Source organism: Vreelandella hamiltonii, from assembly GCF_014651795.1.
Classification (GTDB): Bacteria; Pseudomonadota; Gammaproteobacteria; order Pseudomonadales; family Halomonadaceae; genus Vreelandella; species Vreelandella hamiltonii.
The window spans coordinates 1-113,970 of sequence record NZ_BMXO01000007.1; the positions used below are offsets into that span (position 1 = coordinate 1).

Genomic DNA, 113,970 nt, shown 5'->3' on the forward strand with positions numbered 1-113,970 from the left:
TCAAGGCTGGGCAGGCCTGGCTCAGTGAAAGTGGCCGAGAGCTGCACATCAAGGCAGGCCACAAGGTGGTGCTGGAAGCCAGCGACGAACTCACCCTGAACGCCGCCGGCAGCTTCATCAAGCTGGACAGCGGCGGAATCACCCTGGTGGGCCCCTCGGTACGGGTCAACGCAGGCGGCAGCCCCGGCAACGGTTCCGGGCAGGCGGTGGAAGGCCCGCTATTGCCGGGGCGGGCGGTGGCGGAAATGCATGAACGGGTTGATGCGCTATCCCAAGAGGCCCTGCTGACGACACAGCTCAAAGTGCCGGAAGTATGTGAAGAGTGTTGGCTGAAAGCGCTCGCTGAAGGCCAGAGTGCTATCCCTGGGGAGTCATCATGAAAGCGAATGCTCTTTACCCCTGGCAGCATGGTGAATCAGAACAGGCAGCGGAGGTATCACGCTATGCTCTGGTTGAATTAGCGCCTCTACCGGTGACCTGCCGTTCGACGCTCTTCAACGACATGGTTCAAGAGAGCCGGTACTGGTCGCTCATCAAGGATGAAAGCCAGCCTCACTTGCAACGCGAAGGACCATGGTTGCTGCAGTTAAAGCAAAACAAACTCGAGGCGCTGTCCACGCTGGATGGTATCGATTGTGCGTTACAGAGTTGGATCGAAAGCCCCCTGCCTGGGGCGGAATTGGCTATTCACATGGCTCCGGCAATAGTGATGGAAAACTTGCACCAGCAGCGTTCTTTGCTGCGTTTTTACCTGCCTGATGCCATCACTCAACTGCATCGAGATGCTCAAGGTAATCCGGAGAACCTCCTGTTCGCAGGTGTGAATCGCTGGTGGTATCGCAACGAAACGTCCGGTTGGACGGCTTTGGAAGGTCGCGCCCCGCTCGCTAAGCGTACACCTTGGCGCTTGTTAGTCGATGACGCACGTTGGCGTTCATTACACGGTGACCCAGAGGTAATGCAGATGACCAGCGAGTTGGTCGATTTTTCGCCTGCTTTGTTCACTGGGATATGTGGTTGCGAACGTCCACGGCATGTTGCCAAGGCACTGGTTCAAGCAGACAGCCATGGATTGACCGCCACTGCCGACCGGCGAACATATGTCTACATACAGCTAAGCGAGGGAGAAGGTGCCTGGGCTGCCGAAGAGATGAAAACTCTTTTACAGCGAGCAGCTAAAAGCGAAGCCCCCTTGGCTGATTTATTGGTAACTGCTCATAAGCAGGCTGAAGAATGTTAGTTCGTTGGGCAATAAGGCGTTATTTGCGTTTGCTGCCTGTCTGGTTGCGGATGCTGTTAGACATCATGGGTGTTTGTGGGTGTCATAAGGCATGTTTTTCAACCCGTCAAAGAGTGGCTTATTAGCAGGTTGCAAACATACTGATAGACTTATTGCGAGCTACTAGGTTGATGGTGACTGGGGAGGGAATATGAATACCTACTCTTTATGTAGCACAACTTTTTGTTGGTCTTTTCAAACAGTCACCGTTGGGGTTTCAAGATATTGAGCAGGATAGAAGATCAGCATCACCAAGGGGTGGAAGAAGAAAAGCAGAGCGTAATTATTACTATGCTAGAATATCATCAAGATGATAAATATCTGCATATTAAATTTTTTCAATGATAAGATGGATTTTTGGGAGCACGAATATTCGCTAACTAAATACTGGACGGATCAAGATAATCGACAGACAAGCTTTATAAGAGCGCAATGTTTTATTTATCAAAGGGGGTTATATGTTGGTTCGCTGGACTATAAGTCGTTATTTGCGTTTACTGCCAGCTTGGCTAAAAATATTATTAGCTGGTTTGTTTTTAATTTGGCTGGCTTGGGAGATGATCTTTAATACATCAAAGAATGGTTCTCTGGCAGGTTATAACCATACCGAAAGACCTATTTTTAGTTATTGGGTCGATGGTAATTGGGGGGGGAATATGGCTCCTTATTCTTGGGGTAGCACTACTTGCTGTTGGTCATTTAAAAATGACACAGTCGAAGTGGTTTGGATTCTGGATGTTACGCCTGAGGATATAGAGGCAGGCCTTGATGAGGAAAGATACAGTTTGACCCTGCCAATGCCTGAGCACACACGAGAAGATCAGTACCTACATGTTCATTTTATTTCTGACAACAAAGTTGATTTAGTTTGGAGCCAGGATATTAGGTCGCCAAAATTTGATGAATACCGTGGACAAGGAGAACAGATGAAATGGATGAGGTGACGCTTGATAGTATATGTTCGTTAAATGCTAGAATTAATCATGATTTTTCATCTTCACTCGGAGCTGATTGCAGTCAAAAGTTGGATATAGGATTTTTTTTCGATGGAATTTCAAGAAATTTAGAAAAAGATTTGCATGATGATACTGTAAGTAATGTTGGACGTTTATTTTCAGCTTATCCCTCTGAGGCTGAGGGCCAGCTTGCCTCTCCGGTTCGTAGGCATTATTACTCCGGCCTTGGAACACCTTTTGAATCAAGCCTTTCCGATAATGTGCTAGGGGCTGCGCATCGCGCTCCTGACGAAGCCATTGGAACAGGGGAGGGGCAGTTACGTTCCAGTGCCATGGATGCCGCCAAGGATGTGGCCGCTGGTCGTGGCTCAGGGCGCTGGTATGAGGTCTTTGGCCGTTCATTCAAGGTATCTATTACGCAACCTTGGAATTGGGTCAAGCAAGCCAGGGATGCGGTTGTTCGAACAGGTATCGAAGCTTTGGCGCCTATTCGTGATACCCCCATTGCGGCTAACCTATTAATGAGTGGAAGTCACACCCGCCTCTCCGCCGCCGTGAGTGATTTTGAAAACAGCGTTGCTGATATTAAGCAACACAGTGAGCTACCGTTGGTCCGAATACGCGTCTCTGTCTTTGGCTTCGATTTTGGTGCCGCCATGGCTAAAGCATTTGTACGGCGGCTTCTAGATGAAGTGTGCGATCAGGATGGCGAACGTTTTGTTTATCAGGACAGCGATGTGGAGGTCGTATTTGTAGGCTTGTTGGACTGTGTGGATCGTACCCATGCCGAGATGGGGCCGCTAGATTGGTTTCACCCGTTGACTCCGGTGCTTGATGATGGTGGTGAGCTTCACCCAGGCTGCCAGCGAGCACTGCATTTGATCGCTGCTCACGAGCGCCGTTTTTATCGCCGCTGCCGTCCGCTGGGCGCAGAAAATTCGCAGTGGCATGAAGAGCTGTGCCCCGGCATTAGTGAGGACATTGGGGGTGGACTGAAGCCTGATGAGCAGAAAGCCAGCGCAGAGCTTTCACGTGCTGCCCTGCACCGCATGTATCGTCGCGCCACCATCGCTGGAGTTCCCTTCCCACCGTTAGATAGTCTAGTGGCTAGAGGTCGCCGTTTTGCTGAAATGTTTGAGCTGAACGATGAAATCGAAGGCTATTCATTACCCGCTTTGGCACGCCACTATCAACGACATACCAATTCTCGACGCAGTCCTACAGGTGAAAACTTTCGCTTCCATACCCTGGTTTATCTGGCCTGGCTAGCGCAACGTTACCGCGACTATCAGGACACCCTGGCTGCTCTAGAAGCACGCGAAGATGCACTGCCTAACCGTTATTACCATCGCACCATTGGTTCACTGGTGGCGTCTATCTCTGGAGAGCAAGAAGAGTGGTTACTTCAGAGGGCGGAGCAAGCTGAGATTGATGCAGCTATAGACTCATTAAAGCAGTCTTGGAGCTGGCTCGAAGATGTTGACAGCGAGGCGAGGGATATACGTCGGCGCGAACGTTCATCAGACAGGAATACCTATTTGCATGCGCGAGCGACGCTTCGTCACCACTCGCAATTAGCTAACAGGTGGTATCAGTGGACAAGGGAAGAATCGCCACCTGAGCTACCCGAGCCAGTAGGGCTGCTGTTTGCTTATGGATTGCATGACAAGCAGCCAGAAGAGATGAGCTATCGAAATAGGCAGCCCTCACAGATCGTTGGCGGGTATCGTTTTATGACGTGGAGGGATATTGACCAGCCCTAGATGTAGAACCACCAAATAATCGGCTCAGCCACCTTACCCCTGACATTGGCAGCGTAAACCCATAAAAAAACGCCCGCTGGGGGAAGCGGGCGCTTGGCGTGCTAACGGGGATGGTGGCCCCAGGCTGCTTAACGTAAGCCCAGCAGCGAAAGGATGAACAACACCACGACAACCAGACCCACGATATAGATAATGCTACGCATAACGGCACTCCTTGCTTTAGCGTTTCATGAAAATCAAAGGGTTGCTTCTCCCTTAACAGGCCCTTCTAGCGTAGCAGGCTTTTTTGATGTTTGCGTAATTTCCTGGAATTTGGCTGATCAGGGGCCGCTGGGGAACCTTTGGCCAGGCACTGCCTCGAAGTTTAGCCTCCCCTTTTCAAGGCTCTGCCAAGGTTCTGCGATGCGTTTTCCTCTGCTGGTGTCCTGCTGTTGTGCGCTCTCCTTCGTCTCGTTTTCTCTGCCGATGGCCTCTGCCAACGCGCCTGATGCCGCACGGCTTCAAGCGCTCGACGAACGCACCGCTGCGCTGCCCCGAGTGCATGCGGTGGTGGTCGCCCATGATGGAGAGATCGTGCACGAAATTCATCAGGGTGGGCCTGGGGTGGCGGCGCCTGCCAACGTGAAGTCGTTATCCAAAACCGTGCTGGCGGCCATTACGGGGGCGGCTATCGAAGCGGGCGTGATCGACTCGGTGGACCAGCCGTTGGCGAGCCTGCTGAACAGCCTGCCCAGCGATGCCGACCTACGGGTCAACGACATCACCGTGGCCCACTTGCTTGCCCAGCAGGCAGGATTGGAGCGCACCTCGGGAAGCCACTACGGCGCCTGGGTGGCCAGCGCCAACTGGGTCAACGATGCGCTTAGCCGTCCGTTCGTCGATACCCCCGGCGGGCGCATGCTCTATTCCACGGGTACGAGCCATCTGCTCTCGGCGGCCCTCACCCATGCCAGCGGTGAAAGCACCTTGGCGCTCGCCCAACGGCTGCTGGGCGAGCCTTTGAACATCACCATTCCTGCATGGCCACGGGACCCGCAAGGCATTTACTTTGGTGGCAACGATATGCTGCTGTCGCCCCGAGCCCTGGTCGAGATTGGTGAACTGTACCGCAACGATGGCTTAGTGAACGGCCAGCGGGTCTTGCCCGAAGGCTGGGTGGAGGCTTCCTGGACTGCTCGGGGCAGCTCGCCCTGGACAGGCGATGGTTACGGCTATGGCTGGTTCATCACTACCCTGGCCAACACACCAGTGATGTATGGCCGAGGCTACGGTGGCCAAGCGCTGTTCGTGGTGCCTGAGCGGGCGATGACGGTCGTGATAACGTCCGATCCCAACCCGCCCTCCCCCGGTGGCCAGTTCCAGCAGCAGTTGAATGCGCTGGTGGCGAGCCTGTTGGAAACGGAGAGCTCTCCGTAGCCCGCCACGGGCTGTTCACGGGAAGGGCGAGCTACTCGCCCTTGTGCGCCAGGCTCATCAAGTAGAGCGCGGCAGCAAGCGCCAGTACGGAAAGGGCCAGATAAATGGCCTCCAACGGTGTGCTGAAGCGGATATCCACCACGGCGCGAAAGAACTCGATAATGACGGCCAATATGACGACGCGGGCAATCTTGTCCTTGAGTTGATCCAGAGAGGCAACGTTGAAGGGGTGCGTAGGGTAGCGTACTTCGGCTTGGTCGATGCGAGACACGAATAGCCGATACACCCCCAGCCCGAAAATCAGCAGCACGATGGCAATCAGATAAATATCCACGGCCATGATGATATTGGGCACGAGGGTGTCGTGGATATTGCGCGAGTCATCGATAAAGTAGTAATGCAGTACATCGCCCCCCACACTCAAAATATCCAGCGTGCCGACGATGAACAGCAACAGCGACCCCATCAGGCTCGGCACCACCGCCAGCATGACGAGAAAACGGGAGTTCCATAGCGCTGTCTCTATCCACCGCTCCCAGGGCGACTGTTCATGGGGCGGCTTGGGCGCAGGAGGAGGAAGAGCATTGTTGTTCATGGCGGTCGAAGCGCTCCTTGAAGCGTTTAAGAGGCGGAATCCGGGCGTTGGCTGAGCTTGCTGCGAATGAAATCACTGTGGCTGACGTGCAGGAGGTCGGCCAGGCGGCGAATGCGGTGCTCTTCCAGCGGGTCCAGCGAGCCATCGGCCCAGGCCACCTGCCACATCATGGCCACGACTTCCAGGCGCTGCTCATAGCCATAGTGCTGTTTGATCAGGCTGACGAACTGGTAGTGGTCCACGGCGTCGTCCACTTCTGCCTCGGCCAGGCGCATCAGTTCGGCCACTGCCTGCTCATCGAGGCGATAGCGCGTCATCAGCATGCGCTGCATGGCGGCGCGCTCGGCCTCGCTCTGTTCATAGTCGGCCCGCATCACTTCGCACAATAGCGCAGCACAGGCGAGTTCTAGGGTCAGGGCCTGGTCGTCGCGCTGCTCCGGGGCCGACAGCGTCCGCTGAAAGAAGCTTTGAATCGCGTCCAGCACGGCAATTACTCCTTGCGTTTGGCCAACTGCTCTTTGAGCTGTTTGGGCACCTGCTTGATGATAAGACGGTCCTGCGCGGCATCGTACTCGATGCTGGAACCCAGCAGGTGCGAGTCGAAGCTGATCGACACCCCACCCGCTCGGCCGGTAAACCGGCGGAACTGGTTGATGGTGCGCTTGTCCGGCGGAATCTCCGGAGAGAGGCCGTAATCGGCGTTGCGGATATGGTCGTAAAACGCCTGTGGCTGCTTCTCGTCCACCAGCTCGGAAAGCGCTTCCAGCGTCATGGGTTCGCCACGGCGCAGCTGCTCGTTGGCGTAATCCACCAGGGTGTCGGTTTTTTCACGGCTGGCGTCGTCGTCCAGGTCTTCTTTTTCGACGTAGTCGCTGAAGGCCTTGAGCAGGGTGCGGGTTTCTGCCGGGGCATCGATGCCCTCTTCCATGCCCAGCAGCGCCACCAGCCCATCGGAGAGCTTTTTGGCACCACGGTCCTTGAGGAACGAGACGTACTGCGTCGTGGCATCCGCCCGTTGCCACTGGGTGAGGTTCACCCTGGCCGCCAGCGTCAGCTGGCTGGCGTTCAACTGAGCGGCTGGCACGGCCTGATGGGCCTCATTGAAGCCGATCCCTTCCCGCTGATGAATCAGGCCGAAGAACAGGGTATCCGTATCCCCCTGACGAAGGTGCGCCATCACCAGATAACCACTGACCGACAGCTGCTCCTGCAGCGTTTGCGCAAGGCGCTCGGCCAGGGCGTTGGCCAGCTCGGCAAAACCTTGTTCGGTGCCCGAAGGGTCGGCCGCCAGATAGGCGCTCAGCCAGGCCACCAGAGGCCCGGCCTGCTCCCCCTGCTCGGCAAACCGCCCCCACCCCTTGGCCTTGGTGTTGTAGGTATCGTTGAGGGTGTTGACCAGGCTGGCCATGACGGGGTTGTCGGCCTCGGCGGGTGCCGGGGGCGGCGTCACGGTCAGGCGCTCGCCATCCAACGAGGGCTCCAGGCGGTGCACGGCACTTTGCAGTAGCGGCATAAGCAGGCGTTACCTTTGCAGAAAAACGTGAAACGTCAGGGCTTCAGCCGGTATCCGGTGCGGAAAATCCAGGCAATGGTGGCCAGGCTGACGGCTAAAAAGAACAGGATCATCGCAATACTGGCGCCCACACTGACATCACTGATGCCATAAAAGCTCCAGCGAAACCCGCTCACCAGGTACACCACGGGGTTGGCCAGGGTCACGGTTTGCCAGAACGGAGGCAGCATATCGATGGAGTAGAAGCTGCCGCCTAGAAACGTCAGCGGCGTAATCACCAGCAGCGGCACCAGCTGCAGTTTATCGAAACCGTCGGCCCAGATACCGATGATGAACCCCAGCAGGCTGAACGTGACGGCGGTGAGCACCAGGAAGGTGAGCATCCAGAAGGGATGGGCAATCTCCAGCGGCACGAACAAGCCCGAGGTGGCCAGGATGATCAAGCCCAGCAGAATCGATTTGGACGCCGCCGCCCCCACGTAGCCGATGACGATTTCCAGATACGACACCGGGGCCGACAATATCTCGTAGATACTGCCGGAGAATTTGGGAAAAAAGATGCCGAAGGAGGCGTTGGAGACGCTCTGGGTGAGCAGCATCAGCATGATCAGGCCCGGTACGATGAAGGCGCCATAGCTCACCCCGCCGATCTCGCTGATGCGCGAACCAATCGCGGCCCCGAAGACCACGAAGTAAAGCGACGTGGAGATGACCGGCGAGACGATGCTCTGGAGCAGGGTTCGCCGAGTACGCGCCATTTCTGCCATGTAGATGGCCCGAATGGGATAGAGGTTCATGCGCGCTCCTTGACCAGATCCACGAAGATGTCTTCCAGAGAGCTCTGCCGAGTGTGCAGGTCCTTGTAGGTAATGCCCTCTTTTTCCAGCTGCGCCAGCAGTGACGAAATGCTGCGCCCCTCGGCCTGATGCTCTTCCTGGCGACCATCGTAGGTGTACACCAGCTCGTGCCCATCGGCCGCCAGGCTCAGTGCTTCATTGGCCAGTGCTTCCGGCAGCGCTTGCAAGGGAGTGTGCAATTGCAGGGTCAGCTGCTTGCTGCCGAGCTTTTTCATCAGCGCGGCTTTCTCTTCCACCAGCACGATCTGACCACGATTGATGACCCCGATGCGGTCAGCCATCTCTTCGGCTTCTTCGATGTAGTGGGTGGTGAGGATGATCGTGACGCCGTCATCGCGCAGCCCGCGTACCACTTGCCACATGTCGCGCCGCAGCTCGACATCGACGCCTGCGGTGGGCTCATCCAGAAAAAGAATACGCGGTTCGTGAGACAGCGCCTTGGCAATCAGCACGCGGCGCTTCATGCCCCCCGAGAGAGTCATCAGCCGATTATGGCGCTTGTCCCAGAGGGCGAGTGACTTGAGCACCTTTTCGATATGCGCCGGGTTCGGCGCCTTGCCGAACAGGCCTCGGCTAAAGCTGACGGTGTTCCAGACGGTTTCGAAGGCTTCGTTGGTGAGTTCCTGGGGCACCAGGCCGATACGCTCGCGGGCTTGCCGATAGTGGCGAACGCTATCGAAACCATCCACCAACACACGGCCTTCACTGGGATTCACCAGCCCGCACACCACGCTGATCAAGGTGGTCTTGCCGGCGCCGTTGGGGCCCAACAAGGCAAAGATTTCACCGCGCGCGATGGTCAGATCGACACGGCTAAGCGCTTGAAAGCCTCCTGAGTAGGTTTTGTTCAGGCCTTCGATGGCAATGATTGGGTCGTTCAAGGCGTGCTCCTCACACCGCGGCGGGACCGCCGCGGTGCTTTACGGGCGCTGGGCGCCCTTAGCTGCGGCTGGTGATTTCGAGCAGGTGGTAGCCAAACTGGGTCTGTACCGGGCCGTGCACGGTATTCAATTCACCGCTGAACACCACCTTGTCGAATTCAGGCACCATCTGGCCGGGGCCAAAGCTGCCCAGGTCGCCGCCCTGACGGCCAGAGGGGCAGCTGGAGTGCTGCTTGGCCACGTCGGCAAAGTCACGGCCGTTTTCGATCTCTTGTTTCAGTGCGTTGCACTGCTCTTCACTGCTTACCAGAATATGACGTGCGCTAGCGCGGGCCATGGTCAACTCCTTAATATTCAACCTGATAACGGTTCAACCCAAAACGGCTGGTCAGTTTATCACGCCGCTGTCGTGTAATGCTTCACCTACGCGGGTCAACGCCTGCTCGTGGGCACTCAGCGCCAGCGGGCCACGGCTACAGGCGACGATGACCCAGTGTTGCGGGGGTGCGCCATCGCGGGTGGCGATGCCCGCATCGCAGCTTCGGCGGTGCTGGGTGCCGGTCTTGTGAGCAAACGTCACCTCGCGGCCCATGCCACGCTTGAGCCGCTGTTCGCCAGAGCGGGTGCGCTGCATGACCTCCAGCAGGGTTTGCCGCTGCTCGCGGTCGAGGTCGTCCATGCCTCCGTGGTGCAGGCTGGCCAGCAGGTCGCCATAGGCACGCAGCGTGCCGACGTTTTCACCACTGGCTTCGTAGGCATCGAAGGCGCTGTCGTAGTCTGGCTGCGCGAAACTGCTGGGCGATACCCCGAGCGTCCGGGCCAGCGCCGCGGGGCGCTGGCCAAGCCTGTGCTGGCGAAGCGCCATGAAATCGAGCCCGCCCAGCTGGCGGGCCTGCGGGTGCAGCTGGCCGTACACGCCCTGGCGCACACCCACCAGCAGGCTGATGGGCCCCAACTGCTCGGGGTGCCCGCCGCTGGCCGCAACCATGGCCCGAGCACGGGCGTTGACCTCGGCAAGCCCCACGCGGTTGATCAGCATGTCCGTGGCCGTGTTATCGCTGACCGTCACCATCTGTTCCAGCAGGTAGCGGATGGAAATGGGCGTGCCAGGGTCGTGCCAGTTGACCGGCCCGGCGCCATCCACGAAGTCGCTGCGCGAGAGCGTGATCCGTTCATCCAGCGACAGCGTGCCCGCCTGGCGCTGCGCCAATACTTCCGCGGCCACCGGGACTTTCACCAACGACGCAAGATACCAGGGGTCATCGGCACGCCATGAGTACGCTTCGCCGCTCGTCAGCTGTTGCACGTAGACGCCCAGCTCGCCACCGAATGCCTCTTCGATGGCCGCGATCCGGGCATCCAGGCTGCCCTGCCAAGGGCTCTGCTTGTCGACTTCGTAGTACCAGTTCGTCTCATAACCATGCGCCTGCCCGTGAGTCTCTGCCAGCACGACCGGCCCCATCGGCAGCAGCGCGCCCAGCACCATACTCAACCACCAGCGTTTGAAACGTCTCAAACCTTGCCTCCCCATCTACGGCTTACCGTTGCACTGCCTATTCTCGTAAAGGCTATTTATGTCGGACAACCCAGCGGGTCAGCCCTATCCACAAGGCGGCCCCCAGAATCAACAGCCCGCCCACGCCGAGCACCTGTGGATAAGAGAGGACATTTTCGGCCCCCAGCAAAAAGCGCAGCACCAGAAAAATCATCACGATGTGAAATATGAAGGCCTTGAGGGCATCGCTGCCCACCACGGTCAGTGGCAGCAGCACCTTGGCTGCCATGGCGCCGCCTGCCAATGCCAGGCCCAGTAGCACCAGCGCCCCTCCCACGCTGAACAGCATGAATTGCAGCCCTGGCGGGTGCTTGCCCGCATTGTTGGCAATCGCCAGCATGGCGGCATCGACATCTCCAGCGCTGATGGCCAGGCCGTAGAAACCGGCCACCATCAGCGCCCCTACCACGACCAATACGCCGACCAAACGGCGGCGCAGCGCCGTGTCGAAGTAGCAGCGCAGCAGGGCCTCACCCATCAGCAACCCCGCCAGCACCAGCGGTGCCCGGCTCAGTTGGCCCCAAGTGTAGTGGTCTTCATGATCCACCAGCAGCGCCTTGAGAATATCGTTTCCGCCGAAGCTCAGCCCTTGAAGCCAGGCCGAGAGCGCGGTCAGCCCCACAATGGCTCCGAGTCGTGCCCACAGAGGCGTTCGTGCCCACAGGGGGAGCAACAGCGGCACCCATAACAGGGCAATGGCATAAAATCCGAGGATTTCGACCCAGATGGCAAATCGGCCATACAGCAGAGTATCGACGATGTCGGCGGGGGAGTAGTAAGGCAGCATCTCGACGATGGTCAGGGCCTTGTACCAGAACCACACTTCCAAGGCGCGTACCCAAAGCTTCAGGCGCCTTTTTGGCCAATCCTCGCTTTGGGTATGGGCCAAAAAGGCCACCGCCAGGGCAATGCCGAACACCAGAATGAACAGCGACGATGAAAACTTGGTGATGAAGTGAACGGGGACCATGCCCCAGTCCGGTACGTTACGTATGCCGACCAAACCACTGACCGCATGGCTGACGATCATCAGCCCGATGGCGATACCTCGTGCCAGGTCGATGGCTTCGATACGCCCTTCGGCGCGAGGCAGCTGGGGAAGCTCTTTCCAATTCAACACGTTGGGCACGTCCTTGTTATCGTGGTCAGGGTCATAGCGCAGGGACTTTGTGAAGATGCGTCTCTTACCATAGCGCATTCACGCGCATTTCCCTTCCACGCTTCGCCCCTATGATACGATAACCCCTATGACACGTTCGCCCCTATGACACGATAGCCCAAACGCAACAGCGCCCCGCAATTGGCGGGGCGCTGCGTGGCTCATCCTTGAGCCGAAGTAGAAGTTACTCCCTTAAGCGGCCGTGGGATTACCAGCCAGAATCGTCTTCCTCTTCAGTCTCCCACTGATCCTGCTCTTCTTCTTCCTCTTCATAAGTGAATTCTTGCTCTTCCTCTTCGTACTCGGTGGTCACACCGTCGTTGGTGGCACCTTGCTCTTGATCAGCATCGAAAGAGTTGAATGAGCCTTGATCATCCTGCATGGTTTCTTCCTGCGGCGCAGTGGGGTGCTCTTCATGCTCCTCCATTGCGAATGCCAGCGGGCTGGCTACCAGGCCAAATGATACACCCAGAATACCGAGTTTCTTCAGAGCTTCCTTTTTCATGGTCGTGCCTCCTAATGGCGTTTCTTTCGTTCAGTTCGGCGTGTTACGCATCTAACAACGTTTCATCTTCACGATCGATAAGAGCGGCGTGTCGTCCTGACATTCGTGCTTGCCGTTCTTGCCTAGAACATTGCACCCCCCATGCCAGCCTGCGCCAGAAAATTTTTAAATTATTAAATTTCAGTGGCTTATAAAGAATTCCTGCATGCCAACGCGTCTCTTCTATAATATTTAATTAGTTTTTTATTGTTTACCTCTGACACATGAGCCCCTGATGCTCACGCCCCGCTGTAACACTGCTCACTTTAACTAGCCAGTGCTACGCCTCGCCGAAGCGTTGGTAACCGGGGTTGCAAGAGCGGAAAGGTTTATTTTAACCCGCGTTCACTGCTGGTATCGTTCAGATACCGATCACCGTGAAGAGACTACAAATGCCTACGCAACAGACATCCACGTTTCGTTTGGTTACCCGCAGCGATTTTGATGGGTTGGTATGCGGCGCACTGCTCAAGCATCTGGGGCTGATCGATGAGATCACCTTCGTGCACCCCAAAGACATGCAGGATGGCAAGATCGAGATCGATGCCAACGACATCACCACCAACCTGCCTTATGTGCCCGGCTGCCATCTGGCCTTCGATCACCACCTGAGCGAAACCGTGCGTAACGTCGAGCGTGCCGACAACCACATCATCAATGCCGACGCCCCTTCTGCGGCACGCGTCGTGTGGGAATATTACGGTGGCCACGAGGCCTTCCCCGCCCGCTGGGACGACATGATGGAGGCGGTCGATAAAGGTGATTCGGCACAGTTCGATCGCGACGAGATTCTCGACCCGCAAGGCTGGGTGCTGCTGAACTTCATCATGGACGCGCGCACGGGGCTGGGGCGCTTCCGCGACTTCCGTATTTCCAACTACCAGTTGATGATGAAGCTGATCGATTACTGCCGTGAGCACACCATCGACGAAATCCTGGCTTTGGAAGACGTTCACGAGCGCACCGCGCTGTACCGTGAACACGCGCAACTGGCCAAACAGCAGATCGAACGCTGCGCCAGCGTACACGGCAATCTGGTGGTGCTGGACCTGCGCAACGAAGAGACCATCTATGCCACCAACCGCTTCGTGATCTACGCCATGTACCCCGAGTGCAACATCTCGATCCATGTGATGTGGGGCCTCAAGCAGCAGAACACCGTGCTGGCCATTGGCAAGTCGATCCTCAACCGCTCCAGCAACACCAATGTGGGCGAGCTGTGCTTGAGCTACGGCGGCGGCGGCCACCTGAATGCGGGCACCTGCCAAGTCGATAATGACCAGGCGGAAAGCGCGCTGGCGGAGATTGTTGAGAAGATCAATGCCGATGGCTAAAGAGCGGCTGCACGGGTAATCACCCGCTGCATCTCCTCCGCACTGAATGCGTTACTTCGCCCCTGGGTTCGAATCATCCAGAGGCGAAGCATTGGCGACCAGGCTCAATACCCCATCATGCTCGGCAGCCAGGTCGCCAGTCCAGGCACGGCGATCAACAGCAGGATCGTGGCCAGAATGGGCAGCAGGAACGGCAATACGGCTTTGACCACCTGGCCGTACCTCAACCGGGTAATCCCGACCATCAGGAACAGTACCGTGCCGAAGGGCGGCGTGATGACGCCCACCGAGAGCGTGATGACCATCACGATACCGAAGTGAACGGGGTCCAACCCCGCGCTGAGGGCGGCCGGTACGACGATGGGCGTGAAAATCAGGATGCTCTCGATCACCGACATGAAGCAGCCGATCAGCAGGAAAAACAGCGCAAAACAGAGCAGCAGCACGATGGTGGGCATATCGATGCTGGCGACCTGGCCTGCCAGCGCCTGGGGGATACCCATACGGACCAGAATCCAGCCGTAGAAGCTCGATACCGCGATGATCAGCAGAATGACCGCGCTGAACATCAGGGTTCTACGAAACGCCTGGAATAAATCCCGTCCGTTCAGGTCACGGTAGATCACCCCGCCCAGGATCACCGCGTACAGCGAGGCAATCGCACCCGCTTCTGTGGGGGTGAAAAAGCCTCCCCAAATACCGCCCACGATAATGGCGGGCATCATCAGAGGCAGGATGGCCCGCTTGCCCGTGCGCACGACTTCGCAGGCATCGAACGCGGTCGGTGTGGGCATCACCACTCGGCCAGTCATGCCCAGCACCACCGTCATGCCCATCAGTAACAGCGCCATCAGGATGCCCGGCAGCAACCCCGCCATGAACAGCCCACCGATACTGACATTGGCCAACCAGCCATACACCACCAGCGCAATGCTGGGCGGCAGGATGGGGCCAATGACGCTGGACGCCGCCGTAATACCGGTGGAATAGCCCAGCTCGTAGCCGCGCTCCTTCATGGCCTTGATTTCAATGCTGCCAAGCCCGGCGGCATCGGCGACTGCGGTGCCCGACATGGTGGCAAAAATCGAGCTGGCCACGACGTTGGCATGCCCCAGCCCACCTTTGGTGAATCCCACCAGCGCCGTGGCGAAGTCGAAGATACGGGTGGTCGTGGAGCCCACGTTCATGATGTTGGCCGCCAGAATGAACAGCGGGATGGCCAGCAGCGTGAAGTTGTTGAGGGTTTGCACCATGCGCAACGGCAGCAGCTCCACCGGCAGCCCCCCCGCCCCGGTTACCGCCAGGGCAATGAACGAGGTCACGCCAATGGCCACCACCACGGGCAATCCAATGGCCATCAGGGCCAGCAAGCCCCCTACGAATACGAGCAATTCCATCATGGCTGCGCGGGCTCCTCTTCACGGGGCGCTTCCAACCAGGCCACGGGGCCACGCAGGGTCTGCCACGCGGCGATCAGCGCCATGCCCGAGAAACTGAGCAATACGCCGTAATAGAGAAAACTGAAGCTGATACTCAGCGATACGGTCTTGTTGTTGGCACTCATGTCGGACATGATCCAGGCGCCCCAGGCCGCCAGCACAAAAAATCCGCAGGAGATCATGGCCGTCAAGCGATACTGAAGATGCCTGCCCACGTTGGAGAGCCGGTGACTAAACAGGTCCACGACCAGATGCTCACTACGCACCCACGCCGAAATGGAGCCAAAACCAATCGCATAAATGGCCAGCAGCGACGCGACTTCTTCTGTCCAGGGCATTCCCAGCCCCAGCAGGTCACGAGCCACCACGGCGGCCACCAGCAGCACCAGAATGGCCACCATCAAGGTCACGCCCACCACATCGCACAGGCTCGTAATGACACGCAGCACACTTTGGGCGGCTCTATCCAGCCCCTGCACGGGTGCCGCTTTCTCTTCCGAGGGAGCATTCATCGATAATTTCCTGAGGTGATCTCGCAATCCACGGCCACGGGGGTGTCGGGCACCCCCGTGGCTGAACCCGACGCGTTGGCGCTAGCGCGTCATTCGCCCTGATGCCCGAGGGCGTCCTCGCTCACGCCATCGGCCATATCGGCCATGACCCGCTCGATGGCAGGCAACGCAGCGGTTCTGAACGCTTCGATATCCGGTTCGATGATGGTCATGCCCTGCTCTTCCAGCGCGCCGAGGTAGTACTCGTCCAGCTCGCGCTCACGCTCGGAGCCATGGGCACGCGCCACGTGAATGGCCTCTTCGATCAGCGCTTGATCGTCTTCTTCCAGGCCGTTCCACCACCGCGAACTGGCCACCCAGTTCCACGGGAACTGCACGTGGCTGGTCAGAATGATGTGGTCCTGCACTTCCCATAAGCGCCGGGTATATGGCGAAGAGAGCGAGTTTTCATGGCCGTCTACCTGGCGCGTCTGCATGGCCAGGTAGATCTCCGGAGCAGGCACGTTGACCACTTGGGCACCGATCTCTTCCCATACCGCCAGCCACACCGGCAACGAAGGTAGGCGCATGCGGAAACCGCGCAGGTCTTCAGGGGTTTCGATGGCCTTGTTGGCGGTCATGTGGCGCGGCCCACGATGCTGGGTGCCGAAGTACTTGAGCCCGCCCTGGCTTTCGGCCTGCGCGATCAACGCCTGCCCAGAGGGGCTCTCCATGTACGCATCCACCTCTTCCCAGGTGGCAAACACGAATGGCACGGTAATGGCGTCGTACTCAGGCGCATACTGCTGGCGCCAGTTCCCGCCGGTAATGGAAAGCTGGGTCTGCCCCAGGTTGAGCAATTCCAGAATGGCATCCTCGCCTCCCAGCGAGCCCGCCAGGAAAGGGCGAACGTTGAAGCGGCCCGGCGCCTGCTCTTCCAGGTACTCTGCAAAGCGCTCCACGGCGGCGCTTTCGGAACCGCCTTCGCTCATGGTGTTGTTGACTTGGATTTCGATCGGGTTAGCCAGAACGAACGGTGCTGTCGTCAGCATGCCCAGAGTCGCCAGCGTGGCAAGCAGTTGTTTCCGCATGGGAAGGCTCTCTACGGTTGTCGTTATTGGGTGTGGTACTGCTTCGATCTTGAAACAAGCCGCCAAACGGCTCAAATCGGCGTTCGAGAAGGCAGGCTTCGTCAATGACGATGGCTGCAATGTCCCTCATAGCGGCACTTTTTCCAGGGCGCTGCGAAAGGCTGCGACTAAAGATGGATACTCAAGGGCTCGGGTTCGTTACCCAATGGCGCTACCCCGAGAGGTTCCATAACAATTCAATGTGGGAGTATTCTCCATGCACGAAACCGAGCAGGTCGTGTTCATCACCGGTGCGACGTCCGGCATCGGGCTGGCATGCGCGCATCTTTTTGCCGACGCGGGCTGGGCACTGGTATTGACCGGGCGGCGCCAGGACCGCCTGGCGCAGCTGCAGGCCACCTTCGAACAGCGCGTGCCTACCCATACGGCAGCGTTGGACGTCAGTGACGCCGAGGCGGTGGCCGAAGTCGTAGCGGCCTTGCCCGAGCGTTTTCAGCGCGTGCACACGCTGATCAACAATGCCGGGCTGGCGCTGGGCAAGGACCCGGCGCCGCAAGCATCGCTGGAAGACTGGCATCGCATGATCGACACCAATATCAAGGGGCTGGTCAACGTCACCAAGCACCTGCTGCCGCTGCTGAGCGCTTCCACCCCAGGGGCCACGATCATCAACCTGGGCTCCATTGCCGCCAATACGCCCTACCCGGGCGGCCATGTTTACGGCGCCACCAAGGCCTTCGTGGAGCAGTTCAGCTATAACCTGCGCTGTGACGTGGGCCCGCTGGGCATTCGCGTCACGGATCTGGCCCCCGGCATGACGGCCAGCGAGTTCACCCTGGTGCGCATGAAGGGCGACCAGGGCGTCGCAGACCGCTACTACGAAGGCGCCCAGCCGCTCCAGCCAGAAGACGTAGCCGCGCAGGCGCTGCATGTGGCGTCCCTGCCTGCCCACGTCAACATCACCCGCCTGGAAGTCATGCCCGTGTGTCAGCAGTGGTCAGCGCCGACCATTTTGCGCCACCAGACGTAAGCGTTGGCCCGGCGACTTACGCCGGGCCAACCACATGCTTCACCTCCAGGTAGGCGCTTAACCCCCAAGGGCCCAGCTCGCGCCCGATGCCACTGCGCTTGAACCCGCCCCAGGCGGTTTCGGGCAGCACGAGCTGCTCGCTGTTGTACCAGATACTGCCCGCTTTCAACTGGCGGCCAATCCGCTTGGCGCGTTCTGGATCACCGCTGATCACCGTGGCGGCGAGGCCAAAGTCACTGTCATTGGCAAGCCGAATGGCTTCGGCCTCACTTGCCACGCTGCGACCGCAAAGCACGGGGCCGAAGATCTCTTCTTTCCACAGACGGCTCTCTACCGGCACATCGCGGTAAAGCGTAGGTGCCAGAAAATAGCCTTGGGTGGGTAGCGTGCGGTGCCGCCCATCGCGCACCACCGTCAGCCCTTCCTGCTCGGCAATATCGAGATAGCGCTGTACGGCATCGCGCTGCCTGGCGCTGGTCAACGGCCCCAGGTCGGTGCCTTCAGCGAGCGGGTCTCCCAGCGTCAGCGCGTCCATACGCTCGGCAAGCGCCGCGTAGAGCGCCTTGGCAACGTCTTCGTGCACCAGCAGTCGCGAGGTGGCAGAGCAAATCTGCCCGGCGTTGAAGTAGATACCCGCCATCACCCAGTCAGCGGCCTGGGCGAGGTCGGCATCGTCCATCACCAGGATGGGGGATTTGCCGCCCAGCTCCAGCGATACGCTCGCAGTACGCGCGCTGGCGGCCTGCATGACGGCCTCGCCCACGCGGTTACTGCCGGTAAAGGAGATTTTATCCACACCTGCATGGTGAGTGAGCGGCGCGCCAATGCCTTCACCGTCGCCATTGAGCAGATTCAGTACGCCTGCGGGCAGGCCAATGTCCAGCGCGATCTCCGCCAGCACCCGCTCGGGCAGCGGGGTGACTTCCGAGGGTTTGAACACCACCGTACAGCCTGCGGCCAGCGCGGGCGCCAGCTTCCAGGCGCTGGTCACCAGCGGGAAGTTCCAGGGCGCAATCAGCCCCACGACGCCGACAGGGTCATGGTAGGTGCGGGCTTCTACGCCTTCCATTTCGAGACTGACGCGCTCTCCTTGGCGCGCATCCAGCGCTTTGGCTTGGGCGGCGTAATAGCGGTAACAGGCAATCGCATCGTCCAGATCGATCCCTGCCTCGGCCAGCGGTTTGCCGTTGTTGGTCGCCGACAGCTGCATCAAGGCCTCACGCCGTGCCTGTAGCGCCTCGGCCAATCTGGTCAGATACTCGGCCCGTGCCGCCCCGCCCAATGCCTGCCACTCGGGCTGTGCCTGCCGGGCAGCGGCCACCGCCGCATCGACGTCTGCCGCATCGCCACCGGTCACTCGCGCAATCCGCTCTTCGCGGTAAGGATTCATCACATCGAGCAGGCGAGTGCCCGCCGAGGCGACCCATTGATTATTGATGAACTGCTGGTCGAGAGTCTGCATGGGAACGTCCTAGTCGGGAAGTGAGCACGCCCGCTGCCAGGCAGCGGCGTCGATTTCAATCAGTAGCGGGCCGCTGGGCACGCGCTGAGCAAGCGCTCTGGAAAGCTCGTCGGGGCTCTCTACCAGCATGCCGGGGCAGCCGAAGCCTTCGGCCAAGGTGAGAAAATTGGGCGCTTGAATATCGACCCCCAGGCGGGCCACGCCGTTGGCATCCATGTAGCGGCGAATCTCTTCATAACCGGCGTTGTGCCATAGCACGATGACCACTGGCAGGCGGGCTTCCACCGCAGTGGCAAGCTCCGAGAGCGTAAACATCACCCCGCCGTCTCCCACCAGCGCAACGACGGGGAGATCAGGCCGGGCTAGCTGTGCTCCTAGTGCCGCAGGCAGCCCATAGCCCAAGGTGCCGTAGCCGGTAGAGGCGTTGAAGTAGCGCCTGGGCGCGGGCTGGCTGACGAGGTGGTTGCCGACATACACCGGCGCGGTGGAATCACCGACCAGGATGGCCTCAGGCAGGTGGTCGGCCAGCGCGGCATAAAGCGGTACGAAATCGCGAAACGCAGGATCATTGGCCAAATCCAATGCGTTTAGCGCAGCGGCCGTTCGCTCGGCGCCCTGACGTTTCAGCGGCGCTGAAAAGTGCTCAAGCAGAAGCTCCAAACTGCGCCCGGCATCACCCACCAAACCAAGCGTGGTGCGCTGATTGCGCACCAGCTGCTCGGGGTCCAGGTCGATTCGAATCAGCGTGCCGTTGAGGTGAAAACCGTCGTCGAAAACGACGTCATAGTCGGTTTCGCCCAGCTCGGTGCCTATGGCCAGAATCACATCGGCACTGGCAGCCAGCTCCCTGACGGCAGGCAGCGCGGCATTGGCCCCCAGGTCCAGCGGGTGATCACGCCCCAGCAGCCCCTTGGCGTTGATGGTCGTCACCGTGGGCGCATCCAGTTGCCCAACCAGCGCTCGCGCGGCTTCTGGCGCTGACACACAGCCACCCCCCAGCAGCACCAGGGGCTGCTTCGCCGCCTGGAGCAGGCGAGCCGCTTCGGCCACGCCTTCCGGGTCGGGGGCCGCTCGGTATAGCGTTGGCGCTTGCCAACTGGTCGGCACGGGTACGGGTGCATTGAACAGGTCGATGGGTATTTCGATGTGCACCGGGCCTGGGCGAGCACCGTTGAACACGGCAAAGGCGCGGGCAAGTACCTCCGGCAGCGTGCTGGCATCCAGCAGGGTGTGGCTGAACCGCGCCACGCCGCTGATCATCTGCTGTTGGCTGGGCAGTTCGTGCAGCCGCCCTTGGCCCAGGCCCAGCGTATCGCGACGATTGACGCTGGAGATCACCAACATGGGGATGGAGTCTGCCAGGGCTTGGCCCATGGCGGTGGCCATATTGGTCATCCCCGGCCCGGTAATGATCAGGCAAACACCGGGCTGGCCACTGGCGCGGGCATAACCATCGGCCATGAACCCCGCCCCTTGCTCATGGCGCGGGGTGATGTGCGCCACCTCGCTGCCCTCCAGGCCACGGTACAGCTCCACGGTATGCACGCCGGGAATGCCAAACAGCGCCCGCACGCCGTAGGTATCGCGCAGCAGGTGGATCAACAGGTCGGCGCAGGACATCGTCTTCGACTCGTTCATGCATCGCCCCTTAGAAGAAAAACGTGTGGGCCATGAAGGCAATGATCGGCAGCGTAATGGCCGTACGCAGCAGGAACACCACGGCCAGTTCCCAGAACTTGATGGGAATCTTCGACTTGAGCAGCAGCGCACCGATCTCGGACATATAGACCAACTGGGTCATGGAAAGGCAGGCAATCACGAAGCGGGTCAGCTCGCTTTCGATGTTGGTAGCCAGCACCGCAGGCAGGAACATGTCCGCGAAGCCTACCAGCGTGGCAGGTGCAGCCGCCTGGGCTTCAGGAATGCGCAGCAGCTCCAGCACCGGCACCATGGGGTACGAGAGCCAGGTAAACAGCGGCGTGAACTCGGCCAGAATCAGCGCCACGGTGCCAATCGCGAATACCAGCGGCAGCAGCGTCAGGAAGATGTCGATGACGTTGAGCAGCGCCAGCCGGGCCAGCGCTTTTGGCCCGGGTGCGCCCGCCGCACGACGGGTGGCCTGCAGCAGGCTGTAACGCAGCAACCCCACGTTGTCAGTGCGCTCTTCGCTCAGCTGGCAGCCCACCGGTTCGTGGTAGTCATCGGATTTACGCGACAGCGGCGGGATACGCGACACGATCACCGCCGCGATCAACCCGGATACGACGACGGTAAAGTAGAAGGGTATGAACAGGTGATTGAGATTGACGAAATTGACCACCAGCAGACTGAACGCAATCGACGCTACCGAAAAGTTGGTGGCAATGACCGAGGCTTCACGGCCGTTGTAAAAGCCCTGTTCGTACTGCTGCGAGGTGATCAGCACGCCCACCGTGCCCGAACCCATCCAGGAAGCGGTAGCATCGATGGCACTGCGACCCGGCAGGTTGAAGATGACGCGAAACGGCTTGCGCACCATGGTGCCAATGAACTCCATGAAACCAAACTCGACCAGAAACGGCAGCAGCAGCGCAGCGAAAAAGAAGAACGTCAGCAGCACCGGTGCCAGATCGTTCAGCATTACGCCGCCGGTAAAGGACGCCGTCACGAACTCAGGGCCGACCTGAAAAAAGGTCATGATGACGAAGACGGCCCCCAGAACGCGCATGGCAATCCATACGGGGCCCACATCGAACATCTCCTTGAAGTGGCCTTGCCGTGCCCAGGCGGGCTTTGCCAGCTTGACGTACAGCGTCACCATCACGGAAACGCACAGCACGCCTAGCGCAATGGCAGGCAGCGCCCCACCCAGCAGGGTCTGCAGGCCATCGGCCATCAGCCCCATGCCGATATTGACGGTCTCACCAAACTGAAAAGGGATCAGAAACAGCAGCACGCCGATCAGCGAAGGAATCAGAAACTTCAGCAGATGCGCGCGGGGTATCGACGTGGACGAAGCGGATGCTTCCGGCGTCGCTTTAGAGTATGACATACGGTTCACCTATTGGATGTGATTATTGGAGGTGGGCTGGCGGCGTCCTGAAGGGGAGCACCGCTCCCCTTCCTGTGTATTGTCATCCGCGCCTTGTCAGGTCGGCGCTTGGTGCAAGGCACTTTTGCAGGCAGCGCTTACGGGCGGCGTTGCGCTGCGGGCAGTACGCAAAGCATTTCATACAGCAGCGTAGCGCCCATCAGCGCCGTGTTGCCGCTGGGGTCGTACGGCGGCGACACCTCGACCAGGTCCCCGCCCACGATGTTCAAGCCAGCGGCACCGCGCACGATTTCCAGCCCTTGGGCAGAGGTCAGCCCTCCCATTTCCACCGTGCCGGTACCGGGGGCGACCGAAGGGTCCAGACCATCGATGTCGAAACTGATGTACACCGGGGTATCGCCCATTTGCTCACGCACTTCGGCCATCAGTGGCGCCAGCGAGCGGTACCAGCACTCTTCGGCGGGCACTACGCGGAAACCCTGCTTGCGGCACCAGTCGAAATCTTCCGGGGCATAGCCGGTTCCACGCAGGCCGATTTGCACGACCTTGTTATGAGCCAGCAGCCCTTCCTCCTGGGCGCGGCGGAACGGCGTGCCATGGGCAATGGGCTCACCGAACATGTGCTCGTTCACATCCGCATGGGCATCGATATGAATCAAGCCCACCGGACCGTGCTTTTTGGCCATGGCGCGTAGAATCGGCAGCGTCAGCGTGTGCTCGCCCCCCAGCGTCAGAGGAATGCAGTCGTGCTTCAGTACGTCGTCGTAGAAGGCGGTGATGATGTCGACGCTTTTCGGCAGGTGAAAGGTGTTGATGGGCACGTCACCGATATCGGCGACCTGAAGCCGCTCGAAGGGAGCCGCCCCCGTGGCCATGTTGTAGGGGCGCAACATGCGCGACTCATCGCGAATCTGGCGTGGCCCCAGGCGGGTACCCGGGCGATTTGAGGTGCCGATATCCATGGGAATGCCGATGAACGCCGCGTCCAACCCTGCTGCGCTCTGTTGCGTGGGCAGGCGCATCATGGTGGCAGGGCCTGCAAAGCGCGGCATGGTGTTGCCGCCCAGCGGCTGATTGAATTCCGACATCGTTCTCTCCTTGGATTTATTGTGGCCAGCCTGACGGGCCTGGCGCTTCAGCGATTTATCCAGCTCATATCGCTCATGCATCGTTGATGCACAGATCAATACACAGACCACTGCACAGACCATGCCAAGTCACCTGCGCTGATAAATAGGGAGGTTTACCGCCCCATCGATGCAAAAATGAATCGCAACGCTAATGAAACGATGCAAAAATGAATCAATGAGTCATATTTGCATTGCCCTGTTCATCCAACGATATAAAAGCGGCTGCAGTAAATAAGGAGGGATGCATGAGTGAAATCGACAGGCGCGTACTGCAAACCATCGTGGAAACCGCCAATGACCACTTCTTTATCGTCAGCGGCGACGGTCAGATTATGGATATCAGCCCCGGCGCCGAGGCGGTATACGGCGTATCACGGGAGGAGCTGCTTTCCAGCAGCGTTCAACAGCTCCAGGCCGCCGGTGTTCTGAAACCGTCCATCACCATGGAAGTCATCCGCACTCGCCAGCCCGCTCAGCTAATGCAAATCACCGGCACGGGCCGCCGCGTCATTGCCGAAGCCTACCCCGTGTTCGTCAACGGCAAGCTGGAGCGCATTGTCAGCCGCTCACGGGATTTGACCGACCTTCAGCTGCTGCAGGACGAATACGCTCTGCTGCAAAAACGTTTTAGTGAACACTTGAAGCGCAGCCAGGCCGCCCCCGATGCCGAAGAGCAAGCGCTGGATGCTGCGCTGGACCACCTTCAGGTCAGAAGCCATGTGATGCGGGAAATCGCCCTGTTGCTCAAGCGCGTGGCACCATCGGATGCCAACGTGCTGATGCTGGGGGAGTCTGGCGTGGGCAAGACGGCCTTTGCCAAGCAGCTCCACCGCTGGAGCGAGCGCCATCATGGCCCGTTCATCGAGGTCAACTGCGCGGCGATCCCGGAAAACCTGTTCGAGTCGGAAATGTTCGGCTACCAGCCCGGCGCCTTCAGCGGTGCCGCGCGGCAAGGCAAGGCCGGACTGCTGGAGCAGGCCGAAGGGGGCACGCTCTTTCTGGATGAAATTGGCGAGCTGCCGCTGCTGATGCAGACCAAACTGCTGAAAGTGATTCAGGATGGCAGCCTGACCCGGTTGGGCGACACGCGGGCTCGTCGCGTCAACTTCCGGCTGGTCGTGGCGACCAATCAGGACTTGGCCAAACGGGTCGAAACCGGCCTGTTCAGGCTGGACCTCTACTATCGTCTGAACGTCATCCCCATCACGCTGCCCCCGCTGCGCGAGCGCCGCGAAGATATTCCCGTGCTGGTGGAAGCCTGCCTGACTCGGCTGAACCACCGCTATGGCCGCCAAAAAATCATCAGTAACCCGGCCTGGTCGACGCTGATGGGCAGCGACTGGCCCGGCAACGTGCGGGAGCTGGAAAACTGGCTGGAAAGAGCCTGGCTTTCAAGCCCCGGCGACCAGATCGAAGCGCCCGCGGCACCTTCGGCCTCTGAGCCACCCGAAACACCGCTGCCCACTGCGTGGCTGACGTCCCCAGCGGCGTCCCTGCAACAGGACGAAAGCCTGAAGGAGTACCTGGCGCGCATCGAGCGCGAGACCTTGGGCCAACTGTGCAGCACCCTGCCCAGCACGTATGCCATCGCCAAGCGTTTGGGCATCAGCCAATCCAGCGTCGTGCGCCGCCTGCAGCGTTACGGCATCAAGATCACCCCCTGACCGCCTCACGACATCAACCTGACATCCAGGCGTCATACAAACGCAACACCTTGCTCTCACTCTAGATCGTCGCCACGCATGACGGATGAGAGCCATGAACCAATCGCGCATTCGCCTGGCAGGCGTCTCCAAGCACTGGGGCGCGACCACGGCAGTCAACGACATTTCCTTCGATATTCAGCCCGGGCAGTTCGTCATTCTGCTGGGGCCGTCAGGCTGTGGAAAATCCACCACCCTGCGCATGCTGGCGGGGCTGGACGACGCCAGTAGCGGTCGCATCCATATCGGCGAACGGGACGTGACCCACCTGCCGCCCGGCGACCGTGGTCTGAGCATGGTGTTTCAGTCCTATGCGCTATTTCCGCACTTGAGCGTGGCCGACAACATCGTCTTTGGCCTGCGCAGCCGCAAGGTAGCGAAGGCAGAACGGCAGCAGCGCCTGGCCCAGGTGGCCGAGCTGGTGGACCTGACGGATTACCTGCACCGCAAACCGGCACAGCTTTCCGGCGGTCAGCGCCAGCGGGTGGCGTTGGCGCGCGCCATCATTTCCGAACACCCCATCTGTTTGATGGACGAGCCGCTGTCCAACCTGGATGCGCGGCTGCGCAGCGATATGCGCAGGGAGATCAAAGCCCTGCAATCACGACTCGATATGACGGTGGTTTACGTCACTCACGACCAGGTAGAGGCCATGAGCATGGGAGACCGTGTGATCTTGATGCAACAAGGACATATCGTGCAGGACGGCACACCCGACGAGCTTTATAACCAGCCCGCCAGCGCCTTCGCGGCCAGCTTCATCGGCAGCCCGGCCATGAACCTGCTGCCGCTGGTGGCCGGGGCACAGGGAGCGGTGATCGAAGGCGAACCCACCACCCCCGTTGCCCCATTGCCCGCGGCAGGCGGCCAGTTGGGCATTCGCCCCGAGGATATCGAACTGCGCGGGGCCTCGGCGGCTGGCCTGCCCGGCCAGGTGGAAAGCGAAGAGTATCTGGGCGCCGACACCATTGCCCATGTGAGCGTCGGGCAGCACACCCTGCGTGTGCGGCTAGGCGGCAAACACAGCCTGACGGGCCAGCCCTGCCGACTGTTCTGGTCGGCAGACAAGGCCCACCTGTTCGACCCCTCCGGCACACGCCGGGACGACCTGTCGGCGCTGGAACTCACGCCGTATCGCACCATTCCGCGCCCGCCGACGGTGGGCTCTTTTCAGCACTGAGTTTGCTCACCACCCCACAACCCTTGCGACATCACCCACTCTTTGAGGAGTCAGCCATGCGAGTTTCTCATCCCTTGATGTCCGGCGCCCTGCTTGCCAGCGTACTGGGCGCCGCTCAGGTTCAGGCGGATACCATCGATTTGACGATGTACTACCCGGTGTCGGTGGGGGGCGCACTGACCGACGTGATCGATGGCCTGGTGGCTGAATTCGAAAGCGAATATCCAGATATCAACGTGGAAGCCATCTACGCGGGCAACTACGACGACACCCGCGTGCGCGCCATGTCCGCCATGGAAGCAGGGGATGCGCCTCAGCTCTCGGTGCTGTTCTCCATCGACCTGTACGAGCTGATCGAGCAGAACGCCATCGTGGCCTTTGATGACCTCATCGACACCGAGGAAGAGCAAGCGTGGCTGGATGGCTTCTACCCCGGCCTGATGGAAAACGGTCAGTTGGATGGCAAGACCTACGGCATTCCCTTCCAGCGCTCCACCATCGTGCTGTTCTGGAACAAGGACGCCTTTGCAGCCGCTGGCCTGGACCCGGAAACGCCGCCGGAAAACTGGGAAGAGATGGCCGAGATGGCCGCCGCCGTACGCGAAGCCTCGAACGGTGAGCAGTGGGGCGTGATGGTGCCATCCACCGGCTACCCCTACTGGATGTTCCAGGCCTTTGCCTTCCAGAACGGCCATCGCCTGATGAACGACGATGGCACCGAGGTCTATTTTGACGACCCGGCCGCCATCGAAGCCCTCGAATACTGGGTGTCGCTGGCCACCGAGCATGACGCCATGCCCAGTGGCACCATCGAGTGGGGTACCCTGCGCCAGAACTTCCTCGAGCAGTCCACCGCCATGATGTGGCACACCACGGGTAACCTGACCGCGGTACGCAACGAGGCCAATTTCGAGTTTGGCGTCGCCATGCTGCCCATGAAGACCCAGCGCGGCAGCCCCACCGGTGGCGGCAACTTCTACATCTTCGAGGATGCCAGTGAAGAGGAGCAGCGCGCAGCGATGACCTTCATCCGCTGGATGACCGCCCCCGAGCGTGCCGCCGCCTGGTCCATCGAAACCGGCTACATGGGCGTCAGCCCCGCCGCCTATGACACCGAAGCATTGCAGCATTACGTGGAAGAGTTCGCCCCTGCCGCCGTGGCTCGGGACCAGCTCGAACACGGCACTGCCGAACTCTCTACCTACCAGGGTGGCCGCGTGCGCCGAGCCCTGGATAACGCCGTGCAAGCCGCACTGACAGGGCAAATGAGCCCTGCCGACGCGCTGAGCCAGGCCCAGCGTGAGGCCGATGCGGCGCTGCGCCGCTATGCCCGGTAAGCGCCGATAGGCGGACGTTTCCATGCTCGCCGGGGTTCGCCCCGGCTTTTTCTCATCACGGCGGCCCCATGAACCTGAACGCCCATCGAACGATGCAGCTTTACGGCGCCCTGCTGCTTCTGCCCGCGGCACTGCTGCTCACTGCGTTTGCCTACTTGCCCACGGTCACCACCGTGATCAACAGCCTTTTTCTGCCCGGCTTTCGCGGCGAGCCCGCCGCCTTCGTCGGGCTCGACAACTATCGCGTGCTGATGGACGACCCGACGTTCTGGAAAGTCGCCCGCAACAACCTGCTGTACGCGCTGGGCACGGTTCCCACTTCCACGGCGCTGGCACTGGGCATGGCGCTGCTGGTCAATGCCCGCCTGCCCGGGCGCGGGCTGGTACGCATGGCCTATTTCACGCCCACCATTCTGCCCATGATCGCCGCCGCCAATATCTGGATGTTTTTCTACGCCCCGCAGATAGGGCTATTCAACAAGCTGCTCGGCGCCCTGGGATTTGCCGGGGTGAACTGGCTGGGCGACCCCGGCGTGGCACTGGGGTCGGTCATCGTCATGTCGGTGTGGAAAGAAGCGGGCTTTTTCATGATCTTCTACCTGGCCGCGCTACAGGCCATCCCCCCGGAGCTCAAGGAAGCCGCTGACCTGGAAGGAACGAGCCGCTGGAGCTTCTTTTGGCGAGTGACGTTTCCCCTGCTGATGCCCACCACGCTGTTCGTACTGATCAACGCGCTGATCAATGCGGTGCGGGTGGTCGACCACCTGTTCATTCTGACCAAGGGCGGGCCCAATAACGCCACCAACCTGCTGCTTTATTACGTCTACGAGAACGCCTTTTCGTTCTTCGACCGCACCATGGCGGCCACCATCACCGTGGTCATTCTGCTGGTGTTGGCGGTGGTGGCCACGCTGAAGTTCACGATTCTGGACCGCAGGACGCACTACCAATGAGTACCTTCTCTTTTCCGGTGTCGCCACGGCGCACCCTGGCGCTGCCCCGCCTGGAAACCCTGGCGGCCTGGCTGCTGGCCGTGATCTGGATCTTTCCGCTGCTTTACGCGGTGTGGGCCGCGATTCACCCGCCCGCCTACATGGTACGTTTCGATCTGCTGGCGCCTTTGACGCTGGACAACTTCACGAACGCCTGGGCCCAGGCCCCCTTTGCGCGTTACTACCTGAACACCTTCGCGCTGGTGACCGGCGTGGTACTGGCCCAGTTCGTGGTCTGCACGCTGGCCGCCTTTGCCTTTGCCCGCTTTCCGATCCCCGGCAAGAATCTGCTGTTCATGCTGGTACTGATTCAGCTGTTCGTGTTTCCCGAAGTGCTGATCGTCGAAAACTACCGTATCGCCAGCGAGCTGGGGCTGATCAATACCATCACCGGCATTGGCCTGCCCTACGTGGCCAGCGCCTTCGGCATTTTCCTGCTGCGTCAGACCTTCAAGACCATCCCCCGAGAGCTGGAGGACGCCGCCCGTATCGAGGGCTGTGGCTGGCTGGAAATCCTGTGGAAGGTCTACGTGCCGCTGGCCAAGCCCACCTATCTGGCCTACGGGCTGGTGTCGATCAGCCACCACTGGAACAACTTCCTGTGGCCACTGGTGGTGACCAACTCCGTGGAGAGCCGCCCGCTGACGGTAGGATTGGGCGTGTTCTCCGCGCCAGAAACCGGCGTCAACTGGGCCACCGTCAGCGCTGCCACGCTGCTGAGTATTGCGCCGCTGCTGGTGGCTTTTCTGCTGTTCCAGCGCCAGTTCGTGCAGTCGTTTTTACGTGCGGGGATTCGCTAACCCAACTCACTCGGGTTTTCGTGCGACAATTCTCCTTCACGCACACGACAAGGAGAGCAGCGATGCACGGCGACCCGGCAGCCCTCAAGGTACTGCAAGAAGTTTTTGGCTTTGAGCGCTTTCGTGGCCCCCAGCAGGCCATCATCGAGCACGTGACGGGCGGCGGAGACGCGCTGGTGCTGATGCCCACCGGCGGCGGCAAATCGCTGTGCTATCAGATCCCGGCGCTGCTGCGCTCTGGCACCGCCATCGTGGTCTCGCCGCTCATCGCGCTGATGCAGGACCAGGTGGCCGCGCTGATCCAGAACGGGGTGCGCGCCGCCTACCTCAACTCCAGCCTTGAGATGCATGAGGCGATGGAGGTGGAGAACCGCCTGCGCGCAGGCGAGCTGGACCTGCTCTACATCGCGCCCGAGCGGCTGGCCACGGCGCGCATGCAGATGCTGCTGGAACAGACGCGTATTGCGCTGTTCGCCATTGACGAGGCCCACTGCGTTTCCCAGTGGGGGCACGATTTCCGCCCCGAGTATCGCCAGCTCTCCCACCTGCATCAGCGCTTTCCCGACGTGCCGCGCATCGCGCTCACCGCCACCGCCGACGTGCCCACCCGGCACGACATCATGGAGCATCTTCAGCTTCAGGAAGCCGCGCTCTACAACAACGGCTTCGACCGCCCCAATATTCGCTACCACATCGCAGAAAATCAGGGCAATGCCAAAGAGCAGCTGCTGAGTTTCATACGCGAGCACCACGACGGCGAAGCGGGCATCGTCTACTGCCTCTCTCGCCGCAAGGTGGAAGAAACCGCCGCCTGGCTGGCGCGTCAGGGGCTCACCGCGCTGCCCTACCATGCCGGGCTGCCCGCCGAGCAGCGCCAGCAGCATCAAACCCGTTTTCTGCGCGAAGATGGCGTGGTGATCGTCGCCACCATTGCCTTCGGCATGGGCATCGACAAACCCGACGTGCGTTTCGTGGCGCACCTCAATCTGCCCAAAAGCATCGAAGCCTACTACCAGGAGACCGGCCGCGCCGGACGCGACGGGCTGCCCGCCGATGCCTGGATGGCCTACGGCCTTCAGGACGTGATCACCCTGCGCCAGATGCAGCAGGACTCCAGTGCCGCCGACCAGCAGAAGCGCATCGAACAACAGAAGCTCGATGCCATGCTGGGGCTCTGCGAGATCATCAGCTGCCGCCGTCAGGCGCTGCTCCACTACTTTGGCGATTCGCTAGACGAACCCTGCGGCAACTGCGATAACTGCCTCACCCCGCCTGACACCTGGGAGGCCACCGTGGCCGCGCAGAAGGCGCTGTCGTGTGTCTACCGCACCGAACAGCGCTTTGGCGTCACTTATCTGGTGGATGTGCTGCTCGGCAAGCGCAACGAGCGTATCAGCCGCTTTGGCCACGACAGCCTGAGCACCTTCGGCATCGGCCAGGAGCTCACCGCCAGTGAGTGGAAAGCGCTGTTTCGTCAACTGATCGCCAGCGGCTATCTAAGCGTGGACATGGAGGGCCATGGCGCGATCAAGCTCACCGCCAACGCCAGGCCCATACTGCGCGGTGAGCAAAGTCTCACCCTGCGCAAACCCAGCAAGCCTGCGCGGCGCGGAGCCAAAGGGTCATCCGCCGCCAAGGGCCACGGCGTACTGTGGGAAGCGCTGCGCCAGCATCGCAAAGCGCTTGCCGATGCCCAGGGCGTACCCGCCTACGTGATCTTCAACGACGCCACCCTGGCCGAGCTGGTAGCGCAAAAACCGCAAACGCTGCAGGCGCTGGGCGCCATCTCGGGCATCGGCGCGCGCAAGCTGGCCGATTACGGCGAAGGATTTCTGGCGGTGGTACTGGCGCACCCCAATGAACCCGAAACACCCACCGACATCGGCAATAGCGCCATGGAATCCGCCACGCTGCTGCGCCAGGGGCTAACCCCCGAACAAGTCGCCGAGCAGCGCGGGCTGGCCGCCAGCACGGTCTACCGCCATTTGAGCGATGCCATTCAAGGCGGCGAACTGGCCCTGGAAGAGGTGGTCAACCTGGACCCGGCGACCCTGGCGCAGATTCACGCCGCCTTCGAGAAGTTTCCAGGCCAGGGGCTGAAAGTGGTGTTCGAGGCGCTGGAGGGGCGTGTGGATTATCCGATACTGCATTGCGTGCGGGCTTCCATGGCTGCCCGACGCTAGCAGCCACCAGTTGAGCGTTTTTTTATAAAACCGCTCAATTGGTGTACTCTCTATACAAGAGAGGAGACGCGATATGGCCATTCAGCACAACACCGCTACCAAGCGCCGCGACATGGGAGCTGCTGCCATGCGCACGTATCCCAACATATCCCGCCGCTGGGGCCTGAAAGAGAGCGAAGCCGCCTTGTTACTCGGCGTGCCCGACTCGACTTACCGACGCTGGAAGCAAGCCCCCGAGCAAGCCCGCCTGGATGCCAACCATCTTGAGCGCATGTCGCTGATTCTGGGCATCTACAAGGCGCTGCATATCCTGCTCCCCAACCAGGAGGCCGCCGATAGCTGGCTAAAACGAGCCAACAGCAATCCCCTGTTTGCTGGCCACACGCCCATGGAGCGCCTGCTGAGTGGTCACGTTTCCGACCTCTATGTCGTTCGCCAGCACCTGGATGCCGCACGTGGAGGGGGCCATGTATGAACTTCCCGCTCAGCAACGTCACATGGCGGCCAAGCTACCGCGTCATCCCTTCACGTTTCCCACCGATCGACCTGTTCGAAGGCGTCAACAGCCACACGGACGACTGGGATTTGCTCAACGAACTGGAAGGCGAGACCTCTGCCAGGCTTCGTGAAGAGGCGGGCGCGATTCATCTGGTGCGCGACGGCGACCGCCGTTATGGGCCAGGCTGGTCTCCCGTCATGGCGGCGTTTTGCCATTTCTCTGCCTCCGGTTCACGGTTCAGCGATGGCACCTTTGGTGCCTACTACTGCGCACTCACCGAAGCCACCGCCATTGCGGAAACCCTGTACCACGCAGAGCGCTTCATGGGAGAGTCCAACGAGCCGCCCATGATGCTGCAGCAGCGCGTGTATCTCTCTGATGTGATGGGCCAACTGATTGACTTGCGGGGCCACCGCGACGCAGCGCCCCTGCTCGCCCCAGGTAGCTGGTCTGCCGGGCAAGCTCTGGGTAGAAACGCCTGGGATCAACAGGCAGATGGCATCGTGTACCCCAGCGTTCGCGACCCCGGCGGCCAGTGCGCGGCCGTGCTAAGGCCCCCGGTACTCTCCGCCACTCGGCAAGGCCGTCATCTCGGGTACGATTGGGACGGCCAGCGAATTCGCCATGTGTACGAGCTGACGCTGCTGGAATGAGCCTGCCGGAACGTTAACGCCATCCTCGCAGATGCTCGCCCTGGGCAATGGCGGCGGCGTCGAACACGCCGGTATCCAGAATCCAGGCGGTGACCAGTGAGGCCGGGGTCACATCAAACGCCGGGTTCCACACCGGTGCATCGCTGGGCGCCCATACCACCTCGCCAAACGCGCCGGCGGCACCGCGCACCTCCGCGCCATCGCGCTGCTCGATGGGAATCGCCGCGCCGGTCGCGCAGGCGGGGTCGACCGTGGTGTAAGGGGCCACCACGTAGAACGGCACCTGATGGTAGTGTGCCGCCACCGCCAGCATGTAAGTGCCCACTTTGTTGGCAAAGTCGCCGTTGGCGCAGATGCGATCCGCCCCCACCATCACTTTATCCACCTTGCCCGCCGCCATCAGGCTGGCCGCCATGCTGTCGGTGATCAGCTGGTAGGGAATGCCTAAATCGGCCATTTCCCAGGCGGTCAAACGGCCGCCCTGGAGCAGCGGGCGGGTCTCATCCACGTAGACCTGCAGCTCCACGCCACGCTGTTTGGCGATGGCCAGCGCGCCAATCGCGGTGCCTACGCCCGCCGTGGCCAGCGCGCCGGTGTTGCAGTGGGTCAGCACCCGGTCGCCGGAGGCCAACAGGTCAGCGCCCCGTTCGGCCATGCGCTGGCACAGCGCGCGGTCCTCTTCGAACAGCGCTTTGGCACGCTCGGCCAGGGCGTCCGCGCCTTGGGCAAAGCAAGCTTCCATAGCATCCAGGCAGTACATCAGGTTCACCGCCGTGGGGCGCGTCGCACGTAAGCGATCACTCACCCACTGCCACTCACTTTGCGGATGGCGAGCCGCGTACTGGGCCAGTACGAACGCCGCGCTCAAGCCAATCAACGGCGCCCCGCGAATGGCAAGATGCTTGACGGCGTGCTGCCACGCCTCGGGAGAGTCGCAGCGCACCCACTCTTCGGCCTGGGGGAGCCGGGTCTGGTCCAGGTATTCGAGGGCGTCGGCATGCACTCGTAAACTGCGTGACTGTAACGTAACCATGAAGGGCTCCTTGAGGTCTTGAACCGGTGAACTCGGCGCGCGGCTTATCAGGCGCGAAGCTTATCATATAGAATGATGCCCATTGGATGAGACGATGCAGGCCTTATGACTACCTTACACACCGAACTGCTGGACGCCATTGCCTGGGCAGCGCAGCAAGGCTGGACCCCCGCCACCGGCGGCAATTTTTCCGCGCGTACCGAGGCTGGTTACTGGGTCACGGCGTCCGGGCGGGATAAAACCCGCATCCAGGCCGATGACCTGCTGCTCTGCGACCTGGAAGGCCGCGTGCTGGAAGGTAGCGGCAAACCCAGCGCCGAAAGCGACCTGCATGCCGCGCTGTACCGGCTAGACCCGAACATTCACTGCGTTCTGCACACCCACACCGTGGCCAGCACCGTGCTGTCGCGACGCTTTCCCGACGGCATCGAACTGAGCGGTTTCGAGATGCAAAAGGCGTTGGCGGGTAACGCGACGCATGATGCAACGATTCGCCTGCCGGTGGTGCCCAACTCCCAGGACATGGAGGAGCTGGCCAGGCACGTTCGCCAGGGCTGGCCAATGCCCTGGGGCTTTCTCGTGGCGGGACACGGCATCTACGCCGTGGGCGACAGCATTTCCAGCTGCCGCCGCCACCTGGAAGCCATCGAATTCTTACTTGCCTGTGTACTGGAAGAGAGCCGGTGGTCCCAATGAGCCAATCAACCGTTCGCGCTATCGTGACCGATATCGAAGGCACCACCACCGATATCAATTTCGTTCATAAAGTGCTGTTTCCCTACGCCTACGCCAAGCTGCCTGATTTTCTGCGCGAGAACGCAGCCACGCCTGCCGTGACCGAGCAAATCGACGCCGTGCGCAGCGACATGCAGGCCCCTGAGGCCACGCTGGAAGCGGTGATTGCGACGCTGCTGCACTGGATCGATACCGACCAGAAAGTGACGCCGCTGAAAGCCCTGCAGGGCATGGTATGGGCCGACGGCTACCAGCGTGGCGACTTCACCGGCCACTTATACGCCGATGTGGCTCCGGCGCTGCGCCAGTGGCAGGCAGAGGGCAAGGCGCTGTACGTGTATTCGTCCGGCTCGGTGCAGGCGCAGAAGCTGCTGTTTGGCTACAGTGACGAGGGGGATTTGACCCCGCTGTTCAGCGGCTACTTCGACACCCATGTTGGCCATAAGCGCGAAGCCGCCTCTTATCAGCGTATCCTCGACACCCTTGACCTGCCGCCCGCATCGGTGCTGTTCTTGTCAGATGTCGTCGAAGAGCTGGATGCCGCTGAACAGGCAGGTATGCAAACCCGGCAGCTGGTACGTGAAGGCACCCAGCCGGGAACACACCACGCCTGCGTCGCACGCTTCGACGAGATTGCCGTCTAGCGGCAACGGTTGACCATTTATTTCAGGAGTCATTGATGTCACAACTGAAAGTCTTTGCCGATCAAAACCCTAACGATGCGCTTCTGGATACCACAGACGGCGCGCAAATCGCCGCCGAACTGAACCGCGTGGGCGTTCTGTTCGAACGCTGGGCAGCGCCGGGCGAGATTGCCGACGATGCCACCCAGGAAGAGATCCTGGCGCTCTATCAGGAAGATATCGACCGGGTCAAAGCCAAGGGTGGCTACCAGACCGTCGACGTGCTGCACATGGTGCCCACCCACCCGGACAAGGAAGCGATGCGCCAGAAGTTCCTGAACGAGCACCGCCACCATGAAGACGAAGTTCGCTTCTTCGTCAAAGGCCAGGGGCTGTTCTGCCTGCACATCGACGACAAAGTCTACCAAGTGCTCTGCACCCGCAACGACCTGATCAGCGTGCCCGCCAACACCCCGCACTGGTTCGACATGGGCCCCGAGCCGGCATTCACCGCGCTGCGCTTCTTCGACAACGTGGAAGGCTGGGTCCCCCACTGGACCGAAAGCGACATCGCCGGAAAATTCGATCGTTTAGATCAGCTTTGAGCGATGAAGGGTGAAGGGTAAGCCGTAGCGCGGCGTAAGCGGAGCGCACCCGCGAAGCACCGCACAGCGGTGCCGAAGATGCCACTGAGAGTTGATCCTCCACAGCAGCCCCACCCAGGCGGCTACCGCCGCCCCTGCGGGTGCCTCATTTGCTCGTGCCGAGCAAGATTCGTTACGCCGCGCTACGGGGCTTCGCCAAACTCAAGATGGGCACCCGTAGCGCGGTGTAAGCGATAGCGCACCCGCGAAGCACCGCACAGCGGTGCCGAAGGTGCCACCGAGCGTTGATCATTCACTCTGGCCTATCCAGGCGGCTACCGCCGCCCCCGCGGGTGCCTCATTTGCTCGTGCCGAGCAAGATGCGTTACGCCGCACTACGGGACTTATCCAAGCTCAAGAGGGGCACCCGTAGCGCGGTGTAAGCGACAGCGCACCCGCGAAGCACCGCACAGCGGTGCCGAAGATGCCACCGAGCGTTGATCCTCCGCAGCGGCCCACCCAGGCGGCTACCGCCGCCCCCGCGGGTGCCTCATTTGCTCGTGCCGAGCAAGATTCGTTACGCCGCACTACGGGGCTTCGCCAAGCTCAAGATGGGCACCCGTAGCGCGGCGTAAGCGATAGCGCACCCGCGAAGCACCGCACAGCGGTGCCGAAGGTGCCACTGAATCAATGGAAAGACGCTTACAACACCGTTTTCTGATTGAACGTTTTGGCGAGTTCCGTCAGCGCGTCGAGGTCTCGGTAGGCTTGCGGTTCCATGATCAGCGTTTGGCCCATCAGCACGTTGCGTGCTTCCAACTCAGCTCGCAAGGCGGTGTCTTCGATCTCTTCGAAATCGGCGTTGTGGGCCAGCGACAGTACGCGGCGATGCATTTCGATGCCGCAGTAGGCCAGCGCATCTTCACGAATCTCATCCAGCAGGGCATCGCAGGCGTCGTCGGCGCTGTTGCCCTGCTCTTCGAATAGCGACCTGGGGAACAGAATACCGGTCCGCTCGGTTTGCCAGAGGTGGCGAAACTCCTCATCGAAGCGGGTAAAACAGTCGCTGATCACCGAGAGAATCCAGGCTTGATACGCTTCCAGCTCGTCTGCCTGGCGGTGGGCTGGCTGGCTGAAGTAGGCCATGAAGAAGTTGGCCACGGCCATGCCCAGGTCGAACGCCAAGGGGCCATACTGGGAAAACTCGGGGTCGATGACCCGCACGCTGGTGTCGGTGGCCATGATGGAGCCGGAGTGCAAATCACCGTGGAGCATGGTTTCGGTGTTGGCGGTGAACTTCATCAACAGCCGCTGCACCTTGGCTTTCAATGGCGCGTTGCGGCGTAGTGCGTCCACCACGGGCGAGAGCTCGGGCGTGTGGCGGTTCATCTCGGCGCCGTAGTAGGGATCGGTGAACACCAGTGATTCGGTAATCGCGGGGATCGCGACATTGCCCGAGAACAGGCCCACATCGGCTTTTTTCTCTGGGCTGGCCATGGAAAGCTCCGAGCCGCGAAACGCCGTGCGGGCGCAGAATTCACCGATGGCCTCCCCTAGCCGAGCCACCCGCTCGCCGCTGATCAGCTTGCGCCGCAAAATCACGTGCGGGTGAAGGTACTCCATCACGATCAGCGCCTGGGGCTTGTCGAAATGGTACACCTCTGGGGCCACGCCAGGCGCACGCGTGGCTTGGCGCACCAGCGCGTAGTATTCGAAATGAGCGCGATAGAGCGGCAGCGGCCAGCTCTCACCGACCATGCGCACGTAGGGCAGCGCCTGCTTGACCACCACGCTACCGGTGCTGCCGGTGACGATGAATACCAGATTGAGGTTGCCATCGCCCACTTCACGGATCTGCCACTGTGCCGGGTCGCCGCCCACGCGGCGGGCGACCGCTTCTACTCCCCCCAGCCGCTGGCCAAGGGTGTCCACTGCCAACGCCTGATAGCTTTGCTCGTCTGCCACGTTCAATCCCTCACCTGAAATGGTTCTGTGTTTGTCATACCGCGCGGTGGTTGTCAAATTCATGGCGGCTTCTTGCCATGACCGACTGTCCAGCCAGGAAAATGTTAAACAATGCAACGTCTCTGGATAACTCTTGTAGCAGATTTATAGTAATACCTGACCAACCCAATCAGGTATTCCTCCCACAGGTACTCCATCATGAAAAACAACGGCCCTGTTACCCAAGTGGAACACCCTCTACGCGATGATGATGTGCTGATTTCCAAAACCGACCGAAGCAGCCACATCGCCTATGCCAACCATCGCTTTGTCGAGATCAGTGGCTTCGACTATGAGGAGCTGGTGGGTTCGCCTCACAACATGGTGCGCCACCCTGACATGCCTGCCCCGGTGTTTGCCGATATGTGGAGCGACCTCAAGGCGGGCCAGTACTGGACCGGGCTGGTCAAGAACCGGCGCAAGAACGGTGACCACTACTGGGTGCGTGCCAACGTGGTGCCCATCCGTGAAAACAATCAAATCACCGGATTCGTGTCCATTCGGGTAAAACCGGAACAGGCAGAAGTGGCCGAGGCGGAGCGTATTTATCAGGACATTCGTGAGCAGCAGGGCCGCTACACGGTCAAGCACGGTGAGATCATGGCGCGTAACCCGCTGAAGCGCTTGGCAAGTGCCGCCTGGTGGGCGCCGCGACTGGCCAGCATTTCCGGCGTTCTGATGACGCTGTTCACCACTGGGCTACTGATGGCGGGATGCGCCTGGTGGCTAAAGGGCCACGTGACCACCTCGGTGACCCTGCCGCTGGTGATGATGGTGCTGGCCAGCGGGCTGCTGCTGAGCGCGCTGCAGTGGCGCCAGGCGCGCCGGTTGCGCCGCTTCCTGCACAAGGCCAACGACTTTGCACTGCAAATCGCGGCGGGCGACCTGAACGCTCAGGTTCCTACCGTGGGCAACAAAGCCATGGACAACACCCTGGCCACCATGAACTTCATGCGCCGCTCGCTGGATGCATTGATTGGCGACCTGGACCAGCGGATTGCCCAGGTCATGCCCTCGGTGGAGGAGCTGTCGCGGCATAACCAGGCCATGGGCCATCGAGTGGATCAGCAGGCCTCTGCGGTACAGCAAACGGCTGCCAGCGCCGAGCAGATCGCGTCTACCGTGCGGCAAAGTTCGGAGAATGCCCAACTGGCCAGCCAGGCGTCGGTGGGTAACGTGGGCGAAGTGGACAAGGCCGTGGCCATCATGCAGGAACTGGATGATGCCATGGAGGGCATTACCAGCACGTCCCAAGACATGGCAGGCATCGTCAAGACCATCGACCATATTGCCTTCCAGACCAATATTCTGGCGCTGAACGCCTCCGTCGAAGCTGCCCGGGCCGGTGAACATGGCCGAGGCTTTGCGGTGGTGGCCGAAGAAGTACGCCGCCTGGCCCGCCAATCAGCCGAGGCAGCCCATCAGGTGCAGACACTGATCGAAACGGCCCGCCAGCGCATCGAGGCAGGCCAGCACAAGGCAGGCTCCGCCGGGGATGCCATGGGCCGCATTCGTCAGGCGAGCCACAACGTCAACGACCTGATGGAGGAGATCCGCGCCGCCGCCCGCGAACAGAGCGAGGGCATCGCTCAGATCAGCCAGGCCATCGCCCAGATCGACCAGGGCACTCAGGAGAGCGCGACCAGCATGGATGCCTACATCAGTGCCGTCGACCTCCTCTCCAGAGAAGTGGCTCACTTGTCCCACAGCGCCCACGCGTTCATGCCCATCGGCGAACGCCAGCATCCGGTGACGATGCGGCAAGGCGCGCAGCCACGCCAGGATAACGTGCTGGCACTGCCGTCGCGCAAGCCCGTACACAGCCCACTCGCCAGCGCGGCGTCGTTCTAGACGGTCAGCTTTCTGCCAGGGGCGTCATGCAGACGCGATTACGCCCCTGGCGCTTGGCCTCGTAAAGCGCCTGATCGGCGGTCGTGAAGAGTATGGCGTCTTCCTGCCCCAAGGTCGGCTGCATGGCAGCCACCCCAATACTGACCGTCACCACGGAGGAAGTACCGCACCCGCCATGGGCAATATCCAGCGCTTCGACACTCTCGCGAATACGCTCTGCGGTTTGATGCGCCGTATGCGGTTCGGTGCGAGGCATCAGAATCACGAACTCCTCACCGCCATAGCGCACCACCAGATCGTCGGATCGGCTGTTGGCTTGTAACGCGGCGGCCACCTGACGAAGGCAAAGGTCTCCTTGCAGGTGGCCGTAATAGTCGTTGTAGGCTTTGAAGTGGTCGATATCGATCACCATGATGGCCAAATGACTCTGCTCCAACCGAGCCACCTGCCAATGCGCGGGAAAAATGGTATCGAACTGGCGGCGGTTGGCAATGTCCGTCAGTGGGTCGGTCACCGAGAGCCGCGTCAACTGGTGATTGGCACTCTGCATATGGCCTGCCTGAATTTTTTCACGCATCAGCAGCAGAAAGGAGGTTCGTTCGCTGTACTCCAGGCGGTAGTTGGCCATCAACGTAAACACCGCCTTGACCAGAATAGCAAACATAGCCAAACGTTTGGCCTCGATTGGCATAGGCTCGTAATAAAATACGAAGACACTCATGACCCCGATACTGATCACCGTGGACATCAAGGCATAAGGAAAACGCAACGAAAAAACGATGTTTCCAGCCACCAGGATCAGACCAAACGAAAAGACATCCAGATAAGAGTGCGGCGAGCTGGAAATGTAGAAAATGGTGCTGGAGCCGATCATGGCCATCACGACCAGTCCTGCCATCAGCGTTTCACGCAGCCATGGCGGCACCCCACGATAGACCCACCAGAAAATCGCCAGCGCCATGGGTAGCAAGATGACACCGCGAATCATCACGGAAGCCAGAAACGCTTCGGGTCGAAAGCTGTAGTCGTTGATCAGGAACAGGACATAAAGAAGAGCGGTGATCAGGCCCATGATCACCAGATGGCGTTGGCGTGTCTGGTGCGTTTCCTGTTCGAAGAGCGCCTCTAACTCCTGCCTGAACCGTAAGCGGCAGCGTGGTCTGAGCTCATGCTCGATGGCGTTCAGCAACCTATCACTTTTCATTGTCCTTGCTCTTGCGCTGCCCAAGGGCAATCGTTGCCATTTCGGCTAGGCGTTCGTTTCATACACTTGTCGAGCCTTCAATTTAGTTTGCCACCTCTTGACGGCGTCGTCGCCTGCCGAACACGTTGGCGAATCCAACGCGTAGAGGTTCCCCCCGCTGGTCAAGGGCGCTAAAATGCCGCCCCTTATCTTCTCGCCATGTTCTTTTTGGGGCCTCTGCTCAAGGTGATCGCCCCTCAGCTCTCTTCCTCGAGGCCCATTATGTCCACACCCAAGGTCGGTTTTGTTTCGCTAGGCTGCCCTAAGGCACTGGTCGATTCCGAACGCATTCTGACCCAGCTGCGTAACGATGGTTACGAGATCGTACCCACCTACGACGATGCCGATGTGGTGGTCGTCAATACCTGCGGTTTCATCGACAGCGCCAAGGCCGAGTCCCTGGACGCCATTGGCGAAGCCATTGCCGAAAACGGCAAGGTGATCGTGACTGGCTGCATGGGGGTGGATGAGTCCGTGATTCGCGACGTGCATCCTAACGTTCTGGCGGTGACGGGCCCACAGCAGTACGAGCAGGTGGTGAACGCCGTGCATAGCGCGGTGCCCTTCGTCAGCGAGTACGACCACCGCATCGACCTGGTGCCCGCCCAGGGCATCAAGCTGACGCCGCGCCACTATGCCTACCTGAAGATTTCCGAAGGCTGCAACCATACCTGCAGCTTCTGCATCATTCCCTCCATGCGGGGCAAGCTGGTCAGCCGCCCCGTGGGTGAGGTACTGCGCGAAGCCGAAGCCCTGGCGCGGGCCGGAGTGAAAGAGCTGCTGGTGATCTCCCAGGACACCAGCGCCTATGGCGTCGATGTGCGCTACGTGGAGAACGAGTGGCACGGGCGCCAGGTCAAAACGCGCCTGACCGAACTGTGCGATGCGCTGTCCGAGCTGGGCATTCGCGTGCGCCTGCACTACGTCTACCCTTACCCTCATGTGGATGAGCTGATTCCGCTGATGGCCGAGGGCAAGATCCTGCCGTACCTGGATATTCCTTTCCAGCACGCCAGCCCCAAGGTGCTCAAGGCGATGAAACGCCCCGCCTTCGAAGACCGTACACTGGAGCGCATCAAACGCTGGCGCGAGCAGTGCCCCGAGCTGACCATCCGCTCGACCTTCATCGTCGGCTTCCCCGGTGAAACCGAAGAAGATTTCCAGTACCTGCTGGACTGGCTGAGCGAAGCGCAGCTGGATCGGGTGGGCTGCTTCCAGTACTCCCCGGTAGAAGGTGCCCCCGCCAATGAGCTGGGCCTGGCGCAGGTACCCGATGACGTGAAGCAGGACCGTTGGGAGCGCTTCATGGCCCACCAGCAGGAGATCTCGGCAGCTCGCCTGCAGGCCAAGATCGGCCGTGAGATCGAAGTGCTGGTCGACGAAGTGGACGACGAAGGCGCCATTGGCCGCAGCGAAGCCGACGCCCCGGAAATCGATGGCATGGTCTATCTGGAAAGCCGCCATGCGCTGCGCGCCGGCGACCTGGTCAGAGCACGCGTCACCCATGCCGACGAGTACGACCTGTGGGCCGAGGTGATCGATACTCCCCAGCCGCTGAACTTTGTCAATAACATCGTCAACGCGGGCTGATGCTATCCCAGTAGGGCGGGCTCCCAATGACCTGCTCCAGATGGGTCATGAACACCGAGACCTTTGACGAGCGAAGACGGTTGTCTGGATAAATCGCATAGATATTGTCCAGATGACCGTCGTCGGAGGCTTCCCACTGCGTCAGCAAAGGCACCAGCGTTTGCTGGCGCAGTGGCTCAAACAGCAGCCACGAGGGAAACATCACCACGCCCTGCCCGGCGATGGCCGCTTCCACCAGGCTTTCGGCATTGTTGGCCACCAGATTTCCCGCCAAAACATGGCGCACCGCACGCGCCTCTTCAAACGCCCGAAAATGCCATGACTGCGTCCCTTTGCTGCCTTTGTAAAGCAGGCAGTTATGCTTTCCGAGCGCATGGGGTGTCGTTGGCACGCCCTTCTCCGCCAGATAACTCGGCGCAGCACACACGATGAAACGCTGGCGAGCAATGCCACGAGCCACCAGGCTGGAGTCTGCCAAGGCTCCCACGCGAATGACCACATCGGCCCCCTCCTGCACGGGATCGATGAAGCGATCTTCCAGCGTCAAATCGACTTCGATTTCAGGGTAGCGCTGCTGAAACCGGGCCAAATGGGGGGCGATATGGCGCCGACCGAACGCCACGGGCGCATTGATTCGAAGCACCCCGCGAGGGTGCCGAGCCCCTCCCATGACTTCCTCGGTGGCAAGCTCCAGTCGCGCCAGCGCCTCGTGCACTTCATGGAAGTAACGTTCCCCTGCCTCCGTCAGCTTGACAGCTCGCGTATGGCGATAAAGCAAACGCTGGCCCAGCGCTTGCTCCAGACTGGCGATATGCCGCGACGCCGAGGACGTCGGCAACCCATAGTAGCGTGCAGCCTCTGAAAAACTGCCGCTGGTAGCCACGCGAACAAACAGCCGCAGTGCCAGCAGGCGAATCGAGTTGTCCAAAATGCAATAGTCCTTTGCCCGTTTAACGCATTGTAGCAACAAGCGTGTCTCTTTAGAGTGCGGCCTCTTTCTGAATCGGGGAACGACACATGCAACACGCGTTGATACTGCTCGGCGTATTGATCGCCGGGATGGGGTTATCGGTGGAGGCAGGGCTGCTAGGGCCTCTGGGGGAACAGGTGGGGTACTTTTCTGCCACGCTCTCCATCTTCCTGGTAGGTGCCCTGCTACTGTCGCTTGCGCTGCTATTCGCGCCCAAACGCCAGCTGGGTGCGCTGTTTCAGCAGCCTCGCTGGCTATTGACGGGCGGCTTGCTGGGGCCGATCTACGTCATTGTGTTGACCCTCGCCACGCCGCTGGTGGGTGTGGGCATGACCATGGTGGGTATCTTGTGCGGCCAGGTCGCGGCCAGCCTGGCCATTGACCACTTTGGCTGGCTGGGTAGCGAACGGCGTCGCGTCGATGGCTATCGCCTGGCGGCACTGGCCATGATTCTTGCTGCCCTTTGGTTGATGTAACAGGAGACCCACCATGCTATTACCCATTGTCTTTGCCCTGCTACTGGCGGGCGGTGCAGTCCTGGCCGCCCAATCCTCCATCAATGGCCGTCTGGGCGCTCATACTGGCGTCATGGAGAGCGCTTGGCTGACGTTCGCCGTGGGTGCCGTACTGACCTTTTTGCTGGTGCTCTTTTTCGAGCCCCCTCAGGAAGCAACGCTCATGAGCGTGCCCAAGTGGCAACTGACCGGGGCGCTCTTCGGGGTGGTCTACATGCTGGCCATCGTCTTTGCAGTACCGCGTGTCGGGACGGCTGCTGCCACGGTATCGGTGATTTCGGGCCAGCTGCTGATGAGCCTGCTGATTGACCACTTTGGCTGGCTCGATAACGCTCAGCGTGAACTGGATGGCTCACGCTACCTGGCCATGGCACTGTTGCTCGTGGCGATCGTCCTGATCTACCTGAGCCACCGGCAGCAGCAACGCGACTGACGCTCAACATAGAAATCTCACCCCCTGGGCCGCCAGGGGGCTTCTGAGCCGGTCGGGCAAGGGGCTGTCGGTGATCACCGCATGATAGTCGGCCAGCGATCCGGCGGCGCAGCGCAGCGGCAGGTCGAACTTGGTCTTGTCCAGTACCAGAATACGGTACGCCGCGTGGGCCAGCAGCGCCTCCCGGGCCATGACTTCGTCATCGTTGTAGTCGTACAGCAGGCCCTGGCTATCCATCCCGCCCACCGAGACGATGCCCACATCGACCCGATAACGCTGAAAGAAGCGCCAGGCATCACCGCCTATCACGTCCTGGTCGCGACGTCGCACGCGACCACCCGCCACGACCAGCTCGCACTCCAGGGCACACAGTTTGATCAGCGCATGCAGGTTGTTGGTCATGATCTGCAGGCCCTGCTTGCCGTGCAGCGCATCGGCCAGCTGCTCCACCGTGGTGCCGGTGCCTAAAAACAGCGACTGGTGATCGGCAATCAGCGAGGCTGCCTGACGGGCAATGTGCCGCTTGCCTGCCTGATTGACGATCTGGCGCTGGTCATAGCCGACATTCTCCTGGTCAGGAAACGCCATCACCTCACCGTGCCGGCGCAGCAGCAGCCCTTGCTCGGCCAACGAGCGTATGTCGCTGCGCACGGTTTGCACCGAGACACCAAACCGTCGCGCCAATGCTTCCAGGGTTTGCCGCCCCTCGTCCCGCACGCAGGCCAGCACCGCCCGCCGACGTTGATTGATGTCCATGCTTCCTCCCGGTTTTCCCTTCAAGGTTGACGCCAGCAAAACGAAAACCATTTTCTGCTCGGCGAAAGTCATTCGCTTTCAAACGAAAGCTTAGTGTCACGATGTTGTAAGGCGATGACAGTAGTGTGATCACTGTTCACCTACAGGAGGTTTCCCCGATGTTGAAGCGTTCGTTGTGTCGTGCCGTGACCCTTGCAAGCCTTGCCCTGTCCACGCCTCTGTTGGCCAACCAAACGCTGGTGCTCTATACCAGCCAGCCCAACAGCGACGCCCAGCAAACCGTGGATGCCTTCCAGGCGGCCTATCCGGAGATCGAGGTGGAGTGGGTGCGCGACGGCACGACGCGCCTGATGACTCGCCTGCGTTCGGAGCTGGCCGCGGGGGTGAGCAACCCCGACGTGCTGCTGATCGCGGACAGCATGACCATGGAGTCGCTGAAGCAGGAGGGCCATCTGCAACCCTATCTGAGCCCCGAGCGCGACGCCTACGATGAGGCGCTCTACGACGCCGACGGCTACTTCTACGGCACCAAGCTCATTACCACCGGGATCGTTTACAACACGGGTGCCGAGCACCAGCCGCAACGCTGGGCCGACCTGATTGGCCCGGAGTACGAAGGTCTGGTCACCATGCCCAGCCCCCTCTACTCCGGCGCAGCGCTGATCCACATGGCCGCCATCGGTGAAACGTCGCTGGGCCTGGAGTATTACGACGCCCTGCACGCCAACCGCACGGAAGCCCAAAGCGGTAACGGTGGCGTCTTCAACGCCGTGGCAGCAGGCACCAAGCCGTACGGCATCGTGGTGGATTTCCTGCCTATCCGTGAAGCGGCCAAGGGTTCCCCCGTGGCGTTCGTCTTCCCTGAGGAAGGCGTCAGCGCCGTGACCGAGCCCGTCGCCATCATGGCGGAAGCCCAACACCCGGATGCTGCCCAGAAGTTCGTCGATTTCGTGCTCTCCCAAGCCGGGCAGGAATTGGTGAGCCAGCAGGGCTATCTGCCCGCGCACCCGGACGTTGCTCCGCCGGAAGGCTTTCCCGAACGCGAATCGATTCAGCTGATGCCGGTCGATATCGAGCAAGCGCTGTCCGAGGAAGAAGCGCTCAAGCAGCGCTTCAATGAGCTGTTTGGCGGTTGATGATGAGCCCTTCGCTGAACGTTGGCAGCCAGCATCGCTGGCTGCTTACCCTGCTCACGCTGTTGGTGGTGTTGCTCAGTCTGGCACCCAGCCTGCGGCTTTTGATGGAAGCCCTCAGCGACCTGGGCCAGGGCAGCAGTGCCCCGCTGTGGAAAGTGCTCAACGCGGCCAGCACCTGGCGCGCCTTGTGGCACAGCCTGTACACCTCGGGCCTGGGCATGCTGATTGCTCTGGTGCTGGGCAGCCTGTTCGCCTTCGTGATCACTCTGACGGACATTCGCGGCAAGGCCTGGCTGGTATTCTGCTTCATGCTGCCCATGATGATCCCGCCCCAGGTCACTGCGCTGAGCTGGCTACAGTTGTTCGGCCCGGCCAGCCCTTTACTGAAAAGCCTCGGCATGGCGCCGCCGCTGGGCAGCCCCCAGCCGCTCTATTCCGCCGAAGGCATCGCGCTGCTGCTCGGCATTCAAAGTGCACCGCTGGTATTTCTGGCGCTGCGTACCTCGCTCATGTCGCTCCCCCGTGAGCTGGTCGAAGCTGCCCGCATCAGCGGCGCCCGCCAGGGTCAGGTCTGGGGGCATATCATTCTGCCCGTGACCCGACACGGCCTGATCGCCGGAGCGGCCATGGCCTTCATCTCCAGCCTGGGCAATTTTGGCATTCCCGCCATGCTGGGCATTCCCGCAGGCTATTACGTGCTGCCCACCTTGATCTACCAGCGCATGGCCAACTTTGGCACCGGCGTGCTGGCAGAAATGGCGGCGCTTTCTCTGTTGATCGGTGTGCTGGCCCTGGCCGGGGTGGCCCTGCAGCAGTACTGGATGAATCGCAGCCGCTTTGGCCTGGGTGGGCACAGCGGCCGCGCCCACGATTTTTCACTGGGGCGCTGGCGTACCGGCGTGACGACCCTGCTGATCATGGTGCTGCTCTTGATCCTGGTGGCGCCGCTGCTCGCGCTGGTGGTGAGCTCGCTGGTCCCGGCCATGGGCGTTCCCCTGAGCCTGGATACCATCACCCTCAACGCCTACCACGAGGTCATCGGCCGACAGGGCGCCACCTGGCGGGCCGTGCGCAACAGTGTCTGGCTGGCAGGCGGTGCCGCGCTGGTGCTGATGCTGTGCAGCCTGCCCCTGGCGTACCGTCTTCAGCGTCTGCCGCCTCGGCTACAGCAGCTCACCCTGAGCGTCATCGAACTGCCCTATGCCCTGCCTGGCGTGGTGCTGGCGATTGCCTGCATTCTGCTGTTCGTGCGCCCGCTGCCACTGATCAATCTGGCGCTGTACGGCACCCTTGGGCTGATTTTCGTGGCCTACCTGGCGCGCTTTCTGGTGGTCTGCCTGAAGCCGGTCAGCGCCAGCCTTGCGCAGCTCGACCCCTCGCTGGAAGAAGCCGCCCAGCTGGCCGGTGCTGGCCCCTGGCGGCGGCTGGCCACCATCGTGATGCCGCTGATCGCGCCCTCCCTGTTTGCCGGTGGGCTGCTGGTATTCCTGCTGGCCGTCAACGAGCTCACCGTGTCGGCGCTGCTCTGGAGCGCAGGCAACGAAACCCTGGGCGTATTGATCTTCAACCTGGACGAAGGGGGCGAAAGCGTGCTGGCGTCGGCGGTGGCCGTGCTGGTCGTGGCCATGGTGGCCACCTTGATGCTGCTGCTGAGCCTGATGGCCCCTCGCTTACCCAAAGGAGTCGTGCCATGGCAAGGCTAATGCTCGACCGCGTTACCAAACAGTTTGGCCAACACACCGCAGTCAATGGCGTCACCCTCGATATCTCTCCCGGCGAATTCGTGGCGCTGCTGGGCCCCAGCGGCTGCGGCAAAACCACCATGCTCCGCATGCTGGCAGGGTTCGAGCAGGTGAGTAACGGCACTATGACACTCGGTGAGACGCTGCTGGCCAGCGCCCACCACCATGTGCCCCCCGAGCAGCGCAACATGGCCATGGTGTTTCAGTCCTACGCGCTATGGCCACATATGAGCGTGGCCGACAACGTGGGCTACCCGCTGAAGCTGCGCCGCATTCAAGGCAGCGACTACCAGCGCCGAGTCGCCCAGGCGCTGGAGCAGGTGGCGTTGACCCCCTATGCCCAGCGCTCGCCCCAGGCCCTCAGCGGCGGCCAGCGCCAGCGGGTGGCACTGGCCCGATGCCTAGTCACCGACCCCGACGTGGTGCTGCTGGACGAACCGCTCGCCAACCTGGACCGCAACCTGCGGGCCGCCATGGAGCACAGCTTCGTGGATTTCCACCGGCGGACCCAGGCCACCATGGTCTACGTCACCCATGACCAAAGCGAAGCCATGGCCATGGCAGACCGCATTGCCGTCATGCGGGAGGGCGAGCTGGTGCAGTGGGCCACGCCCGAAACGCTCTACCGAGCGCCGCGCAGCGAATGGGTCGCGAGGTTCATCGGCCAGGGTAGCCTGCTTCACATTGCCAGCGGCGCGCCTGGCCAGCGTCTCACCGAAAGCGCTTTGATGAGCGGGCTGGCCGCGCCGCTCACCGCGCGTTCGCAGCCCGTGCTGGTGCGCCCGGAGCACGTGCATCTGGATGCCACGGCCCCCAACCCCCACGACCTGACCGCCCGCGTTGAACGGCTGACGTTCCGCGGTGAGCGCTATGAGCTACACCTGCGCCTGAGCACCGGCGATGCCCTGCTGGCGTATCATCCCCACGCCCTTGGCGAAGGCCAGCAGGTCGCGGTGCGCCTGCTGGAAGGCTGGTGCCTGGAGCCCGACCAATGAGCGCCTTGGTGGAGATCCTCAGCGGGCTGGGCGACAAGGGCCCGGCCGCCATCGTGGTCGAGGCCCAAGGCAAGCGCCTGCTGCTGGATGCGGGCGGCGCACTGCATCCCGGTGAGGCGATCACCTGGGCGGCGGGGCTCGCGGTAGACGCCGTGCTGATCAGCCACGATCATATCGATCATATTGGCGGGGTGGCCGAGCTGCCCGAGCAGCTGCCGCTCTACTGCACGCCGCTGGTCGCCAAGGCGCTGCCGCCCCACAGAGCGTGGCGGCCACTGCCCTATCGCGGCCGTCTCGAAGTGGAAGGCATTACCGTCACCACCGGCCAGGCGGGCCACTCGCTGGGAGGTGTCTGGCTGCACCTCGACGTGGCGGGCGGACTTTTCTATAGCGGTGATGCCTGTTTCGAGTCGCGGCTGTTTCCCTTCGATACGCCGCCACCTGCCCGTACGGCACTGCTGGACGCCTCCTACGGCAGCTACGACCAGCCCCAGGCACACTGCATCAGTACCCTGGGCAGCGCCCTGGATACGCCACTGGTGCTGCCGGTACCGGAAACGGGACGGGCGCTGGAAATGGCGCTATGGTTGGCAGAGGAAGCAGATCGCCGACAGCTCCCCCTGGCCATCGACCCCATCATCCGCGACAACCTGGCCGCTCTGCTGGCGCTGCCACGCGGTTTACGGCGTGACGGGCTGGACGACGCCATCGGCACCCTGCTCCAGCGGCCCAGCGCCAGCCATCCGGCACTCTGGCTGGTCAGCGACCGTGACGACCAGCCCGCCGACTGGCCCGACCACCGTCTGCTGCACACCGGCTACCTGACGCCACAGCGCTGTGCGCAGCTGGCTGCCAACGAGGTGCTTTGGCAACGCTGGAACGTCCATCTGCGAGCCTCGCATCTGGTGGCACTGGCCCATCAGCTCCAGGCTGCTCAGGTCGTGCCTCTGTTTACGCGACTGGACGATGAAGCCATTGACCACTGGCGCGAACGTCTAGGCACGCGGCTGACGACCCAGGCACGGCTTGTCCTCAGCAGCCGTTCTCAAGGTTCGGCCGTTTCACTCTTTGCATCTCAGGAATCCATGTCATGACCGCAGTCATCGTTGACGTCGACGGCACGCTTGCCGAATTTCACCCCCAGCAAGTCCACGAGTGGGTGCTGGGCCCCGCCAAACAGTGGGACCCCTTCTTTGCCCACATGGCCCAAGCGCCGGTCATCGAACCCGTGGCCAAACTGGTCAAGCTGCTGAAGGCCCAGGGCCAGCAAATCGTCATTTGCAGCGGCCGCCCGGACAGCCACCGCGAGCATACCCAGGCCTGGTTAGACCGCCATGCCATCCCCTTCGATGCCATGTACCTGCGCCCCGAGGGCGATGACCATGTGGACGATGAAGAGGTAAAAGCCGCGCTACTCGATCAAATGCGCAGCGACGGCTTTGCGCCCTGGCTGGTACTGGACGACCGCGACGCCGTGGTCGCCCAGTGGCGCGCCCTGGGGCTTACCTGCCTGCAGTGCGCACCGGGGGATTTTTAGCCTAGCCTGTAGCAGCTCTCAACGAGCTGCTCTAAGCTGACGCATGGTGAGTCTGACCACACAAGGAAGTGACCTATGCCATTACACCGTTTGCTGTTACCTGCCGTGGTGGTGCTGCTGGCTGCCTGTAGCGATGACCAAGCCCCCGTGGCCGAGCCCATGTCCCAGGAAACGCTTTATGGCGATTGGGCAGCAGAGCCCGAGTGGTGTCACGCAGGGCAGGAAGGCGCCCCAATCCGCCTGGCAGCTGGCCGCTTCGAAGGGCTGGAAAATCACTGCGAAATGGGGCTGGAAGCGAGCAGCACGCCGAACGCATGGGAGGCGACACTGCACTGCCATGGAGAAGGAGTGACCAGCGAAGAACAGCTCCAGCTCACCCTGAACACTCAGGAGACGCTGACCTTGCGCTATCTGGATCGCGAGACATCACCCATCACGCTATATCGCTGCGACTCTTAAAACCACCGCTGACAAACGCCAACGCCCCGCAAAGCGGGGCGTTGGCGTTGGCGTTGGCGTTGGCGTTACTACACGTGGCCGATGATCAACCGCCTGCAAACGAGGCGTACATGATCACCACCAGCACCACCAGCACGATGCCGGTGGGCACGGCACCTTTCCACGGGGTGAGGTCGACATCGCCCGAGGCTTCCTGGACCCAGTCCGTGGCGCGGGGGCGCAGCTTGCCGATCACCAGCATCACCGCGACCAGCAGCACGAACACCGCGGCGACGAAGTGGAACTCGTGCATGACCAGCGGCAGTTTGTTGAACGGCGGCACGAAGTAGCCTGCCGCGATCAACAAGCAACCGCCCACCAGGGCCACTTTTGCGGCCATGGGCGGCACACGCTTGGTCAACAGTCCTACCAGTACCACGGCCAGAATCGGAATGAAATAGATGGCGTTCATGCGCTGCAGGTAGCCGAACAGGCTATCCTGCCCCGCCAGCAGCGGCGCGATGATCATGGTGCTGATGGCCATGATCCAGCCAAACACCTTGCCGGATTTCACTACCTGCTCTTCCGTGGCGTCCTTTTTCAGCACGCCTTTATAGATCCCCAGGCTGAAGATCGTGGTGGTGCTGTTCAGCGCCGAATTGAACGAGGAGAGAATCGCACCCACCATCACCGCCGCAAAAAAGCCCGTCAGATACGGCGGCAGCACGTTGAATACCAGGTGCCCATAGGCTTCATCGGCGCGCACGCCCTGGTCGGCATACAAGTGGTAGGCAATGATGCCCGGAAGCACCAGATAGAGCGGCCCCAGCAGCTTGAAGAAGCCGGTCAACAGCACCCCTTTTTGGCCTTCCGCCAGATTTTTCGCTGCGAAGGTGCGCTGGATGATTTGCTGGTTGGTGGTCCAGTAGAAAAGGTGCAGCAGCAGTACGCCGGTAAAGATGGTCGAGAACGGCACCTGCTGGTCGGGGCCACCCATGGAGTTGAACTTGCTGGGGTCGCTCTCCTTCAGGATGCTCCAGCCTTCCATGACGCCTGTGCCGCCACTCACCGCCTGAAGGCCGAAGTAAACGATCACGAACCCGCCAATCAGTAGCCCCACGCCGTTGAGGGTATCGGACACCGCCACCGTGCGCAGGCCACCGAACAGCGCATAGACGGCGCCAATCAGGCCCACGACCCAGACGGTTGCCCACAGCAGAGCCGTGCTGGACTCGATGCCGGTCAAGCCCTGCAAGTCCAGCATGCCCTGCAAGCCAATGGCGCCGGAATAGAGAATGATGGGCAGCAGCACCACCGCGTAGGCAATCAGGAAGATGACGTTGGCAATGAGCTGGGTACCGGCATCGAAGCGAATCGCCAGCAGCTGCGGCAGCGTGGCAATCCCGCTTTTCAAGAAGCGCGGCAGGAAAAACAGCGCCAGAGCAACCAGCGCAATCACGGCGATGACTTCCCAGGCCATGACGCTCAGGCCGTCGGTAAACGCCGAGCCGTTCAACCCAACCATCTGCTCGGTAGAGAGGTTGGTCATCAGCATCGATGCGGCAATCAACGGAAACGTCAGGGTGCGCCCCGCCAGAAAATAGCCGTTGGTGCTGCGATGGTCATCGCGGCGTGTAATACGCCAGGTGACGAAGGCCACCAGGCCCGTAAAAAATAGAAACGATGCCAGGGTAAGGGCATGCATGAGGGAGGTCCTTCGAAGCGGTCGCGTCTTGGGCAGTACCCTGTGCGGGCACGAGGCGCAGTCTCTACACGATACGACACGGTGGATGTTGGTAAAAATACCAGTCTTCGCGGGATTCTAAGGAGGTGACACGATTCATCTATTAGCCTTTAGTCTTACTCAAGTGGCGCAAACGCTGTTTATTTACGTCATTCTGCATACTGCCTGCCCCTCGATCGAGAAATCACGTCGCGGGTAACGCAGCCACGCCCAGCTATGTCACAATACCGACCCTCAAGGATCACAAGGGAAGCACATCACCATGTTGCACTACCTGCAGGGATTACCGCACTTCTTTGCCTATCTGCTCAGCGCGCTGGGGATGCTGGTCGCGTTCATGTATTGCTACAGCCGACTCACGCCGCATCACGAATGGACACTGATCCGTGAAGGCAATGCCGCTGCCGCACGGGCCTACGGCGGTTCCATCCTCGGCTTCACGCTGCCGCTCTACAGCGCCATGGCCAACTCCATCAGCTACCTCGATTTCATTCTGTGGGGCATCGTGGCCTTCGGGGTGCAGATCGCCACGTTCTTCGGCTTGAAGCTGATGCTGCGCCGCCAGGGCGAGAGCCTTTCCCAGCACATTACCGAGGGGCACCAGGCTTATGGCACGCTGGTGGGCAGCGTTTCCATCGCGGTCGGCCTCATCAACGCCGCTTCCATGACCTGGTAAGGAGTTCGACATGGCAGATCAACATCTTCCTCGCCGCAAGCGCAGTGCACGGCTGTCGCTGGCCATGATGGGTACCGGCGCCTTTGGCCTGACCGCCTGTACCGAACCCGCCCAGGACGAACACATTACCGACGTGAATTTTGACGAACCGCGCAGCTTCCAGAGCGTCGAAGACTGTGTGGCCGCCAATATCTATACCCGCAGCGCCTGTGAGGAAGCCCATACGGCGGCGCTGGAGTCGGTACCGCGCTTCAATACGCTGGAAGCCTGCGAGGCCGAGCACGGCGAAGGCGCCTGTGCCGCGCCCAATGAAGAGCAGGCTCAGGCCAGTGGCGGTGGTAGCTGGTTCATGCCCGCCATGATGGGCTACATGATGGGGAGCATGCTGTCGAACACCAACCGTGGGCGTTCCTTCGAGCGGGTTTACCAGGAGCCGGTCTATCGCAACCGTGACAACCAGGGCAACTGGAATGCCGCCGCCAGCCAGGCGACCCAGCGGGTCAATCAACGCAACGACGCCATGCGCAACTCGGTGGTCCAAAGCCGTCAAACCACCACGCGCCGTGGCCTGGGCACGCGCTCTGCCTCCTGGGGCTCCTGACCTACACCCGGAGCCCTCATGCTAAGGATCACCGTTCCTGAACGACCCCAGTGGCAAGCCCTGGCACAGCAGCTGGGCTTCCACTTTCACACCATCGACGGCGAGCCCTACTGGAAAGAGAGCGCTTACTACCAGTTCACGCTGGAGCAGGTCGAGCGCGACATAGAAACACCCACCGAAACGCTGCACGAGATGTGCATGGCGCTGGTCGACCGCGTATGCCGCTCGGAAGCCCTGTTGCAGCGGCTGGCGATCCCCGCACCCATGTGGGAGACCATCCATCGCTCCTGGACCTCCGGCCAACCGCCGCTGTATGGGCGCATGGATTTTGCCTACTCAGGGGACGGCCCGGCCAAACTGCTGGAGCTGAATTACGATACGCCCACCTCGCTTTACGAGGCGGGGTTCTTCCAATGGGTATGGCTGGAACAGGCCATTGCCCAGGGCATCCTGCCTCGCCATGCCGACCAGTACAACTCCATCCAGGAGCGCCTGCTGAACGCCCTGGCACATCTGGGCGACCGGCTCCCCGACCGCACGCTGCATTTCTCTTGTGTGAAAGGCAGCGACGAGGAGCGGGCTACCGTCCGCTACCTGCAGGACATCGCGCTGCAAGCGGGGCTTCATGCGCCGTTCGTCTACATCGAGGATATTGGCGTGACGCCGGGGCAGTCCCACTTCGTGGACCTGGAAGACCAGCCGATGGCGGCGGTTTTCAAGCTGTACCCGTGGGAAGAGATGGCGGTGGAAGCGTTCAGCCAGCAGATCACCCAGCTGGACACCCACTGGTTCGAGCCGCCCTGGAAGGCGATTCTGTCCAACAAAGGTATCCTGCCGCTGCTGTGGGAACAGTTCGAAGGCCACCCCAATCTGCTGCCCGCCTATTTCGAGCCAACCGAGCACGCCTCGCCTGCGCCGGGCTGGGTTCGCAAACCGTTTTTCTCTCGGGAAGGCAGCAACGTCAGCCTGACCACCCCCGATGGAGTGTCGGAAAACGTCGGTGGGCCTTACACCGATAGCCCGTGGATTCGTCAGGCGTACCATCCGCTCCCCAGGTTTGGGGAGCGGCATGCCTTGGTCGGCAGCTGGGTGGTGGGCGACCGCGCCTGTGGTATCGGCATTCGCGAAGACGTGGGCAGAATTACCAAGGACACGTCCTGCTTCGTACCTCACGCGATCGTGTAAGCGTGCGTTTGTGAGCGCACGTCGCGCTCAGGCGGCGCTGCTGCCTTGGTGATGCTCGGCTGCAGGCTGCCACGCGGGCGCCACTCGAAGAGCTGCGCGATCCACACGGACCGTTTCGGCCCAGGCATTCTCTTGCGGGCGAAAGTGGCGCGCCCCGACCCAACGCAGCGGCTGCGCCAGTTTCACTTCTTCGGGCACGCCGCCCTTGATCAGCTTGAGCAGAAAATTGTCGCTTTCGGTGGGGTGCCAATGCGGCAACAGCTCGAACGGCGCATTCTGGGAACGGCGTGCTGCCAGCACACCCAGCCCCGGCTGGCAGTGCAGCTCGATGATGTGAGCCACGCCTTTGGCCAACAGCGCGCGATAGGTTTTCTTGTCCAATGGTGCGGTCGATACGGCAGTAATGCTCATGGGTAGCGAAGGAAGGCGCTGGGCCAGCTGGCGCCAGCGGTCTTCGCTGGTCACCATGATATCACCCGCCTTGAGCTCCCACAGAGCGTTGGCATGGTCGAACAGCGAACGAGGCTGCCACCCTGCCTGCTGAGGCAACAAAGCACCCAGCACGAACCCTGGCACCGTTTGCTTGGAAAGCCAGCTCACCAGCGAGCGCTGAGGTTGAGTATCGACGGTCAGCAGCGTTTGCAGCGCGATGGCTTCCTGCTGCAAGAAAGCGGCTTCGTAACGATGCTGACGCTGCAGCTGATGGCTGAACGCACCACCAATGGCGGTATCGAAAAGCTGGAGATGAGAAAAATCACCCTGTTCACTCAGCGCCGTGGCCCACTCTTCAAGCGTGATGCAGGTCGGGGACAACAGCTCTCCATCAGAGAGACCAAAAAAGCGCGTAACAGCCTGTACCAAACTGTCACGCTCAGCAGTGCCTGCCGATGGCAGCATCTCTGAGTGCGTGATGCCGTGGCGGGACATGATGCCCTGAAGCACCGCGAGCACGGTTGAAGAAGTGAGTGACAACATGATGCTTCCTTAGCAATTTGTCGTATCCATTTCGTTAACAGGCTACCTGCATGTATCACTTTTGTCAAAAAAAACACTTGCTACTTATACAAAAAATAATCTTTGTATAGAAAAAACGCCATCTTGGGCAGGTAAGCTATGTCGAACCGTTGGTCAGGCTTCTCAGCGCTGCGCAAATATCACAAAAAGCTCTATTAATCGTTGCTATCATGCTGATGAGCGACGTACGCGTCGTGCGATATTCATACCATAGACGATTTATCCTCATCATGAGGCCTTTGGGTTCACCTGGAGCAAGCCTGCCCATGACTGCGCGCTGGAAATCCTTGCCGTTACGGCTTCGACTGTTTGTCTCGTTCGGAACGGTGCTGGCACTGTCCATGCTGCTTGCCCTGTACCTGCAGGCTCGCACCCATAGCGAAGCGCGGTTAGAGCACTTGCTCGATAGCGAACTGCCCGCACAGGTCGAAGGCTTGGCCACTCGCATCACCTTGGGCTTGAGCCCAGCCCTCGCCGTTTCGGAAAGCCTGGCCAATAGCTATTTTATCGAGCAGTGGGTGACAGAGGGCTTGCCCGTCGAACAGCAGATCGAAGTCGAGCGTTATCTTTCACGCTTGATGGGGCAACTGGACACCGAACTGCTCTTCATCGCAGCGCAGACACCCAACCGGCAGGTCTACTTTCAGTATCGTGATGGCACTTTCCAGCAGCGCCCGCTGCAAGGCCCTGACAGCAGTGACGCCTGGTACCACGAGTTCACTCAGAGCGGTGCCGATTACAACCTCAATCTCGACAGCGACACGTTCAATCCGGACGATGCGTTTGTCTTCTTGAACTTCCGCAGCCAAGCCAATGCAGCCAACGGCCTGCCGGTGATCGTGGCCGGAGCGGGGCTCAACCTTGCTCGCATGGCCCAGTTCATCGACGACTACCGCCTGGGTGAAACCGGCCGCGCGGCCATTCTCAGCGCGGAAGGCGATTTTCTGATGAGCAGCGAGGAGGCCACGATTTCGGCGCTTCGCGAGCAGGAATCGGCAGGTTTGCTGCACACCGACAGCGAACTCAGAGTGCATGAAATCGAACGCGATGGGCGCGCCTTTTTTGTGGTGACCCGCTGGCTTCCCGAGGTGCAGCGCTACTTGATGGTCGAAGTCGCCAAGGACGAGTACACCACTACCGTCAGGGAGCGTTTCTTCAACTCCATCAAGCTGGGCCTGTTGATTCTACTGGCGGGACTGGTGCTGCTTTACCCCCTGACCGGTAGCCTGATTCGGCCATTGACCCGTTTTCAGCGTCAGCTCAAGGAGATCACCCACAGCCTGGATCTCTCCAAGCGGGTAGAAACCGATGACCGTGCCGAGCTTGGCGACCTGGCCGCTCAGACCAACGAACTGTTGGCCAGGCTATCCCGCGCGATTCAAGCCGTGTCGAACAATGCCCTTGCCTTGACCCAGGTCGCAGACCGTTTGGCCCAAACCGCCGGGCTTTCTGGCGTTCAGGGGGGCGATATACGCCATGAGGCCAATCAGACCATGGCGGCCGCCGTGGAGGAAATGGCGTCGTCCGTGGCCGAAATCACGTCGACCATGGAGGAGCTGTCGACTTCCTCGACCCAGATCGCCGACCATTCGCAGTCGGTGGTGGACGTGGCCAACCAGACGCTGGAGCGCAGCCGCAAAGGCAGCACGGCCATGCAACTCCTGCAGGCGCGCATGTACGATATCCGCAGCGATAGCGAGCAGAGCTTGGCAGAAATCATGGCGTTGGGCGCCAAATCGAAGCAGATCAGCAAGGTCATGGAGCTGATCAACACGCTGGCCGCGCAAACCAAGCTGATCGCGTTCAATGCGGCCCTGGAAGCCTCCAGCGCAGGGGAGTCTGGCCGCCGGTTTTCCGTGGTTGCCAACGAGATACGCCGTCTGGCCGATAGCGTCACCGACTCCACCCATGAAATAGAAGGCCACACCGACGACATTCAGCAGGCCATCAACCGGCTGGTGGTCGCCTCGGAGAAAGGGGCCACGTCCATCGAACAGGGTGTCGAAGCCAGCCAGAGTACCGCTCAGGACCTCGAAGCCCTGCTCAAGGCAGCCAGCCAGACCAGCAGTGCCGCCCAGCAGATCTCGCTGTCGACACAGCAACAGAAAACCGCCAGCAATCAGGTGGTCATTGCCCTGCGCGATATCGATACCGCCAGCGCACGCAATGCGCAGTCCGTGCGCAGCATCACCGAGATCAGCCAGGACATGATTCAGATGTCCGCCGAGCTGAACAGTCTGGTGCAGGAGTTCACGCTGGCAGCGCAACCCGACAGCCGCCGCCAGACGCAACCATGATCACCGGCATGGGAGGCGCTTCATGAGTGTAATCCGGGTGGTCATGGCCGACGACAGCCCGCTCGCCAGGGAGATACTGCGCGACCTTCTCACCTGTGAGGGCGATATCGACATCGTGGGCGAAGCCAGCAACGGCAAGGAGGCCGTCGAGCTGGCCAAGCGGCTAGCACCCCAGTTGATCACCATGGACCTCAACATGCCGGTCATGGATGGACTGAGTGCCATCGAAGAGATCATGCACACCAAGGGCGTGCCGATTCTCGTCATCAGTGACCGTGCGGATGCCCAGAGTGCCTACAAGGCGCTGGAAGTGGGGGCGCTGGAAGTGATGCCCAAGCCTACCCTGGATGACGCCACCGGGGAGTGGCTGCGCGCTCGAGTTCGCCTGCTGGCGGGGGTCGCGGTCATTACGCGGCTACGCCGTCGAGTGCCTGCAACACCCCCTCAAGCGCTCTTGATACAGAGCTCCCCGCCCCCTCAGGCCTGTGCCACACGCGACTTTCAGCGGGTCGTGGTCATTGCCTGCTCTACGGGCGGCCCCCAGGCACTGGCACGCCTGCTCAGCAAGCTGCCCAGCGACTTTCCCGTGCCGATTCTGATAGCTCAGCACATCAGCCATGGGTTCATCGAAGGCATGGCCACCTGGCTTGGCTCGCTGTGCCCCCTGCCGGTGAGCGTGGCCAAAGAGGGGGAACGTCTCGAATCGGGCCATGTTTACCTGTCACCGTCAGAGCGTAACCTGAGCGTGACGCCTGAACACTGTGTGCGACTGGTGCAGAGCCCACCCGATGCCTTGTATCACCCCAGCTGCGATGTGCTGATGCGCAGCGCCGCGGATGTCTATGGTGCGGATACCATCGGCGTGATTTTGACGGGCATGGGCAGAGACGGCGTCAGCGGTATGCGTGCCATCCAGCAAGCAGGCGGCATCACCCTGGCACAGGACGAAGCCAGCTCCGTGATTTATGGCATGAACCAGGAAGCCATCAATGCTGGCGCCATACAGCACATCATCGGCCTTGACGACCTCCCCGCACGCTTGCTGCGTTTGGTGAGCACGGCCACACCTCGGCAGATCTCCCCATGACCACCCTCGCCGCTTTCAAGCAGCTGGTGCACCAGCGCTGCGGGCTCTCTCTGGAAGGCCTGGCAGAGTCGCGTCTGGAGCGTGCCATCGAGCAGCTTTGCCGCGCTCAGGCAACCCAGGACCCCGCGACCCTGCTGGGCAGGCTCACCCGAGACTCAGCGCTGTTTGATCATTTCATCAGCCAGCTCACCGTCAACGAAACCTACTTCTTTCGTGAGGTAGAAGCCCTGCAGTGGCTCGTCGATGAACACCTGCCTCGTCAATTGGCCACTCAGGGTGGGCCACTGCGGCTACTGAGTGCAGGATGCTCTTCAGGAGAGGAGCCTTACAGCCTGGCCATGCTGTTGATGGAAGCGTACGGCGAACGTGCCAAGGCGCTGTTCCGCATCACCGGCGGCGACGTGGATCAACAGGTGCTGCACAAGGCCAGAGCCGGGAGCTACAGCGGCATGGCGTTTCGTGCTCTGCACCCCGCCCTCAAGGCCCGTTACTTCACCCCGGCGGGGCGCGCCCATCAACTGGTGCCCGCATTGACCGAATGGGTCACGTTCTGCCCCTTCAACTTGCTCGACGCAGACCACCAGGCACTGGGCGGCCCCTTCGATGTGATTCTGTTCCGTAACGTATCGATCTATTTCGATGAAGCCACCCGCCGCGACATCCAGCAGCGCTTGAAGCAGCTGCTGGCGCCACAGGGCATCTTGCTGTGCGGGGTCACGGAAACGCTGGGGAACGACTTGGGCATCCTGTCGTTACAAGAGGAGCAAGGGGTCTTTTATTTTCAGCCCCCTGGCGTCGAACGCGCAAACCATCCACTGCGTTTCACGAGTGCTCCAGAGCCCACTCCCATCACGAGGGAAGCCGCCCCCAGTGAGGCCATCGACATACCGCCTTCGCCACCTGTAGCGGCCGATACTCATGATAGCCCCCGCGAGCCTGCCAGGCGTGAAGAGACGCTGCAGCAGGCCCATGAGCTGCTCGATAACAACCAGTTCGAAGCGGCCTTGCAACTCATCCGCCCGCTGCTGGAGCAGGACCCGTGGTGTGTAGATGCCCTGCTGCTTTCCGGGCTAGCAGTGCGCTGGCTGCAGCGGCCTCAGCAGGCCTACGATTTCTTCAAGCGAGCGCTGTACGTCGCCCCGGAGTGCTGGCCGGCGCACTTCTATCAGGCGGAACTGCTGCGTCAGGGCGAGCTGCCGGACAACCCCGTTCAGCGCCAGCGAGGCTATGCCGCCGTGGTACGCCTGCTGGAAACCACGCCCCAGGCCAGCGGTGCGCTGCAGGTCATCCAGCCGCCGCTGGCCCCCGGCGATGCCTGTTTTCTGGCCAAACGCTATTTGGGTGAGCACACCGCCATACAGGGAGTTGGCTAATGGCACTGGATATGCGTCGTTTCATACAGCGGTTCGTGGAAGAAGCCGCCGACCACTTGCCGCGCCTGCGAGAGGGGGTCCATACCCTGGCGCAGGACGCCATCGGCAACGCGTCTGGTGCGGCGGGCAAGGAGCACGTCAATGAGCTGTTTCGGTCGGCGCACACGCTCAAGGGCTCTTCCAGAATGCTCAAGCTGGCGCCGATCACGGCCCTCGCCCATAGCATGGAAGAGCTGCTGAGTGCCTTTCGCGAGGGCAGCGTTGCGCCTACGGCTGCTTCCCTGGACCTGCTGAATCAGGCCATCGATGCGTTGGACGATCAGGTCGGCCAGCTGGCGCAGGGAGCAGCCCCCGACGCACTGGCCGACGCAGACCCCGCGCTCTGCCAGGCGCTGGAGTCGGCGGCAGGCGCCCCATCGGCAGACGCGCCCTCAGCAACGCCCGCGGTGCAGAAGGCGCTGCCTTCTACCACCGCTTCCGAACAGGCTCCAGCGGCCACGAAGCCCTCATCGGCGTCGTTGGCCTTGAGCGATACGGTGCGGGTCCGTCTCGACCGGCTGGACGACGTGATTCGCCTGATGGGCGAAGTACTGTCGGGCCATCACCACCTGCATGGTCTGGTCGAACAGGCGCGCCAGCTCGGCCTGTCTCTGCCCGCCCAGCATCAAGCCGAGTTTCACGATTTTCAGCGCGAGTTCAAAGACAGCGTGCTGAGCCACGACGCCCTGATGAGCGATCTTCATGACCGTGCCTTGCAGATGCGCATGCTGCCCCTGAGCGTCGTCTTCGACCCACTGGCACAAATGACCCGTGAGCTGGCGCAATCACTGGGCAAGCAGGTGGAGTGCCGCGTTCGGGGGAGCGCCATCGAGCTGGACCGCCAGATGATCGACCGCCTCTCCGACCCTCTGATTCACCTGCTGCGCAACGCTCTGGATCATGGCCTCGAGCGCCCGGAGCAGCGCCAGGCTGCAGGTAAGCCACCGCGTGGCCAGCTCAGCCTGGAAGCCAGGCAGGATGGTGGCTGGGTCGTGGTGGAGATGCGTGACGACGGAGCCGGGATCGATCTGGCGGCCGTGCGCCAGAAAGCGCTTGCCAGGCAGTTGCTCGATGAAGGTCAGCTGGCCTTGCTGAGCGAGCAGGAAACGCTGGAACTGATCCTGCTGCCCGGCTTTTCCACCAAGAGCCTGATCACCGATTTTTCGGGTCGCGGTGTCGGTATGGACGTGGTCAAGCGGACGGTGGTCGATGAGCTCAATGGCGACCTGAACGTCACCAGCGCGCTGGGCAAAGGCACCCACTTTTCGCTGCGCCTCCCCCTTTCATTGGCGCTGATGCGGGTGTTACTGGTGGAGGTCAGTGGCGTAACACTGGGCGTCACCGCCCCCCATGTGGCCGAGTTGCTGGAGCGCTCCCCCGAGGAATTCATCGACGCAGCAGGCCAGACCACGCTGATTCTGCGCAACGAGTTCGTACCGGTGGTTGCCCTCGCCACCTTGCTCGACCTGCCCGCTGCGCCGCCCGCAGGGGACAAGGTGCTATTGCTGGTCGTGCATCAACGTCAGCAAAAGCTGGCGCTGATCATCGATGCGCTGGTGGACGAGCGCGATATGGTCATCAAGCCGCTGCCCAACCACCTTCGCTATTTGCCGCTGGTGTCGGGCATGGTGTCGCTGGGGCGCAATACGCTGGCCAGCCTGCTGCATGTGCCCGCGCTACTGGAGCGCTCCCGCCACTCGTCACTTCGCCAAGCCGCCCAGCTCCCCTCCGATGCAACACGCCATCACATTCTGGTGGTCGATGACTCGCTGAACACTCGTGAGATCGAAAAGGATGTGCTGGAGGCCTGGGGCTATCAGGTCACCCTGGCCGAGAATGGCCGCGATGGCTTGAACAAGGCGTTGGCCGACACCTTTGACGCGGTCCTGACGGACGTTGAAATGCCCGTCATGGACGGCTTTGCGCTAACGGCCCGTCTGCGCGAAAATGACGCCTATCGTCACAAGCCGATCATCATCACGTCTCGCGAGAAAGAGGCCGACCGGCGGCGCGGCATCGAAGTAGGTGCTGATGCCTATATCGTCAAGGGCAGCTTTGACCAAAACAATTTAGTGGAAACCCTGAAGGCCCTGCTAAGCTAGGTTTCCCCACCAGATAGAGAATGATCATGCGAATACTGGTCGTAGACGACGACCCACTAGCTGGGGAAATGACCGCTGCGCTGCTGGAGTTTCAAGGCCATGAGACGGTACTGGCCGAGGACGCCATGGAGGCCATGCGCCAGCTGGAAGCGCACAAGGATGTCGCGCTGATCGTTAGCGACATGCACATGCCGCTGGTGAGCGGCGTCGAGTTACTGGAAATGCTCCGCGAGCAGCAGGTGCACCTGCCGTTCATCCTGCTCACCGGCGACACGCCAACAGCGGCCTTGATGCAGACACCCGGCCTGAGCGCCTGTCTGCAAAAAGATGCCGAGCTAGACACGACGCTGGGGCAGGCCGTTGCCCAGGCCTTCAACAGGTAGCCCGATGTCCTCATCGCTGCACGACAAGCTGAGCCAGCTGCGCCAACGGTTCATTAGCCAATTACCAGGCCGCCTCCAGCAAACTGAGGAGCAGTGGCAAAAGAGCCGCTCCTCCGCCGAGGAAGAAGCAAAGCTGGCCCCGGAGCTGCACCGCTTTTTTCATAGCCTGAAAGGGACGGGGCGCTCGTTGGGGTTCGAGCGCATTGCGCTGCTGGCCGACCAGGGCGAGGCCGCGCTCAGCGAGGCATCATTGCAGGAAGCGCTGATCGTCCAGATACTCGCACAGCTGGCCGAAGAGCAGCAGCGTCTGCAATCACTGGCGGGGCAGCAGAAAGCCCTGGCAGCGCATCAAAGCGTGGAGTTCTCTCCGACACCTGAACAAACCCGCAGCAAGCGCCAGCGGCTGATTTACCTTTGCGATGACGAACCCGACCAGGTCAGCCAACTGCTGCACCATTTGCGCTGCTTCGGGCACGAAGTAGTGCACTTCGACACCACCGATGCCTTTTTCAACGCCGTCATCACGCGCCGTCCGGATGCCATCATCATGGACGTGCAGTTCCCTCAGGGGCAAACCGCAGGTACCGAAACGCTCACCAGCTTGAACAAGCTCACCGGCGAACGGTTACCCTCCATCGTACTGTCGGCTCACGGCGATTTTCTATCGCGTCTGAGCGCCGTGCGCGCAGGCTGCAATGGCTATTTCACCAAGCCCGTGAAACCCCTTGACCTGATGCTGGCCGTGGATGAGCTGACCACCCCTGTCGAAGACGAGCCGCTACGTGTCATGGTGGTCGATGACGAGCCGGAAGTGGCCGCTTACCATGCGCTACTGCTGGAAGAGGCGGGCATGGTGGTGCAACAGGTGAACCACCCCGCCGACGCACTGAGCGCGCTTGAACGTTTCAGCCCTGATCTGCTGCTGGTGGATGTCTACATGCCGGTGTGCTCCGGTGAAGAGCTGGCCAACATCATCCGCCAGCAGCCCGAGTACGTCGGCCTGCCGATCATCTATCTATCCAGCGAGACCGATAGCCAGAAACAGCTGTCTGCCATGACCGCAGGTGTCGAGGCGTTCATCACCAAACCCGTGGTACCCGATGAGCTGGTCTCGGCGGTAAAGCTGCGCGCCGAGCGGCTGCGACTGCTGCGCTCGCTGATGACCCGGGACAGCATGACCGGCCTCTACAACCACAGCACCACCACTGAAATGATCAGCAAGACACTGGCCCAGGCTTACCGGGACAAGACCCGGCATGCCATGGCGATGATCGACATCGACCACTTCAAGGCGGTCAACGATACCCACGGTCACCTGGCAGGGGATCAGGTCATCATCACCCTGGCACGGCTGCTGAAAACACGCTTACGCATGTCGGATATCATTGGTCGCTATGGCGGTGAGGAGTTCGTGGTGCTGCTCAAGGGAATCGACGACCAGCGGGCAGGCGAGCTGATCGACGAGCTGCGGCGTGACTTCGAACAGGTGGACTTTCACGCGGGTGGCGAACGCTTCCGCTGCACTTTCAGCGTCGGGATCAGCAGTTTCCCTGAACATCCCTCTACCGAATCGCTACGCCTCAGCGCCGATCAGGCGCTCTATCGTGCCAAGCACCAGGGGCGCAACCAGGTGGTCATCAGCACGGAGCAGGATCATGGCGGATTCGCGCCCCGCGGGGCATGAGGCAACAAACCTATCCCTTGAGGATGCCATCCGCGAGGACGATGGCCACATCGTCGATGTGGAGGAGCCCTGCCAGCAGGTGGTGCTGTTCACGCTGTCCGGCCAACCCTATGCGCTACCAGGCACGGCCGTGACGGAAATCCTCAAAGGCGATACGCCGGTCTATTTCGTGCCTGGCCTGCCCTCCTCGACCGAAGGCGTCATCCATCTGCGCGGCACCATCGAGTCGCTGATTCGGCTACAGCCGCTGTTGGGGCTGACCGAGAGCCACGCCGACGGCATGCTGCTGATGGTGCGCAGCGCCGGGATACGTACGGCCGTGCGTATCGACCAGTTGAACGACGTGTGCGACTTACCCCTCAGCGCCTTCAAAGCGCCCCCCGAAACGCTGCCTGACGCACTGCGCCCTTTCGTCAGCGCGCTTTGGCAGCCCGAAGAGGCCCGTGTGGCCACGGCCCTGCTTGACCCCGATGCCCTGCTGAAAGCCTACCAGCAGGGGCTGGGCTGAGCCGTGAACAGCGAGCAAACAGGCCACGATGGCACTCGAACCGTGACCTGCGTGGTCTTTCAGGCAGGCGGTTATCAGGTGGCCATCGACGCGCGCTACGTTCAGCGCATCGATAGCCACTGTTGCCAGCCGCGCCACGCCAGTGTCGACACGCTACTCTTTGATCGCCCCGGCGACTCCAGCCGCTGGCTAACCCTGCGCGACGCCGAAGGCTCGTGGCAGCTGGGCATTGGTTCGGAGAGTCGGCTGGCACGCCTGCCGGTCGCCCAGCTGCATTCGCTGCCTCCCCTGATCGCCGCCCGCTCGGGCATGCCCGCGCTGTGCGGGCTGATGCTGGAACAGCAGCGGCTGACCTTGCTGCTGGATGGCCAACGGCTGTCGCCGTCAGTGCTCCAGCCATAGGCAGCGCACGGCGTCCCCTGGGGCTATCTGCTGGTGAGCATCGATGACGGCCAGCGCATCGGCCTCGATACACGAAGAGAGCACCGCCGAGTTCTGGTCTTCAAACGCCACCGCGTAGATTCCCTGAGCGCTAAAGCGCAGCGCCACGCGCATGTAGTGTTGCCGTGGCCCCGTCTCGGTGGTGAACTGCGCCTTCGCGGTGATCTCTGGCAGTGACGCAAGCGCAGGGCGGCCCAACAACGCTCCCATCAGCGGGCGTAAAAAGAGCCAGGCGCCAACGAATCCGGACACCGGATTGCCTGGCAGGCCGACAAAGCGCGCCTCGCCCCCTGCCTCAGCCGGCAGGCGTCCCAGCGCCAGCGGCTTACCGGGGCGAATGGCCAGCTTCCACATATCCAGCTGCCCCAACGACTCCAGCGCAGCCTTGACGTGGTCCTCTTCCCCCACGCTGACACCACCGGTGCTGACCACCACGTCGGCCACGGCCGCCGCCTGTTCGAGAATCTCGACGGTGCGGGCATAGTCGTCGGGAACGCTGACCCGCTGTACGACCTCAGCACCAAAGCGCTCCAGCAAACGCGTCAGCATCGGGCGATTGGAGTTATAGAGCTGGCCAGGCTGCAAGGGCATGCCTGGGTCGACGATCTCGTCGCCGGTGGAGAGCAGCGCCACCCGGGGCCGACGGCGCACGCTGACCTCGGTCACTCCTTGCCCCGCCAGGTGCCCCAGTGCAGCCGCTTCCAGGCGCTGCCCCGCCTTGAGCAGCACGTCTCCACGCTGCACGTCACGCCCCTTGAGCCTGACGTTGTCACCCGCGGGTACGTCATGGGGAATCACCGCGTGGCCGTCGTCCAGGGTGACGCGCTCCTGCATGACCACGCAATCCGCGCCCGCCGGAATCTGGCCCCCGGTAAAGATCCGCGCGCAGCTGCCTTCTGCCAGCGGTTGGGCCAGGCTTCCGGCAGCAATCCGCTGACTGACCGGCAGCCGCTTGCCCGCGTCGCTGGCGCGCAGCGCATAACCATCCATGGCACTGTTATCGAAGGGCGGCACGTCCAGCGTTGCCATCACCGGCTCAGCCAGCACCCGACCCGCCGCCTCTTCAAGCGGCACCTGCTCGGCTGGCAGCGGCACAAGCCCTGCCAGCAGCGCATCGAGAACGGCGCTGATAGGCTGCAGTGGCGGTGGCTGATGTTGTGCGCGTTGCTCAGCCATGCTGCCCCCGGCCGGGAATGACCAGGTTGGCAAAGTTGCAGGGTTTGTGGCGGCTATCCAGCTGCTCGGCCAGAATGCCGTCCCACCCGGTGCGGCAGGCACCGGTGGAGCCCGGCAGGCAAAACACCACCGTGGCGTTGGCAAAACCACCCAGGGCGCGGCTTTGAATGGTGGAGCTGCCGATTTCGTCGCCACTCAGCTGGCGAAAGCGCTCGCCGAACCCCTCGATGCGCTTGTCCAACAGCACCGAGACCGCCTCTGGAGTGGAGTCACGGCCGGTGAAACCGGTACCGCCGGTGGTCAGCACCACCTGCACGCCGGGGTCGGCAATCCACTGGGCCACCACGGCACGAATCTGGTACACGTCGTCCGGCACGATACGCTTGTCGGCCAGCCGGTGCCCCGCTTCGGTCAGCCGCTGAACCAGCGACTGACCCGAGCGGTCGGTCTCTTCGGTGCGGGTGTCCGAGACGGTGAGCACCGCAATATTCAGGGCTTCCATGGCATCCATTGGCGCTACTCCTTGGGCTCGTTCTGTGAAGGGGCTTTCTTGCGCGCCTGGCGAGCCTCGAGTGCCGCCAACTGCTCCGGGGTGGCCTCGCCCTGGTGGTTGGCTTTCCATTCGCTGTAGGGCATGCCATAGACATACTCCCGGGCAGCGTCCATTTCCAGAGGCGTGCCGCGCTCATCGGCTGCGCTGACCAGCCACTTGGAGAGACAGTTACGGCAGAAGTCCGCCAGAATCATCAGGTCGATGTTCTGCACGTCCTTGTTGTCATCCAGGTGCTTAAGCAAGCGACGAAATGCAGCGGCTTCCAGCTCCGTGCGGGTCGCGGTATCCAGTTCATCGAACGTAGCCATGCGGGTTCCTCTTTCAAGACAGGGTTGATATGCAGCATAACAAAAGACACCGCCCGAGGGCGGTGTCAGCGACGATCTTGCGTCATCCTATGGTGGTGCGTCAGCCCGGTTTCGTAGAGGGCTCGCTGCTGTCGCCCGCTTTCTGAGCAGCCACCTCTTCCTCGCTCAGCGACTGCCCCTTGACCTCTTCGTACCACAGGTTGTGGTGCTCCTTGGCCCAGGTTTCGTCTACGTAGCCGGTGGTCATGCCTTCCAGCGACCCTTCGGTCCCTACCGTACCGATGTAGATGTGCCCCAGCGCCACGGCGGTCAAGCCCAGCGCGCCCACGGCATGGATGATGTTGGCCCACTGCATGGTATCGCGGCTCTGCCCGTAGTTCGGGAAGTCGAGTACGAAGCCACTGGCCACCACCAACAGCCCTGCGGTAGCCAGCAGCCAGTACCAGACTTTTTCACCGCCGTTGGCAAAGCCTGCATCCGGGTGGCCTTTACCGACCAGGCCGCCGCCCTGCTTGAACCACTGCAGGTCATGCTTCTTGGGGATATTGTCCTTCAGCAGCTTGACCAGCAGCACGATCAGCAGGATGCCGAACAGTGGCCCCAGATAGTTGTGGAGCACCTTGGAGGCCGCAATCATCCAGGCCCATACCGCGTCGCCAAACAGCGAGCGGAAGACGAACTTGCCATACAGCAGGTTGAGACCGGTCAGCGCCAAGGTGATGAACAGCGTCGCCACCGTCCAGTGCAGCGCGCGCATGAACAGTGGCCAGCGCAGCAGCTTGCGCCCGGTACGTGGCTCATCCAGGTGCTTGCGGCCAATCACCAGATAGAACAGCGTGATCACGCTGGCCATGCCCAAAATGGCAATCAAACCAAACGGCGAGACCCAGCGATTGCGCAGGATCCGCCACGTTTCACCGCTGGCGTTGATCAGGTTGTAGTTGCTGTCGTGACGCGAATCACGATAGTTCGGGCCGGTTTCACCGCTGCGCACCTGGCGCCACTGCTCGGCCGTAATGCCCGGAGCCGCCGTGGTCATCTCCCGTTGCGGGTCTGCCTGGGCCACGGCCAGCTGGCTCACGCCGAGACTGGCCATCAGCAGTAGCAGCATCAGGCACAGGTGCCAGACACGCTTCAGCCCGCGGGCGGCATGCCCGTTGGTCGATGCAGGCATTTCAACGGTGGTCATGGTCATTGGGGTCATGACACGCCTCCTTAGCCTTTACGGGCAGCATCGTAGGCAAGGTTGTCGGTGCTGGCCTGGGGATTGTTCGACCACGCTCCATCCGGGTGGCCACGATGGACGACACGCTGACGGAAGATGTCGGCAACGTCCTGCGCATCACCTGCCAGCAGCGCTTTGGTCGAGCACATCTCGGCGCACAGCGGCAGCTTGCCTTCGGCAATACGGTTGGAACCGTACTTCTGGTACTCCTCTTCCTTGCTCTCTGCCGGGCCGCCTGCGCAGAAGGTGCACTTGTCCATCTTGCCGCGCTCGCCAAAGGCGTTCTGCTTGGGGAACTGCGGGGCACCGAAGGGGCAGGCATACAGGCAGTAGCCGCAGCCGATGCACAGGTCCTTGTCGTGCAGCACGATGCCGTCGTCGGTCTTGTAGAAGCAGTCGGTGGGGCAGACGGCCATGCAAGGGGCGTCGTCACAGTGCATGCAGGCCACCGAAATCGACATTTCGCTGGCTTCACCGTCGTTCAGCGTGACCACGCGGCGGCGCTGAATGCCCCACTCGACGTCGTTGGCATTTTTACAGGCGGTGACGCAGCCGTTGCATTCGATGCAGCGCTCGGCATCACACATGAATTTCATTTGAGCCATGGTGTTCTCCTCTTGCCGATGCGGACGTTGCCGCATCGGCCTGCTGTCTGGTCGGGTCGCGCGTGATCGTTCAAGCGCGCTCAATACGACAAATGGTGCACTTGGTCTCTTGCATCAGTGTCACCGGGTCGTAGCCGTAAGTGGTCGCCGTGTTGGCTGCCTCGCCCTGAACATAGGGTGCCGTGCCTTCCGGGTAGCGATCATGCAGGTTCTCGCCCTGGAAGATGCCGCCAAAGTGGAACGGCATGAAGGCCACCTTGCGATCCACCCTGGGCGTGACCAGAGCTTTCACCTTGACGCGGCCGCCCTCGGCGCCTTCGACCCAGACATCGTCACCGTCACGTACGCCGATATCGTTGGCATCGGCAGGGTTCATCTCGACGAACATTTCCTGCTGCAGCTCCGCCAGCCAGGACATCGAGCGGGTTTCTTCACCCCCGCCTTCGTACTCGACCAGTCGGCCAGACGTCAGAATGATCGGGTAGTCCGCGCTGTTGTCACGCTCCTGAATGGTCTTGTAGAGCGTGGGCAGACGCATGATGGAGTCGAAATCGTCCCAGGTGGGATACCGCTCGACCAGATCACGCCGCGTGGTGTAGAGCGGCTCGCGGTGCTTGGGCACGGCATCCGGGAACGTCCACACAACAGCACGGGCCTTGGCATTACCGTAAGGCGCACAGCCGTGTTCGATGGCCACTCGCTGAATACCGCCGGAGAAGTCGGTTTTCCAGTTTTTACCTTCAGCAGCCTCTTTCTCTTCGGCCGTCAGGTCATCCCACCAGCCCAGGTCTTTCAGCAGCTGGTCGTTGAACTCCGGATAACCGTCATCGATATCGCCGCCCACCGGGGCTGAGCCTTCGGCCAGCAGATTGACACCGTCGCGCTCGATACCAAAGCGGGCGCGGAAGCCCATGCCGCCTTCCATCACGGGCACGCTGGTATCGTAGAGGTTCGGGGAGCCCGGGTGACGGAACTCCGGGGTGCCCCAGCAGGGCCACGGCAAACCGTAGTAGTCGCCATCCGAGGGGCCACCCTGAGCACGCAGATTTTCAAAGCTGAAGGTGTGCCAGTTTTGCTGGTGCTCTTTCAGGCGCTCCGGGCTTTGGCCGGTGTAACCCACCGTCCACATGCCGCGATTGATTTCGCGCAGCACGTCTTCGATCACCGGACGATTACCTTCCATGGCGTAGTTCTTGACGAACTCGTTGCCAAAACCCAGCTTGTTGGCAAACAGGGTCATGATCTCATGGTCGGGCTTGGACTCGAACAGCGGCTCGATGACCTGATCACGCCACTGGATCGAGCGATTGGTGGCGGTGACGCTACCGGTGGTTTCGAACTGGGTGGCGGCAGGCAGCAGGTAGACGCCGTCGGTGCGGTCGTGCATGACGGCCGCGACGGTGGGATACGGGTCGACGATGACCATCATCTCGAGCTTCTGCATGGCCTTTTGCATTTCAACGCCGCGGGTTTGCGAGTTGACCGCGTGGCCCCAGTAGAACATCGCTTTCAGCGCCGTACGCTGGGAGATGTTGTCGTCCTCTTCCAGCACGCCATCGACCCAGCGCGATACGGTGATACCGTTGGTGTACATGGGCTTGCCGTCGGCATACTCGGTGTCGTCGAAGCGACCTTTCAGCCAGTCGTACTCCACGTCCCACACCTTGGCCCAGTGCTGCCAGGCGCCTTCGGCCAGGCCGTAATAGCCAGGCAGCGAGTCGCAGCCCAGGCCCAGGTCAGTGGCACCCTGTACGTTGTCGTGACCACGCAGGATGTTGGCACCACCGCCCGACTTGCCGATGTTGCCCAGTGCCAGCTCCAGGATGCAGTAGGCGCGGGTGTTGTTATTGCCGGTGGTGTGCTGAGTACCGCCCATACACCAGATCACACAGCCCGGACGGTTGTCGGAAAGCCGCTTGGCCACCTCGAACATGTCGGCTTCCGAGACGCCGGTGATGTCTTCCACGACGCTGGGCGGGAACTGGGCGACTTCGGCACGCACTTCATCCATGCCGTAGACGCGCTGGTTGATGTATTCGCGGTCTTCCCAGCCGTTTTCGAAAATGTGCCACAACAGGCCCCAGATGTAGGCCACATCGGAGCCAGGGCGGATGCGCACGTACTTGTTGGCCTTGGCGGCCGTACGCGTGAAGCGCGGATCGGCAACGATGATGTCGCAGCTGTTGCGCTCCTTGGCAATCAGGATGTGCTGCATCGCCACCGGGTGGGCTTCACTGGGGTTGGAGCCGATGAACAGCATGGAGCGGCTGTTGTGCATATCGTTGAGCGAGTTGGTCATCGCCCCGTAGCCCCAGGTATTGGCCACACCCGCTACCGTGGTGGAGTGGCAGATACGCGCCTGGTGGTCGGTGTTGTTGGTGCCCCACATGGAGGCGAGCTTGCGCATCAGATACGCCTGCTCGTTGCTGAACTTGGCCGAGCCCAGCCAGTAGACGCTATCGGGGCCATAGGCGTCCCGCAGTTCCAGCAGCTTGTCGCCGATCTCATTGACGGCGTCGTCCCAGCTCAGGCGCTGCCATTCACCCGCGACCAGCTTCATCGGGTACTTCAGGCGACGCGTGGAGTGGCCGTGCTGGCGCAGAGAGGCGCCTTTCGCACAGTGGGCGCCACGGTTGATCGGGTGGTCGAAGGCTGGCTCCTGCTTGGTCCAGATGCCCTCCTGCACTTCTGCATACACGCCACACCCCACTGAACAGTGGGAGCAGATGGTGCGCTTGGTTTCGACGGGGGAGTCGAGCACCGGGGTCTTGTTCGCCGCTTCGGTGCGCTGCATCATCGGCGCGCCCATGAAACCAACCGCCGCAACACCGGCCGTACCCGCGCCGGTACGCTTGAGGAATTGGCGACGAGAGATACCCAGCCCAGACGCGGCCGGAGCTTGAGTTTTACGAGTTAAGCGCATGGCAAATCTCCTGATGGTCGCCGTCAGTCACGCAGCGAGGCGTAGTAGGCACGAACGTGATCCGTCTCGCGGTAATTCACCGACTGGGCTTCACGCTGGCTGGGCGTCTTGTCGCTCGCCTGTACGAGGGTAACGTGACCGACCGCCGCTGCCGCACCTGCTGCTGCGGTGCCCAGGCCAACGGTCTTCATGAACCGACGCCGTTCAGGGTTATGTGACGTGTGCATAGGGTTCTCCACTGTCATGCTTGTTATGCTTGGGCCGCTGGCCCGGCTATTCACTGACCGCGAACCAGGGTCAGGTCACGAGTCGTACTGGCTGATGGGCGGCTCGGTCGCTGATACGCGCCTGCTCGCTCTCCATGAAGGCACTGCCTAGCGCGCCCAGCGCGGCATAGAAGGCAGCCTCCACGTCAGCCACATCGTCGAAGCAGCGCTTTGCCCAGGGGGCCAAGTGCTGCTGAAAAAAAGCTACCTGCTCATCTGCCTGAGCTTCTACCAGCATGCCCATGACTTCACACACGGCGGCAAGGTGATCCTCGGGCTCATGGGTGCGTTCACTGCGCTCGAAGCCCAGCTCCCTCAGGTCACGGCGCAGCGCCACCAGCGCGGCTTCCATGAGCTCACCCTGCTGATACCAGGAGGCATAGGGCACGATATCGCCCTGAATGACGCCCACCAGATGGCGAAAGTGGGCGCGCTGCAGTCGCTCGGGGTCGGCCTGGGCGGCGGCCTGAGCAAGGCCAACCCAGCACTCGGCCAGCCGCGTGCCGTCCTGTTCTACCTCCAGCTCGGCCAGCCAGGCCAGGAGCTCAACGTCGGGCGACTGGCGCAACAGCCGTGCCAGCAGCTGGTAGATATCCCCGCGCAGCGCGTCGATCTCGCTGAGCATCGCCTCGGTTTCACTCATGGCGTTACACCTTCAACTGCGCGTCAGGGTCGCGCATCATGGTTTTCCAGACGTCTTTCACGCGGCAGTCTTCACACATTTCCAGACGCGCCAGCGCATCGCCGGCAAAATAGGGGTGATTGGCCAGCTTGGTTTTCATGGCGGCCACCGTGCTGACCGTCGCGAACGGTTTGCCACAGCCGATACACTCAAAGGCAGGCTCTTCATGGCACACGTGGCGCGTTTCACGGGCAGGCGCGGCCAGAAAACCAGGCACCAGGGTGATGGCATTTTCCGGGCACGCCTGTTCGCACAGGCCACACTGCACGCAGTCGGCTTCCAGGAAGCTGAGCACCGGCGTATCGCCGCCTGCCTGCAACGCGGGTGTCGGGCAGTTGCTGACGCAGGCATAGCACAACGTACAGGCGCTGCTATCCACGTCGATGCCGCCGTAGGCCGCGCCTTCCGGCAGCGCTTGACGCTCGCCGCTGGGGGTTCCCAGCGCGGCCAGGCGCGCCAGTACCTGATTCAATCGCGTGCGCTTGTTAGGCTCGCGAAAGCTGACGGCAGTGTCACTCAACGGCAGCAGGCTGGGCAGAGCGTCGCGCGTTTCAATGGCGTTGGCCGCCACCAGCTGGATACGTTCGACGGCGTGGCCAAGCGCTGCCAGCAACCCCTGGGCCAGCGCTACCTGATGGTTCAGAAAGGTGCTCAAACGGGGCGGCATGCCCTCGTGAAGCTGAATACGTACTTCAGAGGCGCCGCTGGCCAAGGCCGTCAGCCACTGGTCGTGGCCAGCCGCGCCCAGCTCTTCCAGCGGCACATCGATGAGATGGCCTGGCGTGACCACGCCCGCCTGGCGCTCTTGCTCCAGAGTATCGTGGGTGACGAAGCGCAGCACGGGCACCTCGCCTCCCGCTTCGCGGTAGGCCTCGAGCCACACTGACAGCGTATCCTGCTGACGGCGCGTTTCGGGCAGCCTGAACTCGATGGCACCGGTGGGGCAGGCGCTGGTGCAACTACCGACGCCCTGGCACAGAAAGGGGTCTATCTCGATGCGGGACTCGATACGCCCCTTGATGCTGGTGATGGCATCCGCCGGGCAGACGTCCAGGCAGCGGGTACACCCGACGTTACCACTGGCCGAATGCGCGCACAGGTCGGTATTGACCTGGAAGTAACGGGGCTTGTCGAACTCGCCTACCAGCTCGACAGCACTCTCCAGTACCTGCTGGCGCTGCTCATCGGCAGCCTCGGGAGCGAGTCGCAAATAGCCAGGCGGCGGCAATTCCCAGGGCATTGCGGGCAGCATGCCGGGGGCCGTCAGGTCCAGCACGACATCGAAGGCGTCACGCTCGACCAGCACTTGTGCCAGATCCAGCGTTTCACCCTGTGAAAACGGCACCTGAAGATGAAACGCGCCCAAGTGCCCGGTGATGGCGAGCTGCGCCAGCTGCTCGGCACTCAAGGGCTGCTCGATGACAGGCTCACTGCCCGCCGGCAGCTCGGCGGCGTCGTTCAGGGTCAGTAGCGTCAGCGATGCCAGCCCCTGATGCTGCAGTGCGCGAGCGGCGGCTGTCACGGGTTGAACGGCACCGATCAGCACCACGTGTCCACGACTATGGTAGGTAACGTTGGCGGGGGTCAGATTGACTGGCCAGGAGATACGCCGACGCACCGCTTCACGAGCGGCCGCGTTGCGCTGGTCGTCAATCGACGCCAGTTGGATTCGTTGGTTCATGCACGCTCACGGTCAATGGGTCGTTCTTATTATTTGAATGGTCGTTTTAATGGTCATTTTGACACAAGTGCGGCGTAACGCCACTGTCCTTATGCTTTCAGCGTATGGCGCTATGCCGCCTTTTGCCACTTTCATTGGTCGTATCACTGTCAACGGTGGCCCACCAGACCAACGCTAACCTCATGATAAAAAAGACAACTATCGTTCAGAGCGCTCACGGCGAGCGTGACAAGATAAATCAGACTGGTCGTCTAGGTCGGTTCTTTGTACAAAACTGCCATCGCCGTTGCAAGCCGCCATCTCCTCCGTATGGTCAGCCGACGGGGTGTCCTGGGGCTCTGTACGGGGTTCTGTCCGGGACTCTGCTGCTGGCGTGCTCTCCTCCTGGGGCACCTCGCTGGCCTCTTCCGCTTGGTGAGTCCACCGCCTGAGCTTGCCCGCCAGCTCGCTGGCCATGGGCTTCAACTGCTGCGTGTAGTCGGCATCGTAATCATCCAACCCGTCACGCACGTTGTAGTTGCCGGTGGCCCACAGTCGGCGCAGGGCACGGCGGCGCAGCGCCGAACTGACCCCCGCCGCCATGAAGGCACTGAAGTCGCTGCCAGCGGGCAGGGTATCAGGGTCGGGGAGCGTATCGTCCAGGCTGCCGGGCGCAGGTGCCGGGGGCTCAGCGGGGTCGGCCGGGGCTTCCTGGTGTACGTGCGCGTCAGCCAGCACCGGCGCTTCCTCACTTGCCTGGGCAGGCTCGGGCACCATGACGTCATCGCTCTCGAGACCGCGCTTTTTACGCGACCAACGCTCTAATCGGCTCATCGGGTCACTCCTTGTCGGGCAGCGCCTGAGCGCGGCCTGCCCCTTTGCGTTTTTTCTTGCGCTGCTCCACGGGGGCTTCTCCGTGACGGGCCAGATAGCGTTCGATCCACACCTGAATGGCCAGCGGCATGGGTGCCTCCAGCACCTGCTGTTCGCCATCCAGCCAGCCCGCCGCCACGTCCTGGCTCGCGGTAATGGCATCCGGCCTGGCTGGCTGACCGGTAAAACCAGCGCGCACGAAGAGTCTTGGGGTAGCGGACGTCAGGTTGAAGCGGTAAGCCGCACGTTCGGTCATGGAGAGCTGCAGATGCAGCACGTGGTCACCCTGGTCACCGGGCACCAGCTCGGTGATACGCCACTGGGTCACGGTAAACGCCCCCATGGTCTTTTGCTCGGCCACCAGGGTGGCACTAATGGCACGCAGATTATCACTCATGAGTTGCCCCTTTAGACCTTGAACGGGTAGACAAGTAAGCCTTTTGAGCGCCATCATCGTCAACTCAGACTATTTTACTCAACTATTACGTTAAACGCCGCGCCCATCGGGCGAGGCAGTGACGCGGAGCAGTGAGGATTGCGCATGCCCGCCCTTCAGTTAAGCCGTGCCCGGCTGCCAGCCACCACCACCATTAGCGTGATGGATGCCTACGGAGCAACCTGCCAGCAGGCCATTGCCGCCGAACGCGCCCTGACGGTCTACCTCAACAAGCGTGAAATCGTGACGCTGATGACCTTGGGCGATGACCCCGAAGCGCTGGTGGTTGGCTACCTGCGTAACCAGGGGCTGCTGTACCGGGCAGAAGACCTTATGGTGGTACAGGTGGATTGGAAGGTAGAGGCCGCCGCCGTGGTCACGCGCCATCTGCCCGACGACCTGGAAGCACGCCTGGGGACCCGCACGGTGACCACGGGATGCGGGCAGGGCACGGTATTCGGCAAGCTGCTGGAGCAGACATCGCTCACGGCGCTGCCCGCCACGCCGCTGGCCCAGTCGACCCTCTACCAGCTGCTGACCAACCTGAACCACTATAACGAAACGTATCGTAGCGCAGGGGCCGTGCATGGCTGCGCGCTGTGCCAGCAGGCCCAGGTGCTCGATTTCGTCGAGGACGTGGGGCGGCACAACGCCGTGGATACCCTGGCAGGCCGCCAGTGGTTGAACCAGGCCAACAGCCAGCAGGCCGATCTCTTCTACACCACCGGCAGGCTGACTTCCGAGATGGTGCTGAAAGTGGCACAAATGGGCATCAGCGTGCTGGTCTCACGCTCGGGGGTGACCCAGAAGGGTGTCGAGCTGGCCGAACGCTTCGGCGTGATGCTGATTGCCCGCGCCAAAGGCAAAAGCTTCCAGGCCATCAACGCCGAAGGGCGCTTGACGCTGGATGCCATTCCCCCCAAACCGCCGAGCGCTCGCTCGTCCAGGGAGGCAGGCATATGATCGCGACACACGACCTTACCGGCATGATTCTCGCGGGGGGTGAAGGCCGCCGCATGGGCGGCCGTGACAAGGGCCTCGAGCCCTTCTCAGGCCTGCCGCTGGTGGCACACACCGTCAAGCGCTTCGACGGCCAAGTTCATGAGCTGATGATCAACGCCAACCGCAACGGCGATGCATACGCGCTGTTCGCCGATCGGGTGATCGCCGATGCCGAAGGCGGCTTCAAGGGCCCTTTGATGGGCATTTATAGCGGCCTGCGCGCCGCCCGCACGCCGTGGCTGCTGGTTGCCCCCTGCGACTCCCCCGCGCTGCCCCATGACCTGGTGGCGCGCATGGTGGCAGGCATCGTCACGGAGGATGGCACGCACGATATTGCCGTGGCCTTCGACGGCGAGCGCCCGCACCCCGTGGTGGCGCTGCTGCGCACCTTGCTGGCCGACGACCTGGCCGCCACCCTGGCCGAGGGCGAACGCAAGATCGACCGCTGGTACGCTCGCCACGCCTGGTGCCGCGTGGACATGTCCGACTGCCCTGAGGCGTTCGCCAACCTCAATACCGAAGAGGAAAAAGCCCGCCTGGAACAGGCGCTGGCAACGTCCTCACGGGAGACCCCATGAGCCTGTCGTGTTTCGAGCTGGGCGAGCAGATGCTCAGCGTCGATGCTGCCCGCGAGGCGCTGATGACGCTGGTGGCGTCGCCGGTGGCCACCGAGCAGGTCGCCTTGAGCAGCGCTCATGGCCGTCGGCTGGCAGAGGACATCATTGCGCCCATCGATGTACCGCAAAACACCAACGCCGCCATGGATGGCGTGGCCCTGGCCTGGCCCAAAGCGCCTCCCTACACCACCCATTTCCCCATCGTGGGGGGCGCCTTCGCCGGGCAGGCGTTTGCCGACGAGGTGCCTGCGGGCCAGTGTGTACGCATCACCACCGGTGCGCCGATCCCCCGGGGTACCGATACGGTGATCATGCGTGAACAGCTGATCGACGATGGCGCAAGCGCCACCGTCGATGCGCCCGAACGGGTCACGGCCGGGCAGCACGTGCGCCAGGCCGGGGAAGACATTGCCAAAGGCAGCGTGGCCCTTGCCGCAGGCGCGCGCCTGGACGCCGCTCGCATGGGGCTGGTGGCCTCGCTGGGCCATGCCGTCGTCACGGTGTATCGGCGCCCCCGGGTGGCGATTTTTTCCACCGGTAACGAGGTGACGCCACCAGGCGACCCACTCCCCAGCGCAGGCGTCTACGACACCAACCGATTTACCCTGATGGGCCTGCTCGCCGAGCAGGGGGCCGAGGTGCTGGATCTGGGCATTCTCCCCGACGACCTCGACGCCATCGAAACCGCACTGGCCAGCGCCGCCACCCAGAGCGATCTGGTGATCACCAGCGGTGGGGTTTCCGTGGGCAATGCCGACTACACTCGGGCGGCGCTGGAAAAGCTTGGCCGCCTGGCCTTCTGGCGGGTAGCGCTACGCCCCGGACGGCCCATGGCCTGCGGACAGCTGGGCGCTACACAAACGCCCCTGATCGGCCTGCCGGGCAACCCGGTAGCGGTCATGGTGACATTCCTGCAATTCGTGGTACCGCTGCTGCGGCAGTTGCAGGGCCTGACCCCAGCGCCGCCGCCCCGGCTCAAGGCAATTGCCCAAACCACGTTGAAAAGCCGCTTGCAGCGCACTGACTTCATTCGCGGCGTTTACCACTGCGATGACCAGGGTACGCTGCATGTGCGCAGCACTGGAGCCCAGGGGTCGGGGATTCTGACTTCCATGGTGGCCGCCAACTGCCTGATCGAACTTGGCGATAACCAGGCAGGCGCCCAGCCAGGCGAGGTGGTCTGCATACAACCGATAACGAGCTGGCAATGACCGAACAACTGATCGACGACTTTGGCCGCCGAGTTCGCTACGTGCGGCTATCGGTGACCGACCGCTGCGATTTTCGCTGTGTCTACTGCATGAGCGAAGAGATGACCTTTCTGCCACGCGCCCAGGTGCTCACTCTGGAGGAGCTGGCTCTGGTGGCCCGCGCGTTTACCGAGCTGGGCGTTGAGAAAATCCGCCTGACGGGCGGTGAGCCGCTGGTGCGCAAGGGCATCGAACAGCTGGTGGACGACATCGGCGCGCTGCCGGGGCTGGATGACTTCACCATGACCACCAACGGCGCGAGCCTGCGCAAGCATGCCAGGCGGCTTTACGCGGGCGGCTTGCGTCGGCTCAACATCAGCCTCGACTCACTGCACCCCGAACGCTTCAAGCAGCTGACCCGCACGGGCGAGCTGGCCCGCGTGCTGGACGGCATTCAGGCAGCCAAGGAGGCTGGTTTCACCCGTATCAAGCTCAACGCGGTGATTCTGAAAGGGCGCAACGAAGACGAGGTGCTCGACCTGGTGAGCTTTGCCCGCCGCGAGCAGCTGGACATCAGCTTCATCGAGGAGATGCCGCTGGGGGATGTCTCGGACCACTCACGGGCAGAGACCTTCTACTCCAGCGATGACGTGCAGGCGCTGATCGAAACCCGCTACCCGCTGACCCCCACCACCGAAAGCACGCCGGGGCCCTCGCGCTACTTCAGGATGGCCGACAGCGACAGCCGCGTGGGGTTTATTTCCCCCCACAGCCATAACTTCTGCGACAGCTGCAACCGCGTACGCGTCACCGTGGAGGGCCGGCTGCTGCTGTGCCTGGGCAATGAACACTCGGTGGACCTGCGCGCGGTGCTGCGCCGTTACCCCGGCGAGATCGCGCCGCTCAAGCAGGCCATCATCGACGCACTGCCATTGAAGCCCGAGCGCCACCACTTCACCACCGATGGCGATGTGCAGGTGGTGCGCTTCATGAACATGACCGGAGGGTGAGCCGTTGGCGCTTGAGGCACTCGTACCCGTGCATATCGTGACCGGCTTTTTGGGTAGCGGAAAAACCACGCTGATTCATCAGCTGATAGAGCAGAAACCCACCCATGAAAAATGGGCCATTCTGGTCAACGAGTTCGGTCAGATCGGCATCGACCAGACCATGTTCGCGGCCCGTGATGACGTGGTGGTCAAGGGCCTGCCTGGCGGCTGCCTGTGCTGTCAGCTGGCATTCGTGCTGCAGGCGGCGCTGGTAAATCTGCTGGCACGCCAGAAACCCGACCGGGTGATCATCGAGCCTTCGGGGCTTGGGCACCCCGCCGGGCTGATGGATTTGCTGCAGGGTGAGGCTTTTCAGGACGTGGTGGCGGTGCAGGACATCATCGCCACCCTCGACCCGCGTCGGCTGGACGAAGCACGCGTGCGAGCGCATGAGACTTTTCAAGATCAGCTGACCATGGCCGATGTCGTGGTCATCACTCTGGCCGACATGGCCAGCGACGAACAACATGCACGGGCCGAGCAGTTCATCGACACGCTCTGGCCGCCGCGCAAATGGGTGCATAGCACCCAGCAAGGCCCCTTGCCCATTGACCGCCTGCTGAGCCCTTCGGCCCCCCGCCCTGCGGCGCCAGCCGCCATGCCCGCCGCGCACCAGGCCCTGGCCACCAGCGGCCCCAGCCTCGAAGGGGCATTCTTCGATCTCCCTCCGCCCCTCGGCAAGGCGCAGCAGCAGTCCGCCAGCGCTCTGGGCTACACCAGCACCGGCGTGCGCTGGCACCCCGCCGAGCGTTTCGACCTGGACCGTTTGGCGCTATGGATGAGCGAGCTACCTGCCACCGCCAGGGTGAAGGGCGTCTTCCATACGGACGATGGCTGGAAGCAGCTCAACCGCGCCGAAGGCACCCAGCGCGTGGCCGCCAGTGCCTGGCGACAAGACTCCCGGCTGGAAGTGATTACCCCTGACGGCACGCTGCCCCTGGCTGATGCTACGCTTCCTGATCAGCTACGCGCCCTGGGGGCCTGGCGGTGAGGGACGTTGCGCGCGTACGGCCTGCTCCATTTCCTCCACCGGCAGGGGCCGCCCGAACAAGTACCCCTGAAACGCATGGCATCCGTGGGCCATGAGCCATGCCTGATGCGCCCGAGTTTCGACCCCCTCGGCGATGACATCCAGATTCAGGCTCTTGGCCAGGGCAATGGTACTTTCGACGATGGCGGCATTGGCACTGCTCTCGAGCACCTGCTGGACGAAGGACTGGTCAATCTTCAACTGATCCAGCGGGAGCTGTGCCAGATACGCCAGCGACGAGTAGCCGGTGCCGAAGTCGTCCAGCGAGAAGCGAACGCCGCGCGCCTTCAGGCTTAGCATCTTGTCACGGGCATCGTCTCGGGCGTCGACGAACAGCGTTTCGGTGACTTCCAGCTTCAACCGCTCGAGCGGGGCTCGGGTGCGCTGGAACACCTGCTCCACTCGATGTAGAAAATCGCTCTCGCGGAACTGCAGAGGGCTGATGTTGACTGAAATGGTCAGCTGCTCGAACCCCGGCTGGTGCTGCCACACAGCCAACTGATGGCAGGCTGCCTCCAGCACCCACTCACCTACGTCGTTGATCAAGCCAGTGCTTTCCAGTAGCGGAATGAACTCGCCGGGCGACACCAGCCCGCGTTCAGGATGGTGCCAGCGTAACAGCGCTTCGACGCCCACGATGCGCCCCTGTTCATCCACCTGGGGCTGATAGTGCAACAGCCACTGCTGATGAACCAACGCCAGACGCAGGTCAGACTCCAGTTTGACCCGTGCCAGCAGCGCCGCCTGCATGGAGGGATCGAAAAAGCGTAGGCCGCGCCGGCCACTGGCCTTGGCCTGGGAAAGCGCCATGTCCGCCTGCTGCAGATAATCATCGGCACTGCGTTGGCTGTCGGCCATGACGGTGATGCCCACGCTGGCCGTGACCGACGCCTGCTCATCCCCTACCTGGATCGGGGTATCCAGCGCTGCCATCAGCTTGCTGGCGATATGCTCGGCCAGCGCCTGCGTTTTACGCGGGCTGCCGTCCACTCCCTCGACCAACACGGCAAATTCGTCGCCGCCCAGTCGCGCCAGAGTGTCCGTATCGCGCAGCATCTGGCCAAAACGGCGTGCCACGTTCTGCAACAGCCGGTCACCGATATGATGCCCCAGGGTATCGTTGACATGATTGAAACTATCCAGGTCCAGCAGAATCAGCGCTCCGCAGCGCTGGTGGCGGTTCAGCTCCTTGAGGGCCACGCCGATTCGGTCGATGAACAGGCGACGGTTGGCAAAGCCGGTCAGCGGATCGTAGAACGCCAGCTGATGAATTTCCTGCTCGGCCGCCTTGCGCTCGCTGATGTCACTCATGGTGGCCACATAGTGGGTCAAGCTGCCGTTGCGGTCGTGCACGGCGCTGATGGTCAGCCACTCGGGAAACAGCTCGCCGTTCTTGCGCTGGTTCCAGATTTCCCCCTCCCAGCTTCCCGTGGAGAGTACGCTGCGCCATAAGCGTCGGTAGAATGCGGCATTGTGGTGCCCAGAGCTGAACATGCGTGGGTTCCTGCCCACGACCTCTGCATCACTGTAGCCGGTGATGCGCTTGAAAGTGTCGTTCACTTTCAGGATCGTGCCCCGTGCATCGGTCACCATGATGCCCAAATGTGCCTGAAATGCAGCGGCAGCAATTTGCAGCTCCACTTCGGCGCGTTTTGCGTCAGTTACCTCACGGGTCACGGAAAGCACTCCTTCCAATTCGTCCGGTTGTTGGGTGCTGCTCACCAGAGGACTCAACGCCCCCTCGGCAGGGCCTGGCCGCCGCACATGGTGCAGATAGAAGCGCTGATCCAGGGCCGACCAATAAAGCGGCGTGACCACTTCGTCATACGCTGACTGGCTGAAACCTCGCAACGTGCCGTCTGGCTCAGATCCCTGCCCGCATGACGGTTGTCGCCGCTGCTTACCCAAGCGCGCCCGTCTGCATTCAACACGCCAAGCTCATCGATCAACGGCAGATAGCGCGTCAGGTTCTCCAGCGCTACCTGAACCTGCACCTCACGGTCAGGCACGCCTGCCGTCTGACGTTCGAGCAGCTCTTCGAGCCCAAACAGCGCCTGCGCGCTCTGCCCCAGTACTCCATTCGCCCATTCAGCCACCACGCTGGCGCGGGCAGCAGCCCGCGCTTCTGCGGCCTGCAGCTCTTGCTCGTACTGCCCTTTCAACAGCCAGCCAAACAGTACCAGCATCACGCACAGCGACACGATGTAAATGGCAATGACGCGATGGCGGTAACGACGATGGCGAGGCAGCGTATCAAGGTGTCGGGAGAGTCCATCACTCGGCGGGAGCGACATCATGCATACCTTAGTCAGGCATCCCGTGGGCGCACCTGATAGAGTGAAAAAAGACAGAGGAAGATACACCAGCCCGAGACATGGGTGGGACTGTTGAAGTGTGGCGCGATGTTTTTTTGATGTATATCAATTTTTGGCAAAAACCGTCATCAAAATCCTCATATCGGTATGACCGGCAGGGCAACGAGGCAGCCATGGCATCTCTGGGACAAATGAGCGATTACGACATACGCCTGGTGCGTATCTTCAAGACCGTGGTGGAGTGCGGTGGCTTCACCGCAGCAGAAACGACGCTGGGCATCAGCCGCTCGGCCATCAGCCAGCACATGAGCGACCTGGAGAGCCGCCTGGGGTTTTCGCTTTGCCAGCGAGGTCGCGGTGGGTTCAGCCTGACCGAAGAAGGCAAGGAGATTTACCAGGCAGGCCTGACCCTGCTGACTGCCCTCGAAACCTTCAAAAGTGATGTCAATGCACTGCATCAGACCATCAAGGGCGAGCTGAATATCAGCATCACCGATAGCCTGGTGACGCTACCCGCCATGAACGTTACCCACGCCCTGGCGGCGCTGACGGCGCCCAACCATGCGGTGACCGTGAATATTCATATGGAACCCTCGGACGCGGTGATCCGTGGCGTCATGGATGGGCATCTGCACGTCGGGGTGGTGCCTGCCGTGAACCTGCCGACCAGCCTGGAGACGCGCTGGCTTTACGACGAGCCGTCCTACCTGTACTGCTCGGCAGAGCACCCTTTGTTCCCACAGACCGATGAGACGCTCGAAGCAGGCGAGATTGCCCAGCACCCCGCCATACAGCCCCGCTACCCGCTACCGGAAAAGGCCCGCCAGGCCCACGAAGCACTCAACCGTCGAGCCTCTGCGTCAGACCGGGAAGGCGCTGCCTTCCTGATCCTGACCGGGCGCTTCATTGGCTTTCTACCCGAACACGTGGCCGCCCAGTGGGTCAGCGCAGGCAAGATGCGTGCCCTGCTGCCCCAGCACTACGCCTATCGCATCCCGTTCGTGCTGATTACCCGCCACGACCGCCGCCCCAACCGCGTGGTGGATGCCTTCCTGGGGCTGGTGAAGGAAGCCAACTAGCGGCGCAGCCCGCCAGGCTCTGCCCGACAGCTGGCTGCGCCATGCGCTACCGCATCAAGGCTGGCGAGCCGCCTCGCTGGCCATCAGCGGCACAGGGCCTGCCTGGGGAGACGACGCCAGCGTACGGCTGGCGACGTAGTACACCAGCGCCCCCAACGCCGAGCCCGTGAACCAGCCGTAGTCATAGAACCAGTTCATGGTACCGGTCAGCAGCGACAGCAGGGTCAGGCTCACCGGAATGCCGAAGGCAATGAATCCGGCGATATTGACCGCGGGGTAAGCCTGGTGGTCCATGTACAGGCTAGGCACATCCAGGCGCTGGCGTTTGATCAGGAAATAATCCACCGCCATGATGCCTGCAATCGGGCCCAGCAGGCTGGAGTAGCCCAGCAGCCAGTTGGAGTACATCTGCTCCAGTGAAACGCCCTGGCTCACCACCCCCGCCTTTTGCAGCAGGTCGTAGCCCATCAGCAGCACCCCCACGGCGCCGGTCATCAGCACGCCACGGGTTTGATTGATCAGCTTGGGGGCAATGTTCTGAAAGTCATTGGTGGGTGAGACGATATTGGAAGCGGTGTTGGTCGAGATGGTCGCCACGATGATCAGCAGCATGGCCATGATGACCCAGAAAGGGCTGTCGATATAGCCGATCAAGCGCACCGGGTCGGCCACGGTTTGGCCTACCAGCGTTTCCGAGGCGGCGGTCAATACCACGCCCAGGGCAGCAAAGAAGAACATGGTCAACGGCAAGCCCAGGATCTGCCCGACGATCTGGTCCTTCTGGCTCTTGGCGAAGCGGCTGAAATCAGGAATGTTCAGTGACAGCGTCGCCCAGAAGCCCACCATGGCCGTCAGGCCAGCAAAGAAATAGCCATACACCGAAGCTCCTTCCGGGCGCGACGGCGGCTGGGCCAGCAGTTCGGTCATCGACATGTGCGGCCACGCCCACATCATCAGTCCGATCCCCACGGCCAACAGCAGCGGTGCCGCCAGGGTTTCCAGCCACTTGATCGACTCGGCCCCGCGAATCACCACGTACAGGTTCATGGCGCCAAACACGAAGAAACCAATCACCTCGCCAACGCCTCCCAGCGCCGCCCAGGCGGGAAACAGAGCCGACAGCAGCAGGTGAATGGCCAGCCCGCCAAACATGGTTTGAATGCCAAACCAGCCGCAGCCCACCAGCGCCCTGACCAGGCAAGGCACGTTGGAACCCAGGATGCCAAACGAAGAGCGCAGCACCACCGGAAAGGGAATGCCGAATTTGGTGCCGGGAAAAGCGTTCAGCGTCAGCGGAATCAGCACGATCACGTTGGCCAGCAGAATGGCCAGCAGCGCCTCGCCCACGCTCAGCCCAAAGTAGGCCGTGAGCACGCCGCCCAGGGTGTAGGTAGGCACGCAGATCGACATACCGACCCACAGCGCCGCAATGTTCCATTTACTCCAGGTACGCTCTTTTGCTTCGGTAGGCGCAATATCTTCATTGAAGCGGGCGCTTTCACGCACATCGTCTTCCACTGCCAGTTCGACCAACCCCTGCTGATCGATCATTCGAGATTTAGCTGCCGTCATTGTTGTCTCCTCAGCCTCGCCATTGCCTTTTTATCTTCAAAGGTTCAGCAAGTTGTGCAGCAATAAGCGTGCCCAAAACCACTCGCTCACCGCTAACTCATTGAACACAAAGCTGACTAAACAGACATATATAAAGACGAAGCCCTCTGTATCATTGTTGTTATAGTCACGGGTATTAAAACCTCCTAAACAGGGTAGCGACATATTCGTAAAACGCACCACAAGAATGCAAAACACCAATATAAAAACCAAAAAATAAAACACAAACCATTGATTTAAAAAAATAAAAATGAAACGCCATAATAGTGCAACACCTCACCAAATTGATAAAAACGGACAATAAAAAACTTAAAAAACAGCAAAAACAGTCACTTGAAAGACAACCAGGATTTTCATAAAAACTTCTTGCAAAACGTCTTCAACCAGCGCTATGTTCAAAAAGCTGTCTATCTTGACAGCTTTGCTAACAATTATAAGTTTCGACCATGAGTCGATGTCATGACACGCCTAGCGATCTTTTCCGCCACTCATCGATACCGGCAGAAAAGCCACCCATAGCTGGCCTCCCATCCATTCGGAGGTCGTCGCGTTATGACAAAAGAGGGGTAGTCCATGCAGAAAATGAAGATTGGCCTGATCCAGATGGCCCTGAATACCAGCACCGATCAGGAACCCGGCGTCATTCGTGACGCGATGAACGAAGCGCACCTGCCCATGATTCAGCAAGCCGCCGAGCAAGGCGTGCAGGTGCTGTGCTTTCAGGAAGTGTTCAATCAGCCCTATTTTTGCCCCAGCCAGGACAGCAAATGGTACGCCGCCGCCGAGCGAGTGCCGGAGGGCCCCACCTGCCAGATGATGCAAAAGCTCGCGGCCGAGCACCGCATGGTGATCATCGTCCCTATCTATGAAGAGACCGAGACCGGCGTTTACTACAACACGGCAGCGGTATTCGACGCTGACGGCAGCTACCTGGGCAAATACCACAAGACACACATTCCCCAGGTGGCTGGCTTTTGGGAGAAATTCTTCTTCAAACCAGGCAAATCCAACTGGCCGGTTTTCGATACCGCCTACGGCAAGATCGGCGTGTATATCTGCTACGACCGCCACTTCCCGGAAGGCTGGCGGGCATTGGCGCTCAACGGCGCCGACGTGATTTTCAACCCTTCGGCCACGGTGGCCGGTCTTTCCCAATACCTCTGGGAGCTTGAGCAACCCGCCTCTGCCGCTGCCAACGGCTGCTTCATCGCCGCCATCAACCGGGTTGGCACCGAGGCGCCCTGGAATATCGGCGACTTCTACGGCTCCAGCTACATCGTCAACCCACGCGGCAAGATCGAAGCCCAGGCCAGCGCCACGGAAGATGAGCTGTTAGTGCATGAGATCGACCTGGATATGGTGCGCGAGGTGCGCAACAACTGGCAGTTCTTCCGCGACCGACGCCCCGAGACCTACACCCGCCTCACCGACGGTGAATGATTCTGCTGGCTAAACACAACGACAGGAGCGAACCATGAGCTTATTGATCAAGGGCGGCACGGTGGTCACCCACGCCGACACTTACCGCGCCGATGTGCTGTGTGTCGACGGCAAAATCCACGCCATTGGCACCGACCTGGACGTGCCGGAAGGCTGCGAGATCGTCGATGCCAGCAACCAACTGGTGATGCCCGGCGGCATCGACCCCCATACCCACATGCAGATGCCCTTCATGGGCGCGGTGGCCAGCGAAGACTTCTACACCGGCACCGCCGCCGCCATGGCGGGCGGCACCACCACGATCATCGACTTCGTGATTCCCAGCCCCGGTCAGTCGTTGCTGGAAGCCTTCGAGACCTGGCAGGGCTGGGCGGAAAAAGCCGCCACTGACTTCGCCTTCCACGTCGCTATTACCTGGTGGGATGAGAGCGTCAAAGAGGAAATGGGCACCCTGGTGCGCGACTACGGGGTCAACAGCTTCAAGCACTTCATGGCCTACAAGGGCGCGATCATGGCCACCGATGACATTCTGGTGGAGAGCTTTTCCCGCTGCCTGGAGCTGGGAGCGGTGCCCACCGTGCATGCCGAAAACGGCGAGCTGGTCTACCACATGCAGCAGAAGCTGCTGGCCCAGGGCATCACCGGGCCGGAAGCCCACCCGCTTTCCCGCCCACCGCAGGTGGAAGGCGAAGCCGCCAGCCGCGCCATTCGCATTGCCTCCACCCTGGGCGCGCCGGTCTACCTGGTACACGTCTCCACCAAAGACGCGGTGGATGAAATCGCCTACGCCCGCCAGCAGGGCCACCCGGTGTTTGGCGAGTGCCTGGCGGGCCACCTGGTGATCGATGACAGCGTATACCAGCACCCGGACTGGGCCACCGCCGCCGCCCATGTGATGAGCCCGCCATTCCGGCCCAAAGGCCACCAGGAAGCGCTCTGGCACGGCCTGCAATCTGGCAATCTGCAAACCACCGCTACCGACCACTGCTGTTTCTGCGAAGAGCAGAAGGCCGCCGGGAAAGATGACTTCACCAAGATTCCCAACGGCACCGCAGGCGTGGAAGACCGCCTGGCCGTGCTGTGGGACGAAGGGGTCAATACCGGCAAGCTCTCGCCCCAGGAGTTCGTGGCGGTCACCTCCACCAACACCGCCAAAATCTTCAACCTCTACCCGCGCAAAGGGGCGATTCAGGTGGGTGCCGATGCCGACCTCGTGGTCTGGGACCCCAACGGCACCCGCACGATTTCCGCCAAGACCCATCATCAGAACGTCGATTTCAATATTTTCGAGGGCAAGACGGTGCGCGGCATTGCCCGCCATACCATCAGCCAGGGCAAATGGACCTGGCGGGATGGCGAGCTGCACGCCGAGCGCGGCGCAGGGCGCTACTTAGAACGCCCCGCCTACCCCGGCGTGTTCGAGCTGCTCGCAAAACGTGCCGAGCTGAATGCCCCCGTGGCGGTCACTCGCTGAGCCTCGCCCCACAAAGAACAGACGCCCCACGAAGAACAGAACGATCCAGAAGGACCAGGGAGAAACGACCGTGACCCATTCACTTGATCATCTGCCCAGCGCAAAAGAGGTCGGCACCTACGACCCAGCGACGCTGGCAAGCAACTTCAGCGACCTGCATCCGCCGCTGACGCCGCGCCAGGCCATCATCGAAAGCCAGCGCTGCCTGTACTGCTATGACGCGCCCTGCGTCGAGGCCTGCCCGTCGGACATCGACATTCCCAGCTTCATCCGCCAAATCAGTGACAACAACATTAATGGCGCAGCAGAAACCATTCTGGAAGCCAATATCCTCGGCGGCAGCTGCGCCCGGGTGTGCCCCACGGAAATCCTTTGCGAACGCAGCTGCGTGCGTAACCACGACGCCGAGTGCCAGCCGGTACTAATCGGTTTGCTCCAGCGTCACGCTACCGATCACATGCAGTTCGATAGCCACCCCTTCAAGCGGGCCGCCAGCACTGGCCGCCATGTTGCCGTGGTGGGCGCGGGGCCTGCGGGCCTCTCCTGCGCTCATCGCTTGGCCATGCTGGGCCACCAGGTCACCCTCTTCGAGGCCGAGCAAAAGCCTGGCGGGCTCAACGAGTACGGCATTGCCCGCTACAAGATGACCGACGATTTTGCCCGCAAGGAAGTCGAGTTCCTGCTGGACATTGGCGGCATCGACCTCCAGTACGGCCAGCGTCTGGGCGACAACCTCACTCTCGATACCCTGCGCCAGCAGTACGACAGCGTGTTTCTGGGGTTGGGGCTGGGGGCCAGCCGCACGCTAGGGCTGACCGGCGAAGATGCACAGGGCCTGATGCCCGCCGTGGACTACATCAAGACCCTGCGCCAAACCGATGACCTGAGCACCCTGGCCGTGGCCAAACGCTGCATCGTGATTGGCGCAGGCAATACCGCCATCGATATGGCCACGCAAATGGCGCGTTTGGGGGCCAAGGAGGTCACTCTGGTGTATCGCCGTGGCACTGAGGCGATGTCCGCCACCGACCACGAACAGGAGATTGCCAAGGCCAACGGCGTGCGCATGGTGACCTGGGCCCAGCCGGACGAGATTCTGCTGGATGCCCAAGGGCGAGTGGCAGGCATGCGTTTTGCCCACACCGCAGAGCAGCAAGGCAGCCTCTCCACCACGGGTGAGACCTTCGAGATCGCGGCGGATGCCATTTTCACCGCCATCGGCCAGGGCTTCGAGGGCGACAGCCTACGCGATGCCACCGCCTCCGAACTGGCCCGGGATGGCGAGCGCATCCACGTCAATGAGCTGTTCCAGACCTCATTGACCAACGTTTATGCCGGCGGCGACTGCGTCAAACCCGGCCAGGACCTCACCGTGCAGGCCGTGCAGCACGGCAAGCTGGCCGCCCACGCCATCCATCAAGCGCTCGCCGCCCAGCAGGAGGCCGCATGAACACCACACCTTTCAACACCCTCTCTTTTCCAGGCAAGAAACATAGCGGCGACAGCGTAGTGAACGGCGTCGATCTGTCGGTGAACTTTGCCGGTATCAAAGCCCCCAACCCCTTCTGGCTGGCCTTGGCCCCGCCTACCGACAAAGCCTACAACGTGGTGCGCGCCTATGAAGCGGGCTGGGGCGGCGTGGTATGGAAAACCCTCGGTGAAGAGCCGCCTGCCGTGAACGTCTCCTCCCGCTACTCGGCCCACTACGGCAAAAACCGCGAGGTGATCGGCTTCAACAATATCGAGCTGATTACCGACCGTTCGCTGGAGATCAACCTTCAAGAGATCACCCAGGTGAAGAAGGATTGGCCGGACCGGGCGCTGATCGTTTCCATCATGGTGCCCTGCAACGAGGAGGCCTGGGCGTATATCCTGCCACGGGTGGAAGCCACCGGGGCAGACGGCATCGAGCTCAACCTGGGCTGCCCCCACGGCATGCCGGAACGCGGCATGGGCGCGGCGGTGGGCCAAAACCCGGATTTGATCGAAAAAGTCACCTACTGGTGTAAAAAGCACTACTCCAAGCCGGTCATCGTCAAGCTCACCCCCAACATCACCGATATTCGCGTGGGCGCCCAGGCGGCGCTGCGGGGTGGAGCCGATGCGGTCTCGTTGATCAACACCATCAACTCCATTACCAGCATCGACCTGGACAACATGGTCGCCAAACCCACCGTGGGCCACCAGAGCACCCACGGCGGCTACTGCGGCAGCGCGGTGAAACCCATCGCCCTGAACATGGTGGCAGAAATTGCCCGAGACCCAGCCACGCCCACGCTGCCCATTTCCGGTATTGGCGGAATTTCCACCTGGCGGGATGCGGCGGAATTCATCGCCCTGGGCGCGGGCAGCGTGCAGGTGTGCACCGCGGCCATGCTCAACGGTTTTCGCATTGTTGAAGAGATGAAAGATGGCCTCTCCCGCTGGATGGCGGAAAAAGGCTACGACTCCATCGAAGCGTTTTCCCGCAAGGCGGTGCCGCAAACCACCGACTGGAAGCACCTGGATATCAACTTCAAGACCATCGCCCATATCGACCAGGACCTGTGCATCGAGTGTGGCCGCTGCTATATCGCCTGCGAGGACACCTCTCACCAGTCGATTGCCAAGCTCACCGAGCAGGACGGCGCGCGCCGCTACGAAGTCATCGAAGACGAGTGCGTGGGCTGCAACCTGTGCCAGATCACCTGCCCGGTGGAGAACTGCATCACCATGGTGCCTCAGGAAACCGGCAAGCCCTTCCTCGCCTGGGATGACGACCCGCGCAACCCCTTCCGCGTCGCCTCTTAGTCGCCTGGTTGCTTGATCACCATGCGCCACCACGACCGCCTCTAAGGAGGCGGTCGCATTTTCTGCAACGTGCCGTTCCCTTTTCAACACGCGACAACGCCGCTGCTTGCTGCAATGATGAGAAATTATTGCATATAGCTATATTTCTCAAAGAACAGCTGTGTTTCTCAAAGCTGTGTTCCTCAAAAAAGGGCCTCTCATGAAAGTAACCGCCATCGCCACTGCACTACTGCTGACCAGCGCCGCCGCGAGCGCCGACCAGCGCATTGCCACGTTTGATCTAGGCAGCCTGGATACGCTGGACGCCCTGGGGGTGAGTGAACAGGTGGTGGGCGTGCCCAAAGCCAGTTTACCGAGCTACCTCGAACAGTATGCCGCCGACCGCCACACCGACATCGGCGGCCTGCGCTCCCCCGACATGGAGGCACTGGCAGAGGCCAGCCCGACGTTGATCGTACACACCGGCCGCCAGGCAGAGTGGGCCGACGCGCTGGGCGAAATCGCCCCGCTGTTCGATGCCAGCGTGGCCGGTGAGGCGTATCTTGACTCCATCGAGCGCAACGTGCGTGAACTGGCTAGCCAACTGGCGGTGGAAAACGCGGCCGAAGAGGCCCTGCAGACGCTGAATAGCGAAATCGAGCGCCAGCGGGAAACACTGCAGGATGCCCCGACGACGCTGGTGGTCACCCATAATGGTGGCAACCTGATGCTCAATCAGCACCCGGTGGTTCATGAAGTATTGGGCATTGCTGCCTTGGAGATGCCCGAGAGCGTGACCCCCGAAGTACGCGGCGAACGCACCTTTACGCCGCTTTCCGCTGACGCCATTGCCGAGATCGACCCTGAGATCGTGCTGGTGATCGACCGCAGTGCGGCCATTGGCGACGAGCCCGCAGACGCCGAGCAGCTTCGCCAGCAGTGGGCAGAAGCGGGCACGGACGCCCAGCTGGTGATGCTCACCCCTGCGCTTTGGTACCTCTCTGGCGGCGGCCTGCAGAGCCTGGCCCTGCAAATCGAGGAAGTGGCCAGCGCGCTCAACTAGGCGCTGTCTGAAAAGTCGGCTTGCTGCTTGACCATACAGGCGCAAAACACAGAGCCCCGCCACCGGTTTACGGTGGCGGGGCTCTGTGGCTCATAGAGATAACCTCAGCTTATCAAAACGCTTCCCACTCCTGCTCGGCACTGGCGGCCGCGTTGGGCTTCGGCTTACCCGTAAGCTGGGGGCGCAGCAGCTCGCCGCGGGGCTGTGAAGTAGCCAGCGCGGGCTGACGACGCTCGCTCCCCTGCTCCAGGCGGAATGCCGCCACCACGCCCTCCAGCCGTTCGGCCTGCTCCTCCAGCGAACTGGCCGCCGCAGACGCTTCTTGCACCAGCGCCGCATTCTGCTGGGTGACCTCATCCATCTGAGCGATGGCCTGATTGACCTGCTCGATGCCCGCGCTCTGCTCCTGGGAGGCTGCCGATATTTCATCCATGATGTCGGTGACCCGGCGTACCGACCCGACGACTTCCCGCATGGTGGCACCGGCTTTTTCTACCAGTTGAGAGCCTTCATTGACCTGCGCCGTGGAAGCATCGATCAATCGCTTGATCTCCTTGGCCGCCTCGGCACTGCGGCTGGCCAGGTTGCGTACTTCGCTGGCGACGACCGCGAAACCGCGCCCCTGCTCGCCTGCCCGGGCAGCCTCGACCGAGGCATTGAGCGCCAGAATATTGGTCTGGAAGGCAATCGAGTCGATCACGTTGATGATATCGGCCACCTGCTGGGAGCTCGAAGAAATCCCGTGCATGGTCGAGATGACCTGATCGACCACGTCGCCGCCTTCTACCGCCTTACCCGAAGCATCGTTGGCCAGGGTGCTGGCCTGACGTGCGTTATCGGCGTTCTGCTTCACGGTTTGGGTCAACTGCTCCATGCTGGCGGCGGTTTCCTGCAGGGAGGCTGCCTGCTGCTCGGTGCGCGACGATAAATCCGCGTTGCCCCCGGCAATTTCTCGTGCGCCGATGTAGATCGAGCCGCTGCTGTCGCGCACGGTCGCTACCGTGGCCGCCAGGCCACTCTGCATGCGCTGCATGGCGCTGAACAGCTTGCCAATTTCATTGCTTCCGCGCAGGTCCACGCGGGATGACAGATCGTTTTCGGCAATGCGCTCGAAATGCACCACGGCTTCATCCAGGGGCTTGACGATGGACCTCACCATAGCCATACGCACCAGCACGATGGTCAAAAGCGCAACGATGATCACGGCGATATCGATGTAACCGAACATTTGCACGTCGCGTTCATAGTTGGCCACCAATTGATCACTGTAATCCTCGAGGAAGTCATTGAACGCCATGCTCGATGAGATTAACTCCTGGTTAAGAGAACTAAGGGTTTGCCGTATACTCATCAACTGTACGTAATTACCAGAGGTGACCGCAGCAGCGAGCGGCACAAACCCTTGCTGCATGACCGCATGAAAGTCGGTAATGACGGCATCGGCCAATTCGCCATTGATGTCACGGGGGGACGAAGCCTCGAACTCGGCAAAGTAGCGCTGGGCTGATTGCAAGAAGCCGTCGGCCTCCGCCAGATAGGACTGAGCTTGCTGACGCTGCCCATCCTCAGCCGCTGCGACAGCGTTCATGTAAGCCAACTGAGAAAACCCCACCGAACGTTGAACACGTGCAAGCGGCAACATCTGACCCATCGAAATGGTATCCAGTACTACTAGCGAGCGCGCGCCCCTTTCGCCTGATAAATGAGCGATAAAAGCAACTACCATGATCAATACACCAAAGATGGCCAGTACAACGGTCAGACCTGTTTTTACCGAGATGTTTGCCAATAGCTTGTTCATGTTACCCCCTCGCTGACCAACCAACGTTTGCCAGCCCAGTCGAGAAATCCCTTTCCTTGAATGTGATGCCCGTTACCGAGCCTCAATGCGTTAATCACATTCTGTTGGGAAGTTACCATCTTGACAATAGAGTTCACATTGTTTGACGTTATTGATAACTTGCTAACAACCCTGCTTCTTTTTCGTGCAACTTCGCCAAAACTGCACCATTTCTACGCTGCACCGCATCATCCCTGCCTCCGTCGAGAACAAGACGTCTCTTCGACTCTTATGACTAACCTTTTGAAAAGCTGATATTTCGCAAAAACGACTCAGCCATTTGGCATGTTAGCTGCACAAGACAAGGGGATAGCAAACTGGGCCAACGTGGGCTCGGCGATAAAAAAGATGATCAACAGACAACGGCGTCTGCAACAGCTCCTCAACGGGGCTGATTGCAGGCGCCGTTTTTGTCTCCAAAGGGCAGGAACCGTGTCATGCGCAAAAAAATCTCTTCGTCCCACTCACCGGAACGTCGCCACTTTCTCAAAAGCTCCGCCGCCGTGGTGGGAGGCTCTGCCGTGCTCAGCAGCCTGCCCATGAGCTGGGCTTTTGCCAACGGCGCTTTGGAAACCACGTCGGCCAAACTCGGGTTCATTGCGCTGACGGATGCAGCGCCGCTGTTCGTGGCCGATGAAAAAGGATTTTTTGCCAAGCACGGCATGACCGATGTGGAGGTTCTCAAGCAGTCCTCCTGGGGTACCACCCGAGACAACCTGGTGCTGGGTTCCCAGCGTAACGGGATCGATGGCGCACACATCCTGACGCCCATGCCTTACCTGATCGCCAGCGGTGCCATGACCCCCAACAACATTCCCGTGCCGATGAGCATTCTGGCGCGCCTCAATCTCAACGGGCAGTGCATCTCGGTGGGCGATGAGTACGCCGACCTCAAGGTCGGGCTGGATACCCGTGAGTTTGCCCAGGCTCTGGCGGAAAAGCGCAGTGGAGGCAGCGAAGTCAGCGCTGCCATGACCTTCCCCGGCGGCACCCACGACATGTGGATTCGCTACTGGATGGCCGCCGGGGGCATCGACCCCAACCGCGACATCTCCACCATTACCATTCCCCCCGCCCAGATGGTGGCCAACATGCGGGTGGGCAGTATGGACACCTTCTGCGTGTGCGAGCCCTGGAACCAGCAGTTGATCAACCAGGGCATCGGCTACACCGCCAATACCACCGGCGAGCTGTGGAACGACCACCCGGAAAAAGCCTTCGCCATGCGCAGCGACTACGTCGAAGCCCACCCCAACGCCACCAAAGCGCTGCTGATGGCCATCATGGAAGCGCAAATGTGGTGCGAAGACCCGGCCAACCACGAGGAGATGGCCCAGATCTGCTCACGCCGCCGCTGGATTCATGCGCCTTATGCCGACCTCATTGACCGTATTCAGGGCAATTTCGATTACGGCACCGGGCGCGTCGTGGAAAACCATCCGCACATGATGCGCTACTGGGACAAGCACGCCTCCTACCCCTTCAAGAGCCACGACCTGTGGTTCCTGACCGAGAACAAGCGCTGGGGCTACTTGCCGCAGGACTTCGACAGCGCGGCCTTGATCGAGCAGGTCAACCGCGAAGACCTGTGGCGAGAAGCCGCTCACGCCCTTGGCGTGGCCTCGGCAGACATTCCGGACTCCACCTCTCGCGGCGTCGAAACGCTGTTCGACGGCAAGGTCTTCGACCCGGAAAACCCGCAAGCCTACCTCGATAGCCTGGAGATCAAGGCGCTGGCCTGAGCCAGGCAGCCTGGGAGAGCCTCATGACGACTTCATCAAGAACCAATACGCTGTCTACCCCCATGCCAGGCGTGCACCCTGTGCTGCTACGCCTGCGCGATACCCTGGTCAAAAACGTGCTGCCGCCGGTGGTCGTGCTGGCCATTCTGATCGGCCTATGGGAAGCGCTGTGCTCCCATCCTGGCGCGGCGCTGCCGCCGCCCTCGCAGGTGCTCAACGATACCTGGGAGCTGATCATTCATCCCTTCTACGACTACGGCGGCAACGACAAGGGCATGGGCTGGCAGGTTCTGGCCAGCCTGGAGCGCGTTGCCTATGGCTACCTGCTGGCGGTGGTGGTAGGCATCAGCCTGGGCGTGCTGGTGGGCCAATCGACCTGGGCCCTGCGTGGCCTCGACCCAGTGTTTCAGGTGCTGCGCACCGTGCCTCCGCTGGCCTGGCTGCCGATTTCACTGGCCGGGTTTCAGGACAGCACTCCTTCGGCCATCTTTGTGATTTTCATCACCGCCATCTGGCCCATCATCATCAACACCTCGGTGGGGGTGCGTAATATCCCCGAGGATTACCGCAACGTGGCCCGCGTGATTCGCCTCAACGGCATGGAGTATTTCACCCGTATCATGCTGCCCGCCGCCGCACCCTATATCTTCTCGGGCCTGCGCATTGGAGTAGGGCTTTCCTGGCTGGCCATCGTGGCCGCCGAGATGCTGATTGGCGGCGTGGGCATCGGCTTTTTCATCTGGGACGCCTGGAATGCCTCCATGCTCAGCGACATCGTGCTGGCACTCATCTACGTGGGCATCGTGGGCTTCATTCTTGACCGCATCGTGGCCTTCATCGGCCAGTGCGTGACCCGTGGCACCACCCAAAGCTAACCCAGGAGATTGGATCATGGCTTCACACTATTTAAGCGTCGAGCAGGTGGACATGACCTTTGCCACCAAAGGTGCCACTACCAACGTGCTCAAGGAGATCGACCTGGGCGTCGCCAAGGGTGAGTGCATCTCGATCATTGGCCATTCGGGCTGCGGCAAGTCGACCCTGCTCAACATCATCGCCGGGCTCACCTCCTCGACCTCTGGCGCGGTCATCCTGGATGGCAAGGAGGTCAATGCGCCAGGCCCCGACCGCAGCGTGGTCTTCCAAAACCACTCGTTACTGCCCTGGCTCACGGTGTACGAAAACGTGGCGCTGGCAGTGAACAAGACCTTTGCCCGCCGCAAGACCAAGGCCGAACGCCACGCCTGGATCCTCAAGAATCTGGACATGGTCGGTATGTCCCATGCCCTCGACAAACGCCCTTCAGAGATTTCCGGCGGCATGAAGCAGCGGGTAGGGATCGCCCGCGCTCTGGCCATGGAGCCCAAGGTACTGCTGCTGGATGAGCCGTTTGGCGCCCTGGATGCGCTGACACGCGCCCACCTGCAAGAAGAGGTGATGCGCATTCAGGACGAGCTGGGGAATACCGTCATCATGATCACCCACGATGTGGATGAGGCCGTGCTGCTGTCTGATCGTATCGTGATGCTGACCAACGGCCCCTCGGCGCGCATTGGCGAAATTCTCGACATCGACCTGCCGCGCCCCCGCAACCGTATCACGCTGGCCGACGACCCCCGCTACAACCGCTACCGCCAGGAAGTGCTGCGCTTCCTGTACGAAAAGCAGCGCAAGGTAGAGCACCTGGCCGAACGACGCGAGAAAGCCCCCAGTACTGCCACGGCTAAAAAAGCCCGCGCCTAGTCCTGTAAAACAGCCTGAGGGGTGATCTGAGGGGAGGCCTGGGGATTGGCAAAGTGGTTTTTCAGCGTTTCGCTCAGCGGCACGTTCAGAGTAAGTTCTTTGCCGGGCAACGGCTGCAGGAACCACCGCTCATAAAGCGCCAGCATCTCATCACTTTGATAGATCTGGCGCAGCGCCTGGTTCACCTGCTCGACAAAAGCGTCATCGCCTCGGCGCATCAGCAGCCCCAGCGGCTCCTCCGCCGTTATCGCCTCTTCCGACAGGCGATAGGCCGCGGGGTTGCCGGTTTCTGCCATCATCGTGCTCAGCAGAATGTCATCCATGGCAAACGCCGCCACCCGCTCATGGGTGACCAGGTCAAAAGCCTCCTGAAGCGTTTCCACCGGCACCACCGACAGGTTCAAACGCTGCTCGCGGTTGGCCAGATTGATCTGCCCCACGTTCACCGTTCCGCGCGCCACACTGACGCTGCGCCCCGCCAGATCCTGCAACGTGGCAAACCCATGTTTGGCCAGCGCAACATAGCGCACGGAGACGAAAAAGTGGCTCAGCGAAAAATCCGCACTACGGCGGCGCTCTGCCGTATTCGTACTGGCATTGCATTCGATATCGATCACACCGCTGTTCAATAATTGAACTCGGTTACCCGGGGTACGGAAGACGTATTCGATCTCCAGGTGGGGAAGTGCCAGTTGCTGCTGTAAATGCTCGGCCACCCGCTGACACAGCTCGATGGTATACCCCACCACGCGGCCCTGATCATCCGCATAGGAAAAAGGCGCCGTATCGCCATAGCCAACTCGCAGCGTGCCGGTTTCCCTGAGGCGTTCCAAGGTGTCGATCTCGGCAGCGAACGCCAACGCACTGGCGCCCAAGGAGGCCATCAACCCCACCCACCAGCGCCTGTATCTTCGTGACATGACTCACTCCTTACTCAGCGAATGCTTCCGGGTGTGCCAGAACGGCCTCCAGCTGAGGGCTCATGGGTAGCCCCACCACCTGCTGGTCGGGCGGAATGGGAGACAAGAACCACTTCTCATAAAGCGCCAGCATGTCGCCACTCTGATAGAGCGCGCGTAACGCTTCATTGACCCAGGCTAAAAACTCGGGGTCGTCACGGCGCAACATCAGGCCATACGGTTCGGGGTCACTCAGCGCTTCCGACGAGATATGAAAGCGCTCGGGAGAGGCATCGGACGCCACCAGGCCCGCCAGCAAGATATCGTCCATCACGAACGCAGACGCCTGCTCGGCAGCTACCATGGTGAACGCTTCGTCGTGGGAGCGACTCAGCATGACCGAGATATTGAGGCCTTGCTCCCGGTTCATGGCATTGAGCTGCTCGATATTGAGCGTCCCTGTGGTCGATACGACGCTGCGCCCTGTCAGGTCTTCGATGCGATCCAGCGCATTCTTCGCCAGCGACACATAGCGAGTAGTACTGAAGTAATGGGGATAGGAAAATGCTGCCTGCCGACGCCGCTCTGCGGTATTGGTCGTCACACCACACTCAAGGTCGATATCGCCCTTGCTCAGCAGGATGAAGCGGTTGGCGGGCGTCACCGGCACGAAGGTGACTGCCAGCGCAGGCCCACCCAGCCGAGCGCTGATGCTGTCGACCACTGCTTGGCAAATATCGATGGAGTAGCCGATGGGCCGCCCTTCCACCACGTAGGAGAACGGCTCCTCGTGTTCTCGGTGCCCAATCAGAATGGTGTGATCCTGCTGAATACGCGCAAGCGTCGGGCCTGTCTGGGCGCTGGCCGTGCCCATGGCCAGCAGCAGCAAGCCCATCAACGCGATATACCGCCCGATCACGCTACACGTCATGGCTGGCTCCCATGGTCATGCCGCTACTGAACACCTGATAACGCCCTCGACCCATGGCCTTGGCGGCGTAAAGCGCCACATCGGCACTGCGCAACAGCGTATGGCTGCTTTCGCCATCCCGGGGGGCCAGGGCAATCCCGATGCTGACACCAATCTGGACGCGCTCTCCCTGCAGGTCAAAGGGTTCGCGCAGCGCAGCGACCAGCCGCCCTGCCCGCACACTGGCTTCGTCCAGCGCATGGTGGTGAACAGGCTGGAGAATCGCGAACTCATCGCCTCCCAGGCGCGCCACCAGCTCACGCTCGGCCAACAGCCGCTGTACCCGTCGGCTGGCCTGGACCAGCAGTTCATCCCCGGCGGCATGCCCTAACGTATCGTTGACGGCCTTGAAGCGATCCAGGTCAAAAATCATCACATTGAAGCGCTCGCCTCCCGACAGCTGCGCGACGGCGACCTGCAAGGCCTCGTTGAACTGAACACGGTTAGGCAGCTTGGTCAGCGCATCGTGGTGCGCCAGGTGCTGGAACTTGAGCGCCTCCTCCTTGACCTCAAGCAGCAGCTCGCGCTCGACGACTTTTTTGCGTAACGCTTCAATGGCCTGGGCCATACAGCCAATCTCATCCTGGCGCTGTGTGTAGGGCGTTGCCTGCTCGGTTCGGTTATGGGAAATATGCGTCAACGCCTTGATCAGACGCGGCACGGGCTTGAACAGCTGATGCATCAGCAGGCTCAACAGCAAGGCCGTGGCCAACAGCACGATGCCCAGTGAGGCGACGACTTTCAGCAGAAGCTCGCGGTGCACCTGGTACAGCGTCGCCTTGGTGCCAATGGTGGCAACCGACACCCCCCATAACTCCCCCTGAGGAGACACGATGGGCAATGCGCTGATGAAGTGCTCCTGCTCGCCAAGCCGGGCAAAGCCCACGTACAGCTCACTGCCAGAAGCAGCCAGCGACAGCTCTGGGACGTGGGGGAGTTCGAGCGTGGTCTCTTCACCGTGGTGGGCATCGGCGACCATGGCGAAGCCGCCATCTGGCAAACGTGAAAACAGCCAGACGTTGTGGCGCGTTTGCGCACTCGCCAGCGCCAACACATCCACAGGGCTGAACCCCGTACTGAGCACCGAGTCTTCATCCCCAATGGGCTGTTCGGACACCAGGTGCGTCACTTGGCCTGAGAGGTCCGTGCGTACCGCGACATTCGTGTAGATACGCCGAATCGTGGCGCTCACGATCTGGGCATTCACCAGCGCTTCCCGGGCCCACTGTTCGCGTGCACTGCGCTCCACGATGGCAAAGCCCAGCAAGGCCCCCATGGAGTAGGCAAAGACTACCCCCAGCACCATGAATACCGCCACTTTACCGACCAGCGTCCGGTACCAGGGCAACCGGACGGCTGGCGACGGTGGCTCTTCCGAGCTTGATGGTTTCATATTGGCCGACTCCCCCTCAGCCACGTCTTGCCACATCGCCCATTGCTGATCATCGATCCTGTCAATGGCACGTTAGCGCCACGCCATGCAGAGCGCTCGTTACCTTGTGATGCGCGTGCGCGTTCGTTATTTCTGTCTTCTTTTCGCAAACTACCATTAAAGACGCGCACGAGTAGCTAAAAATTTAAACGTTTCTTGTTACCTGACCACGTCTGATTGGCATGCGGCTTGCTGCATCTTTCTTGACCATGACACGCGACGACGTATCGAAGGGGAAAAAGATGCACCATTCAGACTACCCACTTAGCGAAGTACCCCTCCAAGCTCGGAAAGGGCTACTCTCTACCTCAGCGGTACTGCTTGGCTTTACCTTTTTCACCGCCACCATGTGGGCGGGTGGCTCCCTGGGCCAAGCCTTCCCGATTGGCCAGTTACTGTGGATTATCGTGGCAGGCAACCTGCTACTGGGTATCTACGCAGCAACGCTGGCTTATATCGCCTGCCAGAGCGGCCTGAATGCCGTCCTGATGGGGCGGTTCTGCTTCGGCGAAAAAGGCAGCAAACTCTCTGACATTATCCTCGGCTTCACCCAGATTGGTTGGTACGCCTGGGGAACCGCCACGATAGCCCTGGTGCTGGTACGCACCACGGGGATGCCTGAATGGCTGGAAATCCCCTTGATGGTGCTGTTTGGCTTTGGATTCTGCGTGACCGCCATGATCGGCTATCGAGGCATGGACTGGCTGTCGCGCTTCGCCGTACCCGCCATGATGCTCTTCATCTTGATCAGCCTGTTCACCGGGCTGGTCGATGTGCGCGGCTTTGCAGGATTAAGCCAGCAAACGCCAACGGAAAGTATGAGTGTCGCAGCGGCGATCACCGTGATTATCGGTACCTTCATCAGCGGTGGCACCCAGGCGACCAACTGGAGTCGCTTTGCCAAGACGCCGAAAGTTGCGGTGATCGCAACGCTGGGCGCTTTTTTCATTGGCAATGGATTGATGGTGCTGACCGGTGCCTTGGGCACGATGATTTACCAGCAGGCAGATATCGTCGATGTTCTCATTGCCCAAGGCTTTCTCTCCCTCGCGGTATTGATGCTGTTCCTGAACATATGGACGACCCAGGACAACACGATTTACAACTTCGCCGTGGCGGGATGCAACTTGCTGCGCACCGAAAAGCGCCGCTTGGTCACCGTCAGCGGCGCCGCCATTGGTACCGTGCTGGCGGTAGGTGGCATGTACAACCTGCTCATTCCATTTCTGGTGCTGCTCGGCACGTTTATCCCTCCCATGGGCGGAGTGATCATGGCTGATTTTTGGCTCAAGCACCGAGGCCGCTACCCTGCTTTGGCCTATGCGCAGCTACCCAATTTCAATCGGCGTGGCCTCGCCGCCTATGCCATTGGTGCCGGGGCTGCCTATTTTTCTCCGTTACTACCGCCGCTGGTGGGAGTCGCAGTCGCGGCAGGCAGCTACGCCGTGCTGCTACGTATGAAGCACGCTACGCTGGGTGATAGCTTCCCATCGACGGCCAAACAATAAGTGAGCACCTGTTTATGAACATGCAGATCATCAATGCCCGCCTTCGCCAACGCCCTGGGCTTTATCGGCTGGACATCGAGAACGGCGTCTTCACCGCAATCACCGCTCAGGATGCGCCGCAAACGGCAGGCGAAGGCCAGAGGGATGCGGGCGGCAAACTGCTGTGTGCGCCGTTTATCGAGCCGCATATCCACCTGGATGCGGCCCTGACCGCTGGCGAGCCTCACTGGAACCAGAGCGGCACGCTGTTCGAGGGCATCGAACGCTGGGGGGAGCGTAAACCGTTGCTCGACGAGGCGGACATTCGGGAGCGCGTACTGAAGACCCTCAACCTGTTGATCGGCAACGGCGTGCAGTTCGTGCGCACCCATGCCGACACCAGCGACCCCAGCCTGGTAGGCCTGAAAACCCTTTGCACACTGCGAGACGAGCTGAAGGACAAAATCGACATTCAGGTGGTGGCCTTTCCACAGGATGGCCTGCTCTCTTACCCTGGCGGCGACAAGCTCATGGAAGAGGCGCTGGAGTTTGGCGCCGATGTGGTAGGCGGCATTCCTCACTTCGAGTACACACGAGAGTTGGGCGTGGCGTCCATGAAGCGCGTCATCGAACTGGCCATCAAGTACGACCGCCTGGTGGATGTACACTGCGACGAAATCGATGATCCCAACTCGCGGTTTCTCGAAGTGCTCGCCTGTGAGGCACTGTTTCATGAGCTGGGCAGCCGCGTGACCGCCAGCCACACCACCGCCATGCACTCCTACGACAACGCCTACTGTTCGAAGCTGTTTCTGCTGCTCAAGCGTTCGGGCATCAACTTCATTTCCTGCCCCACCGAGAGCATCCACCTGCAAGGGCGCTTCGACACCTATCCCAAACGGCGCGGCGTGACACGCGTCAAGGAACTCAACGAAGCCGGTATCAACGTCTGTTTTGCCGAAGACTCCATCTTCGACCCCTGGTACTCGCTGGGCAACGGCAAACTGCTGCGAACGCTGGATTTTGGCCTGCATATCTGCCAGATGATGGGCTATCAGGACTTCAGCCAGGCGCTGTCGCTGATCACCGACAACAGCGCCCGCACGCTCAACATCGAGGCACGTTATGGTATCGAGGTGGGCAAACCCGCCAGCTTCAACCTGCTGGATGGAGAAGACGACTACAGCGTGCTACGCAACCAGGGTGACGTACTGCTCTCCGTCCGCCACGGTGACATCATCATGCAGCGGGAGCCCGCACGCATCGTGACGCCACCATGGCTTGGTTAGGGCTTGCGGCAAAAACCATCCACTAAGTGGGAGTGTAAAAACGTTTACTTTATGTCGAGCAAATAGCCATAAAACGCCGTATTGCGCTGCCAGCCCAGTGACTCGTAAAGCGCTTGGGCGCGCTGATTCTCTACCTGTGTCATGAGGATCAAGCGTGCGACTCCATGCTCCTGGGCCAGCCTGGCGGCGGCTTCCATCAACGCTCTGCCGGTGCCTTGCGTGCGCGACGCTGGCTGCACGAAGAGGTCATTGAGCGTCCACCGAGCATTCAGCCCCACGGTGGAAACACCCGGATAGAGCTGCACGAACCCTGTCAGTGAGCCATCGCTCGCCTCACTGACGAGAATGTAGGAGTCGCCCAGCCCCATCCGCAATTCGAGAAACCTCCGTGCAGCCGGCAAGTCGCTGGGCTGTTGGTAAAATTGGCGATAGCCATCGAGCAGCTCACTCAAGGGAGCCAAGTCATCAAACACCGCTGGACGAATCTGGGTCATGTCATTGCCTCGATAGTCATGGAGTAATGCCCCAGTCTGCCGCTATAGTGGTTCCTTAAAAAGAGCCACTTTGCACCCTTTCAGGAGAACCAGTGAAACAGAGCGCCAGCGACAGTGACTGGATCATCGACGCATTGGCCTTGCGCATGCATCAACACGCAACGCGATCACTCAGTCAGCGGCTATACCATCCGCTCAAGGAGTGGGTACGCCAGGGTAAACTCACGGCGGGCCAGCGGCTGCCTTCGTCACGTCACATGTCGGATGCGCTGGGCGTCAGCCGCAATACCGTCCTCGCGGCAACGGACAGGCTGCTGGCCGAGGGGCTGCTGGTGGCACGCCAAGGGGCGGGGCTTTACGTAGCGCAGTTGCCTCGCGTGCTGGATACCGAGACCGCACCGCCTCCAAAGGCCGTTCACTACTCTTCCCGCGGGCGCACCCTATTGGCGCTGAGCAAGACGCTCAGCAACGGCTACCGGGCGTTCTCACCCGGCGTACCCGCCCTGGACCTGTTTCCTGAAGCGCAGTGGCAACGGCTTGTGCGCCAGCATCAGCGCAACGCCGATGTAGCGTGGATGGATTATCAGACCGACGGCGGGCTGGCAGCATTGAAAGTGGCGATCAGCGACTACCTGAGGCTCTCTCGAGCGGTACGCTGCCAGCCTGAACAGGTCATCATCACTAGCAAGCCTTCGAGCTGATCACCCAGCTACTGACCGACCCTGACGACGCGGTCTGGATGGAAGAGCCTGGCTACGGCGGTGCCAAAGCCTGCTTTCTGGCAGCTGGGCTCGATGTCACGCCCGTTCCCGTTGATGCCGATGGGCTCGACCCGGCTCTGGGCGAAAAGAGTGCTCCCGCCCCTCGACTGATCTATACCACCCCCTCCCATCAATACCCCACCGGCGTGACCATGCCCGTCACTCGTCGGTTGGCACTGCTGGACGTCGCCGAACGCTGCGGTGGATGGATCATCGAAGACGATTACGACAGTGAGTTTCGCTATGACACCCCACCGCTCCCATCACTCCAGGGGCTGACCGAGCAGGCGCCGGTCATTTATGTGGGCACGTTCAGCAAAGTCCTGTATCCCGGTTTGCGCCTGGGCTATCTGGTCGCCCCGCCTGAACTCGCTCCCGATGTGTGCCGGGCCCAGGCCCGTTTACATCGAGAGGGTCACTACCCACTCCAGTCGGCACTGGCCGCCTTCATGGCCAGTGGCCACTTCACCCGCCACATCACCCGCATGCGGACGGCCTACCGTCACCGCCAAAGCTGTTTACGCGCCGCCCTGGCCCCCGCCGTTGCGGCAGGTTTACGGTTATCGGAGGGGCATGCTGGCATGCACTTGCTGGCCGAGCTGAGCAGTATCGAGGAGGAAACGGCTCTGGTCAGTCATGCTGCCCAAGCGGGCATTACACTGTCGCCACTGTCACATTACTACCTTTCCGCCAACAAGCGATTCGGTTTGGTGCTTGGCTATGCCAGTGCCAACGAACAGACCCTGGCCTGGGCAGGACAGTGGCTGAGCAACGCGTATCTGGCCCATCAAACCCGCACTCCCGACACGCCACTTTCCCGCGATGGTCACAAGACCAACGTATTCTAGGGGGGCACTCTTGTAGTAGTGTAGCGTTCTTTATACGCTCATTTATAAACCTGATAGAAAGGGAACGGCCGTTCCCCATGGGGTCAAGGTGGCTCAATTGCTCTCTTCACACACAGAATCGCGCGCCTCGGTCTACAAGGCCTGGAGCGTGCATGTCTTCACTGCCAGCGGTGTCTTGCTGGGCACCATGGCGCTGTTGGCGCTGATCGATAACAACCCCGTGGCCTGCCTGCTGTGGCTAGGCGCCGCCATGATGGTAGACGGCCTGGACGGCACCCTGGCGCGCAAGTATGAAGTGAAGACCATTCTGCCCCACTTCGATGGCTCCACGCTGGATATGGTGATCGACTATCTCACCTGGGCATTCATCCCGGCGCTGTTCATCTACTTTTTCGTCGAGCTGCCCACCCACTTCGAACTGCTCTCGGTCTTCATCATCCTGCTCTCCTCCATGTTCTGCTTTTGCAACGTGAACATGAAAAGCCAGGACAACTACTTTGTCGGTTTTCCTGCTGCCTGGAACATCATCGCCGCCTACTTCTACATTCTTGATTTTCCGCCGTTTGTCACCTTCGCGATCATTCTGCTCATGGCGGCCCTCACCGTCACCCGCATGAAGTTTCTGCACCCTTTCCGGGTACGGCAATTCATGCCGCTGAACATCACGGTCACGCTGGTGTGGTGTGTCTGCACGACTTCGCTGATTCTCTCGAACCCCACCCATGCCGCCTGGGCCTTGTGGGGCTGGGTGCTGACATCGGTCTACTTCACCGGCATGTGCCTGTGGCGCACCGCTCGGGAATGGTTTGCCTGATCCTCTGACCACCACGGTACACGACTGATGACGAACGGCTTTATCGCCCCGGATGGGCAACCCCGCTGCCAGTGGTGCGCAGGAGCGCCGGAATTCCTGCCGTACCACGACCAGGAGTGGGGGTTTCCGGTCGATAACGACCAGCGCCTGTTCGAAAAACTTTGCCTGGAAAGCTTTCAGTCGGGGCTCAGCTGGCGCACGATCCTCAATAAGCGCGACAACTTTCGCGCCGCTTTTCACCACTTCGATTTTCATCAGGTAGCCCTCTTTGGCGAACAGGACGTGGAGCGCTTACTGCAAGACGCGGGCATCATTCGTCATCGTGGCAAAATCGAAGCCACCATCAATAACGCCCAGCGCGCCCAGGAGATGGTCGAGCAGGAAGGGTCGCTGGCGGCGTTCTTCTGGCGCTATGAGCCCAGCGACACCGTGGCCCCTCAATCGCAGACCACCTCACCAGAATCCATCGCCATGGCGAAGGAGCTGAAAAAACGCGGCTGGAAATTCTTCGGCCCCACCACGGCGTTCGCCTTTATGCAGGCCATGGGGCTGCTCAACGACCACTCGCTCCACTGCATCACACGCGAACAGGTGGAGCAGGCGCGCAGGCAGTTTCAGCGCCCGGGCTGATTTGCTACGGTCATCATCGCCTACGCCAGGCGAGTAAAGTCCAATAGGCTTTTCTGGCTCTGTGGCTGCAGCACCGCCTCGACCGCTCGCTGCCAATCCTGCCATGCAAACACGCGATAATTCGGCATCTCTAGCTGGCTCAGCAGCTTCCAGATGGCCAGGAACTGATGCTGCCAGGTGTCTGCAGGCATCCTGGCCAAGCTATCGCGCAGATGAAACCTTCTGTAATGAGCGCGAGGTTTGCCATCCAATTGAACAGCCTGCCCCGTCAATAACCCATAGGCGATAAACATCGCACCAGGCGCCATTGACTGCAGAATGTTCGAGGCCACTGGACCGCCCAAGGCGTCAAAGACCACATCGGACACGCGCGCCACATGGGTGATCTGCGACGTATCCTGAAGAGATAGCGTCCGAATACCCAGCTGTTCGAGGCGGGCGGCTCGGCTCTCGGAGCGATATACCCCAATGACTTCACGAGCCCCATGCTGGTAGGCCCACGTTCCCAGGTATTCCGCGCAATTCGAACCCGCGCCAGTGAGCAGCACACGCTTGCCCCTGACAGGCCACATTTCCAGCATCGTCAAGGCTGCCAGGGGATTGATGTAGGCCCGTGCAGCCACAGCATCAGGAATGTCATCCGGGACAGGCACGGCAAACGCAGGGTCACAATCCACAAGCGTCTGCCAAGTGCCTTCACCGCGTAGTGGAAGCACACGTTTTCCGATCAGCGAAGCATACGCTTGAGGTGCCTCCATCACGCGCCCTACGCCTTCGTAGCCCGCAACGGCGGGCAGTGCTATGCGATGCGAGTACGCTCCGTGGATGGGAATCAGGTCAGAGGGATTCACGGGAGCGCACAGCATACTGACCCTGAGCTTATTCGCGCTCAGATCAGGCACCTCAGCCGTTTCCATGTTCAATGTTTCAAGCGGATTACCGAAGGTCCGGTAGGTGAGAGCATGGCAATGCATGGCCAGCTACCTCGACGAGCATATAAATGAAAACAAGCGGATATAAAACTATACCGTCTCATGCGCCTGCACTTCTTCCACCATCTCTGTCGCCATATTCCCGACGGTGCGCACCGCGTCTTCGATGGCGGGAGTGAGCGTAAACGCATAGTTCAGCCGCAGGCACTGGCGGAACTTGCCGGAGGCGGAGAACAGCGAGCCCGGCGCCACGTGGATGGCATGCTGCGCCAGACGCTGATTGAGCTTCACGCAATCCACCGCGGCGGGTAACTCTACCCATAGCAGGAAGCTGCCCTGGGGGTAGCTGATGCCCGAACCAGGCGGGAAGTAGCGCTGCACCCAACCGATCATGACGTCTCGCTGGCGCTGGTATTGCCGGGTCACGTGGCGCAGGTGCCGCTCGTAATGCCCTTTGGCAACGAACTCCGCCACGGCCAGTTGGGGCAGCGTGGCTGAAGCACCGGTGGAGACGTATTTCATGTGCAGCGCCTGATCGCGATAACGCCCCGGCGCCAGCCAGCCCACCCGTAGCCCCGGCCCCACCGTTTTGGAAAAGCCGCTGCACAACATCACGCGGCCATCGTCATCGAAGGATTTCACGGTGCGCGGTCTTGGCAGGCTAAAGGACAAGTCACCGTAAATATCGTCTTCGATAATCGCCACATCGAAACGCTGGGCAAGCTGAAACAGCGCCCGCTTGCGAGCCTCCGGCATGGTGTACCCCAACGGGTTATTGTAGGTGGGCGTGACCTGTATGGCGCGGATCGGCCACTGCTCCAACGCCAGCTCCAGCGCCTCAAGGCTGATGCCCGTTTGCGGATCAGTGGGGATTTCCAATGCCTTCAGACCATTGGCTTTCAAAATCTGCATGGTGCCGTAAAAACTGGGCGAGTCGACGGCCACCACATCGCCGGGCTGTGTCAGCGTGCGCAAGGCAATAGCCAGCGCTTCCTGACAGCCCGTGGTGATCAGCAGATCATCTGGATGCAGCAGGCAGCCAGACGCGACCGCGAGCCTGGCGACTTGCTGGCGCAGCTCGGGACTGCCGCTCAGCTTGTCATAGTTGAAACCATGCAGATCATTGCGACGGTGAAGACCCGCCAAGATTCTGGAGAGCAGGCGCAGCGTCTCGTACTCCAGGTTAGGCACTCCCCGCCCCAACAGCAGCCGCTGATCATCGCGCTGGGTAGCCACGAGCTCCAGCACCTGATCCCATTGAGAGATGTCCAGCGGCCGCTGGGCAGGCCGCGACATGGACGGCAGCACCGAGGGTGCTCGGCTCGGCAGCACGAAGTAACCCGACTTGGGCCGCGACTCGATCAACGCCACATCCATCAGTTGCCGGTAGGCTTCCTGGGCCGTCGAGATACTCACGTCCAGCTCCTGGCACACCGCTCGAATGGAGGGCAGGCGGTCGCCCACACGGTAGATACCGTGCTCGATACGCTCGCGCAGGATAGCGGCGACTTCTTCATAGCGCGTCATGACAATCCCCTTCTTATAGCCCACCCTACCATACAGATGGCGTGCCCAACTGCCATACAGAGGTATAACACGCCCATCTGTATCTTAAAAATAAAAAAACCTATGTCTGTATCAAAAAAACGGCGCCGAATAATCTAGTCCTGCAGCCCATCGCCATGCCCCTGGAGGATTCGCCATGCCACGCTTCAGTCTTGCCCAGCTCCGCTGTCAGCTACGTCTCCAACTGCATCAGTACCGCCACTACCGCCGTAGCCGCCGCCAGCTACTGACCCTGGATGACCGGCTGCTCGAGGATATTGGTATCACCCGCGCCCAGGCAGCCCAAGAAGGCCATAAAGCGTTCTGGAAACATACGTCCCTTGAGGAGACTCCCCATGAAAAGTGCTGACTACTACCTGCTGGACGTCTTTACCGAGCAGCCATTTACCGGCAACCCGCTCGCGGTTTTTCTGGCGTCCGATGAATTGGACACCTCCACCATGCAGGCCTTGGCCAATGAACTGAATCTGGCAGAAACGGTGTTTTTGAGTGCCGCCACGCAACCGAACCACTATCCAATGCGGATTTTCACGCCGACGAGAGAACTCCCGTTTGCAGGCCACCCAACAGTGGGTGCCGCACACTTGCTGGCAGCATTGGAACTCGCCAACCCCGCTCACCCCCTGGTGCTTCACCCACCCATTGGTGCGCTGACGGTTCGCTACGAAAACGGCCAGGCCATGTTCACGACGTCGCAACCAGCCCTACTGGCCGCCAGCCCGATCGACCGGCTGACGGCCGTTGAGCTGCTGGGGCTCGATATCCATCAGGTGATAGGCGACCCCGTCATGGCCTCCCTGGGGCTGCACTTTCATTTGATCGAGCTGGCCGATGTGAAGGCGCTGGAGAGCGTCCATATTTCATCGGCACTTTGGGCCAGTGCCGTGATGACCAGCGAGGCCCCCCAAGTTTATCTTTACGTCATCGAACGACACGAGGCGACCCGCACGGTGATTCGTAGCCGCATGTTCTGCATGCATGCCAGCCTTTGCGAAGACCCCGCAACCGGCAGTGCCGCCGCCGCCCTGACCCACTATCTGGCATCGCTCACCAGCGACGCACTGCATTGCACGATTCATCAAGGCATTGAAATGGGCCGTCCCAGCATCATCGAAACGGCTGCGAATGGCCATCTCGAAGCTGGGCATGTGCAAGTGGGAGGGCACGCCGTTCTGGTGGGCAAGGGAACCATGAGGCTCAATGCCCACTAGGGGGCGGTTTATCAGCCATCGTGGCAGCATGAGCCAGCAGTTCATCTCCTTTATATTCCTCGACGAGATGCGACTTCTGCCAAAGCTTGGCCACCAGTTCCTGAATGAAGCTTCTCACAATGAGCGATGGACGACGCCCAGCCCGAGTCACCACACAAAAAGGTGACGCAATCTCGACCTGGTCCGGCAAGAGCGCTTTGAGCTCCCCTCTCTCTACCCAATGGTTGGCATAATAATGGGGCAAGTTTCCAATAAAATGACCGCTTAGAATAAGCAGCGCCTGCGCCTCCATATTGGAGGCATGGGCACCCACCTTGGCATTGGGAAAGCTTTTCAGTTCTTGCAAATTGGCATAAGGACGAACTACGAAGGGAAACTTGATCACATCAGCAACTGTTAACTGGGCGCTATCATGATGAAAAAGCGGATGCCTTGTTGCACAGTACATCCCGTGTACCTCGGTATAGACCTGCCGATGCTGCAAGCCTTCCATCTGCGCCGTTTCCGGCAAGATACCGAGTTGCACGGCACCATTGGCGATTTCCCCGATCAAGCGGTCAGGACTGCCTACCGTAATATTGAGCCGTGCTTTAGGGTTTTTGCGCAGAAACTCACCAATTACGCCCTGCAGATCAAGATCGATATCCATGATGGTGTTATCCACCACACCCAAGCGCAATGTTCCGTAAACCGCACTACGCAACTCGCTCATCTCGCTGTCAAAATCGTCTACGGATGAAAGCAACATCTTTGCGCGCTCGTATACGATGGCACCCCGCTCAGTCAGCTCAAATCCTTGTCGACCCCGGTGGCATACGGTGAACCCTACCCGCTCCTCGAGTGCCCGAATGTGGAAGCTGATAGCGGATTGACTCATATGCAGCGCTGTTTGTGCACCGGCAAAACCACGATGTTCGGTCACCGCAAGGAAAACGGAAAGGCTCTTGAGATCGGCGGCTGAGAGCTTCATTAGCGTGCCCTACGTTAGTGCAAATCACATCAATAAAATGGGTACGAACATCTAAAGATAACAGTTTTATTGTTGCATAGCGCCTGCTTTACTCAAGGTGTTCTTGTTCAACAGGCCTTCGCCTTTTGATTCGAGTATCACCACTCTGAGGAGCATCCCCATGCAACGCATTCCAACGATTACTGCAGGTCTCCTACTTGGCGTCAGCTTTGCCTCCACTGCCCATAGTGATTTGCTAGAAGACATACGCTCTGATGGTACTTTCACCGTAGGCACGGAAGCACGCTTCGCCCCGTTTGAATATATAGAAGACGGCGAAATCGTCGGCTACTCCGCCGATATCATGGAATACATCATGGAAGAGCTGGAAGGCGTCGAGCTGATCCGTATGGATCTACCTTGGCAAGGTATTTTGCCGGGCCTGGAGCGCGAACGCTTCGACTACGTGATTACCTCGGTCACCGCCACCCCGGAGCGTATGGAGCGCTACCACCTGAGCGCTCCTATTGCCGATGCCACCATGGCCATTCTAAAACGCGCTGGCGAAGAGAACATCAACTCACCTGAAGACCTTGCTGGCAAAGTAGCCGCCGCTCAATCGGGCTCTGCCCAGTTGGCCGCTCTGGAAGCCTTGGCGGCTGAACTTGAAGAGGCAGGTACACCCATTGCCAACATACGAACCTACACAGGCGTCGATGAAGCCTACGCTGAGCTGGGTACCGGTCGTGTCGATGTGGTCATCAACAGCTTGCCCAATCTGCTCGAAGCCGAACGTACTCGTCCAGAGGTATTTGAAGTAGTCGG

Annotated in this window: 104 protein-coding genes and 2 pseudogenes (1 of these 106 only partly in view); 61 read left to right on the forward strand and 45 right to left on the reverse strand. The window is 61.0% G+C overall.

What is annotated here, in order from left to right:
* The 5 genes and pseudogenes from IE061_RS08660 to IE061_RS08680 all read left to right on the forward strand — a co-directional run.
* Positions 1 to 380 (forward strand): annotated as a pseudogene (locus tag IE061_RS08660) (DUF2345 domain-containing protein); the annotation flags it as partial.
* On the forward strand, positions 377 to 1,240 hold the full coding sequence (locus IE061_RS08665) for a DUF4123 domain-containing protein (protein WP_193461418.1): 864 nt from the start codon (positions 377 to 379) through the stop codon (positions 1,238 to 1,240). The pseudogene IE061_RS08660 and the gene IE061_RS08665, both read left to right, overlap by 4 nt.
* Positions 1,241 to 1,737: 497 nt before the next feature.
* Positions 1,738 to 2,223, forward strand: a complete 486-nt coding sequence (locus IE061_RS08670) for a DUF3304 domain-containing protein (protein WP_193461419.1) — start codon at positions 1,738 to 1,740, stop codon at positions 2,221 to 2,223.
* Positions 2,211 to 3,998, forward strand: coding sequence for a DUF2235 domain-containing protein (locus tag IE061_RS08675; protein WP_193461420.1), 1,788 nt, complete (start codon positions 2,211 to 2,213; stop codon positions 3,996 to 3,998). The genes IE061_RS08670 and IE061_RS08675 overlap by 13 nt, the downstream gene beginning before the upstream one ends.
* Before the next feature lie 402 nt (positions 3,999 to 4,400).
* The gene (locus tag IE061_RS08680) at positions 4,401 to 5,414 is read left to right on the forward strand and encodes a serine hydrolase domain-containing protein (RefSeq protein ID WP_193461421.1); all 1,014 of its coding nucleotides are present in this window, start codon (positions 4,401 to 4,403) and stop codon (positions 5,412 to 5,414) included.
* Positions 5,415 to 5,445: 31 nt separating this feature from the next.
* On the opposite strand, the gene IE061_RS08685 is transcribed toward IE061_RS08680, so the two are convergent.
* The 9 genes from IE061_RS08685 to IE061_RS08725 form a co-directional block, all read right to left on the reverse strand.
* Positions 5,446 to 6,009, reverse strand: a complete 564-nt coding sequence (locus tag IE061_RS08685; protein ID WP_084123705.1) for a YqhA family protein — start codon at positions 6,007 to 6,009, stop codon at positions 5,446 to 5,448.
* Positions 6,010 to 6,035: 26 nt separating this feature from the next.
* Positions 6,036 to 6,494, reverse strand: a complete 459-nt coding sequence (locus IE061_RS08690; RefSeq protein ID WP_193461422.1) for a tellurite resistance TerB family protein — start codon at positions 6,492 to 6,494, stop codon at positions 6,036 to 6,038.
* 5 nt (positions 6,495 to 6,499) lie between these two features.
* Positions 6,500 to 7,522, reverse strand: a complete 1,023-nt coding sequence (locus IE061_RS08695) for a nucleoid-associated protein (protein ID WP_193461423.1) — start codon at positions 7,520 to 7,522, stop codon at positions 6,500 to 6,502.
* Positions 7,523 to 7,557: 35 nt separating this feature from the next.
* Positions 7,558 to 8,319 carry an ABC transporter permease gene (locus tag IE061_RS08700; protein ID WP_016915096.1) on the reverse strand — a complete coding sequence of 254 codons (762 nt, stop codon included), beginning with the start codon at positions 8,317 to 8,319 and terminating at the stop codon, positions 7,558 to 7,560.
* Positions 8,316 to 9,260, reverse strand: coding sequence for an ABC transporter ATP-binding protein (locus IE061_RS08705; protein WP_193461424.1), 945 nt, complete (start codon positions 9,258 to 9,260; stop codon positions 8,316 to 8,318). Before IE061_RS08705 ends, IE061_RS08700 begins: the two co-directional genes overlap by 4 nt.
* A 58-nt stretch (positions 9,261 to 9,318) precedes the next feature.
* A complete protein-coding gene (locus IE061_RS08710; RefSeq protein ID WP_039175191.1) occupies positions 9,319 to 9,597 on the reverse strand; it encodes a peptidylprolyl isomerase in 279 nt (92 codons plus the stop codon).
* Between the two features lie 51 nt (positions 9,598 to 9,648).
* A complete protein-coding gene (locus tag IE061_RS08715; protein WP_230478427.1) occupies positions 9,649 to 10,722 on the reverse strand; it encodes a serine hydrolase in 1,074 nt (357 codons plus the stop codon).
* 106 nt (positions 10,723 to 10,828) lie between these two features.
* On the reverse strand, positions 10,829 to 12,013 hold the full coding sequence (locus tag IE061_RS08720; RefSeq protein WP_230478416.1) for a heparan-alpha-glucosaminide N-acetyltransferase domain-containing protein: 1,185 nt from the start codon (positions 12,011 to 12,013) through the stop codon (positions 10,829 to 10,831).
* Positions 12,014 to 12,182: 169 nt separating this feature from the next.
* The gene (locus IE061_RS08725; protein ID WP_039175189.1) at positions 12,183 to 12,479 is read right to left on the reverse strand and encodes a hypothetical protein; all 297 of its coding nucleotides are present in this window, start codon (positions 12,477 to 12,479) and stop codon (positions 12,183 to 12,185) included.
* A 431-nt stretch (positions 12,480 to 12,910) separates the two neighbouring features.
* Between IE061_RS08725 and IE061_RS08730 the strand changes: the two genes are divergently transcribed.
* The gene (locus tag IE061_RS08730; RefSeq protein WP_039175188.1) at positions 12,911 to 13,852 is read left to right on the forward strand and encodes a DHH family phosphoesterase; all 942 of its coding nucleotides are present in this window, start codon (positions 12,911 to 12,913) and stop codon (positions 13,850 to 13,852) included.
* Positions 13,853 to 13,956: 104 nt separating this feature from the next.
* Here the strand turns inward: IE061_RS08730 and IE061_RS08735 are convergent, their stop codons facing one another.
* From IE061_RS08735 to IE061_RS08745, 3 genes are all read right to left on the reverse strand, one after another.
* Positions 13,957 to 15,252 (reverse strand): TRAP transporter large permease, encoded by a 1,296-nt coding sequence (locus IE061_RS08735; RefSeq protein ID WP_039175187.1) that lies wholly within the window; start codon positions 15,250 to 15,252, stop codon positions 13,957 to 13,959.
* Positions 15,249 to 15,803 (reverse strand): TRAP transporter small permease, encoded by a 555-nt coding sequence (locus tag IE061_RS08740; RefSeq protein ID WP_039175186.1) that lies wholly within the window; start codon positions 15,801 to 15,803, stop codon positions 15,249 to 15,251. Before IE061_RS08740 ends, IE061_RS08735 begins: the two co-directional genes overlap by 4 nt.
* A gap of 89 nt (positions 15,804 to 15,892) precedes the next feature.
* A complete protein-coding gene (locus IE061_RS08745; RefSeq protein ID WP_039175185.1) occupies positions 15,893 to 16,873 on the reverse strand; it encodes a TRAP transporter substrate-binding protein in 981 nt (326 codons plus the stop codon).
* 256 nt (positions 16,874 to 17,129) lie between these two features.
* On the opposite strand from IE061_RS08745, the gene IE061_RS08750 reads away from it, so the two are divergent.
* Positions 17,130 to 17,903 carry an SDR family NAD(P)-dependent oxidoreductase gene (locus tag IE061_RS08750; RefSeq protein ID WP_039175184.1) on the forward strand — a complete coding sequence of 258 codons (774 nt, stop codon included), beginning with the start codon at positions 17,130 to 17,132 and terminating at the stop codon, positions 17,901 to 17,903.
* Positions 17,904 to 17,919: 16 nt separating this feature from the next.
* On the opposite strand, the gene IE061_RS08755 is transcribed toward IE061_RS08750, so the two are convergent.
* The 4 genes from IE061_RS08755 to speB all read right to left on the reverse strand — a co-directional run bounded on the left by IE061_RS08755 (position 17,920) and on the right by speB (position 23,484).
* Positions 17,920 to 19,365: an aldehyde dehydrogenase family protein gene (locus IE061_RS08755; RefSeq protein WP_193461425.1), complete on the reverse strand. Its 1,446-nt coding sequence runs from the start codon at positions 19,363 to 19,365 to the stop codon at positions 17,920 to 17,922.
* Positions 19,366 to 19,374: 9 nt separating this feature from the next.
* Complete coding sequence (locus tag IE061_RS08760; RefSeq protein ID WP_230478417.1) at positions 19,375 to 21,003, reverse strand: 5-guanidino-2-oxopentanoate decarboxylase; 1,629 nt, start codon at positions 21,001 to 21,003, stop codon at positions 19,375 to 19,377.
* Between the two features lie 10 nt (positions 21,004 to 21,013).
* Positions 21,014 to 22,396: a YjiH family protein gene (locus tag IE061_RS08765; protein WP_039175181.1), complete on the reverse strand. Its 1,383-nt coding sequence runs from the start codon at positions 22,394 to 22,396 to the stop codon at positions 21,014 to 21,016.
* A gap of 137 nt (positions 22,397 to 22,533) precedes the next feature.
* Positions 22,534 to 23,484: an agmatinase gene (speB, locus tag IE061_RS08770; RefSeq protein WP_193461426.1), complete on the reverse strand. Its 951-nt coding sequence runs from the start codon at positions 23,482 to 23,484 to the stop codon at positions 22,534 to 22,536.
* Positions 23,485 to 23,771: 287 nt separating this feature from the next.
* On the opposite strand from speB, the gene IE061_RS08775 reads away from it, so the two are divergent.
* The 8 genes from IE061_RS08775 to IE061_RS08810 all read left to right on the forward strand — a co-directional run bounded on the left by IE061_RS08775 (position 23,772) and on the right by IE061_RS08810 (position 32,873).
* Positions 23,772 to 25,190 (forward strand): sigma-54 interaction domain-containing protein, encoded by a 1,419-nt coding sequence (locus IE061_RS08775; protein ID WP_193461427.1) that lies wholly within the window; start codon positions 23,772 to 23,774, stop codon positions 25,188 to 25,190.
* Between the two features lie 94 nt (positions 25,191 to 25,284).
* Positions 25,285 to 26,409, forward strand: a complete 1,125-nt coding sequence (locus IE061_RS08780) for an ABC transporter ATP-binding protein (protein ID WP_081194779.1) — start codon at positions 25,285 to 25,287, stop codon at positions 26,407 to 26,409.
* 56 nt (positions 26,410 to 26,465) lie between these two features.
* Positions 26,466 to 27,746, forward strand: a complete 1,281-nt coding sequence (locus IE061_RS08785) for an ABC transporter substrate-binding protein (protein ID WP_039175177.1) — start codon at positions 26,466 to 26,468, stop codon at positions 27,744 to 27,746.
* A 68-nt stretch (positions 27,747 to 27,814) separates the two neighbouring features.
* Positions 27,815 to 28,699: a carbohydrate ABC transporter permease gene (locus IE061_RS08790; protein WP_039175176.1), complete on the forward strand. Its 885-nt coding sequence runs from the start codon at positions 27,815 to 27,817 to the stop codon at positions 28,697 to 28,699.
* Complete coding sequence (locus IE061_RS08795) at positions 28,696 to 29,538, forward strand: carbohydrate ABC transporter permease (RefSeq protein WP_144980640.1); 843 nt, start codon at positions 28,696 to 28,698, stop codon at positions 29,536 to 29,538. The genes IE061_RS08790 and IE061_RS08795 overlap by 4 nt, the downstream gene beginning before the upstream one ends.
* A 62-nt stretch (positions 29,539 to 29,600) precedes the next feature.
* The gene (gene recQ / locus IE061_RS08800) at positions 29,601 to 31,721 is read left to right on the forward strand and encodes a DNA helicase RecQ (RefSeq protein ID WP_193461428.1); all 2,121 of its coding nucleotides are present in this window, start codon (positions 29,601 to 29,603) and stop codon (positions 31,719 to 31,721) included.
* Between the two features lie 73 nt (positions 31,722 to 31,794).
* A complete protein-coding gene (locus tag IE061_RS08805; RefSeq protein WP_096922051.1) occupies positions 31,795 to 32,196 on the forward strand; it encodes an MbcA/ParS/Xre antitoxin family protein in 402 nt (133 codons plus the stop codon).
* Positions 32,193 to 32,873, forward strand: a complete 681-nt coding sequence (locus IE061_RS08810) for an RES family NAD+ phosphorylase (protein WP_193461429.1) — start codon at positions 32,193 to 32,195, stop codon at positions 32,871 to 32,873. The genes IE061_RS08805 and IE061_RS08810 overlap by 4 nt, the downstream gene beginning before the upstream one ends.
* A gap of 13 nt (positions 32,874 to 32,886) precedes the next feature.
* Here the strand turns inward: IE061_RS08810 and mtnA are convergent, their stop codons facing one another.
* Positions 32,887 to 33,906: an S-methyl-5-thioribose-1-phosphate isomerase gene (gene mtnA / locus IE061_RS08815; RefSeq protein ID WP_193461430.1), complete on the reverse strand. Its 1,020-nt coding sequence runs from the start codon at positions 33,904 to 33,906 to the stop codon at positions 32,887 to 32,889.
* A 105-nt stretch (positions 33,907 to 34,011) separates the two neighbouring features.
* On the opposite strand from mtnA, the gene mtnB reads away from it, so the two are divergent.
* From mtnB to IE061_RS08830, 3 genes are read left to right on the forward strand one after another with little or no spacing between them, the layout of a single operon-like run.
* The gene (gene mtnB, locus IE061_RS08820) at positions 34,012 to 34,602 is read left to right on the forward strand and encodes a methylthioribulose 1-phosphate dehydratase (RefSeq protein ID WP_193461431.1); all 591 of its coding nucleotides are present in this window, start codon (positions 34,012 to 34,014) and stop codon (positions 34,600 to 34,602) included.
* Complete coding sequence (gene mtnC, locus IE061_RS08825; protein ID WP_144980655.1) at positions 34,599 to 35,285, forward strand: acireductone synthase; 687 nt, start codon at positions 34,599 to 34,601, stop codon at positions 35,283 to 35,285. The genes mtnB and mtnC overlap by 4 nt, the downstream gene beginning before the upstream one ends.
* 35 nt (positions 35,286 to 35,320) lie before the next feature.
* Positions 35,321 to 35,869, forward strand: a complete 549-nt coding sequence (locus tag IE061_RS08830) for a 1,2-dihydroxy-3-keto-5-methylthiopentene dioxygenase (protein WP_193461432.1) — start codon at positions 35,321 to 35,323, stop codon at positions 35,867 to 35,869.
* Between the two features lie 681 nt (positions 35,870 to 36,550).
* Here IE061_RS08830 and mtnK read toward each other — a convergent pair.
* Positions 36,551 to 37,813, reverse strand: coding sequence for an S-methyl-5-thioribose kinase (gene mtnK, locus IE061_RS08835; protein WP_193461433.1), 1,263 nt, complete (start codon positions 37,811 to 37,813; stop codon positions 36,551 to 36,553).
* Between the two features lie 198 nt (positions 37,814 to 38,011).
* Here mtnK and IE061_RS08840 point away from each other — a divergent pair, with 198 nt between their 5' ends.
* Positions 38,012 to 39,703, forward strand: a complete 1,692-nt coding sequence (locus IE061_RS08840; protein WP_193461434.1) for a methyl-accepting chemotaxis protein — start codon at positions 38,012 to 38,014, stop codon at positions 39,701 to 39,703.
* 4 nt (positions 39,704 to 39,707) lie between these two features.
* On the opposite strand, the gene IE061_RS08845 is transcribed toward IE061_RS08840, so the two are convergent.
* On the reverse strand, positions 39,708 to 40,907 hold the full coding sequence (locus IE061_RS08845; RefSeq protein ID WP_193461435.1) for a GGDEF domain-containing protein: 1,200 nt from the start codon (positions 40,905 to 40,907) through the stop codon (positions 39,708 to 39,710).
* A 261-nt stretch (positions 40,908 to 41,168) separates the two neighbouring features.
* Between IE061_RS08845 and rimO the strand changes: the two genes are divergently transcribed.
* Positions 41,169 to 42,536 (forward strand): 30S ribosomal protein S12 methylthiotransferase RimO, encoded by a 1,368-nt coding sequence (rimO, locus tag IE061_RS08850; RefSeq protein WP_193461436.1) that lies wholly within the window; start codon positions 41,169 to 41,171, stop codon positions 42,534 to 42,536.
* On the opposite strand, the gene IE061_RS08855 is transcribed toward rimO, so the two are convergent.
* On the reverse strand, positions 42,523 to 43,464 hold the full coding sequence (locus IE061_RS08855; RefSeq protein ID WP_189463473.1) for a LysR family transcriptional regulator: 942 nt from the start codon (positions 43,462 to 43,464) through the stop codon (positions 42,523 to 42,525). The two genes, rimO and IE061_RS08855, sit on opposite strands and share 14 nt — an antisense overlap.
* A gap of 89 nt (positions 43,465 to 43,553) precedes the next feature.
* On the opposite strand from IE061_RS08855, the gene IE061_RS08860 reads away from it, so the two are divergent.
* A complete protein-coding gene (locus IE061_RS08860) occupies positions 43,554 to 43,982 on the forward strand; it encodes a DMT family transporter (protein ID WP_039175165.1) in 429 nt (142 codons plus the stop codon).
* A gap of 13 nt (positions 43,983 to 43,995) precedes the next feature.
* A complete protein-coding gene (locus IE061_RS08865; RefSeq protein ID WP_039175164.1) occupies positions 43,996 to 44,454 on the forward strand; it encodes a DMT family transporter in 459 nt (152 codons plus the stop codon).
* A 3-nt stretch (positions 44,455 to 44,457) separates the two neighbouring features.
* Here the strand turns inward: IE061_RS08865 and IE061_RS08870 are convergent, their stop codons facing one another.
* Positions 44,458 to 45,210, reverse strand: a complete 753-nt coding sequence (locus IE061_RS08870; protein ID WP_193461437.1) for a DeoR/GlpR family DNA-binding transcription regulator — start codon at positions 45,208 to 45,210, stop codon at positions 44,458 to 44,460.
* Between the two features lie 158 nt (positions 45,211 to 45,368).
* On the opposite strand from IE061_RS08870, the gene IE061_RS08875 reads away from it, so the two are divergent.
* From IE061_RS08875 to IE061_RS08900, 6 genes are all read left to right on the forward strand, one after another.
* Positions 45,369 to 46,346, forward strand: a complete 978-nt coding sequence (locus IE061_RS08875; RefSeq protein ID WP_193461438.1) for an ABC transporter substrate-binding protein — start codon at positions 45,369 to 45,371, stop codon at positions 46,344 to 46,346.
* 2 nt (positions 46,347 to 46,348) lie between these two features.
* Positions 46,349 to 48,049 (forward strand): ABC transporter permease, encoded by a 1,701-nt coding sequence (locus IE061_RS08880; protein WP_193461439.1) that lies wholly within the window; start codon positions 46,349 to 46,351, stop codon positions 48,047 to 48,049.
* Entirely contained in the window at positions 48,037 to 49,083 is a 1,047-nt protein-coding gene (locus tag IE061_RS08885) for an ABC transporter ATP-binding protein (RefSeq protein WP_193461440.1), read from the forward strand. Before IE061_RS08880 ends, IE061_RS08885 begins: the two co-directional genes overlap by 13 nt.
* Positions 49,080 to 50,177, forward strand: coding sequence for an MBL fold metallo-hydrolase (locus IE061_RS08890; protein WP_193461441.1), 1,098 nt, complete (start codon positions 49,080 to 49,082; stop codon positions 50,175 to 50,177). The genes IE061_RS08885 and IE061_RS08890 overlap by 4 nt, the downstream gene beginning before the upstream one ends.
* A complete protein-coding gene (locus IE061_RS08895; protein WP_016915127.1) occupies positions 50,174 to 50,620 on the forward strand; it encodes a phosphatase domain-containing protein in 447 nt (148 codons plus the stop codon). Before IE061_RS08890 ends, IE061_RS08895 begins: the two co-directional genes overlap by 4 nt.
* A gap of 75 nt (positions 50,621 to 50,695) precedes the next feature.
* Positions 50,696 to 51,079 (forward strand): hypothetical protein, encoded by a 384-nt coding sequence (locus IE061_RS08900; RefSeq protein WP_193461442.1) that lies wholly within the window; start codon positions 50,696 to 50,698, stop codon positions 51,077 to 51,079.
* Positions 51,080 to 51,164: 85 nt separating this feature from the next.
* On the opposite strand, the gene IE061_RS08905 is transcribed toward IE061_RS08900, so the two are convergent.
* Positions 51,165 to 52,763 carry a solute:sodium symporter family transporter gene (locus IE061_RS08905; protein ID WP_039175158.1) on the reverse strand — a complete coding sequence of 533 codons (1,599 nt, stop codon included), beginning with the start codon at positions 52,761 to 52,763 and terminating at the stop codon, positions 51,165 to 51,167.
* A gap of 301 nt (positions 52,764 to 53,064) precedes the next feature.
* On the opposite strand from IE061_RS08905, the gene IE061_RS08910 reads away from it, so the two are divergent.
* Genes IE061_RS08910 through IE061_RS08920 form a run of 3 tightly spaced genes read left to right on the forward strand, consistent with a single transcriptional unit; the run spans position 53,065 to position 55,264 of the window.
* Positions 53,065 to 53,478, forward strand: coding sequence for a DUF350 domain-containing protein (locus IE061_RS08910; protein WP_016915131.1), 414 nt, complete (start codon positions 53,065 to 53,067; stop codon positions 53,476 to 53,478).
* Between the two features lie 10 nt (positions 53,479 to 53,488).
* The gene (locus IE061_RS08915) at positions 53,489 to 54,079 is read left to right on the forward strand and encodes a DUF1190 domain-containing protein (protein ID WP_039175157.1); all 591 of its coding nucleotides are present in this window, start codon (positions 53,489 to 53,491) and stop codon (positions 54,077 to 54,079) included.
* 18 nt (positions 54,080 to 54,097) lie between these two features.
* Entirely contained in the window at positions 54,098 to 55,264 is a 1,167-nt protein-coding gene (locus tag IE061_RS08920; protein ID WP_193461443.1) for a glutathionylspermidine synthase family protein, read from the forward strand.
* Between the two features lie 27 nt (positions 55,265 to 55,291).
* Here the strand turns inward: IE061_RS08920 and IE061_RS08925 are convergent, their stop codons facing one another.
* A complete protein-coding gene (locus tag IE061_RS08925) occupies positions 55,292 to 56,239 on the reverse strand; it encodes a hypothetical protein (RefSeq protein ID WP_193461444.1) in 948 nt (315 codons plus the stop codon).
* A 305-nt stretch (positions 56,240 to 56,544) separates the two neighbouring features.
* Between IE061_RS08925 and IE061_RS08930 the strand changes: the two genes are divergently transcribed.
* Genes IE061_RS08930 through IE061_RS08965 form a run of 8 tightly spaced genes read left to right on the forward strand, consistent with a single transcriptional unit; the run spans position 56,545 to position 66,153 of the window.
* Positions 56,545 to 58,575 (forward strand): methyl-accepting chemotaxis protein, encoded by a 2,031-nt coding sequence (locus tag IE061_RS08930; RefSeq protein ID WP_189463482.1) that lies wholly within the window; start codon positions 56,545 to 56,547, stop codon positions 58,573 to 58,575.
* 22 nt (positions 58,576 to 58,597) lie between these two features.
* A complete protein-coding gene (cheB, locus tag IE061_RS08935) occupies positions 58,598 to 59,662 on the forward strand; it encodes a chemotaxis-specific protein-glutamate methyltransferase CheB (RefSeq protein WP_193461445.1) in 1,065 nt (354 codons plus the stop codon).
* Positions 59,659 to 61,035, forward strand: coding sequence for a CheR family methyltransferase (locus IE061_RS08940; protein WP_016915137.1), 1,377 nt, complete (start codon positions 59,659 to 59,661; stop codon positions 61,033 to 61,035). Before cheB ends, IE061_RS08940 begins: the two co-directional genes overlap by 4 nt.
* Positions 61,035 to 63,176 (forward strand): hybrid sensor histidine kinase/response regulator, encoded by a 2,142-nt coding sequence (locus tag IE061_RS08945; RefSeq protein ID WP_016915138.1) that lies wholly within the window; start codon positions 61,035 to 61,037, stop codon positions 63,174 to 63,176. Before IE061_RS08940 ends, IE061_RS08945 begins: the two co-directional genes overlap by 1 nt.
* A 26-nt stretch (positions 63,177 to 63,202) precedes the next feature.
* Complete coding sequence (locus IE061_RS08950) at positions 63,203 to 63,559, forward strand: response regulator (RefSeq protein WP_016915139.1); 357 nt, start codon at positions 63,203 to 63,205, stop codon at positions 63,557 to 63,559.
* Between the two features lie 4 nt (positions 63,560 to 63,563).
* The gene (locus IE061_RS08955) at positions 63,564 to 65,243 is read left to right on the forward strand and encodes a diguanylate cyclase (RefSeq protein ID WP_016915140.1); all 1,680 of its coding nucleotides are present in this window, start codon (positions 63,564 to 63,566) and stop codon (positions 65,241 to 65,243) included.
* Positions 65,215 to 65,751 (forward strand): chemotaxis protein CheW, encoded by a 537-nt coding sequence (locus IE061_RS08960; protein ID WP_016915141.1) that lies wholly within the window; start codon positions 65,215 to 65,217, stop codon positions 65,749 to 65,751. The genes IE061_RS08955 and IE061_RS08960 overlap by 29 nt, the downstream gene beginning before the upstream one ends.
* Before the next feature lie 3 nt (positions 65,752 to 65,754).
* Positions 65,755 to 66,153, forward strand: coding sequence for a hypothetical protein (locus IE061_RS08965; protein ID WP_016915142.1), 399 nt, complete (start codon positions 65,755 to 65,757; stop codon positions 66,151 to 66,153).
* On the opposite strand, the gene IE061_RS08970 is transcribed toward IE061_RS08965, so the two are convergent.
* The 11 genes from IE061_RS08970 to IE061_RS09020 form a co-directional block, all read right to left on the reverse strand.
* Positions 66,136 to 67,368 (reverse strand): molybdopterin molybdotransferase MoeA, encoded by a 1,233-nt coding sequence (locus tag IE061_RS08970; RefSeq protein WP_016915143.1) that lies wholly within the window; start codon positions 67,366 to 67,368, stop codon positions 66,136 to 66,138. The genes IE061_RS08965 and IE061_RS08970 overlap by 18 nt on opposite strands.
* Positions 67,361 to 67,879, reverse strand: a complete 519-nt coding sequence (gene moaB / locus IE061_RS08975) for a molybdenum cofactor biosynthesis protein B (protein ID WP_016915144.1) — start codon at positions 67,877 to 67,879, stop codon at positions 67,361 to 67,363. The genes IE061_RS08970 and moaB overlap by 8 nt, the downstream gene beginning before the upstream one ends.
* A 5-nt stretch (positions 67,880 to 67,884) precedes the next feature.
* Positions 67,885 to 68,229: a DUF1244 domain-containing protein gene (locus IE061_RS08980; protein ID WP_016915145.1), complete on the reverse strand. Its 345-nt coding sequence runs from the start codon at positions 68,227 to 68,229 to the stop codon at positions 67,885 to 67,887.
* A 100-nt stretch (positions 68,230 to 68,329) separates the two neighbouring features.
* The gene (locus IE061_RS08985; RefSeq protein ID WP_193461446.1) at positions 68,330 to 69,433 is read right to left on the reverse strand and encodes a formate dehydrogenase subunit gamma; all 1,104 of its coding nucleotides are present in this window, start codon (positions 69,431 to 69,433) and stop codon (positions 68,330 to 68,332) included.
* Between the two features lie 11 nt (positions 69,434 to 69,444).
* On the reverse strand, positions 69,445 to 70,059 hold the full coding sequence (fdh3B, locus tag IE061_RS08990) for a formate dehydrogenase FDH3 subunit beta (RefSeq protein ID WP_016915147.1): 615 nt from the start codon (positions 70,057 to 70,059) through the stop codon (positions 69,445 to 69,447).
* A 70-nt stretch (positions 70,060 to 70,129) separates the two neighbouring features.
* The gene (locus IE061_RS08995; protein WP_016915148.1) at positions 70,130 to 72,982 is read right to left on the reverse strand and encodes a molybdopterin-dependent oxidoreductase; all 2,853 of its coding nucleotides are present in this window, start codon (positions 72,980 to 72,982) and stop codon (positions 70,130 to 70,132) included.
* A gap of 23 nt (positions 72,983 to 73,005) precedes the next feature.
* A complete protein-coding gene (locus IE061_RS09000) occupies positions 73,006 to 73,209 on the reverse strand; it encodes a twin-arginine translocation signal domain-containing protein (RefSeq protein WP_016915149.1) in 204 nt (67 codons plus the stop codon).
* A gap of 70 nt (positions 73,210 to 73,279) precedes the next feature.
* Entirely contained in the window at positions 73,280 to 73,891 is a 612-nt protein-coding gene (locus IE061_RS09005; RefSeq protein ID WP_193461447.1) for a TorD/DmsD family molecular chaperone, read from the reverse strand.
* A gap of 4 nt (positions 73,892 to 73,895) precedes the next feature.
* Positions 73,896 to 75,611, reverse strand: coding sequence for a 4Fe-4S dicluster domain-containing protein (locus IE061_RS09010; protein ID WP_193461448.1), 1,716 nt, complete (start codon positions 75,609 to 75,611; stop codon positions 73,896 to 73,898).
* 198 nt (positions 75,612 to 75,809) lie between these two features.
* Positions 75,810 to 76,424 carry a DUF3306 domain-containing protein gene (locus IE061_RS09015; RefSeq protein WP_016915152.1) on the reverse strand — a complete coding sequence of 205 codons (615 nt, stop codon included), beginning with the start codon at positions 76,422 to 76,424 and terminating at the stop codon, positions 75,810 to 75,812.
* 4 nt (positions 76,425 to 76,428) lie between these two features.
* Positions 76,429 to 76,860: a DUF3305 domain-containing protein gene (locus IE061_RS09020; RefSeq protein WP_016915153.1), complete on the reverse strand. Its 432-nt coding sequence runs from the start codon at positions 76,858 to 76,860 to the stop codon at positions 76,429 to 76,431.
* A gap of 144 nt (positions 76,861 to 77,004) precedes the next feature.
* Between IE061_RS09020 and IE061_RS09025 the strand changes: the two genes are divergently transcribed.
* Genes IE061_RS09025 through IE061_RS09045 form a run of 5 tightly spaced genes read left to right on the forward strand, consistent with a single transcriptional unit; the run spans position 77,005 to position 81,748 of the window.
* Entirely contained in the window at positions 77,005 to 77,862 is an 858-nt protein-coding gene (locus IE061_RS09025) for a formate dehydrogenase accessory sulfurtransferase FdhD (protein WP_016915154.1), read from the forward strand.
* Positions 77,859 to 78,479 carry a molybdenum cofactor guanylyltransferase MobA gene (mobA, locus tag IE061_RS09030; RefSeq protein WP_193461449.1) on the forward strand — a complete coding sequence of 207 codons (621 nt, stop codon included), beginning with the start codon at positions 77,859 to 77,861 and terminating at the stop codon, positions 78,477 to 78,479. The genes IE061_RS09025 and mobA overlap by 4 nt, the downstream gene beginning before the upstream one ends.
* Entirely contained in the window at positions 78,476 to 79,729 is a 1,254-nt protein-coding gene (gene moeA / locus IE061_RS09035) for a molybdopterin molybdotransferase MoeA (protein WP_016915156.1), read from the forward strand. Before mobA ends, moeA begins: the two co-directional genes overlap by 4 nt.
* Positions 79,726 to 80,718 (forward strand): GTP 3',8-cyclase MoaA, encoded by a 993-nt coding sequence (gene moaA / locus IE061_RS09040; RefSeq protein WP_016915157.1) that lies wholly within the window; start codon positions 79,726 to 79,728, stop codon positions 80,716 to 80,718. Before moeA ends, moaA begins: the two co-directional genes overlap by 4 nt.
* 4 nt (positions 80,719 to 80,722) lie before the next feature.
* A complete protein-coding gene (locus IE061_RS09045) occupies positions 80,723 to 81,748 on the forward strand; it encodes a CobW family GTP-binding protein (RefSeq protein WP_016915158.1) in 1,026 nt (341 codons plus the stop codon).
* Here the strand turns inward: IE061_RS09045 and IE061_RS09050 are convergent.
* Both IE061_RS09050 and IE061_RS18055 read right to left on the reverse strand, forming a co-directional pair.
* Positions 81,722 to 83,464 carry a putative bifunctional diguanylate cyclase/phosphodiesterase gene (locus IE061_RS09050; protein ID WP_230478418.1) on the reverse strand — a complete coding sequence of 581 codons (1,743 nt, stop codon included), beginning with the start codon at positions 83,462 to 83,464 and terminating at the stop codon, positions 81,722 to 81,724. The genes IE061_RS09045 and IE061_RS09050 overlap by 27 nt on opposite strands.
* Positions 83,465 to 83,517: 53 nt before the next feature.
* Positions 83,518 to 84,081 carry a PDC sensor domain-containing protein gene (locus tag IE061_RS18055; protein ID WP_230478419.1) on the reverse strand — a complete coding sequence of 188 codons (564 nt, stop codon included), beginning with the start codon at positions 84,079 to 84,081 and terminating at the stop codon, positions 83,518 to 83,520.
* 194 nt (positions 84,082 to 84,275) lie between these two features.
* Here IE061_RS18055 and IE061_RS09055 point away from each other — a divergent pair, with 194 nt between their 5' ends.
* Positions 84,276 to 85,181, forward strand: coding sequence for a LysR family transcriptional regulator (locus tag IE061_RS09055; protein ID WP_193461451.1), 906 nt, complete (start codon positions 84,276 to 84,278; stop codon positions 85,179 to 85,181).
* Between the two features lie 54 nt (positions 85,182 to 85,235).
* On the opposite strand, the gene IE061_RS09060 is transcribed toward IE061_RS09055, so the two are convergent.
* Positions 85,236 to 86,753 carry an NCS1 family nucleobase:cation symporter-1 gene (locus tag IE061_RS09060; RefSeq protein ID WP_100731323.1) on the reverse strand — a complete coding sequence of 506 codons (1,518 nt, stop codon included), beginning with the start codon at positions 86,751 to 86,753 and terminating at the stop codon, positions 85,236 to 85,238.
* 612 nt (positions 86,754 to 87,365) lie between these two features.
* On the opposite strand from IE061_RS09060, the gene IE061_RS09065 reads away from it, so the two are divergent.
* The 5 genes from IE061_RS09065 to IE061_RS09085 all read left to right on the forward strand — a co-directional run bounded on the left by IE061_RS09065 (position 87,366) and on the right by IE061_RS09085 (position 93,538).
* Positions 87,366 to 88,232: a nitrilase-related carbon-nitrogen hydrolase gene (locus tag IE061_RS09065; protein WP_144980740.1), complete on the forward strand. Its 867-nt coding sequence runs from the start codon at positions 87,366 to 87,368 to the stop codon at positions 88,230 to 88,232.
* Between the two features lie 34 nt (positions 88,233 to 88,266).
* On the forward strand, positions 88,267 to 89,706 hold the full coding sequence (hydA, locus tag IE061_RS09070) for a dihydropyrimidinase (protein ID WP_193461452.1): 1,440 nt from the start codon (positions 88,267 to 88,269) through the stop codon (positions 89,704 to 89,706).
* Positions 89,707 to 89,776: 70 nt separating this feature from the next.
* Positions 89,777 to 91,156: an NAD(P)-dependent oxidoreductase gene (locus IE061_RS09075; RefSeq protein WP_193461453.1), complete on the forward strand. Its 1,380-nt coding sequence runs from the start codon at positions 89,777 to 89,779 to the stop codon at positions 91,154 to 91,156.
* Positions 91,153 to 92,496 carry an NAD-dependent dihydropyrimidine dehydrogenase subunit PreA gene (gene preA, locus IE061_RS09080; protein ID WP_230478420.1) on the forward strand — a complete coding sequence of 448 codons (1,344 nt, stop codon included), beginning with the start codon at positions 91,153 to 91,155 and terminating at the stop codon, positions 92,494 to 92,496. Before IE061_RS09075 ends, preA begins: the two co-directional genes overlap by 4 nt.
* Positions 92,497 to 92,695: 199 nt before the next feature.
* Positions 92,696 to 93,538 (forward strand): ABC transporter substrate-binding protein, encoded by an 843-nt coding sequence (locus IE061_RS09085; protein ID WP_193461454.1) that lies wholly within the window; start codon positions 92,696 to 92,698, stop codon positions 93,536 to 93,538.
* Between the two features lie 112 nt (positions 93,539 to 93,650).
* Here the strand turns inward: IE061_RS09085 and IE061_RS18225 are convergent, their stop codons facing one another.
* Positions 93,651 to 95,339: a methyl-accepting chemotaxis protein gene (locus IE061_RS18225; protein WP_193461455.1), complete on the reverse strand. Its 1,689-nt coding sequence runs from the start codon at positions 95,337 to 95,339 to the stop codon at positions 93,651 to 93,653.
* 476 nt (positions 95,340 to 95,815) lie between these two features.
* Here IE061_RS18225 and IE061_RS09095 point away from each other — a divergent pair, with 476 nt between their 5' ends.
* From IE061_RS09095 to IE061_RS09105, 3 genes are read left to right on the forward strand one after another with little or no spacing between them, the layout of a single operon-like run.
* Positions 95,816 to 97,120 carry a CmpA/NrtA family ABC transporter substrate-binding protein gene (locus tag IE061_RS09095; RefSeq protein ID WP_189463499.1) on the forward strand — a complete coding sequence of 435 codons (1,305 nt, stop codon included), beginning with the start codon at positions 95,816 to 95,818 and terminating at the stop codon, positions 97,118 to 97,120.
* 23 nt (positions 97,121 to 97,143) lie between these two features.
* Entirely contained in the window at positions 97,144 to 97,995 is an 852-nt protein-coding gene (ntrB, locus tag IE061_RS09100) for a nitrate ABC transporter permease (RefSeq protein ID WP_230478421.1), read from the forward strand.
* A gap of 16 nt (positions 97,996 to 98,011) precedes the next feature.
* Positions 98,012 to 98,863, forward strand: coding sequence for an ABC transporter ATP-binding protein (locus IE061_RS09105; RefSeq protein ID WP_193461456.1), 852 nt, complete (start codon positions 98,012 to 98,014; stop codon positions 98,861 to 98,863).
* Here IE061_RS09105 and IE061_RS09110 read toward each other — a convergent pair.
* The 3 genes from IE061_RS09110 to IE061_RS09120 are packed head-to-tail and all read right to left on the reverse strand — an operon-like array spanning position 98,860 to position 102,125.
* On the reverse strand, positions 98,860 to 99,783 hold the full coding sequence (locus IE061_RS09110) for an amino acid ABC transporter substrate-binding protein (RefSeq protein WP_230478422.1): 924 nt from the start codon (positions 99,781 to 99,783) through the stop codon (positions 98,860 to 98,862). The two genes, IE061_RS09105 and IE061_RS09110, sit on opposite strands and share 4 nt — an antisense overlap.
* Positions 99,784 to 99,793: 10 nt before the next feature.
* A complete protein-coding gene (locus tag IE061_RS09115) occupies positions 99,794 to 100,693 on the reverse strand; it encodes an amino acid ABC transporter substrate-binding protein (RefSeq protein ID WP_229800799.1) in 900 nt (299 codons plus the stop codon).
* The gene (locus IE061_RS09120; RefSeq protein WP_193461457.1) at positions 100,683 to 102,125 is read right to left on the reverse strand and encodes a GGDEF domain-containing protein; all 1,443 of its coding nucleotides are present in this window, start codon (positions 102,123 to 102,125) and stop codon (positions 100,683 to 100,685) included. The genes IE061_RS09115 and IE061_RS09120 overlap by 11 nt, the downstream gene beginning before the upstream one ends.
* Positions 102,126 to 102,406: 281 nt before the next feature.
* On the opposite strand from IE061_RS09120, the gene codB reads away from it, so the two are divergent.
* Positions 102,407 to 103,672: a cytosine permease gene (gene codB, locus IE061_RS09125; protein WP_193461458.1), complete on the forward strand. Its 1,266-nt coding sequence runs from the start codon at positions 102,407 to 102,409 to the stop codon at positions 103,670 to 103,672.
* Positions 103,673 to 103,686: 14 nt separating this feature from the next.
* Entirely contained in the window at positions 103,687 to 104,940 is a 1,254-nt protein-coding gene (gene codA / locus IE061_RS09130) for a cytosine deaminase (RefSeq protein ID WP_016915173.1), read from the forward strand.
* Positions 104,941 to 104,984: 44 nt separating this feature from the next.
* On the opposite strand, the gene IE061_RS09135 is transcribed toward codA, so the two are convergent.
* Positions 104,985 to 105,434 carry a GNAT family N-acetyltransferase gene (locus tag IE061_RS09135; protein WP_081138729.1) on the reverse strand — a complete coding sequence of 150 codons (450 nt, stop codon included), beginning with the start codon at positions 105,432 to 105,434 and terminating at the stop codon, positions 104,985 to 104,987.
* 146 nt (positions 105,435 to 105,580) lie between these two features.
* Here IE061_RS09135 and pdxR point away from each other — a divergent pair.
* From pdxR to IE061_RS09150, 3 genes and pseudogenes are all read left to right on the forward strand, one after another.
* A pseudogene (pdxR, locus tag IE061_RS18315) lies at positions 105,581 to 107,043 on the forward strand (MocR-like pyridoxine biosynthesis transcription factor PdxR).
* Positions 107,044 to 107,140: 97 nt separating this feature from the next.
* Positions 107,141 to 107,857 (forward strand): phosphatidylcholine synthase, encoded by a 717-nt coding sequence (gene pcsA, locus IE061_RS09145; protein WP_016915175.1) that lies wholly within the window; start codon positions 107,141 to 107,143, stop codon positions 107,855 to 107,857.
* A 27-nt stretch (positions 107,858 to 107,884) separates the two neighbouring features.
* Entirely contained in the window at positions 107,885 to 108,487 is a 603-nt protein-coding gene (locus IE061_RS09150; protein ID WP_193461459.1) for a DNA-3-methyladenine glycosylase I, read from the forward strand.
* 20 nt (positions 108,488 to 108,507) lie between these two features.
* Here the strand turns inward: IE061_RS09150 and IE061_RS09155 are convergent, their stop codons facing one another.
* Positions 108,508 to 109,461 carry a zinc-dependent alcohol dehydrogenase family protein gene (locus tag IE061_RS09155; protein WP_193461460.1) on the reverse strand — a complete coding sequence of 318 codons (954 nt, stop codon included), beginning with the start codon at positions 109,459 to 109,461 and terminating at the stop codon, positions 108,508 to 108,510.
* Positions 109,462 to 109,509: 48 nt separating this feature from the next.
* Positions 109,510 to 110,946: an aminotransferase-like domain-containing protein gene (locus tag IE061_RS09160; RefSeq protein WP_193461461.1), complete on the reverse strand. Its 1,437-nt coding sequence runs from the start codon at positions 110,944 to 110,946 to the stop codon at positions 109,510 to 109,512.
* Positions 110,947 to 111,121: 175 nt separating this feature from the next.
* Between IE061_RS09160 and IE061_RS09165 the strand changes: the two genes are divergently transcribed.
* A complete protein-coding gene (locus tag IE061_RS09165) occupies positions 111,122 to 111,334 on the forward strand; it encodes a DUF1127 domain-containing protein (RefSeq protein WP_193461462.1) in 213 nt (70 codons plus the stop codon).
* Positions 111,321 to 112,196, forward strand: a complete 876-nt coding sequence (locus tag IE061_RS09170; protein WP_193461463.1) for a PhzF family phenazine biosynthesis protein — start codon at positions 111,321 to 111,323, stop codon at positions 112,194 to 112,196. Before IE061_RS09165 ends, IE061_RS09170 begins: the two co-directional genes overlap by 14 nt.
* Here the strand turns inward: IE061_RS09170 and IE061_RS09175 are convergent.
* Positions 112,183 to 113,166, reverse strand: a complete 984-nt coding sequence (locus tag IE061_RS09175) for a LysR family transcriptional regulator (protein WP_193461464.1) — start codon at positions 113,164 to 113,166, stop codon at positions 112,183 to 112,185. The two genes, IE061_RS09170 and IE061_RS09175, sit on opposite strands and share 14 nt — an antisense overlap.
* Before the next feature lie 160 nt (positions 113,167 to 113,326).
* On the opposite strand from IE061_RS09175, the gene IE061_RS09180 reads away from it, so the two are divergent.
* Positions 113,327 to 113,970: the 5' portion of a transporter substrate-binding domain-containing protein gene (locus IE061_RS09180; protein WP_193461465.1), read on the forward strand. It continues 184 nt past the right edge of the window; only the first 644 of its 828 coding nucleotides appear in the window; its start codon is at positions 113,327 to 113,329; its stop codon lies beyond the right edge, outside the window.

Coding starts and splice junctions, on each gene's coding strand:
- IE061_RS08665 (WP_193461418.1), top strand. CDS start 377: ATGAAAGCGAATGCTCTTTACCCCTGGCAGCATGGTGAATCAGAACAG.
- IE061_RS08670 (WP_193461419.1), top strand. CDS start 1,738: ATGTTGGTTCGCTGGACTATAAGTCGTTATTTGCGTTTACTGCCAGCT.
- IE061_RS08675 (WP_193461420.1), top strand. CDS start 2,211: ATGGATGAGGTGACGCTTGATAGTATATGTTCGTTAAATGCTAGAATT.
- IE061_RS08680 (WP_193461421.1), top strand. CDS start 4,401: ATGCGTTTTCCTCTGCTGGTGTCCTGCTGTTGTGCGCTCTCCTTCGTC.
- IE061_RS08685 (WP_084123705.1), bottom strand. CDS start 6,009: ATGAACAACAATGCTCTTCCTCCTCCTGCGCCCAAGCCGCCCCATGAA.
- IE061_RS08695 (WP_193461423.1), bottom strand. CDS start 7,522: ATGCCGCTACTGCAAAGTGCCGTGCACCGCCTGGAGCCCTCGTTGGAT.
- IE061_RS08700 (WP_016915096.1), bottom strand. CDS start 8,319: ATGAACCTCTATCCCATTCGGGCCATCTACATGGCAGAAATGGCGCGT.
- IE061_RS08710 (WP_039175191.1), bottom strand. CDS start 9,597: ATGGCCCGCGCTAGCGCACGTCATATTCTGGTAAGCAGTGAAGAGCAG.
- IE061_RS08715 (WP_230478427.1), bottom strand. CDS start 10,722: ATGGGGCCGGTCGTGCTGGCAGAGACTCACGGGCAGGCGCATGGTTAT.
- IE061_RS08720 (WP_230478416.1), bottom strand. CDS start 12,013: ATGCGCTATGGTAAGAGACGCATCTTCACAAAGTCCCTGCGCTATGAC.
- IE061_RS08725 (WP_039175189.1), bottom strand. CDS start 12,479: ATGAAAAAGGAAGCTCTGAAGAAACTCGGTATTCTGGGTGTATCATTT.
- IE061_RS08730 (WP_039175188.1), top strand. CDS start 12,911: ATGCCTACGCAACAGACATCCACGTTTCGTTTGGTTACCCGCAGCGAT.
- IE061_RS08735 (WP_039175187.1), bottom strand. CDS start 15,252: ATGATGGAATTGCTCGTATTCGTAGGGGGCTTGCTGGCCCTGATGGCC.
- IE061_RS08740 (WP_039175186.1), bottom strand. CDS start 15,803: ATGAATGCTCCCTCGGAAGAGAAAGCGGCACCCGTGCAGGGGCTGGAT.
- IE061_RS08745 (WP_039175185.1), bottom strand. CDS start 16,873: ATGCGGAAACAACTGCTTGCCACGCTGGCGACTCTGGGCATGCTGACG.
- IE061_RS08750 (WP_039175184.1), top strand. CDS start 17,130: ATGCACGAAACCGAGCAGGTCGTGTTCATCACCGGTGCGACGTCCGGC.
- IE061_RS08755 (WP_193461425.1), bottom strand. CDS start 19,365: ATGCAGACTCTCGACCAGCAGTTCATCAATAATCAATGGGTCGCCTCG.
- IE061_RS08760 (WP_230478417.1), bottom strand. CDS start 21,003: ATGAACGAGTCGAAGACGATGTCCTGCGCCGACCTGTTGATCCACCTG.
- IE061_RS08765 (WP_039175181.1), bottom strand. CDS start 22,396: ATGTCATACTCTAAAGCGACGCCGGAAGCATCCGCTTCGTCCACGTCG.
- speB (WP_193461426.1), bottom strand. CDS start 23,484: ATGTCGGAATTCAATCAGCCGCTGGGCGGCAACACCATGCCGCGCTTT.
- IE061_RS08775 (WP_193461427.1), top strand. CDS start 23,772: ATGAGTGAAATCGACAGGCGCGTACTGCAAACCATCGTGGAAACCGCC.
- IE061_RS08780 (WP_081194779.1), top strand. CDS start 25,285: ATGAACCAATCGCGCATTCGCCTGGCAGGCGTCTCCAAGCACTGGGGC.
- IE061_RS08785 (WP_039175177.1), top strand. CDS start 26,466: ATGCGAGTTTCTCATCCCTTGATGTCCGGCGCCCTGCTTGCCAGCGTA.
- IE061_RS08790 (WP_039175176.1), top strand. CDS start 27,815: ATGAACCTGAACGCCCATCGAACGATGCAGCTTTACGGCGCCCTGCTG.
- IE061_RS08795 (WP_144980640.1), top strand. CDS start 28,696: ATGAGTACCTTCTCTTTTCCGGTGTCGCCACGGCGCACCCTGGCGCTG.
- recQ (WP_193461428.1), top strand. CDS start 29,601: ATGCACGGCGACCCGGCAGCCCTCAAGGTACTGCAAGAAGTTTTTGGC.
- IE061_RS08805 (WP_096922051.1), top strand. CDS start 31,795: ATGGCCATTCAGCACAACACCGCTACCAAGCGCCGCGACATGGGAGCT.
- IE061_RS08810 (WP_193461429.1), top strand. CDS start 32,193: ATGAACTTCCCGCTCAGCAACGTCACATGGCGGCCAAGCTACCGCGTC.
- mtnA (WP_193461430.1), bottom strand. CDS start 33,906: ATGGTTACGTTACAGTCACGCAGTTTACGAGTGCATGCCGACGCCCTC.
- mtnB (WP_193461431.1), top strand. CDS start 34,012: ATGACTACCTTACACACCGAACTGCTGGACGCCATTGCCTGGGCAGCG.
- mtnC (WP_144980655.1), top strand. CDS start 34,599: ATGAGCCAATCAACCGTTCGCGCTATCGTGACCGATATCGAAGGCACC.
- IE061_RS08830 (WP_193461432.1), top strand. CDS start 35,321: ATGTCACAACTGAAAGTCTTTGCCGATCAAAACCCTAACGATGCGCTT.
- IE061_RS08840 (WP_193461434.1), top strand. CDS start 38,012: ATGAAAAACAACGGCCCTGTTACCCAAGTGGAACACCCTCTACGCGAT.
- IE061_RS08845 (WP_193461435.1), bottom strand. CDS start 40,907: ATGAAAAGTGATAGGTTGCTGAACGCCATCGAGCATGAGCTCAGACCA.
- rimO (WP_193461436.1), top strand. CDS start 41,169: ATGTCCACACCCAAGGTCGGTTTTGTTTCGCTAGGCTGCCCTAAGGCA.
- IE061_RS08860 (WP_039175165.1), top strand. CDS start 43,554: ATGCAACACGCGTTGATACTGCTCGGCGTATTGATCGCCGGGATGGGG.
- IE061_RS08865 (WP_039175164.1), top strand. CDS start 43,996: ATGCTATTACCCATTGTCTTTGCCCTGCTACTGGCGGGCGGTGCAGTC.
- IE061_RS08870 (WP_193461437.1), bottom strand. CDS start 45,210: ATGGACATCAATCAACGTCGGCGGGCGGTGCTGGCCTGCGTGCGGGAC.
- IE061_RS08875 (WP_193461438.1), top strand. CDS start 45,369: ATGTTGAAGCGTTCGTTGTGTCGTGCCGTGACCCTTGCAAGCCTTGCC.
- IE061_RS08880 (WP_193461439.1), top strand. CDS start 46,349: ATGAGCCCTTCGCTGAACGTTGGCAGCCAGCATCGCTGGCTGCTTACC.
- IE061_RS08885 (WP_193461440.1), top strand. CDS start 48,037: ATGGCAAGGCTAATGCTCGACCGCGTTACCAAACAGTTTGGCCAACAC.
- IE061_RS08890 (WP_193461441.1), top strand. CDS start 49,080: ATGAGCGCCTTGGTGGAGATCCTCAGCGGGCTGGGCGACAAGGGCCCG.
- IE061_RS08895 (WP_016915127.1), top strand. CDS start 50,174: ATGACCGCAGTCATCGTTGACGTCGACGGCACGCTTGCCGAATTTCAC.
- IE061_RS08900 (WP_193461442.1), top strand. CDS start 50,696: ATGCCATTACACCGTTTGCTGTTACCTGCCGTGGTGGTGCTGCTGGCT.
- IE061_RS08905 (WP_039175158.1), bottom strand. CDS start 52,763: ATGCATGCCCTTACCCTGGCATCGTTTCTATTTTTTACGGGCCTGGTG.
- IE061_RS08910 (WP_016915131.1), top strand. CDS start 53,065: ATGTTGCACTACCTGCAGGGATTACCGCACTTCTTTGCCTATCTGCTC.
- IE061_RS08915 (WP_039175157.1), top strand. CDS start 53,489: ATGGCAGATCAACATCTTCCTCGCCGCAAGCGCAGTGCACGGCTGTCG.
- IE061_RS08920 (WP_193461443.1), top strand. CDS start 54,098: ATGCTAAGGATCACCGTTCCTGAACGACCCCAGTGGCAAGCCCTGGCA.
- IE061_RS08925 (WP_193461444.1), bottom strand. CDS start 56,239: ATGTTGTCACTCACTTCTTCAACCGTGCTCGCGGTGCTTCAGGGCATC.
- IE061_RS08930 (WP_189463482.1), top strand. CDS start 56,545: ATGACTGCGCGCTGGAAATCCTTGCCGTTACGGCTTCGACTGTTTGTC.
- cheB (WP_193461445.1), top strand. CDS start 58,598: ATGAGTGTAATCCGGGTGGTCATGGCCGACGACAGCCCGCTCGCCAGG.
- IE061_RS08940 (WP_016915137.1), top strand. CDS start 59,659: ATGACCACCCTCGCCGCTTTCAAGCAGCTGGTGCACCAGCGCTGCGGG.
- IE061_RS08945 (WP_016915138.1), top strand. CDS start 61,035: ATGGCACTGGATATGCGTCGTTTCATACAGCGGTTCGTGGAAGAAGCC.
- IE061_RS08950 (WP_016915139.1), top strand. CDS start 63,203: ATGCGAATACTGGTCGTAGACGACGACCCACTAGCTGGGGAAATGACC.
- IE061_RS08955 (WP_016915140.1), top strand. CDS start 63,564: ATGTCCTCATCGCTGCACGACAAGCTGAGCCAGCTGCGCCAACGGTTC.
- IE061_RS08960 (WP_016915141.1), top strand. CDS start 65,215: ATGGCGGATTCGCGCCCCGCGGGGCATGAGGCAACAAACCTATCCCTT.
- IE061_RS08970 (WP_016915143.1), bottom strand. CDS start 67,368: ATGGCTGAGCAACGCGCACAACATCAGCCACCGCCACTGCAGCCTATC.
- moaB (WP_016915144.1), bottom strand. CDS start 67,879: ATGGATGCCATGGAAGCCCTGAATATTGCGGTGCTCACCGTCTCGGAC.
- IE061_RS08980 (WP_016915145.1), bottom strand. CDS start 68,229: ATGGCTACGTTCGATGAACTGGATACCGCGACCCGCACGGAGCTGGAA.
- IE061_RS08985 (WP_193461446.1), bottom strand. CDS start 69,433: ATGACCCCAATGACCATGACCACCGTTGAAATGCCTGCATCGACCAAC.
- fdh3B (WP_016915147.1), bottom strand. CDS start 70,059: ATGGCTCAAATGAAATTCATGTGTGATGCCGAGCGCTGCATCGAATGC.
- IE061_RS08995 (WP_016915148.1), bottom strand. CDS start 72,982: ATGCGCTTAACTCGTAAAACTCAAGCTCCGGCCGCGTCTGGGCTGGGT.
- IE061_RS09000 (WP_016915149.1), bottom strand. CDS start 73,209: ATGCACACGTCACATAACCCTGAACGGCGTCGGTTCATGAAGACCGTT.
- IE061_RS09005 (WP_193461447.1), bottom strand. CDS start 73,891: ATGAGTGAAACCGAGGCGATGCTCAGCGAGATCGACGCGCTGCGCGGG.
- IE061_RS09010 (WP_193461448.1), bottom strand. CDS start 75,611: ATGAACCAACGAATCCAACTGGCGTCGATTGACGACCAGCGCAACGCG.
- IE061_RS09015 (WP_016915152.1), bottom strand. CDS start 76,424: ATGAGCCGATTAGAGCGTTGGTCGCGTAAAAAGCGCGGTCTCGAGAGC.
- IE061_RS09020 (WP_016915153.1), bottom strand. CDS start 76,860: ATGAGTGATAATCTGCGTGCCATTAGTGCCACCCTGGTGGCCGAGCAA.
- IE061_RS09025 (WP_016915154.1), top strand. CDS start 77,005: ATGCCCGCCCTTCAGTTAAGCCGTGCCCGGCTGCCAGCCACCACCACC.
- mobA (WP_193461449.1), top strand. CDS start 77,859: ATGATCGCGACACACGACCTTACCGGCATGATTCTCGCGGGGGGTGAA.
- moeA (WP_016915156.1), top strand. CDS start 78,476: ATGAGCCTGTCGTGTTTCGAGCTGGGCGAGCAGATGCTCAGCGTCGAT.
- moaA (WP_016915157.1), top strand. CDS start 79,726: ATGACCGAACAACTGATCGACGACTTTGGCCGCCGAGTTCGCTACGTG.
- IE061_RS18055 (WP_230478419.1), bottom strand. CDS start 84,081: ATGTCGCTCCCGCCGAGTGATGGACTCTCCCGACACCTTGATACGCTG.
- IE061_RS09055 (WP_193461451.1), top strand. CDS start 84,276: ATGGCATCTCTGGGACAAATGAGCGATTACGACATACGCCTGGTGCGT.
- IE061_RS09060 (WP_100731323.1), bottom strand. CDS start 86,753: ATGACGGCAGCTAAATCTCGAATGATCGATCAGCAGGGGTTGGTCGAA.
- IE061_RS09065 (WP_144980740.1), top strand. CDS start 87,366: ATGCAGAAAATGAAGATTGGCCTGATCCAGATGGCCCTGAATACCAGC.
- hydA (WP_193461452.1), top strand. CDS start 88,267: ATGAGCTTATTGATCAAGGGCGGCACGGTGGTCACCCACGCCGACACT.
- preA (WP_230478420.1), top strand. CDS start 91,153: ATGAACACCACACCTTTCAACACCCTCTCTTTTCCAGGCAAGAAACAT.
- IE061_RS09085 (WP_193461454.1), top strand. CDS start 92,696: ATGAAAGTAACCGCCATCGCCACTGCACTACTGCTGACCAGCGCCGCC.
- IE061_RS18225 (WP_193461455.1), bottom strand. CDS start 95,339: ATGAACAAGCTATTGGCAAACATCTCGGTAAAAACAGGTCTGACCGTT.
- IE061_RS09095 (WP_189463499.1), top strand. CDS start 95,816: ATGCGCAAAAAAATCTCTTCGTCCCACTCACCGGAACGTCGCCACTTT.
- ntrB (WP_230478421.1), top strand. CDS start 97,144: ATGACGACTTCATCAAGAACCAATACGCTGTCTACCCCCATGCCAGGC.
- IE061_RS09105 (WP_193461456.1), top strand. CDS start 98,012: ATGGCTTCACACTATTTAAGCGTCGAGCAGGTGGACATGACCTTTGCC.
- IE061_RS09110 (WP_230478422.1), bottom strand. CDS start 99,783: ATGTCACGAAGATACAGGCGCTGGTGGGTGGGGTTGATGGCCTCCTTG.
- IE061_RS09115 (WP_229800799.1), bottom strand. CDS start 100,693: ATGACGTGTAGCGTGATCGGGCGGTATATCGCGTTGATGGGCTTGCTG.
- IE061_RS09120 (WP_193461457.1), bottom strand. CDS start 102,125: ATGAAACCATCAAGCTCGGAAGAGCCACCGTCGCCAGCCGTCCGGTTG.
- codB (WP_193461458.1), top strand. CDS start 102,407: ATGCACCATTCAGACTACCCACTTAGCGAAGTACCCCTCCAAGCTCGG.
- codA (WP_016915173.1), top strand. CDS start 103,687: ATGAACATGCAGATCATCAATGCCCGCCTTCGCCAACGCCCTGGGCTT.
- IE061_RS09135 (WP_081138729.1), bottom strand. CDS start 105,434: ATGACCCAGATTCGTCCAGCGGTGTTTGATGACTTGGCTCCCTTGAGT.
- IE061_RS09150 (WP_193461459.1), top strand. CDS start 107,885: ATGACGAACGGCTTTATCGCCCCGGATGGGCAACCCCGCTGCCAGTGG.
- IE061_RS09155 (WP_193461460.1), bottom strand. CDS start 109,461: ATGCATTGCCATGCTCTCACCTACCGGACCTTCGGTAATCCGCTTGAA.
- IE061_RS09160 (WP_193461461.1), bottom strand. CDS start 110,946: ATGACGCGCTATGAAGAAGTCGCCGCTATCCTGCGCGAGCGTATCGAG.
- IE061_RS09165 (WP_193461462.1), top strand. CDS start 111,122: ATGCCACGCTTCAGTCTTGCCCAGCTCCGCTGTCAGCTACGTCTCCAA.
- IE061_RS09170 (WP_193461463.1), top strand. CDS start 111,321: ATGAAAAGTGCTGACTACTACCTGCTGGACGTCTTTACCGAGCAGCCA.
- IE061_RS09175 (WP_193461464.1), bottom strand. CDS start 113,166: ATGAAGCTCTCAGCCGCCGATCTCAAGAGCCTTTCCGTTTTCCTTGCG.